110 protein-coding genes and 1 tRNA gene (2 of these 111 cut by a window edge) are annotated in these 115,343 nt (G+C 51.4%); 41 read left to right on the top strand and 70 right to left on the bottom strand.

Annotated elements, in window-relative coordinates:
* The 3 genes from EKO24_RS21805 to EKO24_RS21795 form a co-directional block, all read left to right on the top strand.
* Nucleotides 1-491, top strand: partial view of a methyltransferase family protein gene (locus EKO24_RS21805; RefSeq protein WP_143733368.1) — the 3' portion only. 121 nt of this gene lie to the left of the window's left edge; only the last 491 of its 612 coding nucleotides appear in the window; its start codon lies beyond the left edge, outside the window; the stop codon is at nt 489-491.
* A 69-nt stretch (nt 492-560) separates the two neighbouring features.
* Nucleotides 561-1,514, top strand: coding sequence for a tetratricopeptide repeat protein (locus EKO24_RS21800; protein WP_143733366.1), 954 nt, complete (start codon nt 561-563; stop codon nt 1,512-1,514).
* A 235-nt stretch (nt 1,515-1,749) separates the two neighbouring features.
* Entirely contained in the window at nt 1,750-3,546 is a 1,797-nt protein-coding gene (locus EKO24_RS21795) for a DEAD/DEAH box helicase (protein WP_143733364.1), read from the top strand.
* A 163-nt stretch (nt 3,547-3,709) separates the two neighbouring features.
* Here the strand turns inward: EKO24_RS21795 and dnaQ are convergent, their stop codons facing one another.
* The gene (gene dnaQ, locus EKO24_RS21790; RefSeq protein ID WP_143733362.1) at nt 3,710-4,453 is read right to left on the bottom strand and encodes a DNA polymerase III subunit epsilon; all 744 of its coding nucleotides are present in this window, start codon (nt 4,451-4,453) and stop codon (nt 3,710-3,712) included.
* Between the two features lie 181 nt (nt 4,454-4,634).
* On the opposite strand from dnaQ, the gene EKO24_RS21785 reads away from it, so the two are divergent.
* Nucleotides 4,635-5,015 (top strand): YajD family HNH nuclease, encoded by a 381-nt coding sequence (locus EKO24_RS21785; RefSeq protein WP_143733360.1) that lies wholly within the window; start codon nt 4,635-4,637, stop codon nt 5,013-5,015.
* Between the two features lie 6 nt (nt 5,016-5,021).
* Here the strand turns inward: EKO24_RS21785 and EKO24_RS21780 are convergent, their stop codons facing one another.
* Together EKO24_RS21780 and icd are read right to left on the bottom strand one after the other, a co-directional pair.
* A complete protein-coding gene (locus EKO24_RS21780) occupies nt 5,022-5,465 on the bottom strand; it encodes a PilZ domain-containing protein (RefSeq protein WP_143733358.1) in 444 nt (147 codons plus the stop codon).
* Between the two features lie 274 nt (nt 5,466-5,739).
* The gene (gene icd, locus EKO24_RS21775; RefSeq protein WP_143733356.1) at nt 5,740-7,038 is read right to left on the bottom strand and encodes an NADP-dependent isocitrate dehydrogenase; all 1,299 of its coding nucleotides are present in this window, start codon (nt 7,036-7,038) and stop codon (nt 5,740-5,742) included.
* 182 nt (nt 7,039-7,220) lie between these two features.
* On the opposite strand from icd, the gene EKO24_RS21770 reads away from it, so the two are divergent.
* The 3 genes from EKO24_RS21770 (at nt 7,221) to zapE (ending at nt 12,666) form a co-directional block, all read left to right on the top strand.
* The gene (locus EKO24_RS21770; protein ID WP_143733354.1) at nt 7,221-8,234 is read left to right on the top strand and encodes an isocitrate/isopropylmalate dehydrogenase family protein; all 1,014 of its coding nucleotides are present in this window, start codon (nt 7,221-7,223) and stop codon (nt 8,232-8,234) included.
* 303 nt (nt 8,235-8,537) lie between these two features.
* Nucleotides 8,538-11,123: a bifunctional aconitate hydratase 2/2-methylisocitrate dehydratase gene (acnB, locus tag EKO24_RS21765; RefSeq protein WP_143733352.1), complete on the top strand. Its 2,586-nt coding sequence runs from the start codon at nt 8,538-8,540 to the stop codon at nt 11,121-11,123.
* Nucleotides 11,124-11,508: 385 nt separating this feature from the next.
* Nucleotides 11,509-12,666 carry a cell division protein ZapE gene (gene zapE / locus EKO24_RS21760; protein ID WP_143733350.1) on the top strand — a complete coding sequence of 386 codons (1,158 nt, stop codon included), beginning with the start codon at nt 11,509-11,511 and terminating at the stop codon, nt 12,664-12,666.
* 73 nt (nt 12,667-12,739) lie between these two features.
* Here the strand turns inward: zapE and EKO24_RS21755 are convergent, their stop codons facing one another.
* The 18 genes from EKO24_RS21755 to EKO24_RS21670 form a co-directional block, all read right to left on the bottom strand.
* The gene (locus tag EKO24_RS21755; RefSeq protein WP_143733348.1) at nt 12,740-13,084 is read right to left on the bottom strand and encodes a hypothetical protein; all 345 of its coding nucleotides are present in this window, start codon (nt 13,082-13,084) and stop codon (nt 12,740-12,742) included.
* A 331-nt stretch (nt 13,085-13,415) separates the two neighbouring features.
* Nucleotides 13,416-15,497, bottom strand: a complete 2,082-nt coding sequence (gene pnp, locus EKO24_RS21750) for a polyribonucleotide nucleotidyltransferase (protein ID WP_143733346.1) — start codon at nt 15,495-15,497, stop codon at nt 13,416-13,418.
* Nucleotides 15,498-15,597: 100 nt separating this feature from the next.
* Complete coding sequence (gene rpsO, locus EKO24_RS21745) at nt 15,598-15,867, bottom strand: 30S ribosomal protein S15 (protein WP_143733344.1); 270 nt, start codon at nt 15,865-15,867, stop codon at nt 15,598-15,600.
* A gap of 124 nt (nt 15,868-15,991) precedes the next feature.
* A complete protein-coding gene (gene truB, locus EKO24_RS21740) occupies nt 15,992-16,963 on the bottom strand; it encodes a tRNA pseudouridine(55) synthase TruB (protein ID WP_143733342.1) in 972 nt (323 codons plus the stop codon).
* Entirely contained in the window at nt 16,960-17,367 is a 408-nt protein-coding gene (gene rbfA / locus EKO24_RS21735; protein ID WP_143733340.1) for a 30S ribosome-binding factor RbfA, read from the bottom strand. Before rbfA ends, truB begins: the two co-directional genes overlap by 4 nt.
* 5 nt (nt 17,368-17,372) lie before the next feature.
* Nucleotides 17,373-20,042, bottom strand: coding sequence for a translation initiation factor IF-2 (infB, locus tag EKO24_RS21730; protein WP_143733338.1), 2,670 nt, complete (start codon nt 20,040-20,042; stop codon nt 17,373-17,375).
* Between the two features lie 10 nt (nt 20,043-20,052).
* Nucleotides 20,053-21,570, bottom strand: coding sequence for a transcription termination factor NusA (gene nusA, locus EKO24_RS21725; RefSeq protein ID WP_143733337.1), 1,518 nt, complete (start codon nt 21,568-21,570; stop codon nt 20,053-20,055).
* The gene (rimP, locus tag EKO24_RS21720; RefSeq protein WP_143733413.1) at nt 21,560-22,045 is read right to left on the bottom strand and encodes a ribosome maturation factor RimP; all 486 of its coding nucleotides are present in this window, start codon (nt 22,043-22,045) and stop codon (nt 21,560-21,562) included. The genes nusA and rimP overlap by 11 nt, the downstream gene beginning before the upstream one ends.
* 167 nt (nt 22,046-22,212) lie before the next feature.
* A tRNA-Met gene (locus tag EKO24_RS21715) sits at nt 22,213-22,289 on the bottom strand.
* A 55-nt stretch (nt 22,290-22,344) separates the two neighbouring features.
* On the bottom strand, nt 22,345-23,811 hold the full coding sequence (gene sbcB / locus EKO24_RS21710; RefSeq protein WP_143733335.1) for an exodeoxyribonuclease I: 1,467 nt from the start codon (nt 23,809-23,811) through the stop codon (nt 22,345-22,347).
* Nucleotides 23,812-23,882: 71 nt separating this feature from the next.
* Entirely contained in the window at nt 23,883-24,278 is a 396-nt protein-coding gene (locus tag EKO24_RS21705) for a CBS domain-containing protein (protein WP_143733333.1), read from the bottom strand.
* Nucleotides 24,279-24,314: 36 nt separating this feature from the next.
* Nucleotides 24,315-24,509, bottom strand: coding sequence for a (Na+)-NQR maturation NqrM (gene nqrM / locus EKO24_RS21700; protein WP_143733332.1), 195 nt, complete (start codon nt 24,507-24,509; stop codon nt 24,315-24,317).
* 129 nt (nt 24,510-24,638) lie between these two features.
* On the bottom strand, nt 24,639-25,859 hold the full coding sequence (gene nqrF / locus EKO24_RS21695) for an NADH:ubiquinone reductase (Na(+)-transporting) subunit F (RefSeq protein ID WP_143733330.1): 1,221 nt from the start codon (nt 25,857-25,859) through the stop codon (nt 24,639-24,641).
* Between the two features lie 9 nt (nt 25,860-25,868).
* A complete protein-coding gene (gene nqrE / locus EKO24_RS21690; RefSeq protein ID WP_143733328.1) occupies nt 25,869-26,477 on the bottom strand; it encodes an NADH:ubiquinone reductase (Na(+)-transporting) subunit E in 609 nt (202 codons plus the stop codon).
* Nucleotides 26,477-27,157 (bottom strand): NADH:ubiquinone reductase (Na(+)-transporting) subunit D, encoded by a 681-nt coding sequence (locus tag EKO24_RS21685; protein ID WP_143733327.1) that lies wholly within the window; start codon nt 27,155-27,157, stop codon nt 26,477-26,479. Before EKO24_RS21685 ends, nqrE begins: the two co-directional genes overlap by 1 nt.
* Entirely contained in the window at nt 27,154-28,077 is a 924-nt protein-coding gene (locus EKO24_RS21680) for a Na(+)-translocating NADH-quinone reductase subunit C (RefSeq protein WP_143733325.1), read from the bottom strand. The genes EKO24_RS21685 and EKO24_RS21680 overlap by 4 nt, the downstream gene beginning before the upstream one ends.
* A complete protein-coding gene (locus tag EKO24_RS21675) occupies nt 28,070-29,272 on the bottom strand; it encodes an NADH:ubiquinone reductase (Na(+)-transporting) subunit B (protein ID WP_143733324.1) in 1,203 nt (400 codons plus the stop codon). Before EKO24_RS21675 ends, EKO24_RS21680 begins: the two co-directional genes overlap by 8 nt.
* Nucleotides 29,272-30,621: a Na(+)-translocating NADH-quinone reductase subunit A gene (locus tag EKO24_RS21670; protein ID WP_143733322.1), complete on the bottom strand. Its 1,350-nt coding sequence runs from the start codon at nt 30,619-30,621 to the stop codon at nt 29,272-29,274. The genes EKO24_RS21675 and EKO24_RS21670 overlap by 1 nt, the downstream gene beginning before the upstream one ends.
* A 469-nt stretch (nt 30,622-31,090) precedes the next feature.
* Here EKO24_RS21670 and EKO24_RS21665 point away from each other — a divergent pair, with 469 nt between their 5' ends.
* The 4 genes from EKO24_RS21665 to EKO24_RS22455 all read left to right on the top strand — a co-directional run bounded on the left by EKO24_RS21665 (nt 31,091) and on the right by EKO24_RS22455 (nt 38,750).
* Nucleotides 31,091-34,021 carry a chemotaxis protein CheB gene (locus EKO24_RS21665; protein ID WP_143733320.1) on the top strand — a complete coding sequence of 977 codons (2,931 nt, stop codon included), beginning with the start codon at nt 31,091-31,093 and terminating at the stop codon, nt 34,019-34,021.
* Nucleotides 34,022-34,133: 112 nt separating this feature from the next.
* Complete coding sequence (locus EKO24_RS21660) at nt 34,134-36,356, top strand: putative bifunctional diguanylate cyclase/phosphodiesterase (RefSeq protein WP_143733319.1); 2,223 nt, start codon at nt 34,134-34,136, stop codon at nt 36,354-36,356.
* Between the two features lie 267 nt (nt 36,357-36,623).
* Nucleotides 36,624-38,408: a diguanylate cyclase domain-containing protein gene (locus tag EKO24_RS21655; RefSeq protein ID WP_206667329.1), complete on the top strand. Its 1,785-nt coding sequence runs from the start codon at nt 36,624-36,626 to the stop codon at nt 38,406-38,408.
* 165 nt (nt 38,409-38,573) lie between these two features.
* Nucleotides 38,574-38,750 carry a hypothetical protein gene (locus EKO24_RS22455; RefSeq protein ID WP_154671606.1) on the top strand — a complete coding sequence of 59 codons (177 nt, stop codon included), beginning with the start codon at nt 38,574-38,576 and terminating at the stop codon, nt 38,748-38,750.
* Nucleotides 38,751-38,897: 147 nt separating this feature from the next.
* Here EKO24_RS22455 and EKO24_RS22450 read toward each other — a convergent pair whose 3' ends face one another.
* Nucleotides 38,898-39,041, bottom strand: coding sequence for a hypothetical protein (locus EKO24_RS22450; protein WP_154671605.1), 144 nt, complete (start codon nt 39,039-39,041; stop codon nt 38,898-38,900).
* Between the two features lie 121 nt (nt 39,042-39,162).
* Between EKO24_RS22450 and EKO24_RS21650 the strand changes: the two genes are divergently transcribed.
* From EKO24_RS21650 to selD, 5 genes are all read left to right on the top strand, one after another.
* Complete coding sequence (locus tag EKO24_RS21650; protein ID WP_143733318.1) at nt 39,163-40,599, top strand: GGDEF domain-containing protein; 1,437 nt, start codon at nt 39,163-39,165, stop codon at nt 40,597-40,599.
* Nucleotides 40,600-40,761: 162 nt separating this feature from the next.
* Complete coding sequence (locus EKO24_RS23345) at nt 40,762-41,106, top strand: rhodanese-like domain-containing protein (RefSeq protein ID WP_241674776.1); 345 nt, start codon at nt 40,762-40,764, stop codon at nt 41,104-41,106.
* Between the two features lie 24 nt (nt 41,107-41,130).
* Nucleotides 41,131-41,865 carry a tRNA 2-selenouridine(34) synthase MnmH gene (locus EKO24_RS21645; RefSeq protein WP_241674774.1) on the top strand — a complete coding sequence of 245 codons (735 nt, stop codon included), beginning with the start codon at nt 41,131-41,133 and terminating at the stop codon, nt 41,863-41,865.
* 267 nt (nt 41,866-42,132) lie between these two features.
* Entirely contained in the window at nt 42,133-42,483 is a 351-nt protein-coding gene (locus EKO24_RS23340; RefSeq protein ID WP_241674772.1) for an NAD(P)/FAD-dependent oxidoreductase, read from the top strand.
* Nucleotides 42,431-43,537 carry a selenide, water dikinase SelD gene (gene selD / locus EKO24_RS21640; RefSeq protein WP_241674766.1) on the top strand — a complete coding sequence of 369 codons (1,107 nt, stop codon included), beginning with the start codon at nt 42,431-42,433 and terminating at the stop codon, nt 43,535-43,537. Before EKO24_RS23340 ends, selD begins: the two co-directional genes overlap by 53 nt.
* Before the next feature lie 30 nt (nt 43,538-43,567).
* Here selD and EKO24_RS21635 read toward each other — a convergent pair whose 3' ends face one another.
* The 22 genes from EKO24_RS21635 to EKO24_RS21530 all read right to left on the bottom strand — a co-directional run bounded on the left by EKO24_RS21635 (nt 43,568) and on the right by EKO24_RS21530 (nt 61,178).
* Nucleotides 43,568-44,584 carry a Fic family protein gene (locus EKO24_RS21635; protein ID WP_143733317.1) on the bottom strand — a complete coding sequence of 339 codons (1,017 nt, stop codon included), beginning with the start codon at nt 44,582-44,584 and terminating at the stop codon, nt 43,568-43,570.
* Between the two features lie 150 nt (nt 44,585-44,734).
* Nucleotides 44,735-45,076, bottom strand: coding sequence for a HepT-like ribonuclease domain-containing protein (locus EKO24_RS21630; protein ID WP_143733316.1), 342 nt, complete (start codon nt 45,074-45,076; stop codon nt 44,735-44,737).
* Nucleotides 45,066-45,377: a nucleotidyltransferase family protein gene (locus EKO24_RS21625; protein ID WP_143733315.1), complete on the bottom strand. Its 312-nt coding sequence runs from the start codon at nt 45,375-45,377 to the stop codon at nt 45,066-45,068. Before EKO24_RS21625 ends, EKO24_RS21630 begins: the two co-directional genes overlap by 11 nt.
* Before the next feature lie 220 nt (nt 45,378-45,597).
* The gene (locus tag EKO24_RS21620) at nt 45,598-45,813 is read right to left on the bottom strand and encodes a helix-turn-helix domain-containing protein (protein WP_206667328.1); all 216 of its coding nucleotides are present in this window, start codon (nt 45,811-45,813) and stop codon (nt 45,598-45,600) included.
* On the bottom strand, nt 45,810-46,148 hold the full coding sequence (locus tag EKO24_RS21615) for a type II toxin-antitoxin system RelE/ParE family toxin (protein WP_143733314.1): 339 nt from the start codon (nt 46,146-46,148) through the stop codon (nt 45,810-45,812). The genes EKO24_RS21620 and EKO24_RS21615 overlap by 4 nt, the downstream gene beginning before the upstream one ends.
* Before the next feature lie 130 nt (nt 46,149-46,278).
* On the bottom strand, nt 46,279-48,615 hold the full coding sequence (locus EKO24_RS21610) for a hypothetical protein (RefSeq protein ID WP_206667327.1): 2,337 nt from the start codon (nt 48,613-48,615) through the stop codon (nt 46,279-46,281).
* 150 nt (nt 48,616-48,765) lie between these two features.
* Nucleotides 48,766-49,053, bottom strand: coding sequence for a DUF2442 domain-containing protein (locus EKO24_RS21605; protein ID WP_143733313.1), 288 nt, complete (start codon nt 49,051-49,053; stop codon nt 48,766-48,768).
* Between the two features lie 5 nt (nt 49,054-49,058).
* Nucleotides 49,059-49,316 (bottom strand): DUF4160 domain-containing protein, encoded by a 258-nt coding sequence (locus EKO24_RS21600; RefSeq protein ID WP_143733312.1) that lies wholly within the window; start codon nt 49,314-49,316, stop codon nt 49,059-49,061.
* Nucleotides 49,317-49,342: 26 nt separating this feature from the next.
* Nucleotides 49,343-50,140: a tRNA pseudouridine(65) synthase TruC gene (gene truC / locus EKO24_RS21595; protein WP_241674763.1), complete on the bottom strand. Its 798-nt coding sequence runs from the start codon at nt 50,138-50,140 to the stop codon at nt 49,343-49,345.
* 52 nt (nt 50,141-50,192) lie between these two features.
* The gene (locus tag EKO24_RS21590; protein ID WP_143733311.1) at nt 50,193-51,539 is read right to left on the bottom strand and encodes a glycoside hydrolase family 30 protein; all 1,347 of its coding nucleotides are present in this window, start codon (nt 51,537-51,539) and stop codon (nt 50,193-50,195) included.
* Nucleotides 51,540-51,605: 66 nt separating this feature from the next.
* Complete coding sequence (locus EKO24_RS21585; protein ID WP_143733310.1) at nt 51,606-53,204, bottom strand: HAL/PAL/TAL family ammonia-lyase; 1,599 nt, start codon at nt 53,202-53,204, stop codon at nt 51,606-51,608.
* A complete protein-coding gene (locus EKO24_RS21580) occupies nt 53,194-54,129 on the bottom strand; it encodes an LpxL/LpxP family acyltransferase (protein ID WP_241674762.1) in 936 nt (311 codons plus the stop codon). The genes EKO24_RS21585 and EKO24_RS21580 overlap by 11 nt, the downstream gene beginning before the upstream one ends.
* A 96-nt stretch (nt 54,130-54,225) precedes the next feature.
* The gene (locus tag EKO24_RS21575; RefSeq protein WP_143733309.1) at nt 54,226-54,960 is read right to left on the bottom strand and encodes a glycosyltransferase family 2 protein; all 735 of its coding nucleotides are present in this window, start codon (nt 54,958-54,960) and stop codon (nt 54,226-54,228) included.
* Nucleotides 54,957-56,648 (bottom strand): ApeI family dehydratase, encoded by a 1,692-nt coding sequence (locus EKO24_RS21570; RefSeq protein ID WP_143733308.1) that lies wholly within the window; start codon nt 56,646-56,648, stop codon nt 54,957-54,959. Before EKO24_RS21570 ends, EKO24_RS21575 begins: the two co-directional genes overlap by 4 nt.
* A complete protein-coding gene (locus EKO24_RS21565) occupies nt 56,638-57,189 on the bottom strand; it encodes a COG4648 family protein (protein ID WP_143733307.1) in 552 nt (183 codons plus the stop codon). The genes EKO24_RS21570 and EKO24_RS21565 overlap by 11 nt, the downstream gene beginning before the upstream one ends.
* Nucleotides 57,190-57,286: 97 nt before the next feature.
* The gene (locus EKO24_RS21560; RefSeq protein ID WP_143733306.1) at nt 57,287-57,826 is read right to left on the bottom strand and encodes an REP-associated tyrosine transposase; all 540 of its coding nucleotides are present in this window, start codon (nt 57,824-57,826) and stop codon (nt 57,287-57,289) included.
* A 131-nt stretch (nt 57,827-57,957) separates the two neighbouring features.
* Nucleotides 57,958-58,206, bottom strand: coding sequence for an acyl carrier protein (locus EKO24_RS21555; RefSeq protein WP_196240048.1), 249 nt, complete (start codon nt 58,204-58,206; stop codon nt 57,958-57,960).
* A gap of 10 nt (nt 58,207-58,216) precedes the next feature.
* On the bottom strand, nt 58,217-58,465 hold the full coding sequence (locus tag EKO24_RS21550) for a phosphopantetheine-binding protein (RefSeq protein ID WP_196240045.1): 249 nt from the start codon (nt 58,463-58,465) through the stop codon (nt 58,217-58,219).
* Entirely contained in the window at nt 58,455-59,249 is a 795-nt protein-coding gene (locus EKO24_RS21545; protein WP_143733304.1) for a lysophospholipid acyltransferase family protein, read from the bottom strand. Before EKO24_RS21545 ends, EKO24_RS21550 begins: the two co-directional genes overlap by 11 nt.
* Nucleotides 59,234-59,950, bottom strand: coding sequence for a beta-ketoacyl synthase chain length factor (locus EKO24_RS21540; protein ID WP_143733303.1), 717 nt, complete (start codon nt 59,948-59,950; stop codon nt 59,234-59,236). The genes EKO24_RS21545 and EKO24_RS21540 overlap by 16 nt, the downstream gene beginning before the upstream one ends.
* A 21-nt stretch (nt 59,951-59,971) precedes the next feature.
* Complete coding sequence (locus tag EKO24_RS21535; protein WP_143733302.1) at nt 59,972-60,196, bottom strand: hypothetical protein; 225 nt, start codon at nt 60,194-60,196, stop codon at nt 59,972-59,974.
* Between the two features lie 160 nt (nt 60,197-60,356).
* The gene (locus tag EKO24_RS21530) at nt 60,357-61,178 is read right to left on the bottom strand and encodes a TOBE domain-containing protein (RefSeq protein ID WP_143733301.1); all 822 of its coding nucleotides are present in this window, start codon (nt 61,176-61,178) and stop codon (nt 60,357-60,359) included.
* Nucleotides 61,179-61,430: 252 nt separating this feature from the next.
* Here EKO24_RS21530 and EKO24_RS21525 point away from each other — a divergent pair, with 252 nt between their 5' ends.
* From EKO24_RS21525 to EKO24_RS21480, 10 genes are all read left to right on the top strand, one after another.
* Nucleotides 61,431-63,425 (top strand): TonB-dependent receptor plug domain-containing protein, encoded by a 1,995-nt coding sequence (locus EKO24_RS21525; RefSeq protein ID WP_143733300.1) that lies wholly within the window; start codon nt 61,431-61,433, stop codon nt 63,423-63,425.
* Nucleotides 63,426-63,676: 251 nt separating this feature from the next.
* Nucleotides 63,677-64,975 carry an ABC transporter substrate-binding protein gene (locus tag EKO24_RS21520; RefSeq protein ID WP_143733299.1) on the top strand — a complete coding sequence of 433 codons (1,299 nt, stop codon included), beginning with the start codon at nt 63,677-63,679 and terminating at the stop codon, nt 64,973-64,975.
* Nucleotides 64,975-66,459, top strand: a complete 1,485-nt coding sequence (locus EKO24_RS21515) for a di-heme oxidoreductase family protein (protein ID WP_143733298.1) — start codon at nt 64,975-64,977, stop codon at nt 66,457-66,459. Before EKO24_RS21520 ends, EKO24_RS21515 begins: the two co-directional genes overlap by 1 nt.
* 376 nt (nt 66,460-66,835) lie before the next feature.
* Entirely contained in the window at nt 66,836-68,449 is a 1,614-nt protein-coding gene (locus tag EKO24_RS21510; RefSeq protein ID WP_206667326.1) for an alginate export family protein, read from the top strand.
* A gap of 136 nt (nt 68,450-68,585) precedes the next feature.
* A complete protein-coding gene (gene modA / locus EKO24_RS21505; protein ID WP_143733296.1) occupies nt 68,586-69,350 on the top strand; it encodes a molybdate ABC transporter substrate-binding protein in 765 nt (254 codons plus the stop codon).
* 236 nt (nt 69,351-69,586) lie between these two features.
* Nucleotides 69,587-70,273, top strand: coding sequence for a molybdate ABC transporter permease subunit (modB, locus tag EKO24_RS21500; RefSeq protein ID WP_143733295.1), 687 nt, complete (start codon nt 69,587-69,589; stop codon nt 70,271-70,273).
* Between the two features lie 252 nt (nt 70,274-70,525).
* Nucleotides 70,526-71,605 carry a molybdenum ABC transporter ATP-binding protein gene (modC, locus tag EKO24_RS21495; protein ID WP_143733294.1) on the top strand — a complete coding sequence of 360 codons (1,080 nt, stop codon included), beginning with the start codon at nt 70,526-70,528 and terminating at the stop codon, nt 71,603-71,605.
* A 120-nt stretch (nt 71,606-71,725) separates the two neighbouring features.
* Nucleotides 71,726-72,154, top strand: a complete 429-nt coding sequence (locus EKO24_RS21490) for a TOBE domain-containing protein (protein WP_143733293.1) — start codon at nt 71,726-71,728, stop codon at nt 72,152-72,154.
* Between the two features lie 306 nt (nt 72,155-72,460).
* Complete coding sequence (locus EKO24_RS21485; RefSeq protein WP_143733292.1) at nt 72,461-73,633, top strand: molybdenum ABC transporter ATP-binding protein; 1,173 nt, start codon at nt 72,461-72,463, stop codon at nt 73,631-73,633.
* On the top strand, nt 73,572-74,612 hold the full coding sequence (locus EKO24_RS21480) for a LysR family transcriptional regulator (protein WP_241674760.1): 1,041 nt from the start codon (nt 73,572-73,574) through the stop codon (nt 74,610-74,612). The genes EKO24_RS21485 and EKO24_RS21480 overlap by 62 nt, the downstream gene beginning before the upstream one ends.
* Here EKO24_RS21480 and EKO24_RS21475 read toward each other — a convergent pair.
* The 4 genes from EKO24_RS21475 to EKO24_RS21460 all read right to left on the bottom strand — a co-directional run bounded on the left by EKO24_RS21475 (nt 74,609) and on the right by EKO24_RS21460 (nt 77,721).
* Nucleotides 74,609-75,130 (bottom strand): class I SAM-dependent methyltransferase, encoded by a 522-nt coding sequence (locus EKO24_RS21475; protein WP_143733291.1) that lies wholly within the window; start codon nt 75,128-75,130, stop codon nt 74,609-74,611. The two genes, EKO24_RS21480 and EKO24_RS21475, sit on opposite strands and share 4 nt — an antisense overlap.
* A gap of 269 nt (nt 75,131-75,399) precedes the next feature.
* Nucleotides 75,400-76,095: a serine O-acetyltransferase gene (cysE, locus tag EKO24_RS21470; protein ID WP_143733406.1), complete on the bottom strand. Its 696-nt coding sequence runs from the start codon at nt 76,093-76,095 to the stop codon at nt 75,400-75,402.
* Nucleotides 76,096-76,228: 133 nt separating this feature from the next.
* Nucleotides 76,229-77,380, bottom strand: a complete 1,152-nt coding sequence (nifV, locus tag EKO24_RS21465; protein ID WP_241674758.1) for a homocitrate synthase — start codon at nt 77,378-77,380, stop codon at nt 76,229-76,231.
* Nucleotides 77,381-77,397: 17 nt separating this feature from the next.
* Nucleotides 77,398-77,721, bottom strand: coding sequence for a HesB/IscA family protein (locus EKO24_RS21460; protein WP_143733289.1), 324 nt, complete (start codon nt 77,719-77,721; stop codon nt 77,398-77,400).
* 301 nt (nt 77,722-78,022) lie between these two features.
* Here EKO24_RS21460 and EKO24_RS21455 point away from each other — a divergent pair, with 301 nt between their 5' ends.
* The 10 genes from EKO24_RS21455 (at nt 78,023) to EKO24_RS21410 (ending at nt 89,432) form a co-directional block, all read left to right on the top strand.
* A complete protein-coding gene (locus EKO24_RS21455; RefSeq protein ID WP_143733288.1) occupies nt 78,023-79,591 on the top strand; it encodes a sigma 54-interacting transcriptional regulator in 1,569 nt (522 codons plus the stop codon).
* Between the two features lie 353 nt (nt 79,592-79,944).
* On the top strand, nt 79,945-80,325 hold the full coding sequence (locus EKO24_RS21450) for a hypothetical protein (protein ID WP_143733287.1): 381 nt from the start codon (nt 79,945-79,947) through the stop codon (nt 80,323-80,325).
* Between the two features lie 58 nt (nt 80,326-80,383).
* A complete protein-coding gene (nifE, locus tag EKO24_RS21445) occupies nt 80,384-81,790 on the top strand; it encodes a nitrogenase iron-molybdenum cofactor biosynthesis protein NifE (protein WP_143733286.1) in 1,407 nt (468 codons plus the stop codon).
* Nucleotides 81,791-82,339: 549 nt separating this feature from the next.
* On the top strand, nt 82,340-83,728 hold the full coding sequence (gene nifN / locus EKO24_RS21440; protein ID WP_143733285.1) for a nitrogenase iron-molybdenum cofactor biosynthesis protein NifN: 1,389 nt from the start codon (nt 82,340-82,342) through the stop codon (nt 83,726-83,728).
* Nucleotides 83,729-83,742: 14 nt separating this feature from the next.
* Nucleotides 83,743-84,297, top strand: a complete 555-nt coding sequence (locus EKO24_RS21435; RefSeq protein WP_143733284.1) for a NifB/NifX family molybdenum-iron cluster-binding protein — start codon at nt 83,743-83,745, stop codon at nt 84,295-84,297.
* Between the two features lie 16 nt (nt 84,298-84,313).
* On the top strand, nt 84,314-85,198 hold the full coding sequence (locus EKO24_RS21430) for a sugar phosphate isomerase/epimerase family protein (RefSeq protein WP_143733283.1): 885 nt from the start codon (nt 84,314-84,316) through the stop codon (nt 85,196-85,198).
* Between the two features lie 5 nt (nt 85,199-85,203).
* Nucleotides 85,204-85,479 (top strand): NifU family protein, encoded by a 276-nt coding sequence (locus EKO24_RS21425; RefSeq protein WP_143733282.1) that lies wholly within the window; start codon nt 85,204-85,206, stop codon nt 85,477-85,479.
* A 185-nt stretch (nt 85,480-85,664) separates the two neighbouring features.
* Nucleotides 85,665-85,865, top strand: a complete 201-nt coding sequence (locus EKO24_RS21420; RefSeq protein ID WP_143733281.1) for a 4Fe-4S binding protein — start codon at nt 85,665-85,667, stop codon at nt 85,863-85,865.
* A gap of 119 nt (nt 85,866-85,984) precedes the next feature.
* On the top strand, nt 85,985-88,231 hold the full coding sequence (locus EKO24_RS21415) for a TonB-dependent receptor family protein (protein WP_143733280.1): 2,247 nt from the start codon (nt 85,985-85,987) through the stop codon (nt 88,229-88,231).
* A 325-nt stretch (nt 88,232-88,556) separates the two neighbouring features.
* Nucleotides 88,557-89,432, top strand: coding sequence for a TOBE domain-containing protein (locus EKO24_RS21410; protein ID WP_143733279.1), 876 nt, complete (start codon nt 88,557-88,559; stop codon nt 89,430-89,432).
* 124 nt (nt 89,433-89,556) lie between these two features.
* Here EKO24_RS21410 and nifA read toward each other — a convergent pair whose 3' ends face one another.
* From nifA to EKO24_RS21350, 12 genes are all read right to left on the bottom strand, one after another.
* Nucleotides 89,557-91,107, bottom strand: a complete 1,551-nt coding sequence (nifA, locus tag EKO24_RS21405) for a nif-specific transcriptional activator NifA (RefSeq protein ID WP_143733278.1) — start codon at nt 91,105-91,107, stop codon at nt 89,557-89,559.
* Nucleotides 91,108-91,341: 234 nt separating this feature from the next.
* Nucleotides 91,342-91,539, bottom strand: a complete 198-nt coding sequence (locus EKO24_RS21400; RefSeq protein WP_143733277.1) for a Nif11-like leader peptide family natural product precursor — start codon at nt 91,537-91,539, stop codon at nt 91,342-91,344.
* 43 nt (nt 91,540-91,582) lie between these two features.
* Nucleotides 91,583-92,437 carry a phosphonate ABC transporter, permease protein PhnE gene (gene phnE / locus EKO24_RS21395; RefSeq protein WP_143733276.1) on the bottom strand — a complete coding sequence of 285 codons (855 nt, stop codon included), beginning with the start codon at nt 92,435-92,437 and terminating at the stop codon, nt 91,583-91,585.
* Complete coding sequence (phnD, locus tag EKO24_RS21390) at nt 92,434-93,309, bottom strand: phosphate/phosphite/phosphonate ABC transporter substrate-binding protein (RefSeq protein WP_196240044.1); 876 nt, start codon at nt 93,307-93,309, stop codon at nt 92,434-92,436. The genes phnE and phnD overlap by 4 nt, the downstream gene beginning before the upstream one ends.
* Nucleotides 93,260-94,090 (bottom strand): phosphonate ABC transporter ATP-binding protein, encoded by an 831-nt coding sequence (locus EKO24_RS21385; protein ID WP_143733275.1) that lies wholly within the window; start codon nt 94,088-94,090, stop codon nt 93,260-93,262. The genes phnD and EKO24_RS21385 overlap by 50 nt, the downstream gene beginning before the upstream one ends.
* A complete protein-coding gene (locus EKO24_RS22600; protein WP_127029489.1) occupies nt 94,087-94,596 on the bottom strand; it encodes a hypothetical protein in 510 nt (169 codons plus the stop codon). The genes EKO24_RS21385 and EKO24_RS22600 overlap by 4 nt, the downstream gene beginning before the upstream one ends.
* Nucleotides 94,597-94,754: 158 nt before the next feature.
* Entirely contained in the window at nt 94,755-95,324 is a 570-nt protein-coding gene (locus EKO24_RS21375) for a NifB/NifX family molybdenum-iron cluster-binding protein (protein WP_127029490.1), read from the bottom strand.
* Between the two features lie 52 nt (nt 95,325-95,376).
* Nucleotides 95,377-96,270 carry a hypothetical protein gene (locus EKO24_RS21370; protein ID WP_127029491.1) on the bottom strand — a complete coding sequence of 298 codons (894 nt, stop codon included), beginning with the start codon at nt 96,268-96,270 and terminating at the stop codon, nt 95,377-95,379.
* 332 nt (nt 96,271-96,602) lie between these two features.
* Entirely contained in the window at nt 96,603-98,024 is a 1,422-nt protein-coding gene (gene vnfK, locus EKO24_RS21365) for a V-containing nitrogenase subunit beta (protein WP_127029492.1), read from the bottom strand.
* A 10-nt stretch (nt 98,025-98,034) separates the two neighbouring features.
* Entirely contained in the window at nt 98,035-98,388 is a 354-nt protein-coding gene (gene vnfG / locus EKO24_RS21360) for a V-containing nitrogenase subunit delta (RefSeq protein WP_127029493.1), read from the bottom strand.
* Nucleotides 98,385-99,887, bottom strand: a complete 1,503-nt coding sequence (gene vnfD / locus EKO24_RS21355) for a nitrogenase vanadium-iron protein, alpha chain (RefSeq protein ID WP_206667325.1) — start codon at nt 99,885-99,887, stop codon at nt 98,385-98,387. Before vnfD ends, vnfG begins: the two co-directional genes overlap by 4 nt.
* Before the next feature lie 19 nt (nt 99,888-99,906).
* Entirely contained in the window at nt 99,907-100,176 is a 270-nt protein-coding gene (locus EKO24_RS21350) for a hypothetical protein (protein ID WP_127029494.1), read from the bottom strand.
* A gap of 566 nt (nt 100,177-100,742) precedes the next feature.
* On the opposite strand from EKO24_RS21350, the gene EKO24_RS21345 reads away from it, so the two are divergent.
* Nucleotides 100,743-103,001, top strand: a complete 2,259-nt coding sequence (locus EKO24_RS21345) for an EAL domain-containing protein (protein ID WP_127029495.1) — start codon at nt 100,743-100,745, stop codon at nt 102,999-103,001.
* Nucleotides 103,002-103,161: 160 nt separating this feature from the next.
* Here the strand turns inward: EKO24_RS21345 and EKO24_RS21340 are convergent, their stop codons facing one another.
* On the bottom strand, nt 103,162-105,477 hold the full coding sequence (locus EKO24_RS21340) for a methyl-accepting chemotaxis protein (RefSeq protein WP_277752521.1): 2,316 nt from the start codon (nt 105,475-105,477) through the stop codon (nt 103,162-103,164).
* A gap of 104 nt (nt 105,478-105,581) precedes the next feature.
* Nucleotides 105,582-105,860 carry a hypothetical protein gene (locus EKO24_RS21335; protein WP_127029497.1) on the bottom strand — a complete coding sequence of 93 codons (279 nt, stop codon included), beginning with the start codon at nt 105,858-105,860 and terminating at the stop codon, nt 105,582-105,584.
* Between the two features lie 332 nt (nt 105,861-106,192).
* Between EKO24_RS21335 and EKO24_RS21330 the strand changes: the two genes are divergently transcribed.
* On the top strand, nt 106,193-106,909 hold the full coding sequence (locus EKO24_RS21330) for a dinitrogenase iron-molybdenum cofactor N-terminal domain-containing protein (RefSeq protein WP_127029498.1): 717 nt from the start codon (nt 106,193-106,195) through the stop codon (nt 106,907-106,909).
* A 203-nt stretch (nt 106,910-107,112) separates the two neighbouring features.
* Here EKO24_RS21330 and EKO24_RS21325 read toward each other — a convergent pair whose 3' ends face one another.
* The 7 genes from EKO24_RS21325 to msrA form a co-directional block, all read right to left on the bottom strand.
* A complete protein-coding gene (locus tag EKO24_RS21325; RefSeq protein ID WP_421743949.1) occupies nt 107,113-107,733 on the bottom strand; it encodes a nitrogen fixation protein NifQ in 621 nt (206 codons plus the stop codon).
* 130 nt (nt 107,734-107,863) lie between these two features.
* Entirely contained in the window at nt 107,864-108,001 is a 138-nt protein-coding gene (locus EKO24_RS23675) for a hypothetical protein (RefSeq protein WP_127029500.1), read from the bottom strand.
* The gene (locus tag EKO24_RS21315; RefSeq protein ID WP_127029501.1) at nt 107,982-108,698 is read right to left on the bottom strand and encodes a type 1 glutamine amidotransferase; all 717 of its coding nucleotides are present in this window, start codon (nt 108,696-108,698) and stop codon (nt 107,982-107,984) included. The genes EKO24_RS23675 and EKO24_RS21315 overlap by 20 nt, the downstream gene beginning before the upstream one ends.
* Nucleotides 108,699-108,797: 99 nt before the next feature.
* Nucleotides 108,798-108,995: a hypothetical protein gene (locus EKO24_RS21310; RefSeq protein WP_127029502.1), complete on the bottom strand. Its 198-nt coding sequence runs from the start codon at nt 108,993-108,995 to the stop codon at nt 108,798-108,800.
* A gap of 166 nt (nt 108,996-109,161) precedes the next feature.
* Nucleotides 109,162-109,653: an HPP family protein gene (locus EKO24_RS21305; protein ID WP_127029503.1), complete on the bottom strand. Its 492-nt coding sequence runs from the start codon at nt 109,651-109,653 to the stop codon at nt 109,162-109,164.
* A 64-nt stretch (nt 109,654-109,717) separates the two neighbouring features.
* Nucleotides 109,718-110,920: an NAD-dependent formate dehydrogenase gene (locus tag EKO24_RS21300; RefSeq protein WP_127029504.1), complete on the bottom strand. Its 1,203-nt coding sequence runs from the start codon at nt 110,918-110,920 to the stop codon at nt 109,718-109,720.
* 323 nt (nt 110,921-111,243) lie between these two features.
* Nucleotides 111,244-112,272 carry a peptide-methionine (S)-S-oxide reductase MsrA gene (msrA, locus tag EKO24_RS21295; RefSeq protein ID WP_127029505.1) on the bottom strand — a complete coding sequence of 343 codons (1,029 nt, stop codon included), beginning with the start codon at nt 112,270-112,272 and terminating at the stop codon, nt 111,244-111,246.
* Nucleotides 112,273-112,650: 378 nt separating this feature from the next.
* On the opposite strand from msrA, the gene EKO24_RS21290 reads away from it, so the two are divergent.
* The gene (locus tag EKO24_RS21290) at nt 112,651-113,547 is read left to right on the top strand and encodes a carbohydrate kinase family protein (protein WP_127029539.1); all 897 of its coding nucleotides are present in this window, start codon (nt 112,651-112,653) and stop codon (nt 113,545-113,547) included.
* 179 nt (nt 113,548-113,726) lie between these two features.
* Here EKO24_RS21290 and EKO24_RS21285 read toward each other — a convergent pair whose 3' ends face one another.
* Nucleotides 113,727-114,185 (bottom strand): hypothetical protein, encoded by a 459-nt coding sequence (locus EKO24_RS21285; RefSeq protein ID WP_127029506.1) that lies wholly within the window; start codon nt 114,183-114,185, stop codon nt 113,727-113,729.
* 148 nt (nt 114,186-114,333) lie between these two features.
* Between EKO24_RS21285 and EKO24_RS21280 the strand changes: the two genes are divergently transcribed.
* Both EKO24_RS21280 and EKO24_RS21275 read left to right on the top strand, forming a co-directional pair.
* Nucleotides 114,334-115,131 (top strand): helix-turn-helix domain-containing protein, encoded by a 798-nt coding sequence (locus EKO24_RS21280; RefSeq protein WP_127029507.1) that lies wholly within the window; start codon nt 114,334-114,336, stop codon nt 115,129-115,131.
* A 73-nt stretch (nt 115,132-115,204) separates the two neighbouring features.
* Nucleotides 115,205-115,343: the 5' portion of a phytanoyl-CoA dioxygenase family protein gene (locus EKO24_RS21275; RefSeq protein WP_127029508.1), read on the top strand. The gene runs 902 nt beyond the window's last position; 139 of the gene's 1,041 nt are visible here — the first part of the coding sequence; it begins with the start codon at nt 115,205-115,207; the stop codon falls past the right edge of the window.

Genomic DNA, 115,343 nt, shown 5'->3' with positions numbered 1-115,343 from the left:
TCTTAGTCAATGGACTAATATTGGCCCTTTACTTTATCCGCAATGAACCCAACGCCCTGATCGAACTTCCATTCGCCTGGTTAATCAGCATTGTTACCACACTTCTGCCATTTTTATATCGTCCAACCCAAGAGGCATTTTTAGCCGGACTCCTAGATGCCGGTTTCTTTTTACAGATTATCGGCATATTAGCTATCCTCGGCTCGCTACTGTCGCTCAGGGGCAGCATGGGGATCGTTCCCGCCAATAGGGGCATTAAAAAAGGCGGCTTTTATCGAATCGTACGCCATCCTCTCTATGCTTCGGAACTGATTTTCTTTACCGGCTACGTCCTGTCCAATCAAAGCGCCTTTAACTTTTTGTTACTGTTATTGCTATTTTCAATGCAATACTCCAGAAGCCGGATTGAGGAGAACTTTTTAATCAATGATCCCGGCTATAAGCTTTATATGTCGTGCACTCGTTATCGATTTATTCCCGGCCTGCTGTGATTGCGCCATGCAAAACCGGAATGACCATCCGGATATTTTTAGATAATTACAAGTGAAAGGAACGTTTTCATGACTAGCATTCAATTGATCAATCCAAACAGTATGTTCTCTTATCCTTTGCGTGGCATTTTGTTCTGTTTGGTATTTATAAATACAAGCGCGCTATTAACAGGCTGTACTTCAACGTCAATACCGGTAAAACCTCGAATCAGCGAGCTATACGACGACAAAGCGGCGCTCGTCCATCAGATACAGGAAATCGCGGCCGACTCTCCGTCGGCGATGAATCGCGCGAACCAATTCTTACAGCAAGGCAACAAGGATGAAGCGCTTTATTATTATGTCAGGGCGCTTGAGTTTGACAGTACCAACAAGGACGCGCTCGACAAAATAGGCGAAATCCATGCAGAAAAAGGCAATTACGAACCGGCGGAATCCGCCTACCAATTGGCATTAAAACTGGAACCGAAAAATGCCAATGCACTGGAAGGCTTGGGCCTGATTCAACTGAAGAGCGGCCGGCAGGACGAAGCCAAACAAGCGCTGGCCGCGGCCGTGAACATCGATGCCGGCCTGTGGCGGGCCTATAACGGCCTAGGATTAATTGCCGATAAGGAGGGCGATTATGCGCATGCTGCGCAATATTATGAAAATGCGTTGAAAGCCAAGCCCAATACGCCAATGCTGATAAATAACCTTGGCTATTCCAAATATCTCTCCGGCGATTTGCAGAGGGCAATGCAACTATTTAACGCGGCGTCGGAGCTTGACGACAAATTCGACTCCGCCTGGCTGAACCAAGGCCTGGTGCATGCTCGCCTCGGCAACGATACAAAAGCCATTCAAGCGTTTATGCACGTACTGGACGAAGCCGATGCTTATAACAATCTTGGCTATATCTACATGGTCAATAACAGGACGCCGGCGGCTTACGAGTATTTTCAAAAAGCGATTTCGCTATCGCCGACGTATCACAAGCAAGCCAACGAGAACTTGAAACGGCTGGATGCTATCGATAACTGAGCAATATGCGCGTCAATGGTCTTGGATTTTAGCGTCACAACGGCGTTTACTTGCTATGGCTCTGCGGGTGAACGCCGCGCAAAACGCCACTCTCGTTACGCTTTGTTATATCCCTTCCCTGCCACATATCCCGATAATTTTCTGCAAATATTAACGCAGTGGGATATAATGCTCTGATAAACAAACACATTTCTCCGCGCTTACGCGCATTTCTATATCTACAACAGGTAAATCCATGTCCAACGATGTTTCTACATTACCCTCTTTCCGTGATTTAGCGCTGATTGAACCGGTGCTAAGAGCGCTGAACGATGTCGGTTATGAAACACCCTCACCCATACAAGCACAAACCATCCCGCTCATACTGAAAGGCAAAGACGTTCTGGGACAAGCGCAAACAGGAACCGGCAAAACCGCCGCGTTCGCGTTACCTATTTTGTCGCGGATCGATATCAAGCAAAAAGACCCGCAAGTTTTGGTTCTAGCGCCAACTCGCGAACTGGCTATTCAGGTAGCGGAAGCGTTCCAACGTTATGCCGCGCATTTAAAAGGCTTTCATGTTCTGCCGATCTACGGCGGACAAGACTACAGCACCCAGCTGCGCCAACTGAAACGCGGAGCCCACGTGGTTGTCGGCACGCCGGGCCGGGTTATGGATCATATGCGTAAAGGCACGTTGAACCTGGACGGGCTGACCCATCTTGTTCTTGATGAGGCCGATGAAATGCTGCGTATGGGCTTTATCGATGACGTGGAATGGATTCTTGAGCAAATCCCCGAACAACGGCAAATCGCATTATTTTCCGCAACGATGCCGACTGTGATCCGTAAAATTGCCCAGGAATACCTGCATGAACCCGAGCATGTCACTATCAAGGTAAAGACCACAACGGCCGAAAACATCCGTCAACGCTACTGGCTGGTCAGCGGCGTGCATAAGCTGGACGCATTAACGCGCATCCTTGAAGTCGAAACATTCGACGGCATGATTATCTTCGTCAGAACCAAAACCGCAACCGTTGAGCTGGCCGAAAAGCTGGAAGCGCGCGGTTATTCTGCCGCGGCGATTAACGGCGACATGTCGCAAGCCTTGCGCGAGCGCGCCATTAACAACTTGAAAAACGGCAAACTGGATATTCTGATTGCGACCGACGTTGCCGCGCGCGGACTGGACGTAGACCGTATCACTCACGTCGTCAACTATGACATTCCTTACGACACCGAATCCTATGTGCATCGTATCGGCAGAACCGGCCGCGCGGGACGTAGCGGCGACGCGATTTTGTTCATCGCGCCCAGGGAAAGAAACCTGCTGTCCAATATTGAAAGAGCGACCAAGCAAAAAGTCGAAGAAATGGGCTTGCCTTCAACCGAAGTCATTAACAACAAGCGTATCTCCCGTTTCAAACAAAACATTACCGATACGCTGGCCGCCGAAGAACTAAGCTTTTTCAGCCAACTGGTCGAACAATATCAACAAGAACACAATGTCAGCGCGTTGGAAATAGCGTCCGCACTGGCAAAGCTGGTTCAAGGCGACACGCCGCTGTTAATGCAAAACCTGCCCAAAAGAGCCAAGGACAGCCGTGAAGACAGACCTTCCAGAGACAGGGACGACAGACCGTCAAGATCGGAGCGGTCTTCAAGAGAGCGCAAACCGAAACGCGCATTCGGCGGCGGAGCGGATATTGAAATGGAAATGTACCGCATTGAAGTCGGCCACAATCACGGCGTCAAGCCCGGCAACATTGTCGGCGCTATCGCCAATGAGACCGGCATTGACGGCGATCATATCGCCCGCATCAGGATTCAGGACAACTACAGCACTGTTGAGTTACCGGCAGGCATGCCAAAGGAATTATTCCAGGAATTGAAAAAAGTGCGGGTGGCCGGTCAGCAACTGAACATCTCCAAAATGGACGAAAGCTCAAAAAAAGCGGCAAAACCGGACGATGGCGGCGCCAAAAAAGTCGATAAAAGCAAAAAAAGGATGAGTTCCACGTCCAGACGGGCAAAACCGAAAGCTGAATAATTAAGCGATTGATCCACGAAAAACACAAAAAGCACGAAAAATATCAAATTGATTTATCTCGTGGTTTTCGTGGTTTTCGTGGACGAGCTTTTTTCTTGTTCCTATTTAAGCCGAGAGTTAAGCATATTCGTGCAGTAACAATGTCTGTGCGTAACGCCGATTCTTAATTAACGACATCCAATTTGTTCCAAAGACATCCCCCGCTGGCCTTTTCAATAGCCTCCAAGCGCTCTTGATGCTCGTCTAATTCCTGTTCCGTACAGCGGATGATTTTTAACGCCGGGCGGTCCGTCGACAAATATTTAATTTCCTTGCTCACTGCCAGCTCTTCCGGCTTTTTTTGCACTTCATCATCCAGCAATGAAGATTGCCCGCCGGTCATCAATAAAAATACATCGGCCAGAATCTCGGCATCCAGCAACGCGCCGTGCAAATCCCGATGACTGTTATCGATCCCGTAACGTTTACACAGCGCATCCAGGCTATTACGCTGTCCGGGATGCTTCTTCCTGGCGTAAGTCAGCGTATCGAATACTTTGCAGTAGTCAGTGACGTCGCCGGCTCCATTATCGAGGCGCGAAAATTCATAGTTAATAAAGCCGACGTCAAACGGCGCATTGTGAATAACCAGCTCGGCGTCCCGGATAAATGCAAGAAAGTCTTCAACGACATCGGCAAAGCGCGGTTTATCTTGCAAAAACTCATTGGTAATGCCGTGAACCTCAATAGCTCCGGCATCGATTATCCGCTCGGGATTAATATAAACGTGAAAATGCTTGCCCGTCAGACGGCGGTTAACCACCTCCACGCAGCCTATCTCAATGATTCTATGTCCTTCCTGCGGATTTAACCCGGTCGTTTCGGTATCGAGGACTATCAGCCGGTTTGTAAATGTTCGTCTACCCACGTATCACCTTAAAACGTTTATTGATTATTTTTTAAGTATAAAATTTTTAGGCTGACATTACTTACTAATTTTTCCCCCCCCATCAGCCAACGCAGGTCTCTATCCTTTAATATTTTTCTGTTAGAATTTAATTAAACAGACTTGACACGGCTAAGCCGTAAACTACACAGAAGATATTTTTATGACCATCAAAAAAACTCAACCCGATAAAAGCAAGCTGGATCAAATCGTAACCGATGCGCGGCGCAACCAGGAACTCAGGGAGCAGTCCTATCGCGGCCAGGCTCTAAAGTTATATCCCTGGGTATGCGGCCGTTGCGCTCGCGAATTCGATCATAAAAACCTGTCGGAATTGACCGTTCATCATAAGAACCATAACCATGACGATAACCCGTCCGACGGCAGCAACTGGGAATTATTGTGTCTTTATTGCCATGATAACGAGCATTCAAGGTATGAAGAGATGCGCTTTGGCGATTCGTCAACCGGCAAATCCAGCTCACCGGCGGCCACGCACAACCCGTTCGCGGACCTGAAAAGCCTGATGAACACTAAGAAGTGATCCGTATCAGAATTGTCTAAAACGGTTTTGCCGTTGATAGAATCCTTGGCGTTGAACTTCAAAGCCGTTCTTGCAACCGGATTCAATCAAATAATCCCTGAACTGGGGATAATGCTGTTTAAAATGGATGCCGTATTTAAAAGGCAACGCGATAGGTATGGTAGATCCTTCAAAAAGCAATTCTATAAACTCGTCATTCTCCGAATAACTTGGTTTAGCAAACGAATGTATAACTTGCCCTTCAAGGCAAAAACTATCGCCTTTGATAAAACAAAGCTTTATTTTGAGATGATGATTTTTCTTTAACATCTGGTTACTGCAAATCGCAATCCCTTGTTTACTGATGTTAAGGATTTTTACCGGTTGTTCCTTATTCAAGAAAACAGACGTCTTTTTAAGAACGGCACTGATATCATCCCTTTCGTAACGTACTTGTTGTCGTGCCGTCATAGCGCCTGCTCCGGATGCGTTTGATTTGTCCCGATTCTTTCGATCATTAATCCATTGAGAACAAGTTGGTAAAGTCCAACTGTTCTCAATGATAAAATCAAAAGCCCAGTACCATCTATTCGTAGCACTACCTAAGCTTTAAATTTTCGTAACTTCAGCAATGGATTAAACGGATAAGGTGAAAGACGCAGGACTAAACTGGCGTCGACACGAGCTTTCACCTTTTATCTAACTTTACGCCTGTGTGCCTCTGTGCCAATCCGTGGCTGAACAGTTACAAATTTCCAATCAATACATCGGCAAATTCGCTACATTTAACTTCCGTCGCGCCCTCCATCAACCGGGCAAAATCGTAAGTCACCCGTTTACTGGAGACGGCCGCATCCATTGCTTTAATGATCGCATCGGCGGCTTCGGTCCAGCCCATATAACGCAACATCATTTCACCGGACAGGATCAACGAACCGGGATTAACTTTATCCTGATCGGCGTATTTCGGGGCCGTGCCATGCGTGGCTTCGAAAACAGCCGTGCCGGTTTGATAATTGATATTGCCGCCGGGAGCAATGCCGATGCCGCCGACTTGCGCGGCCAGCGCATCGGATAAATAATCGCCGTTCAAATTCAACGTCGCGATTACGTCAAAGTCTTCAGGCCGGGTCAAAACTTGCTGCAAGGTAATATCGGCGATTGAGTCCTTAACCAAGATGCGCCCTGTCGCCAGCGCTTCGGCCTGGACCTTATTCGCAGCCTCTACGCCGAACTCGGCACGTGTTTTCTCCCAATGCTCCCAGGTATAGATATGTTCCGTATATTCCCGCTCGACTAAATCATAGGCCCATTTACGAAACGCCCCTTCGGTATATTTCATAATATTGCCCTTATGCACTATCGTCAGCGACTTGCGTTTATTCGCAATCGCATAGTCGATAGCCGCACGGATCAGGCGTTCCGTGCCTTGCTGCGACACCGGTTTGACGCCGATGCCGGACGATTCAGGGAAGCGGATTTTTTCGTATTGTTTCGGGAAATGCTCTTTTAACAAGTTTAAAAAAACCTTTGCCTCGTCGCTGCCTTGCTCGAATTCGATACCGGCATAAATATCTTCCGTATTCTCCCGGAAAATCGCCATGTCGACGGCGCCGGGATTCTTTACCGGCGACGGTACGCCCTGAAACCACCTGACCGGCCGCAAACAGACATACATATCCAGCAATTGACGCAAAGCCACATTCAAAGACCTGATCCCTCCCCCTACCGGCGTCGTTAACGGCCCTTTAATCGACACCAGGTAATTCTTGCAAGCCTCGACGGTTTCATCGGGCAACCAAGTATTGAACAAGCGGTGGGCTTTTTCCCCTGCGTACACTTCCATCCAGTGAATTTTCTTTTGCCCGGAATAGGCGCTGTCAACAGCCGCATCCAAGACACGAACGGTAGCACGCCAGATATCCGGGCCGGTACCGTCGCCTTCAATATAAGGAATAATAGGGTTATCCGGCACGGCGAGCTTGCCGTTCCGCATCGTAATAGCGCTGCCGTTTGCAGGTGGGTTGAGTGTGAGACTAGCCATAACAACTCCTTCAAATGATATTGAGCAATGTTGTTTAAGGTAGCGACGTCGTTTAAAACGCCTCTGCGGGACTTAACGCATCATAACAAAAGGCTGGCGATTTGCCACTGTAACTGGATAAATACCGGCCTAAAGCACTATAATTCACCGGTTAATCTGTTTTTTTAAACTTGGAGAAATGAATGCACGCAGTTACGTTGATAAAAGGTGATGGAATTGGCCCATCGATAATGGATGAAGCTGTTAAAATTATTGACGCGTCCGGCGTAAAAATCCAATGGGAAGAAGCTTTTGCCGGCTTGGCTGCTTTTGAACAATTCGGCACGCCGCTGCCGGATGAAACCATGGCATCGATAGACAGAACCCGCCTGGCATTTAAAGGCCCGTTAACGACCGTTGTCGGCGGTAACGGGTTTAGAAGTATTAATGTAGCATTGCGCCAAAAATACGAACTGTACGCGAACGTCCGTCCAGCCAAAAGCTGGCCCGGCGTAACAACCCGCTATGACGATGTCGACATTGTGATTGTCAGGGAAAATACCGAAGGTCTTTACGCAGGGCTTGAACATTATTTAACCCCTAAAAAAGACATCGCCGAAAGTCTGGCCGTGGTGACCAAAACCGGTTCGCAACGCGTGATCGATTATGCTTTTAAATACGCGCAAGAAAATAATCGTAAAAAAGTCACCGTTTGCCATAAAGCCAACATCCTGAAATTCACGCAAGGGCTGTTCCTGGATGTTGCCCGAGAAACCGCGGCACGTTATCCCGACGTTCAATTCGACGAAAAAATCATCGATGCGGCCTGCATGCACATGGTCATGGACCCGTCGCAGTTCGACGTGATTGTTTGTACGAATATGTTCGGCGACATCCTATCCGACTTGACGGCCGGTCTGGTAGGCGGACTGGGCTTGATTCCCGGCGCGAATATCGGCAACGACGCGGCGTTATTCGAAGCCGTACACGGCAGCGCCCCGGACATTGCCGGCAAAAACCTGGCTAACCCAACTGCGGTGATCATGGCCGGCGTGATGATGCTGGAGCATCTTGGCGAACACGAAGCGGCCATTAAAATCAAAACGGCGGTTGAAAAAGTGGTTAACGAAGGTAAGTTTGTTACTCCGGATTTGAATCCGAAGTCAAACTGCGGAACCGTTGAAATGGGTAATGCGATTGTTGAGGCGATGAAATAAACCGCACATCGTTCTCGCGCGCCTCGCTTGTCGTTATACACAAATATTTCGCGAGATGTCCGTCCTTACCTGCGTTAGGTGGGAAACATGCGGATAGCAGACCTTCCAGGCTTTAAAAACCTGGAAGGTCTAACTCGCGCAACGCTCAACAGAGTGACAGGTAACGACAAGCAGCCTCCGTGGGAACACACTCCAGCGTCCAACACTGCTATTAAATACGACGCTGGAGCATCGCCTATTGCATTCCCACGCCGAAGCGCGGGAGCGATTAAACGTTTTAAACCCTCTTCCAGGAATTTCCCCATGCTAGAACAATACCGTAAACACGTAGCAGAACGCGCCGCCGAAGGCATCGTTCCTAAACCGCTCGATGCGGAACAAGTCGCCGCCTTGGTCGAACTGGTCAAACAACCGCCCGCCGGCGAGGAAGAATTCATTCTCGACCTGCTTGCCAACCGCGTTCCTGCCGGCGTCGACGAAGCCGCTTATGTCAAAGCCGGGTTCCTGGCGGCGATCGCCAAAGGCGAAGCCGGCTCGCCGATTCTGACTGCCGCCCGTGCGACCGAACTACTCGGCACGATGCTCGGCGGCTATAACATCGCGCCGTTGATCGATCTGCTCGACAACGAAGCGATGGCGCCGATTGCGGCCAAAGCACTGTCCCACACCTTATTAATTTTCGATGCGTTCCACGACGTGCAGGAAAAAGCCGAAGCCGACAACCCATACGCCAAACAAGTGATCCAGTCCTGGGCCGACGCCGAATGGTTCACCGGCAAACCGAAAGTGCCCGAAAAACTGACCGTCACCGTATTCAAAGTCTCCGGCGAAACCAATACCGACGATTTGTCTCCAGCCCCCGACGCCTGGTCGCGCCCCGATATTCCGCTGCACGCCAAAGCGATGCTAAAAATGCCGCGCGAGGGCATCACCAACGCCGAGCAGCAAATCGCCGAATTGAAACAAAAAGGTTTCCCGGTCGCCTATGTCGGCGACGTCGTCGGCACCGGCTCGTCGCGCAAATCGGCGACCAACTCGGTGCTGTGGTACATGGGCAACGACATTCCGCATATCCCGAACAAACGCGAAGGCGGCGTTTGCATCGGCGGCAAAATCGCGCCGATCTTTTTCAACACGATGGAAGACTCCGGCGCGCTGCCGTTCGAATGCGACGTGACCAACATAGCGATGGGCGACGTGATCGACATCTATCCGTACGCCGGCGAAGTCAAACGCCACGCCTGTCCTGAGCTTGGCGAAGTGGATAGCGGCGAGCTGGTCTGCAAATTCGAACTGAAAACCGACGTGTTGCTGGACGAAGTCCGCGCCGGCGGCCGTATCCCATTAATCATCGGCCGCGGTTTGACCGACCGCGCCCGTAAAACGCTGGGCTTGGAGCCGTCCAACGTCTTCGTCCGCCCGGTCGCGGCCGAAGACAGCGGCAAAGGTTTCACGCTGGCGCAAAAAATGGTCGGCAAAGCCTGCGGCGTAGCCGGCGTCCGCCCGAACACTTATTGCGAACCGCGCATGACCACGGTCGGCTCGCAGGACACCACCGGCCCCATGACCCGCGACGAACTGAAAGACCTGGCTTGTCTCGGTTTTTCGGCCGACCTAGTGATGCAATCGTTCTGCCATACCGCGGCTTACCCGAAACCGGTCGACGTCAAAATGCAACATACATTGCCGGATTTCATCATGAACCGCGGCGGCGTGTCGCTACGTCCCGGCGACGGCATCATACATTCCTGGCTGAACCGGATGCTGCTGCCGGATACCGTCGGCACCGGCGGCGATTCGCATACCCGCTTCCCGATTGGCATTTCGTTCCCGGCCGGCTCCGGCCTGGTCGCGTTCGCCGCGGCCACCGGCGTGATGCCGCTGGACATGCCGGAATCGGTCTTGGTCCGCTTTAAAGGCCAAATGCAGCCGGGCATTACGTTGCGCGACCTGGTCAACGCGATTCCGTATGCGGCGATTCAACGCGGCCTGCTGACAGTCGAAAAACAAGGCAAGAAGAACGTGTTCTCCGGCCGCATCCTGGAAATCGAAGGTTTGCCGGACTTAAAAGTGGAGCAGGCGTTCGAATTGTCCGACGCGTCGGCCGAGCGTTCCGCCGGCGGCTGCACGGTGCGCCTGAACGAAACGCCGATCCGCGAGTATTTGAACTCCAACATCACGCTGCTGAAATGGATGATCGCCGAAGGCTACGGCGATGCGCGCACGCTGGAACGCCGGATCAAAGCGATGGAAGAATGGCTGGCCAACCCGGTCTTGTTGGAGCCGGATGCCGATGCGGAATACCATGAAATCATCGAAATCGACATGAACGAAATCAAGGAACCGTTGCTGGCCTGCCCTAACGATCCGGACGACGTCAAGCCGTTGTCCGAAGTCGCCGGCACCAAAATCGACGAAGTGTTTCTGGGCTCGTGCATGACCAACATCGGCCATTTCCGCGCCGCCGGCAAATTGCTGGAAAAACAAACAGGCGAACTGCCGACCCGCTTGTGGGTCGCGCCGCCGACCAAAATGGACCAAAGCCAATTGACCGAGGAAGGCTATTACAGCACGTTCGGAAAAGTCGGCGCGCGCACCGAAATGCCGGGCTGTTCGCTGTGCATGGGCAACCAGGCCCGCGTCGCCGAGAATTCGACCGTGGTTTCGACGTCAACGCGGAACTTCCCGAACCGTCTTGGCAATGGAGCGAATGTATTTTTGGCATCGGCCGAACTGGCGGCGGTATGTTCTCTGCTGGGTAAGATTCCGACTGTTGACGAATACATGCAATACGCGAATCAAATCAACGAAACGGCCGGAGATACCTATCGTTATTTGAACTTCGACCGGATGGATAACTACAGGAAAAAAGCCGGGGCTGTGGGCTAGGTTAAGGTACGGAGTTATTCGTGATAGGCGCTGAGGTATAGTACGGATTGAGCCGGCGTCAGACAGTTTTTCTTACCTGGCTTTTTGCCTCGTTCTCTCGCATTGCGCTTGTCTTCACACGCAAGTATTTGTGAACTATCGCCATTTTAGCAATCTCCGGCCTGGCATTAGACGGGAAATAATCCGATAAACAGACCTTCCAGGTTTTACAAACCTGGAAGGTCTAATTGGCGGCGCTATCTGTAACTTGTGCAACTGTTTTTCTCATACCAATATGACAACTCTGAAATACGTTTGATGTATAAAGCAAGCGCACTGCGTGGGAACGCCTTATTCCTTAATTGCATTCCTATACAGCGTGTGGGAACGAGGTAACACCTAGTTTATGCTCTTCAAAAAGCTTCTCCAGCGGCCTCTTATTGAACAATACCAGCCTCCGCTAAGCGCGCTCGAACAGCAATACCGCACCCTCGTGGCGCAAGGCCGCATCCAATCCGAACCCGAGCAAATCAAAGCCCTGCATCACCTGCAAGCCCTGCTCGACAATCTTCTGGAAAACGCCGCATACCAACAAAAATCCTCCCTCCGCAAACTGATCCACCCCAAACCGGCCGATTGCCAAAGCCTGTACATCTTCGGCGACGTCGGCCGCGGCAAGTCGATGCTGATGGACTTGTTTTACGAAGCCTGCCCTATCCGCGAAAAGCGCCGGGTGCATTTCCATGCGTTCATGCTCGAAGTCCACGACTTCGTCCACCAATGGCGCAAACGGCACAACAGCGATGCGATTGCCGCGCTGGCACAACATATCAGGGCATCGGAGCAACTGCTTTGCTTCGACGAGTTCCATGTCACGGACATCGCCGACGCAATGATTCTGATGCGCTTATTTAACCGGCTGTTCGACTTAGGCATTGTTGCCGTAATGACCTCCAACTGCCATCCCAACGAGCTGTATCACGACGGTCTGCAAAGAGACCTATTCCTGCCCTTTGTACGGCTCCTGCAACAAAAAGCCGCTGTGATAGAATTGGCTACGGACCGGGATTACCGACTCAGCCATTTACACGCGCTAAAGACAACTTATTATTTTCCGCTTGATGAACAAGCGGCCAGCTTCATACAACAAAGTTATAACGAACTGACAAACATTGCCCCGCTGAAACCGGGCGTTGTAGAGGTTTTGGGCAGGAAGGTGACGCTGACAAGCGTGCATGGCAATATTGCCCTCAGCTCTTTCGAAGAACTCTGCCTGCAAGCTCTGGGACCTGCCGATTACTTGGAAATCGGCAAACAGTTCGACATTCTTATCCTGTCCGGCATTCCCAAACTAACCAACGAAAAATGCAACGAAGCGAAGCGCTTTGTCACTCTGATTGATGCGTTATACGAGCATAAAGTAAAACTGATCTGTACAGCTGAAGTCCCTGCCCAGGAACTTTATACTAACGGCGAAGGCTCGTTTGAATTTGAACGCACAGTATCAAGATTGATCGATATGCAATCGGAGAATTATCTACGTATTGAACATATTGGGGATTGAGTAAGACGGAAAAGAATTCCGTCTATATTGAGTATCGACTTTAACGCCGGTTCATTATTCTGTTAGCCCTGAACTACCAATCGCCATGCCTGCCATGATCTTCAATAAACTTACTAATCCCTGTCAATTCTCTACTGATTTCAAAAAAGAATATTTCAGGCTTTGCTGCTTTCGATTCAAATCCTTCAACAGCTACTTCAAATTCGGTAGCTTCTTGTATCAGGTTATCATCCTCATCATACTCGGCGTTAACCCCATAGCAATCGCCATAAACTCCATGAATAAGATTGTCATAAACAGCCAAATAGCGTTCATCCTCCGACTGATAATCCTGATCGGGCGTCCATGCCGCAAATGGCGTTTGATGTAGATTTGCAAAACGCTTGGCAATTTGTATTTTCTGGGTGTCGCTGATCATTTTTATTTACGGTAGTGATTTAAAGAAAACACCCGGAACGACTACACGGACACAAAAGCTATTGCCGGGAACACGAAGTTCTTATCTTAACTTATCTCCATGTCCTTCGAGTCGTCGCGGTGAACTAATTTAGAATATACGGCTAAACGAAAAAAGGGATTGTGAAGCATCACAATCCCTCTTTGTCCTTTTAGCTGTCCTTAAGAACAGCTGATAAACAGCGGGTATACCCAAAGGGCATAAGTAGGGTTTGATCAGACCAGCTACTCAACTCAGCTTTATACCCAAAGGGCATAAGTTTCGTTGAGCAGGTGAGCTGCTCAACCCAGCTTTATTCTTCCGCTTCAACTTCTTTCATACTCAGTCTGACTCGGCCTTGACGGTCTATTTCAAGTACCTTGACTTTGACCACATCGCCTTCATTCAATCTGTCGCTGACTTTATCAACACGCTCGTCAGAAATTTGCGAGATATGAACTAAGCCGTCTTTACCAGGCAGAATAGTCACAAATGCTCCGAAATCCATTAACCTGACAACTTTGCCTTCGTAAGTCTTACCGACTTCAACTTCAGCGGTAATTTCTTCGATCAGGCGACGCGCTTCTTCACCGGCTGCTTTATCGACAGAGGCGACTTTAACGATACCGTCATCGGTCAAATCAACGCTGGCGCCGGTTTGTTCGGTAATGCTGCGGATAGTCGCACCGCCTTTACCGATAACTTCACGAATTTTAGCCGGGTCGATTTTGAACGTAATGATACGCGGCGCGAAATCGGACATTTCTTCACGCGTGGTAGACAACGCTTTGTTCATTTCGCCCAAAATATGCAAACGTCCCGCTTTTGCTTGTTCTAAAGCGGTTTTCATGATTTCCGCGGTAATGCCGTCTATTTTGATGTCCATTTGCAGCGCGGTAATGCCGTCAACTGAACCGGCAACCTTAAAGTCCATGTCGCCCAGATGATCTTCGTCGCCCATGATGTCGGACAATACGGCGAAATTGTCGCCTTCTTTGATCAGGCCCATCGCAATACCGGCAACCGGCGACGTAATCGGCACACCGGCGTCCATTAACGCCAAGCTGCTGCCGCAGACCGAAGCCATCGAGCTTGAACCATTAGACTCAGTAATCTCGGAAACTACACGAATCGTGTATGGGAACTCGTCCATGTTAGGCAATACGGCAGCAACGCCTCGTTTTGCCAAGCGCCCATGACCAATTTCACGGCGTTTTGGCGAACCGACAAAACCGGTTTCGCCAACGCTGTAGGGAGGGAAGTTGTAATGCAACATGAACGGTTCTTTATATTCACCCGCTAACGCATCGATGATTTGCGCATCGCGTTGTGTACCTAAAGTTGCAACAACCAATGCTTGAGTCTCGCCGCGGGTAAACAATGCCGAACCGTGAGTTCTAGGCAATACGCCGGTTCTGATCGTGATTGGCCTGATCTTATCTAATTCACGTCCGTCAATACGCTTGCTTTCATTAAGAATTGCATTACGAACGATGCGATATTCCAAATGTTCAATAATGCCGCGTATAGCGCTTTCTTCATATTCGCCGTTTGCGACCAGCTTTTCAACCGCTGCATCCCTGATGACTTTCAGTTTTTCTTGTCTAACCAGTTTTTCCGCAACTTGATAAGCAGCTTTTATGTCCGCTTCGACTTCTGCAGTGACCAGTTTTTTAAGTTCGGCGTTAACTTCGGGAGCAACCCACTCCACAACGCCGGTACCGGCAGCCGCCGCGAATTCGTTAATAGCGTTAATGGCGACCTGCATTTGTTCGTGGCCGAATAAAACCGCCCCCAACATCACTTCTTCGGACAGGTTTTTAGCTTCCGACTCCACCATTAATACAGCTTGCGCTGTTCCGGCAACAACCAATTCCAACTGCGATTCTTTTAATGCGTCCGGAGTTGGATTTAGCAGATAGGCACCGTCTTTATATCCAACAGTGGCAGCGCCTACCGGACCGTTAAAAGGTAAGCCGGAAACTGACAAGGCAGCGGAGGCACCTAATAAAGCAGGAATTTCGGGATTAACTTCAGGATTTAACGATACGACTGTTGCAATAATTTGAACTTCATCGGTGTAGCCCTCAGGAAAAAGAGGACGGATAGGACGGTCGATCAAACGAGACGTCAAAGTCTCCAGTTCGCTCGGACGACCTTCTCTTTTAAAAAAACCGCCTGGAATTTTACCGGCTGCATAAGCTTTTTCTTGATAGTTAACAGTCAATGGAAAAAAATCGCCGCCATTGGCCTGTTTTTTACCGACGACGGTGACCAACAGTGTCGTACCATCTACATCGATCATGACAGCGCCGTCTGATTGACGTGCTATTTCACCAGTTTCTAATTTAACGAGTCGATCGCCGTACTGAAATTCTTTCCTGATAGGATTCACTATAAGGTTCCTTTGTGTAGAGGTTGTTTGAAAATTTGTTCAATCCATGAAGTGTTAAAACAGAAACGGCACAAGAGGTCTGTGCCGTTTCTTCACGCTATTACTTACGTAATCCGAGACGTTCAATTAAATTACGGTAACGGTTTATGTCTTTTTTCCTTAGATAATCCAGCAACTTGCGACGTTGGTTAACCATACGCAACAATCCACGGCGTGAATGGTTGTCTTTTTTATGCTCTGCAAAATGCGGTGTTAAATGCGTAATATGTGCTGTCAATAAAGCAATCTGTACTTCAGGAGAACCTGTATCAGTTTCTGATTGACGATAGGCCTCAACGACCGCTTTTTTTTGTTCCGCTGTAAATGGCATTTGTAATCCCTATTTAGATTAAAAATTAAAAATAAAGCCGCCAACACGACGACTCTTTATGTACACTGTTTCCGCGATAGGGTGTAGAAACAGATGTATTCTTTATTGCCTGAACGTATAAAGATCAGGCCGATTCATTACTCAAATTAAACAATTTTTTAGGCGCTAGTTTACCATTCATTAGCATTTCACCCAAGCCTAAAAAGACCGAATCATGATACATGCGCACTGTGCCTTGCCTCTTTTCCAAACCTGTTCTCGTTGTACCCGCACCATGCTCGTCCACCGGAGAAAAATCGAGCGACCGGCCGTATTTTATGCAGATCGTTTGTTCATCGGATAACTGCACAGCCGGCAGCGCCTCTAGTGGCTTGTCGACATTAATCAGGCATTGAAACAAGCTTTGCTGGTCCATTTCCGTCAATTGCTCAATAGTTTTCGCATCCTTAATGCTGAACTGCCCCGCTTCCAGTCGGCGTAATTCTTTTACCGTACCGCCGCATCCCAAGTCATGACCAATATCTTCTACCAGTGAGCGGATGTAAGTGCCTTTTGAGCAGAACACATCCAGTATCAATTGATCAGGTTTCAAAGCTAAAGCTTCTGAATCCGTTAACAGCTTCAATTCAAATATAGTAATACGCCTGGCTTTACGCTCAACCGTCTTGCCTTCCCGCGCTAGTTCGTAAAGCTTCTTACCATTCTGCTTTAAAGCCGAATACATCGGAGGAACTTGGTCAATTTCACCGGTGAATTTTCTCAGACAGGAATGAATATCGTCGACAGATAGCACCGGAATCGGTTTGGTCTCTACGACCGCACCTTCCCGGTCGCCGGTATCGGTCATAACCCCAAGCTGAACAACCACTTGATAACGTTTATTGTCATCCAGCATCAATGCCGATACCTTGGTCGCTTCGCCGAAACAAAGCGGCAACAGGCCGGTAGCCAAGGGGTCAAGGCTACCGGTATGACCGGCTTTATTGGCGTTAAACAAGCGCCTGATTTCCTGCAAGGCTTTATTTGAAGATACTCCCAGGCGTTTATCTAACAGCACTATGCCGTGGATATTGCGCCCAGACTTGCGTTTACTCATCCAGACTTGCCTTCGTCTTCATCTTCGTTACGCCCGCCGTGAAGCGAACCGACGGGCTTATCCAAACCGCTTAACAACTCCGATACTCGCATACCGGTATCGAACGAATCGTCATAGTAAAAACGCAAATCGGAAATATGCCTTAACCGCATTCTTTTAGCTAATTGATGACGAATAACGGGCGCCAACTCGTTAAGCAATTTAACATTGGCTTTTTTACCTTGCTCATCAACATTTAAAACCGTGACATATACTTTTGCCACAGCAAGGTCTTTAGAAACAACAACTTCATTGATAGTAACAAAACCAAGCCTGGAGTCATCAATATCCCGTTGTAAAATTAAAGACAGTTCTTTCTGCATTTGCGATGAAACGCGGTCATTACGGCCAAACTCTTTTGCCATACGATTTATATTTCCCGTTTAACTTCTATACGTTCAAACACTTCTATCTGATCGCCGGGCTGTACGTCGTTGTAATTTTTCACACCGATACCGCACTCCATGCCCATCTTGACTTCAGCCACGTCGTCTTTAAACCGGCGTAAAGATTCCAGCTGTCCTTCATAAATCACTACGTTATTACGCAGGACTCGAATAGGCAGATTTCTCTTCACATAACCGTCAACGACCATACAACCGGCAATCGCGCCGAATTTCGGCGACCTGAATACATCGCGCACTTCGGCAAGACCGACAATCTGTTCTTTAATTTCAGGAGCAAGCATGCCGCTGATGGCTTTTTTAACTTCGTCAATCGCTTCATAAATGATGCTGTAGTAATGCAGGTCGATGCCTTTTTCTTCAATCAACCTACGTGCCGCTGCGTCAGCCCGAACATTAAAGCCCATCAGGATCGCACCGGAAGCCAATGCCAAATTCGCGTCGCCCTCATTAATCCCGCCGACGCCGCCAAAAACAACTTTAACTTCGACTTCGTCATTCGATAAACCGACCAGTGAGCTGCGCAACGCTTCCAAACTACCCTGAACGTCGGTTTTAAGCACCAGATTGACAGTGGCAATTTCACCCGTCGTCATCCTGGAGAATACCTCGTCCAGTTTAGAGGCTTGCTGCACGGCATGGCGAGACAACTTCTTGCGCTCTTCACGATGTTTAGCCAAGTCTTTGGCGATGCGCTCGTTTTGTACCACCAGGAACTCATCACCGGCATTCGGCGTTCCTGAAAGACCCAAAATCTCGACAGGCGCGCAAGGCCCTGCTTCTTTAATGGCTACGCCGTTCTCGTTAAACATGGCTCGGACACGGCCGTATTCATGACCGCACAATACCATTTGACCGCTTTCCAGAGTACCTTTCTGGATCAACACGGTTGCCACAACACCACGGCCTTTATCAAGCCTTGATTCAATAACAATGCCCGATGCTGACCCTTCAACAGGCGCTTTCAATTCAAGAATTTCGGTTTGCACAATCAACGCTTCGATTAAATCATCGATACCCGCACCGGTTTTTGCCGAAATTTTCAGGAACTGCACATCGCCGCCCCATTCTTCTGCAAGCACATCAATGTTTGCCAATTCCTGCATCACCTTTTCAGGATTCGCATCGGGCTTATCGATTTTATTAATTGCTACAATAATCGGTACATCGGCTGCCCTGGCATGCTCAACCGCTTCTTTAGTTTGCGGCATCACGCCGTCGTCGGCTGCCACCACGACAATCACCACGTCAGTAACATCGGCGCCCCTGGCACGCATAGCGGTAAACGCCGCGTGGCCCGGCGTATCCAAAAAGGTTACCGAACCGTGATCTGTTTTTACTTGGTAAGCGCCGATATGTTGAGTAATACCGCCCGCCTCGCCAGCGGCAACACGGGTTTTACGAATATAATCCAGCAACGAGGTTTTACCGTGATCGACATGCCCCATAATCGTAACGATCGGCGCTCGCGGCAGTTCAACGCGATTATCGTCTTCTTGAGCTTCAGCCAGCATTTCTTGCTCAAGATCGTCATCGCTCTGCATAATCGCTTTATGGCCCATCTCTTCGACCAGGATTACCGCTGTTTCTTGATCTATGCTTTGATTAATAGTCGCCATAATGCCAAGCTTCATCAACTGCTTAATCACTATGGCCGCTTTAACGCTCATCTTTTGCGCAAGATCGGACACAATAATCATTTCCGGGATGGTAACCTCTTTAACAATAGGTTCAACCGGCATTTCAAATTGATGCTTACCCTCCGGTTTTACGCTGACCCGTTCAGGCTTCTTACCTTTCTTCTTGCCTTTTTTGGAGTCTTTACCCCCGAGCCCGCCGCGTAAACCTTCTTCCTGTTGTTTTTTTCTATGCAGGATTTCTTGCTTAGCCGATGCCTGTTGCCTTACTTTGTCGGCATTTCGTTTAATCGATTCTTCAAGCCGAAGGTCTTTTTCATGCTGTCTTCTTTTAGCTTCCATCGCTTCTTTGGCTTTAATCGATTCTTCATGATCAAATTCGAATTCATCCTGGTCCAATAAAGACTCGACCGGCTCTTCGGCTTCCAAAGTTGGCGAGACTGTTTCAATCGACAGGACGTCGGCGCTGTCAGCTTCAGGTACGGCAGACGTATCAGCCTCAGCCGCCTCAACCGGAGTTGTAATTTCAGGCTCAACCTCTTCAGTCTTTTGCTCTAAGAGGACTACTTCAGTCTTTATCGGCTCTTCGACCAATGGAAGATTCTCGACTGGTTTCGCAACCTGCTCTTCAACAGCGGCTTTAGCCGGCTCCGGACTTTTTTGCTCGTCGGATTCAGCGACTTCGCTACGCTTGATATAGGTTTTTTGTTTACGAACTTCCACACTAATGGTCTTCGTGGTGCTGCCCGGCACACTTGCCTGCTTAAGCTCGCTTACCGTTCTGCGCTTTAACGTCACACGTTTCAGTGAGCCTTCGGCTATGCCCTCATCCTTACCGTGGCGCTTACGCAAATGCGCAAGCAGCTGCATTTTTTCGTCTTCATTAATGACATCATCAGGGGCACTCGCCGATAATCCCGCTTCTTTCAGCTGCTCTAATAATCGTTCAAGAGGTATTTTTACTACCTCTGCTAATTGCCGTACCGTTTTATTACTCATTTCGTACCCCTTACCTACTTGCCTGTTCCTCAGCAAACCAAGGCTCACGTGCCTTCATAATCAATTTTGCCGCCCGATCTTCGTTCATTCCCGAAAAATTCAATAAATCATCTATCGATTGCTCTGCCAAATCATCCATCGTAATTATACCGTGGCTCGCCATATCATAAGCTAAATCCCTGTCCATACCTTCCATTTCCAGCAAATCCTGCGCAGGCTCAGCTATTTCGATTTTTTCTTCCGCCGCAATTGCGCTGATCAGCAAAGCATCTTTAGCGCGACTTCTAAGCGCAGTAACAAGTTCTTCATCAAAACCTTCGATTTCCAGCATTTCACTAACCGGAACGTAGGCGATTTCTTCAATCGTGTTAAAACCTTCTTCAACCAGAACCAATGCAATCTCTTCATCGACATCCAGTTGCTCAACAAACAGTTGTTTTATTTTGTCTGCTTCGGCTTCACTATTTTGTTCGGCTTTAGAAGCATCGATTACGTTCAGCTCCCAGCCTGTTAACTGCGTTGCAAGACGGACATTTTGCCCGCCACGCCCTATAGCCTGAGATAAATTATCCGAACTGACCGCCAAATCCATACTATGTTTGTCTTCGTCAACAACGATGGATTGAATTTCAGCCGGCGACATCGCATTGATCACAAATTGGGCATCGCTTGGATTCCACAGAATAATATCGACGCGTTCTCCAGCCAGCTCATTTGAGACCGATTGCACTCTCGATCCTCTCATGCCTACGCAGGCACCGACAGGATCCAACCTAGGATCATTGCCCTTAACGGCAATTTTGGCTCTGGAGCCGGGATCGCGCGCCGCGCCCATCACTTCAATCAAACCTTCGCCAACTTCCGGCACTTCAAGGCGGAATAACGCCATCAACAATTCCGGCACAGTTCGGCTGACAAACAGCTGGGGACCGCGAGGTTCCGAGCGCACATCTTTCAAGTAACCTCTGACCCTGTCGCCAATACGAATCGCTTCGCGAGGAATCATATCTTCTTTGGCAATGTAAGCTTCTATGTGTCCACCCAAATCCAAGTAAACACTGCCTTTTTCAATACGCTTTACGATACCGGTGATCAGCTCACCCACCCGGCTCTTATAAGCGTCAACAATTTTTCTACGCTCAGCTTCCCTGACTTTATGAATAATAACTTGCTTGGCGGTTTGCGCGGCAATACGGCCGAAATCGACGGACTCAATTTCTTCCTCCACAAAATCGCCGATCTGGACATCCGGATTATCGAGCCTTGCAACTTCCAACAGTATTTGCGTTTCGGGAAATTCCACATCGCCGTCAATTTGACTGTTAGCATCAACAACTTCCCAGATTCTATAGGTCACATAGTCGCCGGTTTTTCTGTTGATATTAACGCGAGCTTTAATTTGGTTCGCGTGACGCTTAATTGTAGCAGCTTCTAATGCCGATTCTATGGCCTGAAAAACGACCTCTTTTTCAATATCTTTTTCATTAGAAAAAACATCTACTACTAACAAAATTTCTTTATTTGCCACTGCGCCCTCCTTTTTCAATTAAATACTCAGGAACCAAACGCGCTTTACTCATCGCGATAAATGGAACCTCAAAAACCTGCTCGCCTTCCTGAAACGTAATAATATCGTCTTCTACTTTGGTGATCAGGCCTGTAATTTTTCTACGACCATTGATTGCTTTAAACAAGTTGACCAACACTGTACTGCCAATATACCGTTGGAACTGGCTCACTTTGAAAAAAGGCCTATCTTCGCCCGGCGAAGAAATTTCTAAATGATAGTTACCTTGAATAGGATCTTCGACATCCATCACCCCGCTAATCTGATGACTAACTTTGGAGCAATCATCAACCAAAATACCGTTCTCGCTATCGATATAGACTCTCAACAGGCCATGTTTAGGATGAGGATTATATTCAATGCCTACGCATTCATAACCTAAACCTTCAACAATTGGCTCAATCAGATTAACCAAATGCTCAGGAGCCTGCTTCATCTTTTCCTCACTTATTTCCGCACAAAAAAAAAGAGCCCACGGCTCTTCCATTAACAATCAACTGTAGCTTCCAAATTTCCAAAGCCCAGAAAATAAAAAACCCCAAAATGGGGTTCTCTGCAACCAATCCATGAGTCACTTTAAACTCTGCATCCTGCAGTCCTATATGGTAGCGGGGGCAGGATTTGAACCTACGACCTTCGGGTTATGAGCCCGACGAGCTACCAAGCTGCTCCACCCCGCGATTGATTTGACACATTATAAAGAGTTTTCAAAAATATGCAACTTATTTTATCTCTTTAGAGACAAAATAATGACTTATTGAGTCCCAAACGTTGCATTTTCTCAAGCGCATAATCCTCCAGCACATCAATAAGCACTGCATTCACGCTTTCGCTTTTACGCAACGCTGCCAGTCGACCAAAATACTCGTCCAATACAATACCCGCCCCAACCTGCCGGCCTGTCAGCCGATCAATACAAAACTCATTCCACCTTTGCAGCTCTTCATTATCCAATGTTTCAGGATAATTTCTGGCACGATATCTAAATAACATTTCCGGCAATCGGCCATCCATAAACTTAAATGCAGAATCCGCCAATTGTTCAGGCTGCATACCCCTAATTTTGAACATTTGGCTTTTATCGTTTTCAGAAAAAAAACCGCCACTGTATATTTCCAAATCAGGATCGGAGTCTTGCTCGACGCAAGCATGGCCATTAAACACTTCAGCCAGCTTTTCAGCCAAACCGGCACAAGCCCTGATCTTTTCAATGTTCGCATAGCATAAAGTCAAATCGATTTCCAACCGTTGCGCATCTTCGGGTCTAATAACAGATACCGGTGCTAAAACAGGACATTTATTGATATGCACGGTTTTTAGCGGAATTCTTGCCATGCCTTCCGGCAAGTCCACAGTAGCTGTAAAAACTCTTTGCTGTATTTCTTCCGCCGCCAAGCTAAGCATTGGCTCAGGATCAACTGACAAATCGTAAACAATTACGCCGTTAACATTAATAGGATGCTTACAAAGCGGAAGCACAACAGCCAAACAATTTTTTGCGGCAGGGTATTTGCCCGAAACATGTACAACGGGTTTAAAACTGCCCAGCTGAAGCAGATTAAACGCTTCGTTTTTTACTCTATGCTGCAACAAAAACCGGTAGAGCCTGGGCTGAACCCGCTTAACCAACTTGGTAATTGCCAAGGTAGCATAAACATCCGAGAGCGCATCATGGGCCGCCTCATGAGTTATATTATTGACGCGAGTAAGCCGGTCCAGTCTAAAACTGGGAACTCCCTCTTCGTCAACAGGCCAGACAATACCCTCAGGACGCAAGGCTCTGGCCGCCCTAACCACATCGATTAAGTCCCAGCGGGAATTACCATTCTGCCACTCTCTTGCATAAGGATCGTAAAAATTACGATACAGGCAGTTCCGGGTAACCTCGTCATCAAAACGAAGCGTGTTATATCCGAGAGTACAGGTATTAGGTTGCGCTAATTGCTCGTGAATCAAACGAATAAACTCAGCTTCGCAGACGCCCTTTTGCTCGGCAAGTTGTGGAGTAATCCCAGTAATTAAACAAGCTTCGGGATGGGGAAGGCAGTCTGCCGCAGGCTTACAGTATGCAACTAAAGGATCGCCTATGATATTAAGATCAGAATCAGTACGAATCCCGGCAAATTGAACCGGCCTGTCCCTGCGAGGATCCGTACCGAATGTTTCGTAATCATGCCAATAGAAGGTTTGCGCAACACTCATTATTAACGGCTCTCAATACCAGAAAAGCCGAAGAAGCTGCTGCAACATCGAGCAAAACTCATAAATAATCCCTAGTGAATTGAAGCCAGCGCCCTTAAGACATCCGTACGGCTGACAATTCCAACCAAATCATCATCCTGAAAAACAGGAAAACTCCTGACTGTAGATTGTTGAAACTTCTCCGCTAAATCTACAATGCTGGATTCTGCATCCACAGTGATGACCTGCTTGGTCATATAATCGCCAACCTTGCCTCCCATGCTTTGGTTATATGAGGCTTCCAAAACGATATTCATCACATCTTTCTCGGAAAACATACCCAACAATCGTCCCACCTGATCAACAACAGGAGCGCTGGTAATTTTATGATCCAACAGTTTCTTTACGGCATCTATTACATCTGCATCCTTAGCAAGTGTAACCAATCTCTTCGACATGTAATCTGCAACTGTGATTTTCGCCAACATAATGAACTCCTGCGTTGTTTATTATTGTGGATATATCTACGATCCTTGATTTAAGCGAGCTTCCGCCTCCATCTTCTTTCTTTTATCACATTTTTCCACACAAACACAATCGCCATTGTTTGCCGCACCGCCGCATGATCCCTTGATAGCACGCCTACCAAAAATAACGCCTATCGCCATTATGACGATAACAATAACCATGAACACAAAAGTCACTAGAAAGTAAGTCACGGTATCACCTCTTTAAATTTATAAACGCCGACAATAAAAAACGAGGAGCAGGACAAGCCTTACTCCTCGTTTAGTTTGATGCATTTTCCTCTCTATTCAAAACAAAGCTAGAAAGAGAAGGTCGAATTATTATCCGCCAAAATCGTCCAGCAAGATATTTTCCGGCTCTACGCCGTTATCCAACAACATCTTGATGACCGCAGCATTCATCACCGGAGGCCCGCACATGTAGAACTCACAGTCTTCCGGAGCCGGATGGTTCTTAATGTATTCTTCGAAAAGCACATTATGAATAAAGCCGGTATAACCAGTCCAGTTATCTTCCGGTAACGGATCGGACAACGCAACATGCCACTCAAAGTTATCGTTTTCCCGAGCCAGCATATCGAAGTCCTCTACATAGAACATTTCGCGTTTGCTGCGAGCACCATACCAGAAAGTCATTTTGCGTTTAGACTTCAACCGGCGTAACTGATCGAAGATATGCGAACGCATAGGCGCCATACCTGCGCCGCCGCCGATAAAGATCATTTCATTTTGCGTGTCTTTAGCGAAGAATTCACCATAAGGCCCTGAAACAATACACTTATCGCCTGGCTTCAAGTTAAAGATAAAAGAAGACATGATACCTGGAGGTACGCTATCCGGCGCACCAGGAGGCGGCGTCGCAATACGCACGTTCAGCATGATTTCTTTTTCTTCAGGATAACTTGCCATCGAATAGGCCCGCAAAGCAGGCTCTTTTACAGTAGAGACATAACGCCACAAGTTGTACTTATTCCAATCTTCATGGAATCTTTCTTCGATATTGAAATCGCTATATTTAGAAACATGAGGAGGACATTCAATCTGAATGTATCCGCCTGCACGATAGTTAATTTCCTCGCCTGCCGGCAATTCCAAAACCAACTCTTTAATAAACGTAGCAACGTTATTATTCGATTTAACCGTACATTCCCATTTTTTAACGCCGAAAACGCTGTCTTCGACTTCAATGTTCATGTTGTGTTTAACCGAAACCTGGCAAGAAAGACGCTCACCGTGAGCCGCTTCTCTTTTGCTGATATGGCTCAATTCAGTAGCTAAAATTTCGCCGCCGCCTGAATGGACTTTCACCTTGCATTGACCGCAAGTACCGCCGCCGCCACAAGCTGATGAAACAAATAAACCATTATCAGCTAAAGCAGTTAATAATTTAGAACCTACCGGCACATGAATTTTTTTCTCATCATTAATGAGAATTTCCACATCCCCTTCAGCGACCAGCTTGCTCTTAGCGCCGATAATGACGAACACCAGCGCAATAACAAAAGCCGTGAAAATAATAATCCCTAATAAAATCTCAAGCATGCCGCACCTTTAAAGTTGGATTCCAGAGAAAGCCATGAAGCCAAGCGACATCAGACCCGCAGTAATAAAGGTGATACCTAAACCTTGCAAACCAGCAGGTATATCACTGTATTTTAGTTTTTCGCGCACCCCGGCCATAACGGTGATAGCCAGCGCCCAACCGAAACCGCTGCCTACGCCGTATACAACACTTTCAGGCAAGTTGTAGTCACGCTCGATCATGAACAAACTGCCCGCTAAAATCGCGCAGTTCACTGTGATCAAAGGCAAGAAAATCCCTAACGCATGGTACAAGGCAGGAAAAAATTTATCTAAAATCATTTCCAGGATTTGCACTAAAGCCGCGATAACACCGATACAGCTTAACAACGCCAAAAAGCTTAAATCAACGCCGGTGATGCCCATCCACGACAACGCATTTTCTTTCAGTAACGCATGGTAAATGAAGTTATTGGCAGGCACAGTGATAATCTGCACCATCATAACCGCAATACCTAAGCCCATTGCTGTCGAGATTTTCTTGGAAACCGCGATAAACGTACACATACCCAAGAAGAAGGACAGCGCCAGGTTTTCGATAAAGACAGCCTTGATGAAAAGACTAATATAAGCTTCCATTAGTGATGCCCTCCTTCACCGTGAGAAATCGACATGATTTTGAAATCCGCCTTTTCAGCTTGCTTTGGTTTCCATTGACGGACGCCCCAAATAATCAAACCGATAATGAAAAATGCACTCGGCGGCAACAGCATCAGACCATTAGGATCGTACCAACCGCCGTCTTTAGTGAGCTTGAAAACTTCAATACCCAGTAACTTGCCTGAACCTAACGACTCTCTGATAAAGGACACAGTAATCAAAATCAAGCTGTAACCCAAACCGTTACCAATACCGTCCATAAAGCTTTCCAAAGGCGGATTTTTCATCGCATAACCTTCAGCACGCCCCATAACGATACAGTTAGTAATAATCAAGCCCACGAATACCGACAATTGCTTGCTGACTTCATAAGCAAATGCTTTCAATATTTGATCCACCACGATAACCAGCGAGGCAATAATAGTCATCTGCACGATGATTCGGATACTGCTGGGAATATGATTCCTGATCGCACTAATCGCCGCACTGGAACATGCCGTTACCATCGTCAACGCTAATGCCATGATCAGCGAAGTCGACATTTGCGAAGTTACCGCCAGCGCAGAACAGATACCCAAAACTTGTAACGTAATGGGGTTGTTATCAACCAACGGCTCTGTCAGTACCTTTTTGGTTTCATCATTTAAAATTTCACTCATGATTGAACTCCTTTAACCGCTCTTACTTTAGCTAAATACGGAGCAAAACCTTCTTTGCTCATCCAGTATCTAACCAAATTGGTTACACCGGCGCTAGTTAACGACGCACCAGCCAAACCGTCAACTTGGTATTGCGATCCCGGCTTGCTGGTATCGACCACACCTTTAATCAAGCTCAATGCAGGCTCACCGATCTCGGCACCTTCAATGGCACCTTTTTCTAAAGAACCTTGTTCGGTTTCCGCATAGACTTTTTTACCTTTCCAAAGCGCGCGCCAGTTCGGGTTAACGACTTCGCCGCCCAGCCCCGGAGTTTCCGCTTGATCATAGAAGTTGATACTTTGCACGGTTTGTCCATCGGGATCCAATGACAGGAATCCGTACAAGGTTGACCACAATCCGTAACCGTTGATAGGCAAGATAATCGACTTGATTGCGCCCGCCTCTTTTACTAAAAAGACTTTCGCATATTTAGCCTTTACCCGGATATGGGCAATATCTTTTTCTTTAGGAATCGCAACGCTTAAAGCCGGATCTTTCGCTGCTTTGCGCTGATCGTATTCAGCAGCGTTTATATCATCGGCATAATCGCCTGTTTCCAGGTTGACGATTTTCGCTTCGATTTTGTCTTTAAACACGGCATCGATATCAGCGCCTTCTTGAAGCAGGCCAGCTACATCAAGAATATTCTTCTTCATATCGACTTCTTTGTTATTGACCTGGAGAGGCTTTAACGCAACCGCGGAAAACGAAACCAAAACCGCGCAAACCAAACAAAGCGCAACCGCGATAGCAATAGTCTTTTCTAAACTATCGTTACCCAACGCAAGAACTTTATCCCGGTAAACCTTGAATTTTTGGTAATGCTCGCATTTATCCAATGCGGCACAAATTTTATTAAATTGTTCGCATTTATGCATGGCGTTTCATCCTTCTTCTGATATTGGCCTGAATGACAAAATAGTCAATCGTAGGCGCGAACATATTGGAAAATAGAATTGCCAGCATAATTCCTTCCGGGAACGCCGGATTAACAACTCTGATTAATACCGTCATAGTCCCGACCAGTCCCCCGAATATCCAACGACCGGTATCGGTCATCGCGGCACTGACAGGATCGGTTGCCATATAAACCATGCCGAAAGCAAAGCCGCCCATCGTCAAGTGCCAATACCAGGGTATCGCAAACATATGATTGCTATCGCTGCCTATCATATTGAACAGCAACGAAGTCGCTACCATGCCAGCAAATACGCCGCCCATGATGCGATACGATGCAACCTTGGTATACAACAGGAAAGCCGCACCGATCAGGATGGCCAATGTTGAAGTTTCGCCAAGACATCCCGGTTCAAAACCGAAGAAAGATTGCATCCAGCTGTAGTTAGCCGCATGAACCGCATCAAGACCGCCATTTGCCGCCAAACCTAAAGGCGTAGCCGCAGTATAGCCGTCAACCGCAACCCAGACGGAATCGCCGGAAATAGATGCAGGATAAGCGAAATACAAGAACGCTCGCCCTGTTAACGCAGGATTCAAAAAGTTTTTACCGGTACCGCCGAATACTTCTTTACCGATAACGATACCGAAAGAAATACCCAAAGCGACCTGCCACAAAGGCATATCGGGCGGCATAATCAACGTGTATAACATCGACGACACCAAGAAGCCTTCGTTGACTTCATGACCGCGAACGGTTGCGAACAAGACTTCCCAGACGCCGCCAACCGCCAGCGTGACGATATAAATAGGCAGGAAATACAGCGCGCCGTGAACCAAGTTAGAAAACGGGTTCATCGTGCTGTAGCCAAAGATCATCATCGGGATGCGACGCCAATCCTGAGCTTGTTCCAAGCCCATCTTTGCCATAGCCAAGTTAGCTTGGTAACCGGTGTTATACAAAGCCATCAATATGCAGAAAAACGTCGCGATGACCACAAAAGTCATGGTCCGTTTCAGGTCGTTACCATCGCGAACATGCGTGGTTCCGCGCGTTACATCGGCTGGCGTATAAATAAAAGTATCGACCATCTCATAGAGACCGTAATACTTTTCGAACCGCCCACCCTTAGTGAAATGCGGCTCCAAATTGTCTAAAATTTCTCTAGGCGACATTATCCTTCCTTCTCAATTTTAGTTAAGTTCGCTCTTAAAACAGGAGCGAAATCGTGTTTACCAGGATCCACAAACGTAAATAAGGAGACGTCTTCCTCATCCAGCTCCAAACAACCCAATAACTGGGCCTGATCTGAATCGCCTACTATCAATGCCTTTAACAGCGGCGTAGGCAGAATATCCAGCGGCATGACCGCCTCATAAACGCCGACCGGGACAATCGCCCTGTTACTGCCGTTTTTATCGGTTGTTAATGGAAATTTACGGTTCAACTTGCGGTCTACACTCGACGTATAAACATTCATGACCGAATATTTGTTTTTACCCGGAACAATCCAGCCGAATAATTCGCGCGCGCGCCCTTCTTGCAATACTGAAACCTGGTTGCTGTAACATCCCAAAAACGCAGCCCAATCCGCTGCAAGATGTCCATACAATACCGAACCGGAAATAACCCGATTTTCAACTTCTTCCAATTGGCCTGCTACCAAATCATCGGTATTGGCGCCAACGCGGGTGCGAATCAATCTTGGTTTGGTAACGGTAGGACCTGCCAGTGAAACAACGCGTTCAACATTGATTTTACCGCTAGTAAACAATGCGCCGATTGCAATAACCGCTTGATAATCCAAATGCCAAACGAATTTATCGATAGCAACCGGATCAATCAAATGAATATGCGTGCTTGGCAATCCCGCAGGATGCGCACCGGAGAACTCGGCGACAACGACAGGCGCGTCACCAACTGCAATATCGGCGCCCGTTGCCTTACAAACGTAAGTCTTGCCTTCCGTCAACTTGGCAATAACGGCCAAGCCGTTAACAAAATCTTCGCTCCGCTCTTTGATGATAACCGCAGGATTTGCCGCTAACGGCCTGGTATCGATTGCAGTCACAAAAATAGAACGAGGCTTGCTGTCTACGGCAGGAATTTTGCCGTAAGGACGCGTACGCAACGATGTCCACAAACCTGAAGCCAACAGGTTTTCTTTAACCTGTTCTGCCGACAAATCGCTTAACTCGGACGCTTTATATTTTGCAAACGATTCCTGTGCCGTTCCTTTCAGTTCGATCACGACAGATTGCAAAACACGTTTCGCTCCGCGATTAATGGATTGAACAACACCCGCTCCGGGTGAAGTAAAATTAACCCCAGGATTTTTCTTGTCAGTGAAAAGCACTTGGCCAAGTTTGACCGTATCCCCTTCATTGACCATCATCGTAGGCTTCATGCCTACATAATCCATCCCCAGGACGGCAACAGACTTAACTTTATTGCCATCCTCAATAACTTGTTCAGGCTCTCCGGTAATAGGAAGGTCCAAACCTTTTTTAATAATAAATTGCATAGTTGATAGCCTGCTCTCCAATCAAGTTGCGGCGAAACCATCCTTTCATTTCATTTCAAATGCTAATAAAACAAGAGGCGCATTAAGACGTAAAACAGCGGCATTAAACCATAAAAACTACGTATTCTCAACTACGGCAAGGCTTACCGAGAGTCTTTTAACGCATGCCAAACGCAGATTCTGACCGCCTCCACTGATACCGCCTTATCCATGTCCGGAAATCATAATAAAACTGCATGCCGGTGGTCGAAGCCAATAAATAAGGCCTATAATTACCGGCTTTCAATGCAACTCACCTCCCGCTCTTACTCACAGTCAAACCGGCTGAACACTTACTCAACTTCAAGCATTAACGCCTGATTACTGAATCAGTTTACCCGAAAAATGAATTGACTTTATCCTCACAAACACTATTAAATCCGGGCAATCCAATCCCCGCATCAGCATTGCGCGAACAGAGCATCCCACAATGACCCAAAATAACACCCAGCCGATTCCATCAAATCATCCAAAAAATCAGCCAAAGCAAAGCGAAAACTTTCCTATTGCCGGCTTAGGCGCTTCCGCCGGAGGCCTGGAAGCTCTTGAACAATTCTTTCACCATATTCCTGCGGATACCGGCATGGCTTTTGTGTTGATCTCCCATCTTGATCCGACCCATGCCAGCATCCTGACCGAGATATTGCAACGCACGACCTCGATGCAGGTGTTGGAAGCGCAAGATCAAATGCAGGTTATACCTAACTGCGTATACGTCATTCCGCCTAACCGCGACATGACCATTTTTAAGGGCGCCTTGCAGTTAACCTTGCCGGCAGTGCCACACGGCCAGCGCATGCCTATCGATACATTTCTCCGTTCGTTGGCCGAAGATCAGGCAGAAAAAACCATCGGCATTGTTCTTTCCGGTACCGGCACCGACGGCACGTTGGGACTGCGCGCGATCCTCGGGGCCGGCGGCATCACACTGGCCCAGGAACCAAGCACCGCAAAATTCGACGGCATGCCGGTCAGTGCGATACAAGCGGGCTATGTTACTCATATCTTGCCGGTGGAAAAAATGCCGGAAGTGCTGTTATCCGGCATACTCTCACAGATTCCCCAGGCCGCTCCCTCGCCGCCGATTGCATTGAGCGGCATCAATCACATCCTGATGCAGTTGCGTACCGCTATCGGCCATGATTTCTCGCTCTACAAGAAAAGCACCATTACTCGCCGCATCCAACGCCGCATGTCGCAAAACGGCATTGAAGACACGGAAACTTATGCCCGCTACCTTAAGGAGCATCCATCCGAAACAACAGCGCTTTTCAAAGAACTGCTGATCAACGTCACCAATTTCTTTCGAGATCCGGAAGCTTTCGTTACGCTGAAGCAAGACATCCTGCCGGCGCTGCTCGCAGACAAACCGGATAATTACGTTTTCCGCATTTGGGTGGCCGGTTGCGCCACCGGAGAAGAGACCTATTCCATTGCGATGGTATTGCGCGAAGTAATGGATAAATCCCGCCGCGAAATTAAAGTGCAGCTCTACAGCACCGATCTTTCCGAAGATACGATTGCCGTCGCCCGAGCCGGCCTCTACCCGCCCAACATCAGTGTCGACGTCACCCCTGAAAGGCTGCGCCGCTTCTTCGTCAAGGAAGAAAGAGGCTATCGGATAAAAAAGGAAATTCGCGAAATGGTCGTATTCGCTGTTCAAAACATTATTAAAGATCCACCTTTTACCAAACTCGATCTGCTCAGTTGCCGCAACCTGATGATTTACCTGGAACCGGAACTGCAAAACCGCCTGATCCCGGCTTTTCATTACGCGCTTAAACCGGGAGGCGTATTATTTCTGTCCCCGTCGGAGAGTATCGGCAATCATACCGATCTGTTTACGCCACTGAATCGCAAGTGGAAGTTTTACCGCACCATCCCCTCCCCCGCCTCAACCCATGCCGTTTTAGCCAGCAATGTGACCTGGGCGACAGAATCGACGCATAAGACACAGGAAAACATTACCAAAGTAACCGGAGAAAGCAATTTAGCCGAACTGACCCGGCGCATACTGTTGCAATCCTACGCGCCCGCCGCGGCAGTGACCGATACCAAAGGCCATATCCTCTACATTTACGGAGAAACCGGCAAATACCTGCGCCCGGCGCCCGGCCTTGCCACCCTTAACGTCGTCGACATGGCCCGGGAAGGACTGCAACTAGAATTGCGTGCCGCCATTATGACTGCAAGTCAAAACACATCTGTTTTACACCGTGAACTATCGGTCAAAACCAACGGCGATTTTCAACCGATACTACTCAGCGTGCGTCCGCTATCGAATCCAAACGATCAGCAACCCCTGCTGCTGATCAGCTTCCAAGACATAGAGCCCAACCCTAGCAAACCGGCGCCTGGCAAACACAAACGCGCCTCCAAACCCGATGAGCTGCGTCATATCGAGGAACTGGAGTGCGAGTTGGCTTACACCAAAGAGAACTTGCAGGCCACTATTGAGGAACAGTTCGCATCCAATGAAGAGCTTAAATGCGCTAACGAAGAACTGCAATCCACCAATGAAGAATTGCAATCCACCAACGAAGAGCTGGAAACCTCCAAGGAAGAATTGCAATCGATCAACGAAGAACTGATTACCGTGAATTCCGAACTGCAAGCCAAAATCGTGCAATTGGCCGACATGCAAAACGACATGAAAAACCTGCTCGACAATATCCATATCGGCACCATCTTTCTCGATCAAAATATGACCATCCGGCGCTTTACCCGCGAAGCGACCAATATTTACCGGCTGGCTGCATCGGATATAGGGCGTTCATTGAGCGACATCAAACCCGAACTAAAAGGCGAAGACCTATTGGACGCCGCTCACAGCGTACTCGATAACCTAGTACCGATAGAACGTGAAGTAAAAACCTTGAACGACAACTCTTACCTGGCGCGCGTCCAACCCTATCGCACACTGGAAAACATGATCGACGGTGTCGTGCTGACCTTTACCAATGTCACCGAACGCGCCGCGGATATTGCCAAACAAAAAGCCGAGCTATTGGCGGAATGTATTATCAAAACGGTACACGAACCTCTGCTTGTGCTTAATAACGACTTAATTGTCGTGACTGCCAGCCGTTCGTTTTATCAAGACTTTCAAGTGTCCGCTGAAGAGACTGTAGGACGGCCGATCTACGAATTGGGCAACGGTCAGTGGAATATTCCCGATTTGCGCAATCTATTGGAGACCGTCTTACCGCATAATCAGGCTTTTGAAAACTATCTGGTAGAGCATAATTTTCCGGCTATCGGTTATCGTAAAATATTGCTGAATGCCCGCAGTATCATCAGCCAGACCGGCGACCCTCAATTGATCGTACTGGCGATGACTAATATTACCGACAAACCCTGAAGCTAAGTTGAGCAGCTCGCCTGCTCAAACGAAACTTAACCCATATCTGCCACTTAAATATAAGGGATACACCGAGCTATCGAACTACGCTAAATAACAGTATGGAGTTTATATGAAAAACAAACCTACCAAACTGGATAAACAATTCAAGCCACGTACCGGAGCCGTGGACCGGCGCGCCCGCAGCCCGGAGCCTTTGCCCCATTCGATGGAGAAACTGCTCCATGAACTGCGTGAACACCAGGTCGAGCTGGAGATGCAAAACGAGGAATTACAGCAGGCCCGTGCAGCCTTGGAAGAATCTCATCACCGCTACCTCAGCCTTTATGAGTTTGCTCCTGTCGGCTACCTGACCCTCACGCTCGAAGGCAAGATCATCGAGGTCAATCTTACTGCCGCCGGACTGCTTGGCATAGATCGCGGCAAACTGATCAACCACCCGTTCACCGAGCTGGTCTCCCCTCAAGACAGCGACCGCTGTTATCTTCTGCTGAAGAACGTACTAAAGCACGAAGAGGAGCATAAAATCACTGAGCTGATGCTGAAACGTAGCAATGGCTTCTTTCATGCCCGGCTGGACTGCCTGCCGGTAACGGCCGACGACCAAACTCCGCTGCTGCGCGTCACGCTGACCGACATCACCGAAAGCAAGCGGATAGAAGAAGAATTGCGCATCGCCGCCGTTGCCTTCGAGGTTCAGGAAGGCATCATGATCACTAACGCCGACAATGTCATCTTACGCGTCAACCGGGCCTTTACCGACATTACCGGCTATAGCGCCGAAGAACTGATAGGTCAAACACCTCGGATGTTCAAATCCGGCTATCACGACGCGAACTTTTACGACGAAATGTGGGAGTGCATTCATCGTAGCGGGTATTGGCAGGGTGAAATATGGGATCAACGCAAGAACGGCGAAATCTATCCCAAATGGCTGACTATCACCGCCGTGAAAGACAACGCCGGAAACGTCACCCACTACGTCGGCTCACATACCGATATATCCGAACGCAAGGCTTCGGAAGAGGAAATCAAGCTGCTGGCTTATTACGATCCGCTGACTTCCTTGCCGAATCGCAGGCTGCTGCTGGACAGATTGCAACAAGCCCTGGCCGCCAGTGCGCGTAGCAGGAAATACGGCGCCCTGCTCTTCATTGACCTGGATAACTTCAAATCGCTTAACGACCATCTGGGCCACGACATGGGAGACATATTGCTGCAACAAGTCGCGCAACGCCTTATAGATTGCGTCCGTGAAGGCGATACCGTGTCCCGGCAAGGCGGCGACGAATTTGTGATCATGCTTGAAGAACTGAGCGAGAATGTTGAAGAAGCCGCTGTCAAAGCCAAAGCGATTGGCGAGAAAATTATTGCTTCGCTGAACCAGGCCTACCGGCTCGTCAATCATGAGTACCGAAGCACGCCGAGCGTTGGCATCACGCTATTTATAAATCACCGTCATGAAATAAATACCCTGCTTAAACGGGCGGATATAGCCATGTACGGCGCCAAAGCCGCCGGCCGCAACACCTTGCGTTTCTTCGACCAGGACATGCAAAAAGCGGTAACGGCCCGGGCCGCCCTGGAAGCGGACTTGCGTTTTGCATTGGGAAAAAACCAATTCAAGCTCTATTTTCAGCGTCAGGCACGGCATGACGGACAAACCGTCGGCGCCGAAATGTTGTTACGTTGGGAGCACCCTAAACGCGGCCTTATCCTGCCGCATGAATTCGTTCCGCTGGCCGAAGAAATCGGTTTAATACTCACGATCGGGCAGTGGGTACTGGAAGCCGCCGGCGCCCAGCTTAAACGCTGGGAAAACCATGAACGAACCCGCGATTTACAACTTGCCGTTAACGTCAGCGCACGGCAATTCCATCAACCCAACTTTGCAGAACAAGTGCGCGCGATGCTGAAAAAATCGGAGGCTAAAGCGGAGCGGCTCAAACTCGAATTCGCCGAAAGCCTGATATTCGGCGACATCGACGACACCATCGACAAAATAAAAATACTCAAAGAAATCGGCGTCGGCTTCTCTATCGACGATTTCGGCACCGGCTATTCATCGCTGAAGTGCCTGGCGCAACTACCGTTCGATCAATTGAAAATCGATCAATCTTTCGTGCACAACATTGGCGTTAAACCTACCGATACAGTAATTGTGCAGACCATCATCGGCATGGCCGGCAGCCTGGGAATGGACATCATCGCCGAAGGCGTGGAAACGCAACAGCAACGCGAATTCCTGGAACGGCACGGCTGCCGCGTTTACCAGGGCAACTTGATCGGTAAGGCCATGCCGCCGGAAGCGTTTGAACAGTCTTTAGGCGTTTGAGCAAAAACTTATCCCCCACTGATTTAAATAACCGATACAACGCACTCGGGCGGAGGTGCTTTTCCTATACTACTGTTGCGTCCACCCTGTATCCGTTATAGCCACTAAAAATAAGCCGACCTGTAAGCGATTGCCCGGCAAAAACGTCAGAAACACAACGCCGACCCAGCGTCAAAGCCCAAGCAACGGCTTCCCGCATTTTGATGAAGAAGCTAACCGAAAATGTTAAAGTAAGCTTTTATTTACAAATAAAGTTAGCGAAACGCCGTGCAGCACAATAAAGGTATTAGAACAGATTGGGCGAGCGATTTGAGCGTGACCCGCTCCCTGACGTGGCGCTATTTATTCGCGTTATCGTTAGTCGCCGTGCTGTCAACGGCTGCATGGCTGAGCCTGCACTTGGTAATATCGGAGCAAAACAGCACGGCTGTCGTAGTCAACATCAGCGGGCGGCAGCGCATGCTGAGCCAGCGTACCGCATTGTTCTCGAATCTTCTGGTGAACGCCCCCAAAGCCGATCAGCCGGCGATTCGCAGCAAGCTAACCGACGCGATCCAGCTTATGGAGCGCTCGCATCATGGTTTGACTCACGGCGACGAGAGTATGAGCCTGCCTAGATCGATGTCGCCCGCTATCCATGCCATGTATTTTGACGGGCCAAATGCGTTGGATCGGCAAGTAGAAACCTACATCAGAATCGTGCATGAGTTACTCCAGTTGAATGACGGCGCGTTAACGCCAACCAACCCGCAACTACAATACATTACTCAAAACGCACCGAACGCATTAGTGAGCGCTCTCGATCAGATGGTGCGTCAGTATCAACTGGAAGGAGAGGCATCGGTCATACGTTTGCAAAAAGCGGAGACAATATGCTGGGCGGTCACGTTGATTTTACTGGTTCTGGAAGCGACGCTGATTTTTCATCCTTTCGTCAGGCACCTTAAAGCTATCCTGGAAAAATTACAAAACGTCACCGAAGAACTGCAATTACATCAAGACCGGCTTGAAGAAACGGTCAGGCAACGTACCGCAGAGTTAGAAAACAGGAGCAACGCGCTAACAGAGAGTGAGGAAAAGTTCCGCCTTATCAGTACCGTTGCCAAAGACGCCATCGTCATCATCGATCCCCAGGAACAAGTGATTTATTGGAACCCCGCTGCCGAAGAAATATTCGGCTACGAAGCCAATGAGGCCGTCGGCAAAAATCTGCACAATTTACTGATTCCGATGCGCTACCGCGAAGCCGCGCATAACGGTTTTGAGCGTTTTCAACGTTATGGCGTCGGCAATGTCATTGGCAAAACGTTTGAGATCACCGCGCTCCGTAAAAACAATGAAGAGTTCCCGGTCGAACTATCCGTTTCATCTTTCAGTTTCCGTAACAATTGGCACGCTCTGGGCATTATCCGCAACATTACCGAGCGTAAGCAAATGGAAGATCAAGTGCGTCAGCTCGCATTTTATGACACGCTGACCAACTTGCCTAACCGGCGCCTGCTCAATGACCGCTTAAGGCAGGCTATGATCAACAGCAAACGCAAGGGCCATTATGCCGCCTTAATGATGCTCGATCTTGACAATTTCAAACCGCTGAACGATATACACGGGCATCCGGTTGGAGACTTACTGTTAATCGAGGTCGCAGACAGGTTAAAGGCTTGTGTACGCGAGACCGATACCGTCGCGCGTTTCGGCGGCGATGAATTTGTCGTACTGCTGAATGACTTGAGTACCGAACAAACGCAATCAATTTCGCAGGCGCGTATCGTTGCGGAAAAAATTCTTAATTCTTTATCCGCTCCTTACCGGCTGGTCATCAACAAAACGAACAAAAAAACCAATAACACGGTAGAACATCAATGTACCGCCAGTATCGGCGTGGTCGTGTTCATCAAGCACGACAGCGACCCGGACGATCTCCTTAAATGGGCCGACGATGCGATGTATCAGGCAAAAGACGCCGGGCGTAATTCGGTGCGGTTTTATGATTGCCAAACCGACGCTTTGCATGCGGCATATAATCAAGGTAAGGATTTGGTTCAAAAATAACTTCCCCAAATTACCGTTTCCGGTCGCAATCCTACCGCCCTTTCTTCAGTTTCTGTTCATAAACCCGGTTTATTCTAAGCGGCAAGAACAGGAATGATTGCTCTCGATAGCAGCATTATCCAAATTGCAGCAAACTTTTACCCCAGTCGAGCAGGAAGGTACAAAATGGTTAACCAGAATTTCAATACCTATAGCGACATCGTCGCACCGATGAGCCAGGCTTTTAATAACGGCAACTTTTACGGCTTGGAATATATCCTAGACGAGTTGGTTACAGAAAAAACGCCGCCTAAAAGTCCAAATACCGTGGATTGGTTTGGCGCCTGTGATTATTTCGCTTAGCTATTTTTAATTGAACGGCTGGTGTCCGCCCTATCCGCAACACCAGTCGAAACCCGAAAAATACCCAACAAACAACAGCAATCCGCTTCATAGCGGATTGCTACAGATTCATAACTTCCGGCAGGGATTCTTCAAACGTACGCACCGTTAATTGCCCCGCGCCGTTAAATGCACCATGTCATTCATCACGCCCTCCAAGCCGCCGTAAACGTTCAGCGTATTGATACGGCCGGTGATTTTTTCCAATATCTCCAGCTCCTTCAAGCGCAGCAACACGGAGTTACCTTCCATATATTGATCGATCTATTATTGAGTTGTGGAAAGGCTCAATCCAATCTACACTGCCGCTTTCTGTTCTCATTGAGCCTTAAATTGGCGCGTCCAGGCTCAATAAGACCTTTTTCGAGATGTTATGACGGACGATTTCAACACCAATACGCCACCAGCCCTGATAAGCCTGACTAAGAGCTATATTTGCGGACTTCAATTCTTGTTCGCGTTCACTCCAGGCATCGCCATAACTTATCTGTATGCATTTCCGCCTAGCGATGCGCAATACATGAACTTTAGTTTGCATCATCTGGCTATCGGTGTTTCGACCTTGATCAGCAGCTTTGTAACTTGGGTAACATGGCTGTGTTATCGCTCGTCCGGGGAAATATTTTTACGTTGGTTGGCGTTCGGTTTTCTTGGCTTCTCGATAATTTACGCTTGCCATGGCCTGTTTACCCAATTGTCTAATTGCAACTTGGGCCTGTTTTTAATTTACGGTCCGGTTTCCCGTTTAGTATTAGCGCTTTGTCTCCTGCTAGGACTGCTCAATTACAATCGCCCCGCAGACTCGCTCCAAGTAACCGCGCAACTGAAATCGTGGCGGACACTCTTTCTGCTGTTTATCGTGCTGGATCTGCTGATTGTTTTAGCATTTTCCCGTTCCGGCAGCTTTTGCCTGGCCGAGATAGGAATGACGAACAGCAATGAGTTCGCAAGCAAACTTCGCCGCGGGTTGGAATGGGGCGTTGTAGCAACGACGCTGATCAATATTTTCTCCATGTTGGCGCGGCGAATTCGCGGACCTTTGATGACGTTGTTTATGATTTCGTTAGTGGTTTTCGCTCAGGCGTCTATCTCTTTTCTACTCGCCAAGCCGTGGAATCACCAGTGGTGGCTAGCTCACGCCATCTTTGCCAGCGGTTTTTTACTTTTGAGCTACGGCATCATGCAAGCTTTTCTTAGCAGTCGATCGTTTGCCAGGGTTTATAGCGTGGAAGAACTCATGGCTCATCTGCGCGATGCCAATCTTGAACTGGTACGGCTAGCCAACACCGACCCGCTCACCAACATTGCCAACCGGCGTAGCTTGATGGACAGTCTTGCTATTGCGATTGATCAGTATCACCGCTACGCGTGCCGCTTCAGTGTACTGATACTTGATCTTGATCATTTCAAACAAATTAACGATACGTACGGTCATGCGGCCGGCGATTGGGTGCTGCAAGAAACAGTATCACGCAGCTTTGCGCAGTTGCGTTCAATGGATGTGCTTGGCCGCATAGGCGGCGAAGAGTTCGCCGTACTATTACCGCATACCGGAACCGAAGAGGCGATTCATATCGCCGAACGATTGCGCGCCACTTTGGCTGAAACGCCAATAATTTTTGATGGGCAAACAATCCCTGTCACCATGAGCATTGGCGTAGCTGAATACTCTTCCGATCACGGCAATGGAGAGAGCTTGCTACGCCAAGCGGATTTCTGCCTCTACGAAGCGAAACGGCGCGGACGTAATCGGGTCGAGAGCGATATAGATACGTCGGACTCGCCTACATCATCGGTGGCGCTCACCTGATCAGACTATTGTTAATTCTCGAAACTGACCACGGCAACATGGCTATTGCTTTGGGAACTTATCGCCCCTGACAAATCAAACCAACGCCCTCTCCCTGCGCTGCAACAAGATCGCCAGCCGTTTCTATTATTAAGGCCCATTTTTACCGCCCCTAATTCATCCATGAACCACCCGACCATTCCCGCTGCCGAGGCTTTTAGCCTGCTTAGCGCCAATAATCAATTGGCTGTGATCGACGTAAGATCGGAGGGGGAATATGAAAAAGCGCACTTCGAAAACACGCTAAATATCCCGATACTGTCAGACGCCCATCGCCATGACGTGGGGCTGACCTATAAGACCGAAGGCTCGGAAGCCGCCAAAGCGCTCGGGCACAAACTGGTCAGCGGCGATTATAAGGAACGGATGATTCGGCAATGGTGCGAATCGATTAAAAGCCGTCCCCAGCACCCCGCTTTGGTCTTTTGCTGGCGCGAAGGCCTGCGCTCCCGGCTGGCCCAGGATTAGATCTGTCAAAACGGGCTTGAAGTATTGCGAGTCGAATCCGGCTATAAAGGCTTAAGGCACGAGGCGCTTAAGCTGATAGGAAATCCCGCGCCCTTTATCGTCCTGTCCGGCATGACCGGATCGGGAAAAACCCGCTTAATTCATCAACTCCGGCACTTTGTCGATCTTGAAGCGCTTGCCGATCATCGCGGCAGCGCTTTTGGGGCTCATATCGGCAGAAGCCAACCCCAGCAAGCCACGTTTGAAAACAAACTGGCGCAAGCGTTATATCAAGCTGCCGACAACTTTGTGCTGGAGGACGAAAGCCGCAATATCGGCCGCTGCCATGTGCCTGACCTGTTTTACGCCCTCATGGCCTCGGCGCCGATGGTCATGATCGAAACCCCGGCCGGGGTTCGGGCATTGGAGATATTTAAGGAATATATCCAAGCGCCTTTTGCAGCAGGTATGCCGTTACCCGAGCTGGAAACCGGTTTTGCCAAAAATGTCGAACGGATCAGGAACAAGTTGGGCGGCCTGGAGTGCGACAACATTAAAACCATGCTGAGCCAATCGTTCCAATTCGATGCGCTGGATGAAGCTTACGCAGACGCTTATCTCGACTGGATCGAGCGCCTGCTGACGCATTATTACGACAAACTGTATATCTATTCGCTATCGTTAAAATCGCGGAAAACCTTGTTTAAAGGCTGCTGGCAGGATTGCCTGGATTTTCTAACCGATTCCCAAGAAAGAACTCATCAAAAAATCGGTCTGTAAAAAACAGAGTCCACGAAAATCACGAAAGACACGAAAAAATCAATGAAAAAAACCGCGGTACAAAATTTTTCGTACCTATTCAGCCCATAAAAAATGGAACACGGATTAAACGGATCATCACGGATTTAACTTATCTTGGGTTGAAAATCCGTGTCAATCCGTACTATCCGTGTCATCCGTGTTCTATTGAGCGTTACGTTTTTTCGTGCTTTTCGTGTCTTTCGTGGACAATGCTTTTTGCTAGACTCATTATCGGAAATCCTTTGCATGATCAATAACAACCCAACCCCGATAATTTCAGACCTGATTTTGCTCGGCGGCGGGTATGCCAACATCCAAGTCTTGAAAATGCTGGCCATGAATCCGATTGGCGGGCTTAGGATCACGTTAATATCCGACCAAACCCATTCGCCGTACTCCGGCATGATACCCGGCTATTTGGCCGGCTATTATTCCTATGAACAATGCCATTTCGATTTAAGACGCATCTGCGAGGAACTCGGCCAGCGCTTTATCAAGGCCAAAATCATCGGTATCGATCCGCAACGGAATCGACAGGCGCTTTATGAAGCGCTTCCAGTCCAAGACTTTCAGCGTCAAGCCCCGGCATTTCGATAAAACCATGCCGAAACCCAAAACCACGCTGGTTCCCGAAGCTTGGGAAAGCAATACCTGCGGCAGCAAGCTTGGAGCTTCCACGCTAACGCTGAGCCTGAACAAGCTGGACATCCCTACAAACGACGCCGTGCTGCTGGGCGTCAAGGATGGAGAAGACTGCGCATTGACCAAGGTTTCCGAGCATAGCCTGTGCCTGCAAAGCCTCGATCAATTCCGCGCGTTTATTTCGGACCCTTACTTGCTGGGGCAAATCGCCGCCCAACATGCGTTAAGCGACATTTATGCAATGGGCGGCGTTGCCAAAACCGCGCAAGTCGGCCTGACGCTCGGCGCTGCAAACAAAAAGATTCAGCAGGAAGATATTTTTCAACTGATGTCCGGCGTGCTGGATATTCTGACTAAAAGCGCCGTCTCCCTGGTCGGCGGCCATACCGGCGAAGGCGCTGAGCTTGCGATAACGCTTGCCGTCCAGGGCGAAATCGCGCCGGAGCAAGTGTTAAGAAAACAGCTCACAGAGCCCGGAAACAAGCTGATACTGACCAAACCGCTCGGCACCGGCGCGATCTTCGCGGCCAACATGCTGGCCCAAGCCAACGGCAAACTGGTGGACCAAGCGCTTTCCAGCATGCTGCAATCCAACAAAACCGCGATGAAAATCATCAAATCCTTTAGCGTTTCCGGTTGCACCGATATTACCGGCTTCGGCCTGCTGGGCCACGCGTTTGAGATGATCGGTAAAAATACCGGTCAGGTCGGCGTTAAAATCGACTACCAAGCGATACCCTTATTCGACGGTGTTGGGGAATTATTTGCCAAAGGCTATTACGCTTCTATTGCCGGGGAAAATTACCGGTCTTTAAGCGCGATGCTGGGAACCGATGTGAATAATCAAAAATTTCCTGCGCTGTTCGACCCTCAAACCAGCGGCGGACTGTTGTTTTCAGTACCGTTCGATCAGGCGGAAGCGTGTGTAAACGCTTTGCATCAAAATGGTGTAGCCAGTGCCTGCGTTATAGGCGAAGTGATTGGCCGGAGGGAAATAATTGTGGTTTGATTAAGCGGTGAGAAGCGAGCCTTGTAATCTTCATGCTTCATTCCTGGTTTGCAGCCAGGTCCTGGCCTTTGCGGATAAGCGGTAGCGTTGCGTCGGGCTTCGAGGAGAACCGGGTTGGGTGCGGTCAAGCCAGCCGCCTTCCATGGCAGGGTTTAGGTAGTTTGCCCTGAAAGTCGGACGGTGGGACAAGCCCAATGCCTTCATCAGCTCGGAACCGCTCAGTTCGTCGTTGCCAATGGCCTCAAGCAGCATTTTTACTTGGTCGCTTACTTGGTCGCTTACTTGATCGGTATCACCCGCTTCGCGCATAGCATCTCGCATGGCTTGCAACATGAACTCGACAAACGGCGCGGCATCGGCGCGCTCATCCGCTTCGGCCAGCGCTCGGTAATACTCGTTCTGGCGTTCGCGAATGACGGTTTCTACCGGCAAATAACCCAGCAAGGGTTTCCATTGACGAAGAATCAGCGTTTGCCATAATCGCCCCATGCGACCGTTGCCGTCGGCGAAAGGATGAATAAATTCCAGTTCGTAATGAAACAGGCAACTGCCGATTAACGGATGCTCTTCGCTGCGTTTCAGCCAATCCAGTAAATCGGCCATCAAATAAGGCACACGGTCGGCGGGCGGCGCCATATGCACCAGATGCTCGCCTCGAAATATGCCGACACCGCCGGAACGAAATACTCCCGGCCGGTCAACCAACATCGACATCAGCAAACTGTGCGCTGCCAGCAAATCGGCTTCGGAAGCCGGATGCCAATTATCCATCGCCTCATAGGCGGCAAAAGCGTTGCGGACTTCTTGAATTTCGCGCGGCAGACCCAGCACGCGTTTGCCGTCAATCACCGCAGTTACTTGTTCCAAGGTCAGCGTATTGTTTTCAATAGCCAGCGAAGCTTGAATCGTGCGAATCCTGTTTTCCCGGCGCAGGCGCGGCGTCAGGTTTTTTTCGGCCAACATCGTATAGCGGCCGATCAGTTCGCTGATTTCTGCAACCAAGTTCAGGATGGCTGGGGTGATGGTATAGGGCGGTTGGTAGTTCATGTGAGCCGATTTAGTTTTTCAACCATAAAATACAGTCTCGTAGGGTACACTGTGCGTACCTTTCAGCATTCTGCGTTATAGGAGAAGTTATTGATAAGCGGGAAATAGTCGTGATTTGATTAATCGGTGCGAATGCAAGCCTTATAATCCTCACGCATCATCCAGCAAGCCGGTCACGGTTTCGTATAGTGTCGGCAGCGATTCATCAATAGTACGCCAAACCGTCAGATCGTTAACCGAGGCGTAACCATGAATCAGCACGTTACGAAACGCGATGATTTGAGGCACATCGGGAATGCGCTCGGCCCATTGCGGCTCAATTTTGCAGAGTTGATTAAGCGCCTCTCCGATGATTTCAAACTGGCGCTCAACGGCGGAACGCAATAACCGGTCATTGGTGTAGTCCTCGAAAGTTTTGCCCCCCACGAATTCCAGTATTGCTGCGGCAGCCTCCCTTGTATCCCAAAGATAAGCACGCGGATCACGCTGCATAGACGACTTCGCGGCTTTGATTGATACTGGCTTGAACATAGGGATTACGCAGAGCGGAGGCTTCCGCCAGATCAACAGTGCGCCCCAGAATTTGCGACAAATCGGCTTGTAATCCAAAAAAAGCCTTTAACGTAGGGCTATCGGCAGACGGCGAGAACTCCACCAGAAAATCGGCATCGCTGCTTTCCGGAACGAAATCGGTTCCCCGCGCGGCTGAACCGAACACTTCAAGCCGTTGCACGCGATAGCGTCGGCAGAGTTCAGCGATAGCGGGCTGGTGTTGATGAATAAAAGGGTGCATTTTTGACGCCTCCTTAGATTTATGTGAATCCAGATTGATACTCTACTATTTGATTTCCGGTGAAGTAAGGTCTCTCGCACAGTTTAATCGGTGAAACTAATTACAGCAATGGAGCGGTATCTATTTAAATTTGCCCCAAGCGTTCTAGAGTGTCCGGATAGGACGATACCAACCGAATCAGCAACGCCGCTTGGGCATTGGGCTTGGCTCGCCCTTGCTCCTAATTTTCCAAAGTGCGCGGATTAGTTCGCAAATAACGGGCGAACACCGCCCGAGACAAATGCAGGCGCTCCCGCAAAGCCACCAGTTCCGCGGCAGCTAATTCCGGAGCCGGCTTCATTTCAACTTCATGAGTTCTCAACGTGCGCTTGCCTTGACGCTGCTCCGCCAAGGCATCAAAACCTTCACTTAGCTCATCGAACAGATTTCTTTTCATCGTCTTGCCTCCAATTCCCGTTTCAACATGTCTTTTAGCGCCTTACGTTCAGTAGGCGACAGATCGTCGAGTTCGTTTTTATCGTACAGGGTGAATAACCAAAATTGCCTGCCTGTTTCCCACCAGAAATAAATAATCCGCAAACCGCCGCGTTTGCCTTTGCCGCGCCGTAGATCGCCCTGCCGCATCTTACGCAGGCCGCCCGTGCCTTCAATAACATCACCTATTTCCGGGTTGGCCAATAGTACGGACTGCAAAGCGCGGAATGCTTTGTCGTCCAGATGATTCTGACGGTAGCGTGAGAAAGCGGGTAGTTCAACGAACAAGGCTCGCATGGCTTTATTGTACGCGAATTGCGTACAGACTTCTGTTAAACATTAATTTTTCCTTTAGCCTGTCTCAGTTGAGTAAAGACTATAGACATAATGCAACGCAAAAAGTCTAAGGTTTGCAATTGATGAGGGCTCAATCGTCGGACGATTTACACAGTGAAATATAGTGATATGGACGATCATCTTGATCGATATTCTTTGCGATGACTAAACAACTTTTTACATGCGCAGGCTCAAGCCCTGACGCTGCTGCATTTTCTATAAACTCATACCGTCTGTGTGCATTGCCATTCTTAAATAAAACATAAGCAAGCGCATATTCCGATGCATCAGGAGGAACATAAATTATTGCATTTTTATGACCTTCCATTTGCCATGTTCTATTAACACCTTTTTTAAGCACCTCAACAGCAGAAGCTAATTTCAATTGGTCATTAGGTGAAAACATATTCAGCAGAACACCAATCTCAGTCCATTGAGGAGTGGATCGTTCTTCAAGTTTACGAAAAATATCATTAAACAGTTTAGAAATTTTTGGCCTTGGCTTTTCAATAATTATTCCTTCATCCCTCGATCTATAATACTTATCAAGAGGAGCTGACATCTCCGTAATTATAATTTCGGTTCTATTTTCAGACTGCATGCTTCCCAAATTAAAGAGTGTCATTTCATATAGCCCCATAAAATCCAGCTCATCGCCTAGGAAGCTAACATGCCTTTCTAGTTCGGTTCGACGCTGAAGATAATGGATTATTTGCACAGGATGCTCCAAGAAATCGAACAAGGTCTCGAAATCCGCCAAGTTCATCGTTGGGCATGGGTAAAAATCTTCTGGTAACCATTCGGTATCAACAAATCTGCTGAAGTTTGCCTGAAGGGAGGCAAAATCCTCTAAAGATACGGAAACTCGCAGAACTTTATGTATGCCACTTAGATCAACGGGTAATTTATCCCTCAGCTCATCACTGATAGTTGCGTCCAATCTGAGTTCATTTAACCGGTTTTCTAAGCGCTTAGATTGAACGCTTGGCTCTACTAATATCTCCTTGATGTGGCGCTTAATCCTGTCAGGAGCACCTCTCAAAGCTGACTTACTTATCTTGTGGGCCTTTGCCTCAATTATGATTGCATGCGAATCAATAAAGGTTATTAAATCTGTTTCAAACTGTCTTTCGGCTACGCGCCATTTAACACACGATACCGTTAAAGCTTCGGGAAATCGGCGCTTTACTATTTCTTCAATTTTCTCTTCCAGATAGTTTGCTCTTCTATCATGAAGCTTATCTTTATCAATTTTTTCAATAAGTTCATCCAGTGACGAAAGCACAAAACTAAAAAATAATTGTGGCATAGGACAAAAATACGCTTTTTCATCCTTTATGATGGGTTTATTCCACACTGGGTTATCAAGAAATAAAAATTCGGTTTTATGAGTTTCTAAATCTCCAGGGGAATATGAAAAATAATCTAACACTAACTTGGTGATTTCAGAATCAATTCCAGTCTTGGATGAGACTGCCTCTACCGTGAAATAAAAAGAGTCTGACATTCTAAGATCATAATGACCCCAAAGCATTAAAAACAAACTCTTTATTGAGAGTTTTGAAATGCCATTTACTTTATAAAACTGATCGGCTTCCTCTTGTCCCTGCCCAATGAGCTCATGATATTTTAAGATTAATTCTTTTGGTTTTTTGATCGCTTTAAGTTTGCTTAATATGACATGCCTTTCCGTCAAAGAATTTTCCATCGTCCTGAGCATGGAATTGAAAGTTTCTATAATATTGGTAGCGCTAAATCCAAGCTTATCAAGCAATATTTCATCAAAGTAACTATATAACTCCGTTGAAATATTAAATACCTGAGAATAATACCCCCAATTCCTGACGGTTTGCGTATTGCTCCTAACCAAAAATTGAATGCTATCAATAGCTTTATCTTTTGCGCTAGCATCTAGACGGCCGCTATCCATGTGACTGAAGGAAAAGGCTCTACCTAATTCGGCTAATGTATCGAATCCTTTCTGAACCACATTGGGTGTTACTGGATTTGTTCCCCAATCGTGCTTTGGTATTTGTAAAAACAATGCTTGAAGCATTTCGGCATGTGATTGTGTTATTAGCGCATGTCCCTCATTAGATTGAACTCCTGCATCACCAGCTCCTACACTCAAACCATACCCGGAAATTATTGCTAGTAAGTTAATTGGGTCATGTGTTTTTAATAAATCCTGAATAATATTCAGTGATTCATAAAATCCCTTTTTATGGGTCTCACTTATTCCCCTAATCAGATCTTTTCTTTGATCATCAGTTAGATGATCAAAAGGATTATCGAACATAGTAAACACAGGCGATGATTGGCTAGATTGTGTAATAGATCTATGTTTCTGTTGGGCCTTTAACTTCTTGAGCTTTTTTATTTTCCGGTTCTTTTTTTCTGCTCTGCGCGTCTTATTATCTTTTCCCACAAAATAAATTCCTTCTGACAAAAAACAAGAATACTAGTTTTCTAACTCAATCGACAATGAAAAATATCCAGTTAGCACGGTAGATCGGGCATGTTTTTTATGCCCAACATTTAAAAACCTCAATCAAATAGAAACACCAAGGCCGTACTGTCAGCTTAAATACCCCCATTGCTTAAATTGCCGCTGTAATTCCGGTTCGTTTTTAAAAGCTTGGAAATAAATATATTCAGGGGCTAAGTCAGCACCATTCGACCAAACAATCGTTTCCAGCTCTTCATCGACAACTAGATTTGAAAACAACGATTTATTTTTTAAAGGCTCAAACATTGCCCCTTTCAAGGCGTCAGTTAAGTCAGCTATGCCTTTTCGGCCATCGTTAAAAGACACTTCTACTTTATAGTCTTCCAAATACTTTGCATTGGTCACATGAAGAAACATTATTCTTACTCCAGAGGTTTTATTGCTTTTGGCGCTTCGTCCTTTTGGCAAAGCTCCCAGTTTTCTATTAATTCTTCTTGGTGTAATTCATACCATTCAAGGACATGATGTAATGCCCGCTTGGGGAACTTACCTTCCACCACGCCTGTTAGGATATTGACGGTAATTTCATACTCACTATATTTTGCATGAAAATGTGGTGGCGCATGATCATCCCAATACATGACGATGATTATTCCAAGAAACCGGCTTATAACAGGCATCAAGACACTCCTTAATTTATAAAGAATCAGGCAATTTTGCCATAGCCATCCATATTCCAATCAAGCCCCGTCACAATCCGCCCAAACCCTGCATCCAGCGGCGCTTGAATTTCCAGCCGTTGCCCGGTAACAGGATGCGGAAAACCGAGCCGGGTCGAGGCCAGCAACAGTTGTCTACAATTCAACTGCTGCCGGAAAAAATCGTTGTGCTTACCATCGCCGTGCGTGGTGTCGCCGATAATCGGATGAAAAATATGCTTTAAATGCCGGCGCAGTTGGTGTTTGCGGCCGGTTTTCGGCGAAAGCTGCAATAACGAATAACGGCTGGTCGGGTAGCGGCCCACCGCGAACGGCAGTTCCACGGTGGCAAGACGCCGGTAATGGGTAATCGCGGTCTGGGCGGCTTTATCCTGTTGCGCCAAGCGGTCGGTCATTTTATCCAGTTGTTCTTGTAGCGGATAATCGATTATCGCCTGCTCGGCGCTGTAACCGCGCACGACGGCCAGATAGGTTTTTTCGATGCTGTCGGCCATGAAGATCGTCATCATTTTCCGGGCAATCTCCGGATTCAGCGCAAACACCAATACGCCGGCCGTGGGTTTGTCCAGTCGATGCAACGGGAATACTTTTTGTCCCAGTTGGTCGCGCAACAATTGCACCGCAAAGCGCGTTTCATGGCGGTCGATTTCCGACCTGTGCACTAACAATCCTGCCGGTTTATTGATGGCTACCAGGAATTCGTCTTGGAATAAGATCGGCAAGTCCGAATCGGATTCGTTTGGCGGATCGTTTGGCATTAAGCCGGCAAAATTGAAATCGCTCATTATTGTAATTTTTCTAAGTTATCCAACGTGCCAGTAATCCGCCCGGCAATGATCAAAAAACAAAAGTCTTAATCCCGCGAGCCGGCGCTGAAGTTTTAGCCTGTAGTCCCTCGCTCTTTAACACGAAGTCAATCGCCTGCCCGGTGCGGTTCAAAACCACGACTGCCACTGTCCCGTCGCTATTCAAAAATGCGCTTGCCTCAAGGCTGTCCAGGGTTTTCGCGCAAGCCACCCGGCGAGCTCCCGGCCGGATGAAGCGGGAAAAATGGCCGATGTAGTAATAAGAGCTTTGATAATGTATTTCCCCGGCTTCGGTATCGGCAATGATAGGCGCGCTGCAAAAATTGCCGACATGGTTGGGGCCGCCGGTTTGATCCAGAACCAGGTTCCAATCGACCCAGGCTTCTGTCCAGCGGTTAAGATCGTTGATGATCGACCGGGCGTAACGCTCGCCGGTATCCCACAACCCCAGATGCGGCCCGGCTTCCTGGCAACCTTCGGTGAAAATCAGGTGTTTGTCGGGATAGGCGTCGTGGGTCAGTTGCACGTTGTCGAAATGGTCGCCGCAATACCAATGAAAGCCGACGCCCCAGACGTATTGCGCGGCTTTCGGATCGTCCAGCACGGCCTTGGCGCGCTCGAACAAGCGATCGCGATTGTGGTCCCAGACGATCACGTTAACATCGCTCATTCCGGCAGCGTGCAGCGTCGGTCCCAAATAATCCTTGACGAAATCGCGTTCTTCTTCGCCGGTATAAATGCACGAATCCCAGGTTTGCGTGGCTTCCGGCTCGTTTTGCACGGTCAGCCCCCAAATCGCTATGCCCTCTTTTCGGTATTCCTGAATGTAGCGGACATAATAATCGGCCCAGGCTTGGCGGTATTCCGGCTTGAGCTTGCCGCCTTGGTTCATCATGCCGTTGGTTTTCATCCAGGCCGGCGGGCTCCACGGCGAAGCGAACAGTTTTAATTTGCCGCAGGACAAATCAATGGCTTCGCGGATCATCGGAATCAGCGCTTGCCGGTCGTGCTCGATGCTGAAATGCTTAAGCTCGACGTCGCCGTCCACTTCGGTATAGGCATAATTGCCCAGCGAGAAATCGCAGCTATTGATATGGGTTCGGCATAAACTGTAAGCATTGCCGGTGTCCGGCGAGAAATAGGCTTGCAGAATTTCCTGGCGCAAGTCGGGCGGCATTTTGTCCAGCGTGACCGCCGCCGCTTCGGTAAAAGCGCCGCCGAAGCCCTGAATTTCCTGGAACTTAACGCCAGTGTCTATGAACACGGCGGGGATCGAAAAATCCGTGGCTGGCTCGAACGCTAGCGGTTCCAGTTCCGACAGTCGATACGCGGTGTCATGAGCGGTGCAAAATTGCCTTGCCGAACGCTGTTTTGTCATTTTGTTAACTCCATTTGTTGAATGTTGCTAAAGAAGATAATAAGACCGCAGGCATGTTGAACTAAATTATCGCGACGAGGAATCGTACAAATCCCAATGCTGTTTCCGCACCAGCTGTAAACACATTCTTAATTCCTGCTCCAAGGCCCGGTCAGCGCCCAAAAACGGGCTATGTTCCCTCACCTGCTCGACAGTTTTTTGCAAAGCCGGGCTTAATTTATACCCAGAGGGTATAAGTAGGGTTTGAGCAGACAAGCTGCTCAACTCAGCTTTATCCACGTTACCCCGCAGTTCAACACCCTGGACCACCGCAAGCAACACCGCGACCGCAACCTGTTCGGTCAATTCCAAAATGCGGATGCAATCCCTGGCCGCTATCGTGCCCATGCTGACTTTGTCCTGGTTGTGGCATTCGGTCGAGCGTGAAAATACGCTGGCCGGCATCGTCAGCTTAAGCGCTTCGGCCGTCCAGGCCGACACGGCGATTTGCAAGGCTTTAAAGCCGTGACTCAACAACGCCTGCTCTCCGGTCGCGCCGGACAGGTTCGCCGGCAGGCCGTTATTGAATTTAGGGTCCATCAACTGCGCCATTTGCCGGTCCATCAAGTCGGCCAGATTGGCTACCGCCGTCTTCAGCGAATCCATCGCAAACGCAATATGGCCGCCGTAAAAATGGCCGCCATGCAGCACGCGCTCGCTTTCGGCGTCGATGATCGGGTTGTCGTTGGCGCTGTTCAATTCGTTTTCGATAAACTGCCTGAGCCACGGCAACGAATCTTCCAGTACGCCGATGATATGCGGCGCGCAACGCAACGAATATCTATCCTGCAAACGTGTGTCGTGGCGCGGCGCGCTACGGCGCAATTGCAAATCCGCACGTATCCGCTCGGCGACGCGGTTTTGACCCGGATGCGGCTTAACCGAAAACAAGCGTTCGTCAAAATGGTAGGCATTGCCGTTCAATGCGAGCAACGCCAAGCTGGTGATACGCGTCGCCAGCCTGGATAAATATTCGGCGCGTTGGTAAGCCAGACAGGCGATGCCTGTCATCGCGGCCGTGCCGTTCATGATCGCCAAGCCTTCTTTCGGTTTTAGCGTCAAAGGCTCGATTTTCAATTTGGCGAAAACGGCTTCCGTAGCCAAACGCTCGCCTTGATACAGCACGTCGCGCTCGCCGGCCAGCACGGCGGCGACATAAGACAACGGCGTCAAATCGCCGCTGGCGCCGACGGAACCTTCCTGCGGAATCAACGGCAGGATGTCCTTCTTTAATAATTCAGCCAATTGCTGCAATAGCTTGTAACGGACGCCGGAATAACCGCGCGCCAGGCTGGTCAGGCGCGCGGCCAGTATCGCGCGCGTTTGCTCTTCGTCAAAATAATCGCCCATGCCGCAACCGTGGAAGGTGTAAAGCTGCTTCGGCAGTTGCTCGACCAGGTTCAGCGGAATCGATACGGTGCAGGATTCGCCGTAACCGGTCGTTACGCCGTAGACAAAACCTTCTTCTTTCAACAACGCATCGATAAAGCGCGCGCCTTTGTTGATGCGCTCGATAAATTTAGGTTGCTTGCTTAACTGGACCTGGACTTGCCTGTTGGCTATCCGGCAAATCGCTTCAATTGTCAGCGGCTGGCCGTCGAAAACCACGCTATTTTTACTGTTCATTCACTTGCCAAAAATCGAAAAAGTTAAACCATTGTAACGGTTCCATTAAACAATAATGCTCCAGCCGTTCGGCATAACGCTGAACGGTTTGTTGCAGGGCTTGCTCGCGGTTTTTTCTCGGAAACGTCAACAGATCGCTAAAACGCTCAAAATAGATTACCTGCTTGCCGTTTTGCTTCAAGCAGAACAGCGCATAAACCGGGCATTTCAGCAACGAGGCCAAGATAAACGGGCCTTGCGGAAACAGTGCGTCCGCGCCCAGGAATTTGGCCCGGCTCACGCGCGGATTCGGGCTGACCGGCGTCCGGTCCGCGGTAATAACGACCAACTCGCCGTTGTCGATTTTATCGCTGAGCATCATTGACGTGGCCGCGCTGACTTCGGTGACCTGGATCAGGTTTAAACCGCTGTTCCGGTTGGTTTGCTTGAGCAGGTCATTGAATTTTTCGGCATGTTTGGTATGAACCAGCACGTTGATACGGACCGCTTCATCCATATCCGCAAGCACCCGGCAGACTTCAAGATTGCCTAAATGCGAGCCCAACAGGATCGCGCCTTTGCCGGTCCTGATCTGGGCCAGCAAGCTATCGCGCCCATGGTAATCGACGTCGGACAGCGACAACGCGCCGGACCATGCGGCCAGTTTGTCGATAATCGCATTCGCGAAGCTGATGAAGTGCCGGTAGCTGTCGCGGAGGTTGCCGTGCAAACCCGATGCCGGCGAGAGTGCCGCAACGCGCTTTAGATAGGCGCGGCTGGCTGCCCTGCCCGGCTTGTTCGCAAGCCAGTAATAACTGACGACCGGATACAAAAAACACTGCAACACAGTACGGCCGAACAACAGGTAAACGCGCAGCAAAAAGCGCATGCCCCAAATCACGCTCCACTCGCCCATCGCCGACCAATGCGAAGATTTGTTCATCATAGAAAGTTTATAGCGTCCACAAAAAGCACGAAAATTTCAACGGTGCTAGTTTTCGTGTTTTTCGTGCCTTTCGTGGACTACTTGACCTATTCAAACTCATCGCAGCCGCCTGCCCAGCAATTGCGGAATACGCAACAACATGCCGAAAAACAGTTTCGCATGCGCCTTTGAAATCCTGGCGTTATCTTGCCATAGCTTGAAATGCGATACGCCGTCGTAAGGATAATTAACCCGAGTCGGCATGTTGATTACATCGACACCCTGCCAATACAGGCGCACCAGAATGTCGATGTCGAAATCCATGCCGCGGGCTATCCGCACGCTTTTGGCCAGTTCCGCGGCCGCATTCAAAGGATACAGGCGAAAGCCGCACATGCTGTCAGCAACCGCAAACGACAAGGTGTTAATCCATACCCACAGGTTGGCGATGCGGCGGCCGTAAACCCGGCTCTTCGGCGCGCTGCTGTCGAACAACGGTTGGCCTAGAATCAAGGATTCGGGATGCTGCCTCCCCGCCTCAATAAACGCCGGAATATCGTTCAGATCATGCTGCCCGTCGGCATCGATCTGGATTGCATGGCTGAATCCCCCGGCTTGCGCGGCTTTAAATCCGTCCAGCACCGCCGCACCTTTGCCGCCGTTTTCCGGGCGGTTGATCAGCGTCAGCCAATCCGCTTCGCGCTCGGCGCAATCCGCCAGAACTTGCGAACACAACGCCGAACTGCCGTCGTTGACCAGGAAAGTTGGAATGCCGAAGCGTTTCAATTTGGCCAGCACCTGCGGAATCGCGGCCTCATGGTTGTAAACCGGAATGACGACGCAGGCTTTCATGCGTTGCCGCCGTAGACGATACGCCCGGAACTGTGCGACTCGCGTTCCGTGCTGAAATTAAAATACAGTTTTCCCGAATCGGCTTTCCAATCGAGGACCAGCGTTAAGTCATCGCCGGGCCTGATCAGTTGGGTAAATTTAACCACTTCCAAATGCGAGAACGGTTTATCGATAGCGAAGAACAGTTTGCCGAAATGTTCGACCCAAGCCAGTTGCACGACGCCCGGTAGAATCGGGTAATCCATAAAATGATCCGGAAAATACAACAAGTCTTCCGGCACTTTAATATCAAGCCGGATGTTGTCTCCACTCATTTCAAGATTCAACGCCTGGGGAAGCTTTTTGCTGTCGATGTCCAACAAGGTTTTCAACAACAGCTGCTGGACTTTTCCTTGCTGCGTTAACGGTATCGCGTTGACAAACAACCATTTTCTCGGCAGCACGACGGCTTCGAACCACGATGCCAGCGCCTTGCGCAGCTGCTGGATGAACTTATGTCTGCCTTGGCTTTGCAACTGTTCCTTTCCTTGCGGGCTGAGCACAATGGCTACCGCAACGACGTCCCTATTTCTATTGAAGACCAGCGCATGCGCATCGTCTATGCACGCTTCGTTGACCAGGCGCTGTTCCAGCTCGGCCAGCGACAGGCGTTTTTCTTCGATTTTAACGATACGGTCCGAACGTCCGTTCAGCATGAAGCGGCCGTCGTCGAGCAGCGTGATTTGATCGTCCAATTGCAAATCTCCGGATTGTAGATACGGCGAGTGCAGCAAACATTTATCGTCAACAAAACTTAACTTCATACCTTCAAACAACGTCCAAACCCGGTTTTGCCGGCGCCAAGCAATGCCGCCGGTTTCGGAACTGCCGTAAACTTCAATCACGCTCTGCCCGCTGTCGGCGGCTATCTGCTGTGCCGCGCTCTCCGGCAACGCGCCGCCGGAACTGAAAATCGCCTTTAAACCGCGAATGCCGTCCCAAGGCGACTGCCGGTCCAGGCGCTTTAAATGCGCAGGGCTGGCAATCCAGTAAGCCGGGCCGTGTCGGACGGCATTCACCAGAGTTTCCGGATTGATATAAGCCTGGCTATGAAAACACCGCCCTGCCGACAACGGCCACAGCACGCGAAACAGCAAGCCGTAGATATGCTGATGGCTGACCGTTGCCAGCGCCTCCGCATCGCCGAGTTGTTCGCCCCAATATTTTTCCAAGGTGACGATTTCAAGTTGGAACTGGTTCAGGCATTTCACTATCGGTTTGGCTTGCCCGGTAGAACCGGAAGTAAAAATAACCAGTTGCCGGGCCAAAGGGTTTAACGGCGATAAAGGCCGGCCGGCGTCAGCCGATGCGTCCAGACAATAATCGAAGCTCTCGCCGTCTTGCCAATCGCCCAGCAATTGGCAGTCTTGTTCTAATTGCCCGGCCGTGCCGGGACGGTTATTGCCGGGTATCCAAATTTGCTTGCCCGCATGCAGCAACGCAAACAGCAACACCGCAAACGGATAGGCATCTTCAGTGTACAATGCATAATGAGAATACGGTTGCGCTTGCAATTTGCCGGCCCAATATTCAACCGCGTTTATAAATTGCCCGGACGAATAAAGCTGCCCGGCATGATAGGCAAGCGGCGTATCGCTTGGCCTTTGCTCGATTAAACAGTGGGATAGCGGCAACAACTTATCTGACATGTTTCTGGGTTCTGATCCTGACCAGGTATTCGGCGGCGAACAAAACGCCCATCAGTACGTAGGCGATCAAACCGTTGTATAAACTCCAGACTTCCAGGCTGCACCAAAAGGCGGTTACCGAGGCCAGAGCGCCGTTGATAATAAAAAAACCGCACCAGACTTGCGTCACGCGGCGGGTATAAATCACGCCTTCCGGCGGTAAATCGGGATGCTGTAAACGCGCCAGGCGCTCAATCAAACTGGGCGGAGAGAACAGGCTCCAGCCGAAAATCAGCAGCATCAGGGCGTTGACCAGAATCGGGTAAAACAGCAGCGCATCCAGTTGATTGATCCATATCGCGAACAGGCAATAAGCGATGCCGCCGATCAATAACGGCGTGCTCCAGTGTTTAAGCGAATAACTGGCCGCCAACCTGACCAACAGCAATACGATCAATAACGCCGCTATTTTCCAGGGCTCGAAGTGTTGCCTGCCGAAAAAAACCGCCAGCGGGTATAGCAAGGTCGATAGGCCCATTATGCCGTTTACGAGCAAGCGCATCTTTATCTCAGGCGGCACAAGGACGCGAGAAGCGCTAGTTTCACTCGTTCCCACGCGCTGCGTGGGAACGCAGTGCTAAGGCGCGCTACGCCGCGAATCATAACCAATCCTTAAAAACAGGAATCAACCCAACACTCCCCGCATAATCCCTAGCGCTGGAATACCGCCAATGTTCAGCTTTATCGACATATCCGCGTTTAACCGGATTTTGATGAATATAATCCAGTTTCTGCCGAAGCACCTGTTCGTTTTCAATCAACTGCGGATGAGATCCTTCTTCCCAGCATTGATAATCTCTATCCTCGCGCTTGTATTCCTTACGGAAAAACGCCAACTGCCGCAATAAGCGGTCGGCATGACATTCTTTCAGATGGTCTATCAGTTGACGGGCCGTGTAGGATTTGAAGCCCGGCAATTCCGTAGCCAGATTTTCGGTTTGCACAATCATATGCAAGTGGTTTTCAAGGATGACGTAGCCGTATATTTGCCAACCGAGTTGCTCTTGCCGGTAACGTAATGCGTCCAAGACGATGCCCGCGGTTTCCGGCCGGGTGAATAACGGTATCCAGTTCAGCACGGTGCAGGTTAAAAAATGCGGCGCTTTTTCATCGCAGATTCTGTAGCGGCTACGGCCCATTGCGTTTAATCCTTCGCGGCGCAGCGCGCCTTAGACTGCATTCCCACGCGGCGCGTGGGAACGAGAAAAAGCGAGAACTTCCCGCACCGAATTCCCAAGCTGGAGCATGGGAACTAGCAACACAACCGTCATCAATCATTAACCATCTTATAAACCGCCTCGACCACGTCGCCTATGGTTCTGGCCGTTTTAAAATCGTCGGCTTTAATCGCCTTGCCGGTCATTTCTTTCAGCTTGACGATCATGTCCACCGCATCGATGCTGTCGAAATCCAGGTCTTCATACAGCTTCGCTTCCAGCGTAATTGCCTGCTCGTCCATTTCAAACATCTCGACCATAATTTCCCTGATGGCCGTTAAAATTTCTTCGCGCTCCTTTATCATAACCGCCTCAACCACGTGCCGCTTGAATGTAATCGGCCAGCGTTGCAACCGACGCGAAAATCTTCACCACGTCTTCTTTTTCGGCATCGATCTTGACGTTGTATTTTTTACGGATAGCCAAACCCAGTTCCAGCGCGTCGATAGAATCCAGCCCCAAACCGTCGTTAAACAACGGGGCATGGCTGTCTATGTCCGCGACGCCGATGTCTTCCAAGTCCAGCGTATCGATAATAAGTTGTTTTAATTCATTTTCCATCGTGCTGATAAAGCTCTCTTTGTTGAGTGAAATAATCTTGCTGATAATGCGTAAAGCGGCGGACAGCCACCGATTTCGGACTAATCCTAGTAAACTCATGCAATTGAATATCGTCGCCGACATGCATGGTCAGATGAAAGCGGCGCTCGGGGATTTGGTACCAGCGCTCGGCTTTGGTTAACGTGCTCGGCGTGCAGGTCAGCGTCACCGGCGTCACGATTGCATTGGCCTGTAACGCAATCGCCGCCGCGCCGCGCTGGAAATGATAAGGTTGGCCCGGAATCGACCGCGTTCCCTCCGGAAAAATAATCATCGATCCGCCGGAACGCAACCAGGCAACGCAGTCGGCTATCATCTGCTCGGGATCGCCGTTGCTGATGTATCCCGCGTTCAGGATCGGCCCGCGCATGAACGGGTTATGGAACAATCCGGCTTTGACAATGCAACTGGCCTGTTTGATCCGGCTGATCAAGAACACAATATCGACCAGTGTCGGATGGTTCGCGATAATCAACTGGCCGGGCCGGTTAAGCTTCTCAAGACCGTCGATGTCGTAAGTCATCACGCCGAGCCTGTGCATCAAGCCGATGAAGAAATAAAAACTGTAACTGACCGTTTTTTGCCCGCGGCTGATTTTTTGCCGGGAATTGCCGGGCAACAGCGACAACAGCGGAAACACCGCTATCCACAGCAATAAACCGCCGACGCCGAAACTAAAAAAGCTGATGGCCGTTGCGAAAAGACGCCAGCCATAGCTTAATTTTGCCGCTACTTTTTGAACCATTCCCAGCTGTGTCTGTGATTGCCCAGCACCAACGATTGCTCATCGGCAACAAGAAACTCGATAAATGAAAATATCTGTAAAGCATGCTCGCCATCGTCGCGATGGGCTGATGTTCTGTTAAGTTGCAACGGCAAGCCACTCCCGGTTAAAGATATTTTTAAAGCCAACGCGCAAACGGCAGGCGCATTCAACGCAAACGGCAACGACGGGTAAAAATCCGATAACGGTTCATCGTAAAAAACGATCAGCACCTGCTCGGCCCGGCCTTCCTGCAAAATCCCCAACGCTTCAATAAATGCCGGGGCAATGCCGTCCTGGCCCGGCGCGATCACGGTAATTTCCCGATGATAGTCATAAGCCATCGAAAACAAACCCGATATAGCATTATGCACGGACAGGCTAAACGCCGTCGGCGATACTTCCTCGCCTTTTTGCATGCTTTTGAGCATCTCCAACGATTTGTTAACTTCGCCATGGGCGGAGCTGAACACTATCGGCAACGCATTATCGACACAACCGTCCGCGGCATTAAAGACCGCCCGGGCCAACGGGCTTAAGCGGCGTTGCAGTGTTTTCGGAACCGCGGCCGGTATCGCCGCTTTTTGCTGTTCGGCAAAAACCTGGAATTTTAACCAGTCTTCACGGCTGCTTATTCCTGGCGCCCAGGCATTCCAGTTTCGGACTACAAATTCGGCTGTCATTATATCAATCCGGTTACGGCTTTACACTTTAATGAGCGGCAATAAAAAGAGAACATGGATACCACGGATTTTTACGGATTGGCACGGATAAGAAGTTAGCCTCGTAAAAATCCGTGCCGCCTCGGCAACTGCTCCTGCGTTGCTAAGCCACAAGGATGTGGTGGCCGCGATTGCTCCAAGCAATCTTGCGGCATTCCCACCATCCTTGGCAGTCAGCCGCGATTGTTCCAGGCAATCTTGCGGCATTCCCACCATCCTTGGCAGTCAGCCGCGATTGTTCCAGGCAATCTTGCGGCAATCCGTCTCATCCGTGCACCATCTTTGGTTTTAGCCCCTGCCATTATCGATGTCGTTTAACTGAATTAGGCTTCTATAGCAAAAACTTGAAAACATCGGTTAACAACGCTCAAAACGGCGCCATAACCCCGAGAACAACGGCATTGCTTTTGAACATCGCCAATACCGGCATGCCCGGCGCAATCGCCAGGCTTTGCGCGCTTTGCTGCGTAATCATCGCAACCAGCGTTTCGCCGCCTGGCAGTAAAACAATCACCTCGGCATTCACTTCGTCCTGTTGGACGCGAATGACCTTGCCGGACAAGCAGTTGCGGGCCGTAAAGCGATTGGAGCCGGAATCCGCCGTCAATGTAATATCGGCACTATTGATCAACAACACCGCATCGGTGCCGGCCTGCAAACCAAGCTCGTTAAGCGACGACAGCGTAATACTGGTAATAATCCGGTCGCCGCCTTTCAACGTCACGACCACCTCGGCATTCACCGCGCCGTCACGAATAGCAACAACGCTGCCGAAAATCTGGTTCCGGGCGCTGGTTTTAACGACCAGGCGCTGCAACAACAAAACCGTATCGGTGTCGTCGGCAAGACTGCGGTTGAGTTGATCGAGAAACTGCCGATGCTGCCGCTCCAGGTCGGTAAACAGCGTCAGTAAAGAGCGCCCGGCCTCGGTTAAACAAGTCCCTCCGCCTTTGCTGCCGCCTGTAGCGGTGCTGACCAATGTTTTCGGCGAACCGTTGTTGGCCCTTTCGATGATTTGCCAGGCGCCTTTATAACTCAAGCCCACCTGCTTGGCTGCCTGATTGATGGAACCGCTTTGGTCTATCGCCCTGAGCAAAGCGATCATGCGGCCGTCCAAGCCGGCCAACCGCAGCTCGCCGTCAACCCAGGCCGTTGATGAAGTAGTCTTGTGATCGGAACTGTCAGTCATAAGCGATTGTCTACATTGTAAGAATTAAGCTGAACGTTATTTCCCTACCGGAAACAAGCTATTTCCAATTTTCTTTATTTACTTAAGTACATAACGACTTAAAATGAACTTGCCTTCTCATCCCGATGAAAGCGGCTACCGATACAACCCTAACCATCAATGTGAGAGCGATGTTCATGATTATAGGCCATTCATAACTATTGATCATGCAAAACCGATTCCACATGAGCTAACCGACCGGCAGGTAAAACCATGCGAACCCCCGTTTTATTATTAACGATGACGGCTTTGTCCCCAGCGGCACTGGCCGATGAAGATATTTTTGAATTAGGCGTTATTGAAGTCAACGGCAAAGCCGACCAGGAAAAACTTTCCGACAAGGAAACGATCACTTCCGAAGACATAACCCGTAATAACCGGAACGATGTTGCGTCGGCCCTAAACCTGCTGCCCGGCGTATCGGTGCAGAATCTTGGGGCGCGCAACGAACGGCTGATTTATCTGCGCGGCTTCAACTCCCGGCAAGTGCCGTTGTTCATGGACGGCATCCCGGTCTATGTGCCTTACGACGGCAATGTCGATTTAAACCGCTTCACCACCTTCGATATTGGCCAGATCGACGTCAGCAAAGGCAATGCCTCGGTACTGTACGGCCCTAATACCCTGGGCGGCAGCGTCAACCTGGTCAGCAAGCGTCCAACCAAGAAACTGGAAGCCAACCTGACTACCGGCATGGGCATGGATTCGCAATTCGACGCCAATTATTACCAAACTGCGTTGAACTTCGGTTCGAATCAAGGTCTGTGGTACGTCCAAGGCGGCGCGTCCTATTCGGACAGGCAATTCTGGCGCTTATCGGACGACTTTAAAGCAACGGCGAGCGAAGACGGCGGCATCCGCGAAAACTCCGGAAACACCGATTACAAAGGCAACATCAAACTCGGCTTAACCCCGAACGACACCGACGAATACGCAATCACTTACAGCAACCAAAGCGGACAAAAGGATACGCCTCCTTACGCCGGCACCGATAAAACCATCACGCCCCGTTATTGGCGCTGGCCGTATTGGGATAAAGAAAGCGTGTATTTCCTGTCCAAAACCCAGTTCGGCAACGATCACACCGTTAAACTGCGCGCTTATCACGATACTTTCCGGAACAGCCTGAAATCGTTCGACAACGCCAATTACAACACCATTACCCGGCCGTATGCGTTCGACAGCCGTTACGACGATTACACGTTCGGCGGCGGCATTGAATACGGCAATACCTGGTTTAGCAAAAATGAGCTGAAGCTGGCATTCAGCTACAAGCAGGACGTACACCGCGAAGTCGGCAACATCGGCCAACCGCAGCAACGTTTTGCCGACGAACTGTTCTCCTATGCGCTCGAAAACAGCTATACGCCGACCGACGATCTCAAATTTGTCGTCGGCACCAGCTACGAGCAGCAAAAACAGATTCAAGCGCAAAATTTAATTAACAACCGCTTGGTCTCGTTCCCGCTCAGCGGCGCCAAGGATGCTTATAACATTCAGGGCAGCGCGTTTTACCAGCTGATCGACGACGTGCAACTCCATGCCAGTATCGCCCATAAAACCCGCTTTCCAACGATCAAGGACCGATTCTCCTACCGGCTGGGCAGCGCTTTGCCGAATCCCGGCCTGCAACCGGAAAAAGCCCTGAATTACGAGTTGGGACTGAGCGGCAAAGCGTTTAACTTGCTGGATTACGGGACCAACCTGTTTTTCAGTCAAATCGACAACACCATCGATAGCGTCACGCTGCTCAACACCAGTTGCAGCACGCCGCCCTGCTTTCAACTGCAAAATATCGGCCAGCAGGAAAATCTCGGCACGGAAGTTTTTGCGACCGCGCAAATCAACGATCAATGGCGCGCCCATTTCAATTACACCTGGCTGGATCGCAACAATATTACTAACCCGCAATATTTTTCACTGGATACGCCCAGGCATAAAGTATTCAGTTACCTGGAATACCAGCCGATCCGGTATCTGCGCCTGCTCGCCAGCGCCGAGTACAACGACAAGCGCTACAGCAACACCACCGGTACGCGGGTAGCGAAAGATTTTGTCGTCGGCAACCTGAAAGCCACGTTCCTTGTGCATAAAAACCTGAATGCGGAGTTCGGCGTCAATAACGTAGCCGACCAGTTGTATGCCTATGAAGAAGGTTTTTTTGAGCAGGGCCGGAATTATTTTGCCAATATCAACCTGAGCTACTGAAAAAATCAATCATTTCTCGTTCCCGCGCGCTACGCTTATCGTTATACACAAATATTTCGCGAGATGTTGTTCCTTACCTACGTTAGACGGGAAACATGCGGATAGCAGACCTTCCAGGTTTTAAAAACCTGGAAGGTCTAACTCGCGCAACGCTCAACGGAGCAACCAGATTTCAGGCCTACGCCGGGATGTGTATAACGGCGAGCGTAGCGCGCGGGAACGAGACCAGCTACTAAACCAGGAAACAAATCATGACAAAACCATTTCGCACATTAACGTGGCTAATCGCCGTCTTATGCTCCAATCCGGCAATCGCCAAAGAAAAACTGACGGTATTGACGGCCTATCACGAAGACGTCGTATCCCGCTACGAAACCGCATTCGAGCAAGCCTACCCGGACATCGACCTGGCGGTGATATGGAAGATGCCGCACGATGCGCTGCCGTACCTGAGCCGGCCGCAACAAAGCGGCGTCGATGTTTATTGGTCGGCCTCGCTACGTAATTTCCTCGCCTTGAAACAGCAAGGCGCCTGGCAAAAGCTCGGCATCGACCGTGGCGGATTGGCCGATAAGCTCGGCGCCATGCCGCTAATCGATAGCGACGGCTATTTTTGCGTGACTGAAATGGCCGGCTACGGCTTTGCAGTGAATCCCGATTATCTGCAAAAACACAATTTAGAGTTGCCGAAAACCTGGCAGGACTTGGCCGATGCGCGTTACCAAGGCCACTTGGCCTTGCCGATCCCGTCGCGCGTCGGTTTTGCGCCGATGATGATAGACAGCGTCTTGCAGCAATACGGCTGGGATCAAGGCTGGGCCTTGCTTTCCGGCATCGTTGCGAATACCCGCCTGGTCGAATCCGGCGCGACATTCATCACCGATATTGTCGGCTCCGGCGAACGCGGCATTGCCCCGTCCATCGACTTTTTCACCGCCTCTGCCATCGCCAACGGCGCGCCGCTCCGTTTTATTCATTCGCAACCGACCGCTTATTCGCCGGCCCATATCGCCATCGCCAAGGCCAGCCAACATAGCGATGCGGCACGGCGCTTCGTCAATTTCATCTTGTCGGAAACGGGGCAAAAACTGTTGTTCCATCCCGACATCCGCAAACTGCCGGCCCGGGCCGCCGTTTATGCGGACAAACCCGGCAACTATTTCGACCCGTTCGCCGAATCGGCGGAGCATCCGGTGGTTTACGATCCCAACCGTGCGTTGCCGCGCCTGGCCCTGAATAACGCGTTATTCGACCGGCTGTTTACCGACCGTCTTCAACGTCTGCAAAATCTTTGGCAGCAACTACGCAAACATCAACGCTTCGCTAAAACCGATCAAGTGGAACGGTTGCTAAAAATCCGCCAGTTATTAACCGCCGTGCCTATCAATACCGCCCAGGCCGAAACGCCGTCAGTGCAACAAATATTTACAGATCGCTCTACCGATAAAAAAGCCGAGGCCGCCGCACAAGCCTTGGAACAGGCATGGCGGAACGAAATCGACAGCCGTTATAGCGACGCCGAAAACCTGCTAAAACAACTGGAACCATGATGCAGCAATTAATAAGCAATCCGGCTAAAATTTTCCGGCATTTTGGAGTGCAAGCCCTGCTTGCAAAGCAGGCAAAGCTCTCGCCCCTTGCCTATATCCATGCAGGCGGAGCCTGCACTCCGGCTTTGAACAATAGCCGGAAACTGATATTCAGCATCGTTCTGGGCTTGAGCTGCGCTTGGGCAAGTACGGTTCAGGCCGGAAGCGGCTTCGAAACAGCCGACGCTAGCCGGGAGGCCTATTCCCGGATCAATCCGGATGCAAGCCCCGAACAATTGGCCGAAGCTTTCCGAGGACGCGGCGTGTTCCGGCAAAGCTGGGTGATTGCACCGGCCAAGGATATTGAAACGGCAGGCTTGGGCCCGCTTTACAACCAGCTGTCCTGCCTGTCCTGCCATCCCAAAAACGGGCGCGGACAACCGCCGGCAACGCCGCAACAAGCGATGCGCTCGATGCTGATTCGACTGAGTCTGCCCGGGCAAGATCCGCACGGAGGCCCGTTGCCGCATCCGGTTTACGGAGGCCAGTTAAACGAACAGGGAATTCCCGGCGTGCCCGGCGAAGGAATGGTTAGCGTCGATTATCGCGAGCATAAAGTCACGCTGGCGGATGGCGAAACAGTCGCGTTGAGAACGCCTTCGTACCGCTTCGCCGAACTGCAATACGGGCCGTTGCCTGACGGCATTCAATTCTCCCCGCGCGTCGGGCCGCCGGTATTCGGCTTAGGCTTACTGGAAGCCGTCGACGGGCAAACCATCCTGCAACTGGCCGAAAAAGGCAAACAACAAGGCGTTCACGGCCACCCGAATATTGTTTGGGACGACGAACGGCAACGCAACGCGATCGGCCGTTTCGGGCTCAAGGCCAACGTCGCGACGTTAAAACAACAAATTGCCGGCGCGTTTATCGGCGACATGGGCATTACCTCGTCGTTGCATCCCGAGGAAAACTGCACCGGAATCCAAACCGCCTGTAAACAAACGCCCTCCGCCCGGCAACCGGAACTGGACGATGCCCAGCTCAAGTCCGTGTTGCTGTACCTGCGCCTGCTGCAAGTTCCGGCCCGGCGCAATACCGGCGATCCGGCCGTGCGGCAAGGCGAACGGCTATTTGATGCGCTCGGTTGTACGGCCTGTCATACGCCGGCTTTGACGACCGGGGAATTTCCGGAATTGCCGCCGTTAGCCAAGCAAACGATTCATCCTTACACCGATTTACTGGTGCATGACATGGGCGAAGGACTGGAAGATCGGCGTCCCGATTTTCAAGCCGGCGGACGCGAATGGCGCACGCCGCCGTTATGGGGAATCGGCCTAATCGAGCGCATCAACGAACACAGTTATTTCCTGCACGACGGTCGCGCCCGCAATTTAACGGAAGCGGTGCTGTGGCACGGCGGCGAAGCATTGCCAAGCAAACAACGTTTTGCAGGCTTATCCGCAGATGAACGGCTGGCGGTCATCCGGTTTTTGGAATCGCTGTAATCCCCTATTCCAGCTTTTGTTCCCCCATGTAGATAAGGACTGTGAGCTTTGTCTGTTTTCAAGCAAAGCTTGCACTCCAATTCCGTCAAAGCAAGGACATTGTCGCTAAACTGACACAACATTAGAACAATGTACGGTTCACTACGCTATTTACCATTAACCATAACGATACCGATTAATACAATTCAGCAATCCTGAAGCGTTGCCTATAACTGGCATATGGATTGCTTAAAACCAAATGCGTTATGTATTTTTATACATAATGAGATTAAACTAGCGCCGTATCTTATTTTAATTTTTTCCGAATAAGAGCTGCATGCATCGACGAATCGTCCCGGATGCAAATATCACCAACCAAAATTTTAGGTCATTGATGATGCGAAAAAAATCTCGTACCAGCATTACTGTTAATCATGCCCTCGGTTTACTTACTGCCGGCGGCGTCTGCATCGGCGGCAGTACCCAAGCGGCCGAGCCTCCTCCCAGCTATTCACGCGCGCCAATGGCCGCATACAACTTTATGATGCAAGACCCGCTATTAGGCAATAGCTACGAGAAACCGGTCTGGAATTTACATGATGCGCTTCATTTACCTGAATGGTTATCGGTAGGCGTTGAGCAAAGAACCCGGTACGAATCCGTGTCGGATACATTCAAGGCCTCACAACCCAGCCCCGCGCCTAAGGCAGGTGGAGGCGACCAGCAAATTGCGCTGCAATCCGACCTTTGGATACAAGCCAAACTGGGTAAATTCCGTTTTGCAGCGGAATTTCTGGATGCCCGGACGACGCTCTCGGACGACGGCACCAACAACACGCCGAATCCTCCCAATAACTCATCAGTCGATACCTTGGATTTCGCTCAAGGCTACGTGTCTTGGGCGGACCAAAATGTATTTTTCAGCGGTAAAGGCGTTGAGGTCAAGGCCGGCCGTCAAACCATGGATTTGGGTAGCCGGAGACTGATCGCAAGACCTATATTCCGGAATACCGTCAACAATTTTACCGGCGTCCGGGTCAGAGTCATCGATTACGACCATTGGCAATTCAACGCTTTTGCGACCATGCCGGTACTGCGCTTCCCTCAATACAATTCCGTTACGCCTAATGCCGATTTGATCAACCACCATCAGTGGGATGAAGAAGATACCCAAACTTGGTTTTCCGGAGGAATTTTAGAAGGCAGCAATCTTTATAAAAACATTAACGCCGAAGTGTATCTTTATCATCTCGACGAAGGAGACAGCCGGCTTAACCCCACTCGAAACCGCCGTTATTTCACGCCCGGCATCCGTATTTACCAAAAACCCGGCAAAGGTAACTTCGACTTTACTGCGGAAGGCATGGGGCAATTCGGTACGGTCAAGTATGCAGCAACCGGCGCTTTTGCAAACACTGAAAAACAACATGAAGCCTGGTCTTCCCATATCGAAGCCGGTTACAGCTTTGACCTGCCCTGGTCGCCAAGGTTTTATTTGGAACACGACTACGCAAGCGGCAACAAAAACTGGAAGAACAATTCGGCCAGCGCTGAAGACTCAAGGTTCGATCCGCTCTTCGGCGCTTCGGATTTCGATTTTGGACCTGCCGGCATTTACGGCGCGTTTCAACGCACCAACATCAACTCGCCCGGCTATAAACTGGATTTTGCACCCCGTAACGACATGTCATTCAGGTTCCAGCAACGCTTAATATGGCTGGCCGAGGGCCAAGACTGCTGGGGCGGACCGGCTTGTACAGCGGGTACTACTCCGGGTCTTGCCGGAGGCAACGGCAGTTATGTCGGCAACCAAATAGGCTTTACCGGACGCTACAACTTCAACAGCAGCCTAAATTTCGACGCTGGCTGGTACCACTTGTTTAAAGGCGACTTTGCCAAATCGGCAAAACAAACCAATGCGACCGGCGCGGCGCAAACCGGGGCGGCTTACGCAACGACACCCGGAGCGGATACCGACTACTTCTTTGTCACCAGTCAGTTACGCTTTTAGGCTGCAATTCGGTCTATTTAAATCGTGCCTAGGGTATTTATCGTGTTTGCAAGTATGAGTAAACGGAACCGCTTCCATGCCTAAATACCCTAAAAACTTTCATTGTGAGTAACTTTCCCAGACTCTGGAGATACACATGTTAAAAAACACCCTTTTCCGCTCCATTTTGTTATTAGGCTTGCTGCTGGTCAATTCCGCCGCTTCGGCCGCAACAACCCTGGTCGCCGTTGCAGCCAATTTCACCAAGCCGATGACCGAAATCGCCGAGGCTTTTGAAAAATCCACCGGCCACAAGGCCAGTTTGTCGTTCGGCTCTTCCGGCAAATTCGTTTCGCAATTCGAAAACGGCGGACCGTTTGAAGTCTTTTTATCCGCCGACGACAAAGGCCCGATCAAACTCGAACAATCCGGATTGGCCGTGGCCAACACCCGTTTCACCTATGCGCTTGGAAAACTGGTGTTATGGTCGGCAACGCCGGGCTTGGTCGATGACCAAGGCCAAGTCTTGAATAAAGGCGGTTTCAAACATATCGCGCTGGCCGATCCGAAACTGGCACCTTACGGTGAGGCTGCGGTCGAAGTCATGAAAAACCGGGGGCTATTCGACAAACTGCAACCGTTGTTCGTACAAGGCGAAAACATCGCACAAACCCATCAATTCGTCAGCACCGGCAATGCCGAGCTGGGTTTTGTAGCGTTCTCGCAAGTCATCGATAACGGCAAGATCGCCGGCGGCTCGGGCTGGATAATCCCAAGCGATCTTTATAAGCCGATCCGCCAGGATGCGATACTGATGAAAACCGGAGCGGAAAATCCGGCTGCATCGGCATTGATGCAATTTTTAAAATCGCCGGAAGCGCTCGCAATCATCCGTAAATACGGTTACGACCTGGCTCAATAGACCTTTGTTCAGGATTACGAAATACTAGAGGCTCGCCTGTTGATAGCGCCACGAGTTAGACCTTCCAGGTTTTACGACTGCCATGGATGGCGGAAGTGCTGGAGCCGCCGGGAGCGGCTCCAGTAAAAACCTGGAAGGTCTGCTATCGGCACGCACCGTAGACGCTTATATGTCAATGAGCCTCAAGTATGAAGCTGAAAAATGGAAACAAACTCAATAACCAATAGAGCGATTTTATGTTAAACGCCGCCGATATAGCCACGTTGTGGCTGACGTTCAAAGTTGCCGCCATCGCCACGTTGCTGATGCTGATGCTCGGGACGCCGCTGGCCTGGTGGCTTGCGCGCACGACATCGCGCTGGAAAACTGTTTGTAACGCGCTGGTATCCTTACCGCTAGTGTTGCCGCCGACGGTATTGGGTTTTTATTTACTGGTCATGCTGGGGCCGAACGGGCCTATCGGCCGTTTAACCGCCGGACTGGGCCTCGGCACTTTGCCGTTCACCTTTCCCGGTTTGGTAATCGCGTCGGTGCTGTACTCGTTGCCGTTTGTCGTGCAGCCGTTGCAATCCTCATTCACGGCCATCGGCGAACAACCTTTGGAAGCCGCCGCCACCTTGCGCGCGGGGCCTTTGGATACGTTTTTCAGCGTCGTCGTGCCGCTGGCAAAACCCGGTTTCCTGACCGCGTCGATTTTAGGCTTTACCCATACCGTCGGCGAATTCGGCGTGGTGTTGATGGTCGGCGGCAATATCCCGGACAAGACCCGCGTCGTGTCGGTGCAAATCTACAATCATGTCGAAGCGCTGGAATACGGCGAAGCGCACTGGCTCGCAGGCTGCCTGCTGTTGTTCTCGTTCAGCGTGCTACTGGTACTGTATACCGTACTGAAAACCCAACCCGTCGCGCATCCGCTTAAATAATCGGCAACTCATTAGGTTAGAGAAAATGGAACACGGATCGCACGGATTAGACGGATTAACACGGATTTTTATTTACCGCTACAAAAGCAGGACGGGGCATGTTGCCCCGTCTGAAACGTTTAATGTTGTTTAACCGGTTCAAACACCGGGAGTCGTTAAGGAAATGGAACACGGATTAGAGAGATTTAAACGGATTTTTTCATCCGTGTTTATCGGTAATATCCGTGTTCCATTATTTACAGAATTAATATCATGACCATAATCCAAGCCCGCTTCCAGCTCGACTACGGCGATTTTAAACTGGACGTCGATTTAAAACTGCCCGGCACCGGCATTACCGTATTGTTCGGCCATTCCGGCTCAGGCAAAACCACGCTGCTGCGCTGTATCGCCGGACTGCAACGCGCGCCGCAAGGTAAGCTTGAGATCAACGGTCACGTCTGGCAGGACAGCGAACGCAATATCTTTTTACCCACCCATCACCGATCATTAGGCTATGTGTTCCAGGAAGCCAACCTGTTTCCGCATTTGACGGTGCGGGACAACCTGAATTACGGCTTGAAACGGATCAAACACAATTCGGGCACGGTCAAGCTGGAGCAGACCGTTGAATTGCTGGGCATCGGCCACTTGATGGAACGCATGCCCGGCCACTTGTCCGGCGGCGAGCGGCAGCGGGTCGCCATCGCCCGTGCGTTGGCGCTGAATCCTGAAGTTCTGCTGATGGACGAACCGCTGGCGTCGCTGGATTTCAAGCGCAAACAGGAAATCCTGCCGTTTTTAAGCCGCCTGCATCAGCAGTTGGATATTCCGGTGCTGTACGTCACCCATTCCCAACAGGAAGTCGCGCAACTGGCCGATCATCTGGTCATTATGGACGAAGGCCGAGCGCTGGCTTCCGGACCGCTGCCGGAAACGCAAAGCCGCCTCGACGTGCCGCTGGCGCAAGACCGCGAGGCCGCCACGGTTTGGCAGGCGACCGTAGCCGAACATGAAACCGGCTACCATCTGACCCGCGTCGATGTTGCCGGAGGCTCGCTGAGCCTGCCGGCGGTCGATGCCCCGGTCGGCACGCCGTTACGGATACAGATTTACGCCCGCGATGTCAGCATCGCGCTTGAAGCTCCGACGGCTACCAGCATCTTGAATGTGCTACCCGCAACCATTAGCGGCATCGCCGATAGTAGCCGCGACAGTCAATGCGTGGTACAAATAAGAGTCGGCAATCAGGCGCTGCTGGCGCACATCACCCGCAAATCGGCGCTGATGCTGGGTTTGCAGATCGGCATGGCGGTTTACGTGCAGATCAAGGGGACGTCGATACTAAATTAACAGATCCTTCGACAAACTCAGGATGAACGGTTTAAGTTGATTCCGTTCGTGGTGAGCCTGTCGAACCAAGCGGAATCGACTTATTCAGAGATTCCTTAACCAACCCCGAGGAGATTTATCATGAAAGCAAGCGCACGCAATCAATTTACCGGAACCGTTAAAGAAGTGCTTATCGGTGCGGTCAATGCCGAGGTCCACATCGGCTTGAAAGGCGGAGACACTATCGTCGCGTCGATTACCAAGGAATCCGTCGAAACGTTGGGCATCAAGGCCGGCATTGAAGTTATCGCGCTGGTCAAGGCCCCGCAAATCATCATCGTCACCGATTTCGGCGGCTACCGGCTGTCGGCGCGCAACCAGCTGCAAGGCACTGTCACCCAAGTTAAGCCGGGCGCTGTCAATGCCGAAGTCGATATTGAACTGAAAGGCGGCGAACAGGTTGCCGCGACCGTGACTAACGACAGCGTTGACGCCTTGGGCCTGAGCAAAGGCCAGCCTGCCGCGGCGGTGTTCAAGGCCGGCGCGGTGATTTTGGCCGTCGCGGGTTGATTAATAACTCACTTTTTCTCTCGTTCCCACGCGCTACGCTGATGCGCTAGGCGAGAAACATGCCGACAACAGACTTTCCAGGTTTTTACTGGAGCCGCTCCCGCGGCTCCAGCACTTCTGACCTCCAGGGATGGAAGAAATTCCGAGGATTGCCGGGAGCAGTCTCGGCCGCCATCCATGGCGGTCGGTCGCATCGGTTCCCTACCGATTGCGACACTTCCGCCATCCATGGCGGTCGTAAAACCTGGAAGGTCTAACAGGCAACGTTCCAAAAACGGAAATATTCCTTAATTAACGGAGGTAACGATGCTGCTGGAAATGAATGTAAAACTGCATCGTGGACATTTCAACTTGACTACGCAGTTATCGATCGGCGATACCAGCGTCGGCCTGTTCGGCAAATCCGGCGCCGGCAAAAGTACGGTGCTCGGCTTGATTGCCGGCACGATCCAACCGCAAAGCGGACATATCGCGCTGGACGGTAAAATCCTGTTCGACAGCCGTAAAGGCATCGTGATGCCGCGCGAACAACGTCCGGTCGGCGCCGTGTTGCAACTCGATTGCGCCGATGCGGCTGAAACCGTTCGCCGCAACCTGACCGCCGTCTATAACCGCACGCTGAAGCAGCGCCGTATTTTCAAACTGAACTTTTTAATCGGGCTTTTGGAACTGGAGCCTATCCTCGAACATCCGATTGAACTGCTGTCCGCCGGCGAACGCCAACGCGTGGCGCTGGCCCGCTCGCTGCTGAAATCGCCGCGGTTGCTGCTGTTGGACGAAACTTTTGCCGCGATCGGCAACGGCTATCGAATGCAGTTATTGCCGATTCTGAAACGCTTGCAAAATGAAGTGGGTTTGCCGGTGCTGTACGCCAGCCAATCCCTGGGAGAGATTCTGGAACTTACCGACCAGCTGATCGTACTGGAGCAAGGCAAGGTGCTGCATAACGGTTCGTTACTCGAAGCGACCCGGCAGCAAGGTATATTGCGCTATCTGGGCATCCGCCAGATCGACAACATTTTGCCGGTGACGATCGGCAGCCACGACTATCAAGCCGGTTACAGCCTGGCCCACAGCTTCGGCCTGCCGATAACCTTGCCGCTACGGCCGCATGTCGCTGCCGGCACTCAGGCCCAAGTATCGATACGCGCCAAAGACATAGCGCTATCGCGCAGCTATATCGACGGCATATCAATACAGAATCAAATCAAGGGCCGAATCTGCGCGCTGATTGCCAGCGGAGAAAGCATGATCGTGCAAGTCGACTGCGGTACGACACTGCTGGCCGAAATTACGCCGGGAGCATGCCGGAATATGAATTTGCAGGAAGGCGAAGTCGTCTATTGCCTGATAAAAACCCATTCCATTACTTATCTCACCGAGCTTGACGCCCTGCCCTATCAACGCGTCATCAGCCATGGCGACGGCCATTATTATCTCGATACCGCCGGACCGGCTAGCGGCTTATTGCCCGAATAATCCCGCGCCCTCAGAGCCAACGTCTTACAGCCTCCGGCGCTTCTCGATCTATATCATCATGTTTATCCGTCAAATCCATTACCTGCTGGCGCTATCGAAAACCGGACATTTCGGCCGTGCGGCGGAAGCCTGCCACGTTTCTCAACCGGCCTTGTCCACCGCCATCCGGCATCTTGAAGAAGAGCTGGGCATTACCATCGTCTGCCGCGGCCAACGTTTTCAAGGCTTTACCAAAGAAGGAGAGCGGCTGTTGCAGTGGGCGCGGATTTTGGCGCACGATTGGGAATGCATGAAACAGGAAGCGGCGCAGTGCAACCGGCAACTAACCGGTACGCTCCGTATCGGCGCGATTCCCACTACGCTGGCAGTGGTGCCGCTATTAACCGAGCCTTGTCAGCGCGAGTACCCCGGCATCAATATCAAACTGACGTCGCTATGCGCGGAAGAATTGATCCGCCAACTCGATAATTTCGAGCTCGATCTGGGTTTGACCTATCTTGGCGACCCGCAACTGAAAGGCTTCCGAACGCTGCCGTTATACCAGGAACGTCATGTATTGTTAGCCCGCAGCCCGGCGCCCCGGCTTATTAAACGTTCGTTAAGCTGGGCCGATGTCGCGGAACTGCCGCTATGCCTGCTGACGCCGAACATGCAAAACCGGAGGCTGGTCGATGCGGCTTTTCGCGAAGCCGGCATCACCCCTAACGTGGTACTGGAAACCGACTCGATATTCGCTTTATACACCCATGTTCACAGTGCCGGCCTATACAGTGTCGTGCCGCACAGTCTGTTAAGCCTTTTTGAAATGCGCCAAGAGGTCACCGCCCTAACCCTGAAACCGGAGTTGTCCAGGGAAATAGGCCTGATCGCCCGCCGCCAGGACATGCCGCCGCCGCTACAGAATGCCGCCTGGACTATTGCCCAAAACCTGAATTTACAACACCGGTTCGATTCATTGATAAACGAAGCTGTGCTCTAATCCTTAATGGCGCAAATACGCTGCATAAGCGCAGGCCTTGGCGTTTGCTGCTCCCCTTGCTCGAATGCGTGGATATTCAGCAACGGCGAATAAACCTCGAACAATTCATCCGGCAGCAATAAAAAATCAGGATTGCCGGGTTTGCCGTAACGTTCGTTACCGGCCATGAAGGTTTCATAAATCAAAACCCCGCCAGGATTAAGCAGATCGGCGAGTGTTCGAAGCAGCGGCCGGAACAGGTAACGGCTGACGACCAGGCCGTCATACGTTTGCTCTGACCGAGGCCAATCGCCTGTTTCAAGGTCGGCAATAAGCACGTTGACATTGTCCATCCCGGCTAAACCGGATAGCGCCTGGACATCGCGGTCAATCGCGTCGACCCGATAGCCCTGTTTTGCCAACCACATAGCGTGACGCCCATTGCCGCAAGCAAGGTCGAGCACCCGGCCGCCTTTAGGTATCAGCGGCGCGTATTTAACGATCCAGGGCGAGGGTTTTTCCGGCAAATGCTGTGTCATCGTGAGCAGGCTCTGGTTATGCGTCGGCGTGGACTATTGAATAAAGGCTATTTTACCGAGTCTTGATAAAACTAAGGAAGCGCCGATTCCCCCCCCGATATAGAATAATACCCTGATCCATCAACCCCAACACCCGCATGTCTTATCGAACTTTTGGCGAGGCAAAAGGAACTATCGGGTTCGATAAACACGATTCAAATAACTATCGCGATAGCAACTCTTTTTATTTGAATCAATCGGATTATGTTCCTGGCTAACGAAGAAATACTCTAACCGACGCCCCGGCAAACCATACAGGCTTCGCAATGCCGGCATTGCCCAGGTTCACGAACCTGATGAGCCACCTGTATTTCCAGTTTATCCATTCTTTCCATCATACAACCGGCGATTTTTCCTATTGGATCGGGGATCAGATTATGGTCCGGATTTATCCGGGTTTCGTTTTGGTTTTTTTCACCTCTATGTGGAATCACCCGTCCGGGAATGCCTACAACGGTACAATATGCGGCAACGTTTTTAACAACGACGGAATTAGCGCCTACCCGGACTTGGTTACCTAGAGTAATTGGACCCAGAATTTTGGCTCCCGCGCCGACCATTACGCCATTGCCCAATGTAGGGTGGCGCTTTTCCTTATTCCAGGAGGTGCCGCCAAAGGTAACGCCATGATAAAGAGTGACTTCGTCTCCCACTTCCGCCGTTTCACCGATAACAACGCCCGCGCCATGATCGATAAAAAAACGCCGGCCTATCTTGGCACCGGGATGGATATCGACATGGGTCAGCCAACGTGCCAGAAACGCAAGCCAGCGGGCCGCCATTTTCCAGCCTTTTTGCCACAATCGATGGTTGATGCGATAAAAAAGCACCGCATGAACACCGGGATAGGCGAGAAAAACTTCAAGACAGTTGCGAGCAGCCGGATCACGCTCCAAGACACAGCATATATCCTCACGCATCAGCATATACCAAGCGAGCTCGCCGACCGGTATTTCCGTGCGCGTTTCCTGTTTTACGGTATGTTTAGAAGTAGGCGGCATGGATGCGTGGATTTTCAATTTTTTGGGTATTCCATTTGCGCTGCTCATAAAGAACAGGTTAATTGAGGATGGTATTGGGAGTAATAACAGAACCCGGATACAAACACGAATAGAATCCGGCTAGTTCCAGGGCTTCCGGCGCTCGTTTGTGGATGTTTACGAATTGCCGAACCGATGTCAGCAGACAATTGGCTTCCAACTGGCTAAGCGGAATACCGAGTCTCTCGTAAACTTCCTTTACCGCACGGGAACCTGAGTGTTTACCCAGGACAAGCTGATGGCATCGGCCGACTATCGCGGGATCCACTCCCTGATAATTGGCCGGATCTTTGAGTAATCCGTCGACATGGATCCCGGCTTCATGGCTAAACACGCGCTTGCCGACCAAACTTTTGCGCCAGCTCAACGGTTCCCCGGAAGCAGCCTCCACCTTTTCCGACAATGACGGAAAGTTGCGAAGGTCGATACCGGTTTCTAACCCATGGAGCTGGTGCAATCCGATAACAACCTCTTCCAGTGCCGCATTGCCGGCCCGTTCCCCAAGGCCGTTAACGGTGGTATTGGCATGAGTCGCTCCGGCGACAACGGCCGCCAGTGTGTTAGCGGTTGCAAGCCCCAAGTCATCGTGAGCATGCATTTCAATATCCAGGTCGGTAGCGGCCCGTAACTGTTTGATCTGCTCGGCCAGCCTGAAAGGTTCCATAATACCCACCGTATCGGCATAGCGAATACGCATTGCTCCGGCTTGCTGAGCAACTTCCGCGACTGTCCTTAGAAAATCCCGGTTCGCCCGCGAGGCATCCTCCATGCCGACGCAAACGGCAAATCCAATATCCACGGCTTCGCGAACGCAGCCGCGAATCGTCGCCAGCACATGGTTACGATCCCGGCCCAATTTACCTTCAATCTGCTGGTCGGAAACAGGGATCGAAAGATTGACGTAGGCTACGCCCAATCCGGCGCAGTCCGCCAGATCTTCCCTCCGCATTCTGGACCAGACCATTAGCCGGGCAGCCAATCCCAAATCCGCCAGGACTTTAATTTCCTCGCGTTCCTTCTCGCCCATTACAGGAATACCGACTTCCAATTCCGGTACGCCTAGCGCATCCAAACGCCGGGCAATTTCGATCTTTTCTTCCAAGGAAAACGTTACCCCGGCCGACTGCTCGCCATCTCTAAGGGTCGTATCGTTGATAATGATTCCGGACATGGCAAGCATCGCAAACATCAGGCCGAAAAAGACTTGCCGCAAGAACAGGACGATTTCGCGTTGGGATTGGCGAACGTGAAACCGGAGCTTTCCAAACCCTCCTCGAAATCAATGATGATGCCCCGAACCAGGGGCAGGCTCTCGGCGCTTACGAAAACCTTGACGCCACCGGTTTCGATAACGTTGTCTTTCTCGTCGGCCACCGACTCCAGCATCATGCCGTATTGCAGGCCGGCGCAACCGCCGTCCGAAATTTGTATGCGGATGCCGGTTGCGCCGGTCGTGGAATTTTGTAAAAAGCGATTTACCGCTATAACGGCATTTTCGGTAAAGGTAGGCATAGCATGAGCTCCTGTTTCAGATTGCGATAAAGTTCATTTATTTACAGCAATACACATGCCAGCTACTCATCGACCAGGGCGGCTCAATGCCCGCTTCGTCCCGATACGCACACTGCCGTTAATAAAGCGGAACACTGTTGGCCTATTGCCGGACAGCCATGCCTAATCCGGCGTTCAAAAACGTACAGCCGGATACCGTCAAACGGTGATTTTTTTACGGCATTATTATTGCTTGCATTATACCAATAAGACGTTATGTAATATGATTCATAACGTATCCGCCTTTATCCGAGGAACTGTCATGAATTCCCCCGCCCCCCATTTTTGCGAATGCGATTTCGGTGAATGCCGTACCGATTTATTGCCGCTGCTGTTCGAGATGAGCCAGATCGTCACCGAAAGCGGCAACCTGACGAATACCTTGCAGATTCTGATTCGCCTGATGAGACGCCATATGAAAGTGATTCGCGGCATGGTGACGCTGTACGACATGGAGTACGGCAAAATTTTCGTCCACGAGAGTTTCGGCCTGACCGACGAGGAAGCGGCAAAAGGCGTTTATTTTCTAGGCGAAGGCATTACCGGAAAAGTCGTCGAATCGGGCCAGCCGATCATCGTGCCGCGCATCAGCGAAGAACCCGAATTCCTGAACCGGACCGGCAGCCGCAACGACGTGGCCGATTTGAAACTGTCTTTTCTTTGCGTCCCCATCATGCGCGGCCGCAAAGTGATGGGCACCATCAGCGCCGAGCGTATCTACGACAACCAAAGCCTGCTCAAGCTCGACGTGGAAATCCTGTCGATACTGGCCGCGACCACCGCCTACGCGGTCGAGCTCTATTTACTGGAAAACGTGCGCAAAGTCGAGCTGGAAGCGGAAAACCGGCGGCTGCACAGCGCGCTCAGGAAGAAGTTCAAACCGGACAATATCATCGGCAATTCCAAGCCGATGCAGGAAGTGTTCAATTTAATCGAAAAAGTCAGCCGGTCGCGAACCACGGTGCTGATTCTCGGCGAAAGCGGCGTCGGCAAGGAGCGGGTCGCGCACGCGATCCATTACAACAGCCCCAATAGCACCGAGTCGTTCGTCATTTTCAACTGCGCCGCGTTACCGGAAAGCATCATCGAAAGCGAACTATTCGGCCATGAAAAAGGCGCGTTCACCGGCGCGACGGCCATGCGCAAAGGCCGTTTCGAGGAAGCCGACGGCGGCACCATCTTTCTCGACGAAGTGGGCGAACTCTCCCTGCCGATGCAAGCCAAGCTGCTGCGGGTGCTTCAGGAGAAAACCTTCGAACGCGTCGGCGGCAATATGCCGATCAAGGTCAACCTGAGAATTATCGCCGCGACCAATCGCGACCTGCCGGACATGGTGGCTAAAGGCGAGTTCCGGGAAGATCTTTATTATCGTCTGAACGTGTTTCCGATCACGATACCGCCGCTACGGGAACGCGGCAACGACATCATCGAACTGGCCGACTTCATCGTGGCCAAATTCGCCGACGAGATGGGCATCGCGATACACCGGATTTCAACGCCGGCCATCAACATGCTGCTGTGCTATCACTGGCCCGGCAATGTCCGCGAACTGGAGAACGTCATTGCCCGCGCGATGGTGCTGGCGGAGGACGGCGTCATCCACGGCTACCACCTTCCGCCGTCGTTGCAGCCTCCGGTGGTATCGGAAGTGTCGGGCGGCGAAGGCAGCCTGGAAGCGCGGCTCAATGCGATCGAATACGAGATGATCGTCGAAGCGCTGAAACTGCATCACGGCAACACCACCGAAGCGGCGGCCCAATTGGGCCTGACCCGGCGCATACTCGGCCTGCGCATGGCAAAGTACGCGCTGAATCATAAGAACTATCGCTGAACGGGCGATGTTACGCAAAAGTACACTTGCCGGCCGTTTTGTACCTATCGGTACGCCAATGGCCGGTTGAATAGCCGAAATGCCGATAGGCCCGATGTTTCCTCGTTCCCACGCGCTGCGTGGGAATGCAGTATGGGACGCGCTGCGTCCTATGTTGATTAGGCTCTGTATTTTTGGCCGTTAACCACAGTCCCTCGCGGCGCAGCGCGCCTTAACCCTGCATTCCCACGCAGCGCGTGGGAACGAGATAAAAACGTAGCGCGTCCGACACCGCAAAAACGATGCCCCGGCTTAGACAGCTGGCCCGATGTTTGCAGAGTTTGTTTCGTATTCATCACGAACCGAGAACGAACATGAAAACTCATTCCGATAGCCAAGCCGCCCCCGGCATCGCCACCTGCAAGATCTGCACGATACGACTCGAACAGCTTTGTTACCGCCGGGCCTGGTGGTTTCGAATTTTTCGGGAAGTGTTGGCCACAGGCATCCGTCTTTTCGCTGTCGCGTACAGATTGCCGGCCGACAGGCACCCGCCCCGTTCGGCCATGTGCCACAGCTGTTTACGTTTTCGTAAAAACGCGCTAAAGCAGTGTTCCGCTTTGTTCAACCGGCTGGACAGCCATCTCAATCCCCTCTTTAACAAAGTGCGCAATTCCCTGCTGACTGAAGCGGAATTGGAGCAGGCGCGCAAACTCGCGAGCGATGCAAACGAACCGGACTTCTCCAATTATTAAGCCATATGGCATCGATGTTGCTTTATACACGTCGTCACCCTCTACTTTGGAGCACACCATGAATAGCCAAGAGATACAGGCCTTACTCGACGAGCCGGCCTGTGCCCATAATCACGGCGCCAAGAGCGGCTGCGCCAAGGGCCAACCCGGCGCCACTCAAGGCGGCTGCGCGTTCGACGGCGCCCAGATCGCACTCCTGCCCATCGCCGATGCCGCCCACATTGTCCACGGTCCTATCGGTTGCGCCGGAAGCTCCTGGGATATGCGCGGCAGCCGTTCTTCGGGACCTATCTTATACCGGAAAGGCATGACCACCGATCTTTCCGAGGTAGACGTCATCATGGGACGGGGCGAAAAGCGACTGTTTTTTTCAATTAAAGAAGCCATCGACAAATACCGGCCCGCCGCTGTCTTTGTCTACAACACCTGCGTGACCGCGTTGCAGGGCGACGACATCGAAGTCACCGCCAAGGCCGCGGCCGAACGCTGGGGCGTACCGGTGGTGCCGGTCGACTGCGCCGGTTTTTACGGTGGTAAAAGCATGGGCAACCGCATCGCCGGCGAAACGCTGTACAAGCATGTGATCGGCACGCGCGAGCCGGAGCCGATACCGGATGCAGCGCAACGCCCCGGCATCCGGGTTCACGACATCAACCTGATCGGGGAATACAACATCGTCGGCGAGTTCTGGCGGGTAGCGCCGCTATTCGACGAACTGGGCCTGCGCATTCTTTGCACCTTGTCCGGCGACGCCCGTTTTCACGAAGTGCAGAGCATGCACCGCGCCGAAGTCAATATGGTGGTGTGTTCCAAGGCGATGCTGAACGTCGCCCGGAAATTACAGGACGATTACGGCGCGCCTTTTTTCGAAGGCAGTTTTTACGGCATCGACGACACTTCGCAAGCACTTCGGGATTTTGCCGGACATTTGCATGACCGGGACCTGACAGCACGCACCGAAGCCTTGATAGAGCGCGAAGAAGCAGCGGCGGCAGCGGCGTTGGAACCGTGGCGAGCCCGCTTGCGCGGCAAGCGGGCGCTGATTTTCTCAGGAGGCGTCAAATCCTGGTCGGTCATTTCAGCGTTGCAGGATTTGCAAATGACGGTCGTCGCCAGCGGCACCGAAAAATCCACCGAGGAAGATAAAGCGCGTATCCGCAAGCTGATGGGCGAAAACACCCGCATGATCGACGATAACGACCAGACCGCGTTGATGGCGACCTGCCGCGAATACGGCGCCGACATTTTGATCGCCGGCGGCCGTTATCTACAGGCGGCGCTGAAATCCGGCATCCCGTTCCTGGACATCAACCACGAGCGGGATTTCGGCTATGCCGGCTACACGGGCATCATCGAACTGGCCAAGCAACTCAGCTATGCGATAGACAATCCGGTTTGGAGCAAACTGCATAAGCCGGCGCCCTGGCCCGGTAGGAGCGGCTTTAGCCGCGATCATCGCGGCTAAAGCCGCTCCTACACCCGTTGGCGCATGGCAAGAAAATCCGTAGCCGCCTGTCCAATCCGCGTTCCGTTATTTCAGTTGCCAAGCATTGGAGACTGCGAAAGTATTCGTAATAGAACAAAAAAAGTATTCACCATGAAGAACACGAAGGACACGAAGAAAAATTGTAACTATTCAGCGAAAAGAGAAATAGCACACGGATGATTACGGATAAGACGGATTGACACGGATTTTTTAAACGATTCCATGCTTTTAATCCGTGATGATCCGTTTAATCCGTGTCATCCGTCGACTGCATGGACAGATATTTGCTCCTGCAATATCTGCATTCCCCACATCCTTGTGGGTTATGCAGGAGGTAGAGCAATGCAGGGAGCAATTGCCGAGTGCCATTCATCATTTTTAGCATACGCTGAATAGTTACGAAAAATTCAATAAATTAAAAACTCCGTGTTCTTCGTGTCCTTCGTGGTGAATAATCCTTTCAACTTGATTTGGATAATATTTTTACAGTCTCTTTGGCTTAACCATTACTTTTATCAGGAAACTATCGTGGCAAACATTATTTTTCCCAACAAAGCATTAACCGTTAATCCGCTTAAAGTCAGCCAGGCCATGGGCGCCTCGCTGGCCTTCTTCGGCATCAACCGCTGTCTACCGCTTGAACATGGCGCACAGGGTTGCACAGCCTTCAGCCGGGTATTTTTCACCCGTCATTTTCGCGAACCGATTCCGCTGCAAACGACGGCACTAGATCATGCCGTCACGGTGATGGGAACCGACGCCAACGTCGTCGAAGCGCTCAAAACCATCAGCGAACATCACCGGCCGGACCTGATCGGCCTGGTAACGACCGGCCTGTCGGAGACCCAAGGTTCGGATATCCTGGGTTCGATCAAGGCATTCCGGAACGCTTATCCGCATTACACCGACATCGCCGTAGCGCCGGTCAATACCCCGGATACGGTGGGCTGCCTGGAAACCGGCTTTGCCGCCGCGGTGGAAGCCATTGTCGCCGCACTGGTGCCGGAAAGCCGCTGTCCGGGGCGCAAGCCGCAACAAGTCAATGTACTGCTGCCGTCGATGTTCACGCCCGGCGACGTCGAAACCGTCGGCGACTGGCTCGGCGCTTTCGGCTTGCAGCCGGTGTTGTTGCCGGATCTTGGCGATTCGCTGGACGGCCATATCGAGCAACTGGGCTTTTCCACGCTGACGACCGGCGGTACGGACCGGAGCCGGATCGCAACGATCGGCGAGTCGGCCGCCACATTGGTCATCGGCCCATCTCTCAATAAGGCCGCCGATCTTTTGAAGGCCCGTACCGGCGTTCCGGATTACCGTTTCCCGGACTTGATGGGACTGGACGCCTGCGACGACTTTACCGCCGCTCTCGCCGCCATCAGCGGCAAACCGGTCCCGCGTCAAATCGTCAGGCAACGCGCCCAGCTGCTCGACGCGATGGTCGACTGCCACTTGCAGTTCGGCGGCGTCCGGGCCGCGGTGGCCGCCGATCCGGAACTGTTGGGCGCGTTGATCCGGTTTTTTAAAGATCTGGGCATCGACGTGCCGACAGCGGTTTCCTCGGTACGTAGCGAGACGTTGGCCGGCCTGCCGGTCGACAGAGTCATCGTCGGCGATCTGGAAGACTTGGAACAAGGCGCCGGGGAATGCGGCGTGGATCTGCTGGTCGCCAACTCCCACGGCGCCGATCTGGCCAGGCAGCTCGACATTCCGCTGTTACGCGCCGGATTTCCGCTGTACGACCGCTTCGGCGGTTTTGCCAGACGCTGGGTCGGTTACGCCGGTTCGCGGCAAATCGTATTCGACATTGCCAATCTGATTGCATGGCAACGCCGCGAGATCAAGCCTTACCATTCGATTTACCGGCAACCTGCCACGGAAGTTGCCGGCCATCGTTCGCAAGCTGCGACCAGCCATTAAAACGGAGACCCCAAATGATAAAAGTTGCCTTTGCTTCCAGCGACCAGACTCACGTCAACCTGCATTTCGGCGCCGCCGAGCGCTTTGTCATCTATCAAGTCGCGCCCGGCCAGGCCGAATTGGTCGCTGTCGGCGAATTCGTACCGGCAGTCATGACCGGAGACAACCGCTTCAAAGACGCGCCGTTCGACCCGAACGCGTTCATCATGGATGAAGTTTCGACCCACCCGGACGCCGTGCCCATGTCCCATGAAGACAAGGTCGCCAGCAAACTGGAATTTCTAACCGGCTGCGCCGCCGTTTACGCGGCATCCATCGGCGCTTCGTCGATCAAACGGATCATGGCTGCCGGCATTCAGCCGATCATCGTCAACACCGGCAGCGCCATACTCGATCATCTCAACGAAATCAGCATCGCTTTGACCAAAGGCGGGCTGGCTTGGGTGGAAAAGGCAAAAGCCCAAAGCAAACCGGCAAACCGCTTCGACGCCATTGCCGAACAAGGCTGGAACGGCGACGAGCCCGGCTCATCCGCCCCGCAAAACGCGCCATCCGTGACGATTCAGTAAATTTTGGAGCCTGCACGTGAAACTGGCCGTATCGACGCTCGCATTGCCCAGGGAAAGGCCGGCGGAATGGTTGCCTAAGATAGCCGACATGGGTTTCGCCGGCGTGGAGGTGTCGCCATCGTGGACATGGGGGACAAACGGCGCCGAACCGGATAATTCAACGGTAAGCGTTTTTAGGCAAAAAGCCCGGCAAGCGGGTTTGGCCATTGTCGGCCTGCACTCGCTGTTGCATGGACAAACCGGGATGGGCCTGCTGCAAGGCGCCGAAGCCCGGCACAAGGCTGTCGAATTTGTGGTGCGAATGTCGCAGGTCTGCCGCGATTTAGGCGGACGTACGCTGATTTTAGGTGGGGAACGGTTTCGCCGCACTGTCGGTGAACACTCGGCCTGGGCCGAATTGGCAAGCTTTTTCGATGCCGTGCTGCCGCGCATCGAAAATCATGGGACCCTGTTGTGCCTGGATCCGCTAGGGCCTGCAAGCGCCGACTTCTGCCGGCGGGCCGCCGAGTGCCGGATGTTGATCAATTATCTCGACCACCCGTCGTTGGGTTACCAGCTCAATTCAGCGGTTATCGTCGCCAATGGCGATACCGGCCACAGCACATTTGCAGCGCTCCGGGGACAACTGGATATTTTCCACGTAGCCGAACCGGGCTTGCAAGCCATCGCATCCTCGAAACAAATCGACCATGCCGATTTTCGCCGGCACCTGGCAGCCATCAGTTTTGCCGAGTGGTTATGCCTGCATCAGCAAGCAGGCGCCGCTCCCGGCGATGAGCTTGAAAACGGCCTGCGCCTGTTACGGCACTATTATCTTCGCCGGGACAATCTGAATCTCGACCGGCTTCGACAACAAACGGCTGCCGCAACGCAGCTCGCCCCACAATCTATCACAGGATAATACTCATGGCCTCCGATTCCGAAACGATCTTGGACAACATCAGCAGCGACAATACCGTGGTTCCGTACGACTTGGTTGCCGCGACCGTCGAAACCCTTAGACCGGCCGTACAACAAGACGGCGGCGATCTTGAACTGATCAAGATCGAGGGCCTTAGGGTTTTTATAAAACTCAGCGGCGCGTGCACCACCTGCACGCTGGCAGGGCAAACCCTTGGCGGGGTCCGGCGGAAACTGGTGGAAGTGCTGGGCATACCGGTTCGCGTCGTACCGGCGAACTAAACCCGATACAGCGTAAATGCTTCGGCCGCTCAAACAATCGGCCTATTATCCTAAAAAAAGTAGTCGGCACGAATGAAAAAGCCGTTCGTGCCGTGCCCTTCGACAAGCGCTGAGCGAACGGAATTTTGAATAGCTCAACGGCTCTATTTAGGATGATTCCAAATCTCAATTAAGGAGTAAACAACATGTCTATGTTCATTAACAACGACGACTGCACAGGCTGCGGCGACTGCGAACCGGTTTGTCCTACCGGCTCCATCAGCAACCGGAACGGTGTTTTCGTGATCGACGTTAGCAGCTGCACTGAATGCGCGGATGATTCCGGCGAACCGCACTGTATCTCCGTATGTCCCTCGGACTATTGCATCCAGCCTTTGTATGACTAAATTGCCGCCGCGCCAGAGGCATTAGCCAGACCCGACTGGCGCCAGATATTTTGGCCAATACCAGCGACGATTTAAATCGGATAGGCAAACTGCTGAACAGTTAAGTTAGGAGTACTAAAATGAAGACCTCGCACCAACTGCTATCGTGTTTACTCGTGGATTTAGCGACAGGCGATATTCAGGCATCGGAACCGCTAGAGCTGCCCGAAATCGTAGTCGAGGAAAATGTCGAGAAAGCCGCAGTCTTCTCCGGCTCCACGTCGGTGATCGACAAGCAAACCCTGGAACGCGACCAAGTGTTTACCGTCAACGAAGCCTTGCGCAAGGTGCCGGGCGTTTACGTGCGCGACGAGGAAGGCTTCGGTCTGCGGCCGAATATCGCTTTTCGCGGCCAGAACCCGTTCCGTTCCACCAAGGTGTTGTTTCTGGAAGACGGCATTCCGTTCAACTTCGCGCCCTACGGAGATAACGACATTTATTACCATCCGCCGATCGAACGCTATGACGGCATCGAAATCTACAAAGGCGCCGATTTAACTCAATTCGGCCCGCAGACCATCAACGGCGCGATCAATTATTTAACGCCAAAAGTGCCGGCCACGCCCGGCAGCTTCGTCAGCTTTACCGGCGGCAACCGCGATTATCTGAACGGCCATGCCCGCTACGGCGGTATGGTAAAAAACGTCCAGGGCCTGTATGCGGTCGGCGGAGTGGCCGATTTCATCCACAAGGAAGGCACGGAAGCCCGCGACAATACCTTCGCCGCCGTTGACGACGCCAATCTGAAAAGCATTATCGACATCGACGCCCGCAACCGCTTGACGCTACGCGGAGATTTCTTTCATCAAGATGAAAAAGGCGCGACCTTCGGCATGACCGACGCCGAATACCGCAAACTGGGCGCGAGGTACAACCCCGACAAGAACGCCAGTTTCATCAACGACCGTTGGTCCACCTCGGCGACCTATGAACACAGTTTCAACAGCGACGTGACGCTGGAAACCAGTTTCTACTGGTCGGCTTTCGAACGCAATTGGTGGCGGCAGCAGAATCAGTTTCCGAGCGAAAACCAATGCGGCACAGCTTACGTGCAAAATCGGGAAAACGGCATACCGGTCGATATGGATACCTGCAACTATGACATCGGCCGCAACCGTAATTACGAGACCTGGGGCATCGCGCCAACGCTGCATGCCAAACATGACTTGTTCGGTATTGAAAGTCGTCTCGACACCGGTTTTCGCGCTCATTTCGAGAAGCAATACCGGCAGCAAATACAGGGCAACTCGCCAACCGCGCGTAGCGGCACGATGTTGGAAAACAACGAGCGCTTTGCCGATGCCTACTCCGGCTTTTTTCAAAACCAATTCATCTGGAGCGACTGGACCTTTACACCGGGCGTCCGAATTGAATCGGTCAGCTACCAACGTCTGGACTTGCGAACGGGTGTGGCGGGCAACAACGGCATGACCGAAATCCTGCCGTCATTAGCGATGACTTACAGCCCTATCGACAAAGCCACGCTGTTTTTCGGCATCCATCGCGGCTTCGCGCCGCCGCGGGTCGAGGACAGCGTCAACAATACCACCGGCGGTTCGGTCGACATCGGCCCGGAAATCAGTTGGAACGCCGAGTTCGGCGTCCGGGCCAGACCCGTGCGCGGCATCAAAACCGATCTGACCTATTTCCACAACAATTTCGATACGCTGACGGCATTGGGTACGGTCGGCGGCGTCGACACGCCGGTGGCGCAGGGTCAGGCCTTGTATGAAGGTATCGAGTTAATGGCGCGGGCCGACCTCGGGGATGTGTTCAACTGGACGCATAACCCTTATGCGCAAGTCGCCTACACTTGGCTGCCGACCGCCGAAACCACATCGCCGTTTCATTGCTTGCCGGACAGCGGTCAAGCCACCGGCTCCAATGTCAACGCCACGTTCACTAAATTCTGCCCCAGTGGCAACGTATTCGGCTCGGCTGCCGGCAAACGGGCGCCGTACGCACCGGAAAACCTGTTAACCGCGACCTTGGGTTATTCGCATGCTAACGGCTTCGACGCACATCTGGAAGCGGTGTTCGTCGGCGAGCAGTTCGCCGATTTCATGAACCTGAATAGCGCCAGCGACCTGCCGTTCGATGTCGGCACGACCGCTCAGCGCGATGCGTTGATCAAATCCGGCCAGTTCGGCAAAATCAATGACTACGTGGTGGTCAACTTCGCCGGTTCTTACAAGGTACGCAAGAATTTGACGTTACTCGTATCGATGAAAAACATGCTGGATAACACCTACATCGTCGACCGGGTGCGCGGTATTCAACCCGGTATGCCGCGTCTGGTGCAGGCCGGGTTTAAATATGAGTTTTGATGTGCCGCGAACATAACGCCCGGAAGCCGGAATCTCAACCTCTATGGATATAGCCCGTAATAACTTCCCTATATAGATTGGACGAAATTTTTCCGTTCGTGCTGATCCTTCGACTACGCTCAGGACTAAAGGCCTTGTCGAAGGGTGGGCGGTAAAATTTCGTTCCACTGCGTCAAGCCGGTCATGCTTCAACAAGCTCAGTACGAACGGCTTGACGACCGAAAATAGTGATTTCGAGAAGTTATTTTTAACCAAATCCTATGTCCCGGTAAAATTTCACGTGAACACAAAAATCAGCGCCTCCCTACCTAAGGCTATTTTAAAGATGACATGCAGCCCAAAAAAGAACCGCCTCATAAACCAGAATTGGGTCGAAGGCGAATTGCGCCTGGTCAACACCTTGGACAACCAGATAATTAGCTTATTAAGGGCGATAGATCAAACCGGTTCCATCACTCTGGCTGCCAAGCAGCTAGGTTTGAGCTATAAAGGCGCTTGGCAGATGATAGCGCGCGCCAATAATATTGCCCCCAAGGTTTTAATTATCACCGCAATCGGCGGCAGCAAGGGAGGCGGTACTCGCCTGAGCGTCACCGGCCGATCGCTGTTGCTGTTATTTACCCGTCTGGAGTTACAGCACAAGCAATTTTTGCAGCAACTTAACCGAAGCTTGGTGAACGATCCCGATATCATGCGTCTTCTGGAACCGCTAACAATCAAAACAAGCTCCACCAATCAGCTATTAGGCACAATTGCCGCCATTCAAGCATGGAGTTCTAATATCGAGGTGTCTGTCGAATTGAAAGGCGGCGAACAGATTATTGCATCGCTCAGCCGGCCGGAGTTTAAGCAACTTGAACTCGGCATCGGCAGCGATGTGCTGTTGCTGATCAATGCCACGGAAATTCTTATCGTCGCCGAGACGGACAATAATTTTCCATCAACGCATAACAACCTGCTCGGCACAGTGGTTCTTGTCCGTCGCAACAACGAAGATTCGGTGGTTGCTGTTCAACTGGCCAGCGGCGATAGCCTTACCGCCACAATCTCCGGACGTAATACGGAATTATTGGGACTCACCCACGGAATACCGGTTTACGCCGTTTTCGAAAATAACGCTGTGATATTGGGCGCGTTATCTCAACCGGCACAGACGGCCAAAAAATCAGTAAACAAGCTTCGTTGTTGCTGTGGGCAATAAAAACAAACTAAGCCATGGTGGCTATTGCAGGCGATAGATAGGACGGGCAGGTGTTCCGGATATATTGATCTTATACCCAAAGGGCATAAGTTTCGTATGAGCAGACCAGCTGCTCAACTCAGCTTTAAATATGTTTCATCTGGATATTCAACGTCCTGACCCGATAAGCAATTTTTCTCGGCGTCATGTTGAGCAATCGGGCGGCTTTGGCCTGCACCCATCCGGCTTGTTCCAAAGCTGCTATGACGCGTTCCCGCTCATCCATTTCTTCCGCGTCAAGCTCCGTTTTGGCGGCGGAGAACGGAACAAGACGAAAATTTTCTTTTAAGCCGGTTCTTGCGATGGTCTCGCGATTGATGACACCGTCATGGCTCATAATGCTGGCCCGTTCCAGCGTATTTTCCAATTCCCGCACATTGCCGGGCCAATCATGGCGCATCAGCAAACGGATCGCGCTGTCCTTAATTTCCAGACTGCGTCCTCCTTGCCGCTCTGAAATACGGAGCAGAAAGACCTTCGCCAGTTCCGGTATATCCTCCAAGCGCTCGCGTAGCGAAGGCATGTCGATAGGCATAACGTTAAGGCGATAATACAAATCCTCCCGGAATTCGCCCCGTTGCACAGCCTGTTCCAAATTGCGGTTGGTCGCGGCAATAATGCGTACTTGTACTTTCACGGTCTGGCTGCTGCCGACCCGGTCGAACTCGCCTTCTTGCAACACGCGCAATAGCTTGGTTTGGAAATCGAGAGAAATCTCGCCGATTTCGTCGAGAAAAATCGTGCCGTGGTTACCCAATTCGAATCGGCCCTTATGTTGGCTTAATGCTCCCGAGAATGCACCTTTTTCATGACCGAATAGTTCGGACTCCAGCAAATTGTCGGCCAAAGCCGGGCAATTCAGTTTGATGAACGGCCCATCGGCACAAGCGGAGTTGTGGTGAATGGCATTGGCGATAAGCTCTTTACCGGTGCCCGATTCGCCGCGGATCAGCACCGTAGTATTCCATTTGGCAACCTGTCTGACCTGTTCAAAAACTTTTAGCATCACCGGGCTATGGCCGGTGATGTGCTCAAAACCGTAACCTTGATGCAGGCATTGTTCCAGCCTATCCCGTTCTTCACTTAGTTTCCTGGTTTTTTGTTCCACGGCCCGCAACATTGCCGCACTTTCGGCGATGAGGTTGGCGACCATCTCCATAAAACGCGCTCGCTCGCTCAGCTCATGACAGTTCGCCGGTTGCGCGGTCAACACGCCGACAATTGCATCGTCGCCGACCCGGATCGGTACGCCAATAAACGGTAGGGCTACGTCGTAAAAGTCCAGTTTGCCCGAGAATCGCGGCTCGTCGGTGATACGTTCGAGCACGATGGTAGTGCCGATATCCATAACGGTTTCTACCAATCCGTCACCCGGCCGATAACTCACTGCGTTCATTGCTACTCGTCCCTTATGCCGGCGCAGTGCGCGAATTTCTAATATGTCGGTTTCCCGGTCCCGCAAAGCCATTAAACCGGAACTCATTCCGGCCAAATTGTGAAGTATGTCCAACACGCTTTGGAGTTTGTCACGCAAGCTTAGAGGACTGTTCAGCACCATGCTGATTTGATACAGCGTTTCCAGTTCTTGTTCAATAAGCCGGCTTCGGTCAAACCGGCGCGAATATTCAGACAACATCCCGGCTTGCTGGCGTTGACAAGACGGATCTCGTTTAGACTTTAATACAACCTTGCTCTGAACCATAAACAACGACGTCCTTCTTTAGTAAGTTGAAATATATACTCCAGCGATATTTTCGATTTTCAGGCAATCCACATGTAGTGTCAGACATAACCGAAAATCCGGTCGCCCGGTATATATAACGCAATACTCGTTCAACCGGCTTGCTAATCAGTCGTCAAGATAAGAATATCAAAACTCCGGCGTAATCCCATATTCAGCGTAGATGGCGTCCCTTGCCTGAAGAAATTCCTGCCTGGAAAACTCGAAACCCTGTTCCTTGAGATATGACCAATTGGCTTGCTCATCTTCGCAAGCATTGACGGTGCTGCGAAACACCTCGTCACTGCGCATTCTCTTGATATAAGCGATGGCGGATTCTACAGACATGACGTACAACTCCTTAAGAAAATATGAATAAAAAACACTTGCGCTAGGCCGACAGAGCGCCAAGCAAATGAGCGCGAATACGAGCCCCGACCAGGTTGATCAAGGTCACCAAAACCAATAAAACGATGATCAAGGCCAGCGCTTCCCGATACTCGAACAGATGAAACGCGGTAACGATTTCAAGGCCCAAACCGCCGGCGCCGACTACGCCTAGCGTCGTCGCGGCGCGGACATTGTGCTCCCAGCGATACAAAGTAACATCGACCAGCCGCGGCAAAAGCTGCGGCCAGACGCTGAAACGCAACACGCCGATTTCGGAGACGCCCTGACTGCGCAACGCCGCGCCCGGAGCCGGGTCCACATGTTCGAGCAGCTCGGCGCAGAATTTGCCTATCATGCCGGTGGAATGGCAAGCCAGCGCAAAAATGCCGGGCAAAGGGCCGAATCCGACCGCGGCGACGAAAATAATGCCCCAAACCAAACCGGGTATGGAGCGCAAAATATTCAGAAACAGTAGTACCAGCCCGCGCAGGACAACGGGACCGGTACCGCGAGCGGCCAACGCGCCCAGCGGTATCGCCGCCAGCGCGCCGAGCACCGTGCCGACCACGCTCATCGCGAGGGTGTCCAGCAACGGCTTGCCCCATTTTTGCCAACGGCTGAAATCGGGCGGGAAAGCATCGCCGGCCAGCGTCATCAGGGTCGGCAGCGCATCGGCATAACGTTGCGGATCGAGCGCGCCGGCATAAACAAACGCCGTTGCGACGATGGCGAAACAGACCACGAAGACCGCCGCCGGCCGCCAGGCCCGACGCCGAGCCAACGCAACCACCGCCGTCAGGTCCGGGCGGGTTTGCCGTGCCCGGCTTGCGTCCACGAAAGCGCCGCCGATGCTCATCGCACGATGTCGAGCGCATCGGGGCGTTCGCGGCTAATCACGTCTATCCAGTGCCGGACCAAGTCAACGTCGGAGTCTTCGGCAGCAATAAACGACCGGGCCCGAAACACCTTAAGCGCATCTGGATCATCGATATTGATGAAAGCCCGGCGGATTTTTTCCTTGACGGCCGGCTCCAGGCCCTGACGAAAAGTCCACATGTATTCCGGAATCGGCGGCGACTCGGCCAGGACGCGGACGCTGCCGGCCTTTATCTTGCCTTCATCGAGCAAACGCCGGAATATCGGCATCGACAAACCGCCGGCGGCGACCTTATGGCCAGCAACGGCCAAGGCCACGGCATCGTGCGCGCCGAGCACGCGCAGCTCATAATCGCGGCCGGAGACCAGCCCGGCTTCGGCGAGCATATAGCGCGGCACCCAGGTGCCCGAAGTCGAAGCCGGGTCGCCGAAAGCAATGTCCCGGTTTTTCAAATCCGCCAGACTGTTGGCCCGACTGTCGGCCGGAACGATGATCACGGCCTGGAAGGTAGGCCCCACCGCGTCGTGGGAAGGCCTTGCAAAAGGCTCCAGTTTGGCGCGTTTGGCTTGCAGGATATAGGTGACCGGGCCTAAATACGCAATGTCGATGCGGCCGAAACGCAAGGCTTCGCCGGTCGCGGCGTAATTGGCGCCCACCACCAGCTCGACCGGCATGCCCAACTGTTTTTCCAGATAAGCGCGCAAAGGCTCGTTGAGACGCATGACCGTCGGCGCCGACTCGCCCGGAAGCAATCCCACCACCAGTTTGGAGGGAGGGCCGCCGGCCTGGGCAAACGGTAAACTACTGACTGCGATTAGCAAGCACAAGCGCTTTAGCATAGAACTCAACATGGTTTGACTCCTGATATTCATAAATAGAATCCGCCGTATCGACAAAGGATTTGGCCGCGTTGACGCGAAAAATCCGTCGTTGTACGTCGGCATTGAAACTTGCCGGCGCGCCGTCGAAAACGATACGGCCGGCCGCCAGGGCAATGACTTTGTCGGCCAACGACAACGCAATGTCGATCTGGTGCATCACCAAGATCACCGTCATGCCGTCGCGCATCGCCATCCGCCGCAGGATATCGCCCATTTGCCGCACCAGGGCCGGATCGACGGCGGCGAAAGGCTCGTCGCCGAGCAACAGGCTCGGCTTTCTGATCAACGCTCTGGCCACCCCGACCCGCTGCCGTTCGCCGCCGCTAAGATTCGACGCGCGAACTGCCGAGCGCTGCAACAGGCCGACCTCATCGAGCGCTTCGGCGGCGCGGTAGCGCATGGCTTGCGGCCAAGGCAGCGGCGACAGCGGATGGCGCTGGTCCGCCAGGCCCAGCAATACGTTATCGATCGCGCTCAGGCGGTCGATCAGGGCATGTTCCTGAAACACCGTTGCGGTGCGGCGGCGATATTCCCGAAGGCTGTCCCGCTGTTCCAGGACTCTGGCGCCATCGACGGTGATCCGTCCCAGGCTTGGCCGCAGCAAGCCGTTCAATGTCGCCAGCAGCGTGGACTTGCCGGCGCCCGAAGGCCCGACCACGGCCGTTATCCTGGCGCGCGGAATTTCGGCGGAAATATCGTGCAGCACCTGGGTCGCGCCGCGCCGTACCGATAAATGTTCGAGTTTGATCATAAATAGTTACCCCGAATCGTTAGCGCCCTGCCGCCGATCAGTCCGGAGACTCCCGCCAATCCGGACGCCGCTTTGAACGAAGCCCTACCGTAGCGTCCGAGACTGTGAAAGTATTCGTGTCGGAACAAAATCAAAGCATTCACCACGAAGGACACGAAGAACACGAAGTTTTTAATATTTTGAATTAACAGAATTTCCTCGTTCCCACGCAGCGCGCTCGTCGTTATACACAATTGTCTGCGGTACACCGCCGCCTCGTTCCGATGGGCCGTGCTCAAAAACAGGCCGATAGGCAGACCTTCCAGGTTTTTACTGGAGCCGCTCCCGGCGGTACCAGCACTTCTGACCTCCATGAATGGAGGAAATGCCGAGGACTGCCGGGAGCAGTCTCGGCCGCCATCCATGGCAGTCGGCCGCATCGGTTCCTTACCGATTGCGGCACTTCTGACCTCCAGGGATGGAGGAAATGCCGAGGATTGCCGGGAGCAATCTCGGCCGCCATCCATGGCAGTCGTAAAACCTGGAAGGTCTCACTGGCAACGTTCCGATAAGCAAGACGTTGCAGGACGTAGGCCGGAATTTCAGCCTTCATGTCTAAAGACGGTCTTAAACAGACTTATGTATAACGATGACCACAACGCGTGGGAACGAGATAACTGCCATTTCAGGCCGGCGAAGAAGGCACCTGATGGGCCTCGTTCGACTGAACATTTTCAATGGCGATCGGCTCGCGGACAGCGCCATCCTCACTAACGTCTTCGCTGTCCTTATCCAGTAAATAATCGCTATTGCGCGGCCCGCCCATGGCTTTGCGCAACCAAAGCGGCGGACGGCCGTTCATCATGCGTTGCAGATAGGCGATCACTTCGTCGATGTCGCGGCCGGCCTCCATCTTGACCGGAAACACGTCGGCATCGCGCAGTTTGACCGCCGCCACGTCGCTCAGCCCCTTGGTGAACACCACGTGACAATCCTTGACCGCCTCGACCCGCGGCGTAATCCGGTCGCCGCCGGCATTTAAAGCCTCGTCTTCCATCCAGCAGGTCCCGCCGTTTTTGGCGCTGCCTTTATGTTCCCCGGCATCGCCGCCGGAAAAACGCACGACATCGATAAACTCGCTGCTGCTGTAGCTGACATCGTAGAAGACGATTTGCTTGGCGAGCGCGAACGCACAGTCAACTTTGGTAAGACTGTTACTGGTTAAAGCGATTTTTACATGACCGGGTTTGGACATTGGCGTTTCCTCTATGAATAATGTGGCAATCAGGGTCCGGTTTAAACCGGACTCATGTCATCGGCAAACCGACAACCATCGTTTCCCGCCCGAAACGCTGACGGAACTCAGGCGGCAGTTCGGAACGGTACGGCTCCCGCGCCTGCCAGCGATGCAGGTCGGCCTCCGGCATGGCGCCGTCCTTCAGGGCTTCCACCGGCACGATATGCAGGATGTCCTTGATGACGACGAAAAAATCGATCGGATAACGCACCGGATCGGCATACAGCGCGCCGATATCGAAACGGTAGCGGCCGTCGTCAAAGACGTAACGCGGGTTATCGCAGTCGAGGCGAAAATGGCGGTTGAAAAAGCCGCGCGGCCTGAACTGATACAGCACCCTATCTTCATCGGCGAACTTGCGGATTTCGGCGACGATGTCGAGAAAATATTGCAGCAACTGCAACTCGACATAGGCTTCGCCGTAAGGCTGGCGGAAAGAGTCCAGATAGATGTGGACGAAAGACGCCAGCAGCGCGAGGCCGGCCGGGGTAATATTCAGGGACAAGGCGCAACGCTTGAAGGTACAGGACATTCTGACCAATCCCTCGCTGACCTCGATATGCCCGTCACGGTGTATCGCGGCGATTCTATATAGCCTCAGGATCCGGTAAACCTCGGCAACCATTTTTTCGCTTGCCGTCGTTCGCGGCAAGGCCAGGTACTTTTGCCAGGACGACAGCCCTTCCATCAGTTCGGCGTCCTTGCTTGCCAGAAAAGATTCCAGCAACAAGGTCGCGACATGGAGACCCAAGCTGTCCGCAACGTCCTCGTTCGTCGGCGTAGCGGCAGAAAACGGCAGTTTCTTGCGCTTGGTATACAGCTCGACCTGACGGTATTCCGGCAGCGACCAGGCAGCGCCGAAATGCGTCCGGTTTTCCGCCAGAAGGTTATTAAGTGCTTTCATATCCGGTCACAGTTTTGCTAATTTCCGAGAAAAATATGTTCCGCGAACCAATCACGACACGATTCAATGGTTTGTTTTTTCGTGTTTTTCGTGCTTTTCGTGGACAATGGTTTGGTTTTACCACGCTCGTTCCCACGGGCTCCGTGGGAATACAGTGCAGGACGCGCTGCGTCCCCTATACGCCAGACGCTGGTCGTGATTCGCGGCGCAGCGCGCCTAACCCTGCATTCCCACGCAGCGCGTGGGAACGAGACTGACGATAAGCGCTCCGCGTGGGAACGAGACTATAAGCGCTTCGCGCCCCGCATGAGAACGAAACAGCTAACCGCCGCTTACCAAGTGTTAAGAATCCATTCTTTATCCTTGTTGTATTCCATATGGGCGAACAGCGCATTGGCGATAGCCTCGCCCAACTCCATCGCGCCTTTGTAACCCACCGTCGGTTTACGGTACAGACCGGCCCTATCGAAGGTCGGGAAACCGACCCGCACCATCGGGATATTGTTATAAATCGCGATGTAGCGGCCTTTCGAATGGCCCATGATCAGGTCCAGCTTGAGTCCCTCCTTGGTAATCTTCTTTTCCAGATCCCACAAGTCGGCGTTGTGTATCACTTCCATGTCGAAATGCACTTTGTCCTTCAAGGCTTTCAAACGCGGGTCTCTTTTGTATTTCTTGCCCTGGTCGTCGCCGATCAGCAGCAAGACCGGCTCCAGTTCCACTTCCAGGCAGAATTCGGCAAGGCCGATAACCAGGTCGGGATGACCGTAAATCGCCACTTTTTTATTGGCGAAGAACATATGCGCCAAATCGGCCAACGCATCCAGCGCAATGCCGCGTTCATGCACTAATGATTCCGGAATCTCCTTACCGGTGATCTCGCTGATCTTGCGCAGCATATCGTCGGTATTCTGGATGCCGTAAGGCGTACTGACCAAATGCTGCGGCACCTGAAACTCATCTTGCAGATAATCCCCGGCGACGGCACCCTCGTAACGGGCCAAGGACAGCGTGGCGACAGCGTTGGCGCTGTCCTGTATTTGCTCCACCGTGGTGCGGCCCATCGGCATGATGGATTTATCCGGCATCATCGGCGAATCGAAATGCTCGGTATCCATGAAGAAAGTCGCATCGACGCCCATTTCTTTCATATAGTACTTGAGCAGCGTCAGGTCGCCCGGATTGATCCAGCCGGGGAACACGTTCAGCTTGCCGGTCGGCTCGCCTTTCTTGGCGATGGTCTTTACGATCGATTTGACGCACTCGCTGTAGCCGGTAACCTGGCTGCCCTTGAAACTCGGCGTATGCACCGGCGCCAGATAGATCTTGCGGTCGGGAAATTCCGCCTTGAGCTGTTTGTCCAATACCCTGATGCATTTTTCAATATCGTCGCCGATGACCTCCGTCGAGCAGGTGGTGATGATCGGCACCACGCGCAGATTCGGATAGCGCCGGGCCAGCACCATCACGCCTTCTTCGACCCGCCCGGCGCCGCCGAACACTGCCGACTCTTCGTGCAGGGAGGTCGAGGCGATATCGAAATTCTCCTTGAAATGCTGGGCGAACAACAGCCGCACGAACATGCTGCAACCCTGCCCGCCATGCACCAGCGGAATACAATCGGTGACGCCGATGCCGGCGTATTGCGCGCCGGCCGGTTGACAGTCGTACATCGGGTTGATGACGCCGTCCCTGTCTTTTGGAGCCAATTTAAACTCGGCCTCTGGCTTTTCGGCCACTTCACATGCAGTCATAAATAATTCCTCAATACAGGCGATGGTTGAGTTCGCGGTTATGCGAATTGGTAATGGCGATATCCGTCAAACGCGCTTTCAGGCCTTCCATCAGGGCATTGACGTCCGATTCCAGCACGTCTTTGACCCACGGATAACGTTCCAGGCAATCCGCCACCAGGATTTTGGCCTCGGCGCAATGCAGTTTTTCGGTAGGCGTTTCACGCGAAGGTTCGCGGCCGAGCATCAAGTCCGCGGCTTTCGCCAGAACGCCGTCGATGTTTTCCTGGCGATCCCAAGTGCGCGAGGAAAATTGCCACAGACAACGTTCCTGCACGTAATTGAACAAGTCGCTGATTTTGCTTTCAGATACGGTTATGGTCATGACACGGCCCTCTTCAGTGGTTCCTCGGCCGAAGTTGATGCCAGGTTATCGAAGAAGCGCGGATAAACCGGATTGGCTTCCACTCTGGAGTCTTGATCGGCCGTGTTGGACCCGGTAACGCGGATGTCGATACCGGCCAAATGCTTCAGCGGGTTATGGACGGCGTTGTACATGTCGCGGGCCAAATTCACGAAGCCTTCGAAGCCCATATAAGGCCCGTTGTGGTAGGCATGGCCGTTGACGTAAGGGATATGCAGTTTTTTCACCAATTCGCCGACGCGCGGACCGGTAAAGATCACGTCCGGTTTGACCAGGTCGATAATTTCGAAAAACTCCAGTTCGTTACCGTCGTCGACGTAATAAGTGCCTTCGCGGCCTCTGGCGATGACCTTTTCAAAATCTTCTTCGTGGCCGAATTTTGACGACATCGCGACGACGTGAACGCCCAGATCGTCTTCCACCGATTTGGTCCAGTGCCACAAGCGAGGGCCGCCGGTCCAGATGGCCATTTTTTTGCCGGCCAGACGTTCCTTGTACCAATCCAGCTTGGGCTTCCAGATTGCGAATTCCTCGGCAATCAATTTCTCGCCGCGTTCCTCGATACCGAAGAAAGCGCAGATTTTCCGGATACCTTCGGCCATGTAATTGAAACCCCAGGAATCGATGTCGAGACGCGGAATGCCGTACTGCTTTTTCAATTCGTTGGCGATATAGCCGGAAGAGCGCGCGCAGTTCACCACATTGAGTTGCGCTCTATGCATCTTGCGCAAATCGTCGTAATTGGCGTTGCCGGTGAAATGGCCGATGACCTGGATGCCGAGCCGGTCCCAATAGGTTTGCAGCAACTGGGTATCGCCCTGGATGTTGAAGTCGCCGATGAAGTTCATCGTGTAATCGCTGGTGATTTCAGGCTCCAGCGTACCGACTTTTTCGTTGATCCAGCCGATGTTCAGCACATGGTGGCCTTTGGATTGGGATACGCCGGAAAAGCCTGGGCATTCGACCGTGAATATGTCGACATCGGGCCTTTCGCGCATGACTTTTTTAGCGACGGCCTTGACGTCGTCGCCGATCAGCGCGGTCGGACAGGTGGTATAGACGATCATCCGCTTGACGTCCGGCATTTCGTCGAAAGCCTCGTTCATGCTCTTTTCCAGGCGTTTCTCACCGCCGAACACGATTTGACTTTCCTTCATGTCGGTAGACCAGACGTATTTCATGTTGAAATGGCCGTCATCGGTCGGATAGCGTTTGGTGTGCCATGTGTCGTAAGCGCAGCCGATGGGTCCGTGGATCATCTGGATGGTGTCCTTCAACACGCCGCCGATAACCAGCTTGGCGCCGCAGAATGCGCAGCCGCGCTCGGACAGCGTGCCCGGAATGGTCGCCGCATTGGAGATCGGCAAATATTCCCGAGTATCTTCATCGGGGGCTTTCAGATAAATGTGTTTTTCCCGTTCGGGGATAGCCGCATCGCAGCTGAGTAATACCATAGGCATGGTCGGTCTCCTGGTTGAGTTAAGGGCTTGCTCGCTTCTTCGGCAGATTTGTCGAAGCAGTTGCAAACCTGATTGCATTGGCCGTGCCAATTTGCTCCCAGCGCTTGATTGCCGCCGGTTGCCAGGGCGGAAAGACGGCCTGGCGCCTTGTTAAACCATGAATAGGATAAGGACAGGCGTTCATGAATGTACGGACAGGACCGATCTGTTCATTTGCGTACGCCAGGCATGAACGCCGCCGATGCCCCGGCAGGATTTCCCGAAATGCGCCGGTTGTTGCGACCGGCATGAGAATTGCCGGCTACTGTTGGAACTTTCTTCCTGGAAAAATTAGTTAGCCGCAAATTTACACAGATAAACGCAGATAATACGTTTCCTCGTTCCCACGCGCTGCGTGGGAATGCAGTATGGGACGCGCTGCGTCCTATTTGATAGGCTCTGCATTTTTGGGCCGTTAACCACAGTCCCTCGCGGCGCAGCGCGCCTTGACTGCATTCCCACGCAGCGCGTGGGAACGAGATAAAACTTCGTGTCCTTCGTGGTGAATGCTTTGTTTTTGTTCTATCACGATTTCCCGCAATGCGCCGGTCATTGCGGCCGGCATGAGAATTGCTGGCTACTGTTGTCGCTTCCTGTTGGAACTTTCTTCCTGGAAAAATCGGTTAGCCACAGATTTACGCAGATAAACGCAGATAATACATTGAGTCATGCGCAACAGCAGTTCACCCCTAATAATAGGTGTCGCGAAAAACTCATTGAAGCCATTGTTCATCCGTGTAAATCCGCGTCAACCGTGGCTCAACTAACTCTTTTCAGAAACAATGCAACTCCCAGCCAAGGTAAACCCAATTGATTATGCACGCACACTCTTCCCTGCTGACCGAGATGGGTATCGATGACGCCGAGATCGGACATCGGCAATCGTTTCTGGCGTTCGACAACCGCGATGCCGACTTGCTCAAAGCCCTGCACGACATACTGGCGGATTATCAGGAACAGCTGACCGATGTTTTCTATGAGCATCTGTCGCGCTTCCCGGAGTTACGTCCGCTGTTGGGCGACGAAGCCAAGCTGGCGCATTTGAAACGCGCCCAGGCGGCTTATTTCAGCCAGCTCACCGAAGGCTGCTACGATCGGGCTTATGTAGAAAACCGCCTGCATGTCGGCGTCGTGCATCAGCGCGTCGGACTGACGCCGAAGTGGTACATGAGCGCCTATTGCAAATATTTGAGCGAGGTCATGCCTTTAGTGTTCAAGCATTACGCCGACGATCCGGAACGCGGGCTCGATAGCTGCCGCGCCTTGCTCAAAGTCATCTTTTTCGATATCGGGCTGGCGCTGGACACCTACTTTCACGCCGAGCACAAAGCGCTGATGCTGGCGCACAGTTATACCGAGCAAATCGTCAGCAACATGCCGATCGGCTTTATCGTATTGAATGGGCATGGCAAGATCCGGCTGGTCAACAACGCCGTGCTGCGCATGTTCAACCTGGTCAAGAACGAAGTCAGGCTGGACAAAACCCTGGGGCAATACCTGGCTCTTGCCGCGCTCGACGAAAAGATCTACCAGGTGCTGAAAAGCAAGAAACATTGCAACGATTTCGAATTCGAGCGTGCCGACGGCGATACCAACCGTACCTACCTGGCCGATATTTCGCTGGCCCAGATGGCCGGGGACACTGTCGTGCTGTTCATGGTGCAGGACATCACCCTGCGCAAGCAATCGGAAGAAGAAGTCTACCGCCTTGCCTTTTACGACTCGCTGACCCATTTGCCCAATCGCCGCCTGTTGCACGAACGCCTGCTGCAAAGCATGTCGATCAATGCGCGCAGCGGCAAGCACGACGCGCTGATGTTTCTCGATATGGATAACTTCAAGACCATCAACGATACCCACGGCCACGATGTCGGCGATTTGTTGCTGCAAGAGGTCGCCCGGCGCCTGACCCGCAATATCCGCGAAGGCGATACGGTCGTGCGTTTGGGCGGCGACGAATTCGTGGTCGTGCTCGAATCGTTGAGCGGCGACCTGCATGAGGCGGCGGCCCAGTCCGAAACCGTCGCCGAGAAGATCCGCGCCGAATTAAGCCAGCCCTACCTGCTGAACGCCATCGAACACCATAGTTCGCCGAGCATCGGCGTCACCCTGTTTCGAGGCCACCAAAACAGCCTGGACGACGTGCTGAAACAGGCCGACCTGGCCATGTATCAGGCCAAGGCCGACGGCCGCAACCGGGTTTGCTTCTTCGACCCGGCCATGCAGGCGGAGATGGAAAACCGCGCCAGGCTGGAAAAAGACCTGCGCGCTTCGATAAAGCTCAAGCAGCTGCAATTGTACTATCAGATGCAGGTAGACGATTGCGGCCGCATCGTCGGCGCCGAAGCCCTGATCCGTTGGCAACATCCGCAACGCGGCAGGGTTCCGCCGGCTCAATTCATTCCGCTGGCCGAAGAAATCGGCATGATCCTTCCGATCGGCGAGTGGGTGCTGGAACAGGCCTGCCGGCAACTAAGAACTTGGGAATCGGACCCGGTCATGCGCAAAATACAGATTTCCGTCAATGTCAGCCCCCGGCAATTGAGCCAGCCCTATTTCGTCGAACAGGTGAAAAATATCATCGAGGATACCGGCATTCGAGCGTCTTATCTCAAACTGGAGCTGACCGAAAGCTTCATTCTGAACGATGTCGAAGACGCCATCGAAAAAATGCAGGCGCTTCGCGCCATAGGCATCAACTTCGCGATGGACGATTTCGGCATCGGTTATTCGTCACTGTCCTATCTGAAACGCCTGCCGCTGGAACAACTGAAGATCGACCAGTCCTTTGTGCGCGATATTGCGCACGATAAGAACAGCAGCGTCATGGTGCGCACCATCATCAACATTGCCGGCAACTTCGGTTTGAAAGTGGTTGCCGAAGGTGTTGAAACCGACGCGCAACTCGCTTTTCTCCGGCAATACGGCTGCTGCATCTTTCAAGGCTACCTGTTCGGCCAGCCGATGCCGCCGGACGAATTCGAAACAGCCTGCTACTTGTCTTGCTACTCAGGGCAGGAATTGCGGCTGTCTACCCAAGACTTGGCATACAGACAGGGCTTAAAAACCAACTGACGGACAGCTTCATCCGACGCGAAACAACATATACAGGCAGACCTTCCAGGTTTTGAAAACCTGGAAGGTCTCACTCGTGCGCCATTGTTAAACGCCCGTGTTTGAGTTTTCCTGAGTTCAAAGCCTGCGGTTGGCGTTTAAACTCCCCCGATAACATTTTCTAATCGTCGACAGCAAAAGCTTGTAACCGCGATTTTCTGCTGAACGGTAAATATTTGACGGAACTTTCGGCTAATGTTGTTTTCTTCGATGCCGGCATCGGGTGAAGAGGAGCGCCTGAATGATGCGCATTACCGGCTATTTTAAAGCTGCCCATGGTAACCGTCAGGTTTTGCGCCTGTTCTTCCAAGAACTCCGCTGCCGCTGCCGCCTGTTCAACCAAGGCCGCATTTTGTTGGGTTACCCGGTCCATCTGCGCAATGGCCAGGTTAACCTGTTCGATACCGGAACTTTGTTCGGAGGAGGCGGCGGTGATTTCAGCCATCATGTTGGTAACGCCGCGAATGGAGTTGACGATTTCTTCCATCGTCTGCCCCGCTTGAGCTACCAGCTTACTGCCTCCCGAAACTTTACTTACCGAATCGTTAATCAACTCTTTAATTTCGCCGGCGGCCGTCCCGGCGCGTTGTGCAAGATTACGCACCTCCACGGCCACAACGGCAAACCCCCGGCCTTGTTCGCCGGCGCGGGCGGCTTCAACGGCGGCGTTAAGCGCGAGAATGTTGGTCTGGAAGGCGATGTCGTCGATCACCGATATGATATCCCCGATTTTATGTGAGGATTCGTTAATGTCATTCATGGTTGCAACGACTTGGCCGACCACGGTAACGCCTTTGGCCGCTATGTCCGACGCATCGGCAGCGAGTTCATTGGCATACCGCGCATTTTCGGCATTATGCTGCACGGTAGAAGTCAGTTCCTGCATGCTGGCTACGGTTTGTTGCAAGCTGGCGGCCTGCTGTTCGGTGCGGTGCGACAGGTCATTGTTGCCGGCGGCAATTTCTTTGGATGCGCCATCAATGCTGTTGGCAGTCCCCTTGATCCGGTTAATAATCGCTTTTAATTTTTCTACTGTCGTATTGGAATCGTCCTTGAGCCGCCCGAAAGTGCCGGAATAGTCATTATCGATAGTTTCGGTCAAATCGCCGCGGGATAGCGCTTCAAGAACCCGCACGACTTCATTGAGACCGGCTTCGCTGGTTTCCATCAGCCGATTTATATCCATCCCCAAATGGCGTAAAAAGCCTTCCTTGCCGTCTAAGCCGAAGCGCCTACTGAAGTCGCCCTTGCCGGCTGCTTCAACAATCGCCGCGACTTCATTCTCAGCCATAACCTCGTCGGTGCGGTCACTCCATTCAACCACCGTACCCAGTCGTTGGCCGTGTTCATTAATAACAGGGTTGGCGATGACGACCATCGAACGGCCGCCTACCTGCATGGAGGCTTCATAGGTACCGGTCAACCCAGCCAACATAACGGCCTGATGCGAAGGATTTTGGTGAAAATCGTCCATGCTGGCGCCAACCAGTTTATCGACGGAGAATTTCGGCAATTGTCGGCTAATCTCTGCTTCGGCCTTGCCAAGTATGGCGATTGCCGATTTATTCGCATACACGATATTGCGGTCATTGCCGGCAATCATGACGCCGGTAATGACATTGTCCAGAGCAATCTTGACGCGCAGGGTTTCCTCGGCCGCTTGGTGTTCCGCGGTTACCCGTGCAAGCAGTTGTTGTTGCATGGTATTCATCGAACGCAACAGATCCCCGATTTCATTTCGTTGCCGAGTGTCGATGCTGGAATTCAAGTTACCGTCGGCAATGGCGTCCGCTACCCGTTGGACAGTTTTCAGCGAACGCAAAATGCCGCGGCTGATCATTAGGGTCAATACGGCGGCAATCGCGACACTGAATGCAAAAATACCGGTCAAAACGATTTTGTAGCCGTGCGTTATGCGTCGAGCCTGTGCCTCATCGCCGCTATTGCGGGCCTTTGTGAATTTTACCGCGTCATCGATAGCGCCACGGTGCTCTTCATAAGCGCGGCGCATTTTTTGAAGGCTGATTTGCGCTCCGCTACGCTCCGGGCTCCGCATGACGGGCAAGAAATGCTGTTCGGCTTCATCGTAAAAACTTCGCGCTGCCCGGTAAGAGCGCTCGGCTAAAGACTCATGGAGCTCCGATTCCAACGGCTGCTTTAACCAATAGCGGTGACGGGATTCATAGTCCGCTTTCAGCACTTGAAAACGCGCCGTCAATTCACTGATTTCGGCAGCGTCCGAGGTTTGGGTTAATTGCAGCGCCGCCAGATAAGATTCGATAATATATTCAGGCGGGGGCAGCACGTCGGCAATAATATCTTTACCTTGAATGATGCGTTGATAACTCGGGCCATCAATGCTAATTGAATTGATAGCATTAAACGTTGCAAAACCGAATAACGAAAAACCGGTGACTAACGTGCCTAAAATTATCATAAACCGCATCTTGACGGTTAACTGATTCGAGTTTTTCACAGCATTTGGCATGATATATTTTTCCTTTTTTATAGGGCGACTGTTTAGCCTTGCCCCTTATCGCTTTATTTATACCCCAAGGGCATAAGTAGGGTTTGAGCAGACAAGCCGCTCAACTCAGCTTTAAATAGCATGTCATACCGGCATGGGCTCAGCCCGGCTTGTCCTGCCCGGAGACTTCCGATAAAGCGATTTGCCGGTGAATCCGTTTTCATCAGCGCTTCGATACCAAGATTCCGTACTGTGAATAAAGCAATGAATGCGCCAAAATCCGTAGACGCAAAACCGCGATATTCCGTTAACAGCATGCCGTACGCCGCCTGGTTGCCCATTCCAAAAACCATGAGCTGTTGCTTTGTACATTCTGTACATATCGGTACTTTTCGTTATCGGGCGTACAACCCGGAACGATGGAACAGCTGTGTTTGTCGGAATCGGCCGCGTATCCCTGTTATTCTTGGCCATCTTTATCTTATTAAACACCATGGCATGGACCTTGCTGTTTTAGTATTAACGACTTTCCACTGTAACTTAATCAAGGCGGTTCACTATGATAGTTCGACACTATGCGGCATGCAGAAAGACAGGAATAGACAACTCAAGCACTCTGCCCAATCGGCTTGCACCGCTGTCCGCATGCCGGGTTGACGGCTGCCGGGCCGCGGGGGGTTAAACCATGACCATAAAACTGACCGATGAACTGGCGCTCCGTATAGGCGTTGCCGTACGCTGCCTGCCGGGCGTGGATATTTCCCAAGGACTTGCGATTCTTGTCGATGCGTTGGGTTTGCCGATTACCCGCGCAAAACTTGACAGCCTAACGCTGCAACGCCTGCGTCAGGCCGGTCAAGGCGTTTTAAGCGGCATATCCGGTATTTACCTGGAACGAGCGTTGTCCTATCTTAACGGTAGCACGGCCATTCGCGTACTCGACACGCCCCTGCCTATTATTGAATCTTATCGCGATGGAGATATGGACAATTCGTTGCGGGTGGCAGTCGCCTCGAACGACGGCGAACGTCTCGACGGAGACTTCATGACGGCCCGGCGCTTTTTAATCTATCAGGTTTCGGCCGACGCGCTTCGTCTTGTCGCTATACGGGAAAATCCGGACGGCGGCGGCCGTAACGGTGGAAAACAACTGCGCTTAAGCCATGTCGCCGACTGCCGCCTGGTTTACGCAAAATCGATCGGCACCCCGATAAGATCGGTGTTGGTTGGCATCGGTGTCCATCCGCTCTGCGTTCCGCTGTCTATAGCAGCCCGCGAAACCTTGGCCGAATTGCAGCAAATCCTGGAAAAACAGCCCCCACCCTGGTTGGCGAAGGCGGTCGGTATAAACGGCCGGATAGAACCCCATGAACCTGCCCGAGTTGCCTCTGTCTGTTCATAAAGCGATAGCAAACGCCCGTTAATTCGGCGTAACCGACTCCCACAGCGCAGACTGCGACAATCAATCGCTCAATGTTGGTGATTTAGCTAATTCCGGTCTCGTCCGCCACGGCCCGCAACTCAGGATGCTACTTGTTGTCCATGATTTTGATGAGACCCGCATTACGATGCCGCGGCCAGCACCGCAGCAGTGAGCAGGCATTCTTAATATAACGCAATGACATCTCCGCGTTGCGATGGAAAACAGAGATTCGTTTCGTCGCATGCGTCGCAAGCCGGAGGTTTCAGATCGGGATATCCCAAACGCCGACCGAGTTCCTGGAACAGAAAGCGCTTCCACTTCAGGTTCTCTATATTGAGCGCAAAGAGCTCGGAAAATCGCTGTGAGAAGAGACGCGACACATCGTCCCGTCCGCGCAACCCAAGATCCTGCCAAAGATGCCCACGCCCGAAACACGCGGAAGCGATCGCATGAGCGGTCCACCAGCTAAGCCGCTCGTCGCAACTTCGGGACTCCCACAACATTTCCACCAGCGGCGGAAAAAGATCGGGTAATCCGGCCAATAGCCCGGCATGACAAGGGGAGAAGTGGACGGCGCGCCGCGACAACTCATCAAGAAGCGCGGCGAAGTCCTGCGAAGCCATGCCGAGCGTCGCCGCGAACAACGGCAATTCGCCCTTGTTTGCGGCGCGGATCACCTTAATAATTGCCAGCACTGCCGTGTCTGATTCATCGCACGCAATTGCAGGATCGGATCGGCAGGTATCGGTTACGGCTGATAGCAACGTATCGCTTTGATTGTCAGGAGCAACAACGGGTGGCATGGCTTTGTCCTCTTCGTTTAAAGTAGGGTTCTTTTTGTGCTCGGTCGAGTAACGCACGTAAGCGCCAATGACGTTAGCCGAATTGTCATGTTCAAACCGTCCCGATTCGACAATGGCTTGCGGGCAGGCATTACCTTTGGCGCATAGGGGCACCCGAAATGACTGGCTTGCCCATAAGCTTGAGGACGCGCTTGCCGGCGACCTCCATGACGATACCGCAGCCCGCTCCGCAGTGGGAACAGACACGTTTAATCGTGCCGATTGTCATTAGCGTACGCTGTCATCGGAAACAGGGCTTCAAGCACTAGGACCATGAAAGTATTAATAACTCCATAGTTAACGACCGAAACGGACCGAAGTTGCTGTTCTGTCTGGACAAAACATCGCGGTAACAGCTCATGCCGACCATGGGCAATCATCATTTCCATGCTTTCCGGTGTGATTTCGAGATGGAACTGAAACCCAAGAACACGTTGCCCAATTTGAAATGCCTGATTCCGGCAGGCAGCGCTGCTTGCAAGCAGAACTGCACCTGCCGGTAAATCAAAGGTTTCGCCATGCCAGTGAAAAGCCTCGAAAAATTCAGGTAAGATTGGTGCTTCAAGGCTTTTTTGTTCAGAATAAACGGGAAACCATCCGATTTCCTTTTCTGTGTTTGGATAGACTCTCGAGCCAACAGCGCCGGCAATCAGCTGACAACCGAGGCAGATTCCAAGAATGGTTTTGTTTTTGCCTATGGCCTCGGCAATGAACAGTTTTTCATCGATCAGCCAGGGAAATTCATCTTCGTCGTTAACACTCATAGGGCCGCCGAGCGCAATAATGAAGTCAACCTCATCAAGGAGCGGCAACGAAGCGGATTCAAAAAAACGGGTGTAGGTCACCATTGCCTGTCTGCCGGCAAGCCAAGCGTCAATACTGCCTAGTCCTTCGAAAGCGACATGTTGAAGTACGTGAACGCGCATTACATTAGCCGATGTTGTGCGTTATATTTTGAAAAAGACGCGTAAAACAAAACAATTATATTCATCGAAACCGGGGCGGTAATGGTTAACTACAACAAGTTATTTCCTGAACAAAGCATATGAGAACAAATCCCATGAATCCAGAGCTGTATGAACTTGAACATTCGCGCTTTTACGCTTTTGGCCATTATTTTTTGCCGAAGTTTGTTCTTGTTTAACAAGATTATCGCAGCGAATACAATTATTTGATTTATGAGATATTTTTTTATTACATTCTGGGCAACTAATTAAACTCATTTATTTATCCATTCGTTAAAAAGACGTTATCGATTTCAAACCTTTGTGATCCGGTCTGAATCTGAGCGTCCTCTTTTAAAAATACTTTATTAGATTTCACTTTCAGCCAAGCTCTATTGGCTAAAGCTTCAAGCTTCAGATTGGGCGTCAATGCTTATCCCTAAAATTAACCGGTTGCACGTGTCATCCTTTGAAAAAGGCGTGCAAGGAAAAACAATCCGCTTGCTCCGGCTAAAGTAGGAAACAATAGAAACTGCCAATCCGGCTGAGTTAAAAAAATAATGACCGGATTGGAACCCGCTGGGGGATGAACGGTCCGGGTACCCAGCATTGCAGCCAAGGCCGTACCGACAGCTATAGCCATGCTCCACCATTCAGGGCCAACGAATTTAAGGAAACATAGACCGATTAAAGAGCAAAGGGCGTGACCGATAATGACATTGCGCGATTGCGAAAATACTGCATCGGGAAAGCCGAACAATAAAACACAGCTTGCGCCGAAAGAACCCAGTATCAAAGGCTGGCCGGAATATTGACCGAGCACAGCAACAGCGGCAATAGCGAGGCTGGAGCCCAGCCAAGCCAGTGCAATGTGAGATACTAAGGGTCTTGTAGCAAACGAGTTGCCGCTATTTTTGATTCTGTTTATCAGTGACATAGATTCAGTGGGTTAAAAGGATGCGGCGTTGCCGCATCCCCAGTTTCGACTAAGTAAAGTATGATCAATCCTTCTTAAATTTAGCCGCTTCTTCCGAACCGCCTGTTGCATTGCCTTTACTGTAGGAATGCGCGCCGACACCGGCCAGCCGGCCGCCTTGAACGATCAGGTATTCGTCGCGAATGGGGCGGCCTTCGAAGTAGCATTCCAGAATTTCGCGGGTACCCGCTGCATAACGCGTTTGCGCCGACAAGCTGGTGCCCGAGATATGCGGGGTCATGCCGTGATTCGGCATCGTGCGCCAAGGATGATCGTTCGGCGCCGGTTGAGGGAACCAGACGTCGCCCGCGTAACCCGCCAATTGACCGCTTTCCAGCGCATCGACGATAGCGTCGCGATCGCACAGCTTGCCGCGCGCGGTGTTGATCAGGTAAGCGCCGCGCTTGAAGTTTTTCAGCGATTGCTCGTTGATCATGTGCTCGGTTTCAGGATGCAGAGGGCAGTTCAACGTGACCACGTCGCACACTTTGGTCAGGCTGTCCAATGTGGAATGATAGGTCAGGTTGAGTTCTTGCTCGACTGCTTCCGGCAAACGATGGCGATCCATATAGTGCAATTTCACGTCGAACGGTTTCAGCAGGCGCAGAACGCGCAGGCCGATCCGGCCGGCGGCTACCGTGCCTACGTTCATCGCTTCCAGGTCGTAGGAGCGCGCCACGCAATCGGCGATGTTCCAGCCGCCTTTAAGCACCCAGTTGTAGGATGGCAGGTAATTACGCACCAGCGCCAATGTCATCATAACGACGTGTTCGGCGACGCTGTTGCTGTTGCAGTAAGTCACTTCGGCAACGGTAATGTTGTTATCGATTGCTGCTTGCAGGTCGGTATGGTCGGAACCGATACCGGCGGTCACGATCATTTTCAGGTTCTTTGCCTTGGCGATACGTTCGGCGGTCATATAAGCCGGCCAGAACGGTTGTGAAATGACGATTTCAGCGTCGTGCAGCTCTTGATCCAGAACGCTGTCGGCACCGTCTTTACTGGAGGTTACGACCAGTTGATGGCCGTTTGACTCCAGGTACTTACGTAATCCGAGTTCTCCTGAGACGCTGCCCAGCAATGCGCCGGGCTTGAAATCGATGCCCTTCGGGGTGGGCAGTGTTTGTCCGTCGGGATAAATCTCCGGTTGCGGTAAGTCGTCGCGCGCGTAAGAAGTTGGATAACCGTCGATAGGATCGTCATAAAGTACGCAAACAATTTTAGCCATGTTATTTTTACCTGGGTGTTAATTGGATAACTGGGCATAGCCGCAACTACGGTATGCCGTGATTGTTCCCGGCCGGGTGGCGGCATTGTCTGCTTTAACGGTAGCGCGCGTCTAATCGTTTACAGGAATGATTTGATAGCCCGTAGTTATCAATGAGTCGACATTAGCCGCTGTCAAGGCGGCGGGCTTCGCGAACAGATGGCAGTTAATCACGACGGGAGTGGTTTACAGTTTTTACTAAAACCGGAGTGCAGGCTTCGCCTGTTTTGCAAGCAAAGCTTGCCCCCCGAATCCCGGAAAACTTTAGCGAGAATACTCGGTATTTAGTTGCTCAGTGCGGCGTCGCCCAGCCATTTCCGGAAATGTTGGGCGCCTTGATAGCCGGTATAGCGAGCCACTTCCTGGCGGTCCCTGAACAACACAATGGTCGGGGTAGCAAATAATGCCTGAGAAAGCTTCCAGCCGTCAGGCGGTATTGTTAAATTGGTGGAAACAATTGAGATAGGATTTTTCCAGGCCGACAGCACTTCTTTGTCGAATTGCTTGCAATAGCCGCATTCGACGGACTCAAAAGCAATGAGTTGTTCTTTGGCATTGAGTTTGATTTGTTGCCAATTTTGCTCGGCGGCTGCGACTTGCGTACTATGCGGATTTTCGGTGCGCACCGGCATATCGGGATCGAAATAGGCAACGCCGGTCCCGCCTAAACCGCAATAGCCCAGCGGGTTTTTCTCTAAATAATCCTGATGATACGCTTCAGCGGAGGTATAGTTTCTTAACGAGGCAATTTCGCTGGTAATGGGCGCCGCAATACCGGCCGTTTTTAAATTAGCTTGATAAATCGCTCGTGTTTTCTCCGCCCATTGACGTTCTTCATCGGTACGGTAAAAAACTGCACTGCGGTAATTACTGCCTATGTCATTGCCTTGGCGATTACCTTGGGTGGGATTGTGACTTTCCCAAAACCGGATCAGGACTTGTTCAAGTGTGGTTTGCCGCGAGTCGTAATAGACTTTAACCACTTCCGCATGATTTTTGACGGCTTTGCCTGCCTGTATCGATGCCTCGGTGTCATGAAGAGTTTCGTAACTGGGGTTAAGAATATCGCCTCCGGCATAGCCGGCCTCAACGTCCAATACGCCGGTTAAAGCCTGCATGCGTTTTTCCGCGCCCCAAAAACAGCCCATTCCCAACACGATATAAGGCGTATCGGGACCGACAGCGGCTTTGTTCAACGAAGGGTTGGCGCTTTTTTCCATCAACTGCGGTAACTTCAGCAATACCCCGACAGCGATCACTAGTATGCTTATTGTCAGTAAAGACCAGAATGCGCGATACCACATTGTATTCATTAGAAATGCCCTCTTTTCGATGCCGGCTAACCGCGTTCCGACGGCTATTCAATACATTACTAGATTTTTATAAACGGGAACATAGCACTAGATACTACATCCCTATTTCACCGGATTTCAAATCAGTTTGCGAAGATTTCCGGACCGCTTTGACTAACAGTGCGACGGCCGTCATCAGCGTAAAGCCCAATTCCAGCTGAAGCAAAAAATTGATCACCGTTATCGGCCCATCCGGATTCTATTCATCACAAAATGGAACCAGCTTTTAATTTTGATTTGTCGGATCAGATGACTTTTAATAGTCGCGAACAAACCAAGCCTCCAGACAGGTCGCTAAACTTCACCGATAAACAAACCCTTAATACGCTGTTTTTAACCATGACTACTAATATCGATGTGCTGTGCGTAGGACATGCCTCCTACGATTTAATTTTCTCGGTAAGCCGCCATCCGGGCGCCGATGAAAAAACCGTTGCCGACGATCTGCTCGGCTGCGGCGGCGGACCGGCTGCCAATGCGGCTGTTTGCGCGGCACGCCTGGGTTTGACATCGGCCTTTGCGAGTTACTTGGGACGCGATTTATACGGCGATAAGCACCTGCAAGAACTCAACGATGCCGGAGTCAACACGGAACTGGTCGTTCGCGGCTCCTCCCCTACCCCCTTATCGACCATCCTGGTCAGCCCCGACGGCAAGCGCTGCCTGATCAATTACAAGGGCGATACCCAAGCCTTATCGGCCGACGACGCTCCGGACTTTACCGATGTCCGGGCAAAGGTCGTTTTATTCGATGGGCACGAGCCTTTTATCTCGTTAGCCCTTGTTGAAAAAGCCCGGCAAGCCAATATCCCGACGGTATTGGATGCGGGTTCGGTGCATGAAGGCACTTTGGCATTGATGGATAAAGTCGATTACCTGGTTTGTTCGGAAAAATTCGCCAACCAGTACGCGGGTAACGAGCACAAAGCCTTAAGCCAACTGGCCGAACTCGCACCTGTCGTGGTCGTCACGCTCGGGGAAAGAGGGCTGATCTGGCAGCGCGGCAATGAACAAGGCGCAGTCCCGGCCTATCCGGTTACCGCTGTCGATACGACCGGGGCCGGCGACGCGTTTCACGGCGCGTTTGCGGCTGCGTTGGCGCTCGGCATGGATTGGCAATCGATATTAAGATACGCCAGCGCCGCAGGCACTTTGTGCTGCATGAAAATGGGCGCGCGCCTGGGTTTGCCGAGCCGGGAAGAACATGCGTTGTTGTTTAACCAAGGCTTATATTGACTTTAATCGTAACTATTCAGCGTATTCCCAATAGAACACGGATGACACGGATGACACGGATGGGTCAGATTTGCACGGATATTTAGTCCAAGCCAAGTTCGATGACGCTTTTAAAATCCGTGATTATCCGTTTAATCCGTGTCATCCGTGTTCCTTTTTCTACGTACTGAAAGTGACCTTTAATTGCTCAATGGCCTCTGTTTCCAGGCCGCCCGGACCACCAGCGCAACGGCAGTCAAAAACCCAACCGTTGTCAGCGTAAAGCTCAAGCCTGCCTGAAACGGAAAATGCGCTTCGACAGGAATTACAACGGCCGGTTTTGGCGTCAGGCCCCTGATCAAAAATGCCAATGGATTGAAAAAAGCGCCGAAACAACAGGCGGCAACAACCCAAACCGGTGGATTGACCTCATACTGCCGGAACAGCAGGAAAAAGATGAACAGGAACTGGGCCATCATCAAATAATCGACATGAGCCCTGATGATGTCGGCCCTGTCGATCAAGGCGCCCGCCAAATCACCGTCCGGAAAAAACAGCGTAACGCCGAGCACCCAGGCAATCGCCAAAGCTATCGTCAGGCAAAGCCCGGCAAACGCCAATAGGAATAGGTTTGTGAATGAAGTTTTTTGCTTGGTCATGGTTATCCTCATCGTTATAAAAAACTTTACCGGCCCGGAAGAACCGGCGAATGACTCAGTCCGTTGTCATTACCCGGCGATTTGACTAGACTGTATCGCCGACGCCTGCATAAACACAGGCCGGCTCAAGACGATGAGGAGTATAAATATGGCCGACAGTCCCCGCTTGTATAAACGTGCTGTTTCGGAGTTTGATGCGCTTTGGGACATTAGCGAAAGCAGCACATTTTTTACCAGGCCGCTGTACTACAACGCTAGTCATCAGCACGGCGCGCCGGTTTTTCTTGCCGGAATTTACGGCAGCTTCCGGCTGCGGCTGCATGGTTGTGCTTGGCAGTCCTGCCGCACGGCTGTCATTCCCGCCGGCGTACTGCACGAGCTGGATGTCGGCGGCGATCCGCTGACGGTGTTTTATATCGAACCGAACGTCGCCGGAGCCGATGCGTTGAAACCGCTGATCCGCAATACCCGCGAAATCAACGGCGCGCTGGTCGGCACTGGCGGCGAGATTGCATTCATGCGCGGCCTTTATGAAGACCGCTACAATCCTCACTGGTCTGCGGCACCGTTGGACGACCTGATGGGATTTGCCAAACAACGAGCAAAAGCCGAATTGATCGATCCTCGCATAGCTCAAATAGTGGATTATTTATTCGAACACGAAGACGACCTCACCGCAGTGGCTACGCTGGCAGAGACGACGGGACTATCGGCCTCGCGATTCCAGCACTTGTTTACACAACAGATTGGTGTTCCGTTCCGCCGTTATCGAGGTTGGAACCGGATACGAAAAGCGATACGCGAAATTATAAAAGGCAACAATTTCACAACCGCGGCGCACGCGACAGGTTTTTCGGATTCGGCCCATTTCAGCCACGAATTCCGCAAAACGTTCGGCGCAGCACCGACAGTCGGTCTGCAAAAATTGGCGCGGCTGCAACGTTAAGCCGCCAAATTATACTATTGAACTCAACCAAAGGTGCGCACGGCACGCATTGAATAACAAACGGAAAAAATAAATGACCGCAAACTCCACGCTCGACATTTCTTCACTGGAAACCGGCGGCTTGGGCCTGCTGCATTTGAAACGCTATTGGCGCAAACGGCTGCTGGAAGTCGAAGGCAAGCTTGACCGGGACAGTGTACAAAACGAACACG

It is taken from the genome of Candidatus Methylobacter oryzae (assembly GCF_003994235.2).
Lineage (GTDB): Bacteria > Pseudomonadota > Gammaproteobacteria > Methylococcales > Methylomonadaceae > Methylobacter_A > Methylobacter_A oryzae.
Note: the sequence above shows the minus strand (reverse complement) of the source record. Positions and strands in the feature narration are given on the sequence as shown.

Coding starts and splice junctions, on each gene's coding strand:
- EKO24_RS21800 (WP_143733366.1), top strand. CDS start 561: ATGACTAGCATTCAATTGATCAATCCAAACAGTATGTTCTCTTATCCT.
- EKO24_RS21795 (WP_143733364.1), top strand. CDS start 1,750: ATGTCCAACGATGTTTCTACATTACCCTCTTTCCGTGATTTAGCGCTG.
- EKO24_RS21785 (WP_143733360.1), top strand. CDS start 4,635: ATGACCATCAAAAAAACTCAACCCGATAAAAGCAAGCTGGATCAAATC.
- EKO24_RS21780 (WP_143733358.1), bottom strand. CDS start 5,465: ATGACGGCACGACAACAAGTACGTTACGAAAGGGATGATATCAGTGCC.
- icd (WP_143733356.1), bottom strand. CDS start 7,038: ATGGCTAGTCTCACACTCAACCCACCTGCAAACGGCAGCGCTATTACG.
- EKO24_RS21770 (WP_143733354.1), top strand. CDS start 7,221: ATGCACGCAGTTACGTTGATAAAAGGTGATGGAATTGGCCCATCGATA.
- acnB (WP_143733352.1), top strand. CDS start 8,538: ATGCTAGAACAATACCGTAAACACGTAGCAGAACGCGCCGCCGAAGGC.
- zapE (WP_143733350.1), top strand. CDS start 11,509: ATGCTCTTCAAAAAGCTTCTCCAGCGGCCTCTTATTGAACAATACCAG.
- EKO24_RS21755 (WP_143733348.1), bottom strand. CDS start 13,084: ATGATCAGCGACACCCAGAAAATACAAATTGCCAAGCGTTTTGCAAAT.
- rpsO (WP_143733344.1), bottom strand. CDS start 15,867: ATGCCATTTACAGCGGAACAAAAAAAAGCGGTCGTTGAGGCCTATCGT.
- truB (WP_143733342.1), bottom strand. CDS start 16,963: ATGAGTAAACGCAAGTCTGGGCGCAATATCCACGGCATAGTGCTGTTA.
- rbfA (WP_143733340.1), bottom strand. CDS start 17,367: ATGGCAAAAGAGTTTGGCCGTAATGACCGCGTTTCATCGCAAATGCAG.
- infB (WP_143733338.1), bottom strand. CDS start 20,042: ATGAGTAATAAAACGGTACGGCAATTAGCAGAGGTAGTAAAAATACCT.
- rimP (WP_143733413.1), bottom strand. CDS start 22,045: ATGAAGCAGGCTCCTGAGCATTTGGTTAATCTGATTGAGCCAATTGTT.
- sbcB (WP_143733335.1), bottom strand. CDS start 23,811: ATGAGTGTTGCGCAAACCTTCTATTGGCATGATTACGAAACATTCGGT.
- EKO24_RS21705 (WP_143733333.1), bottom strand. CDS start 24,278: ATGTTGGCGAAAATCACAGTTGCAGATTACATGTCGAAGAGATTGGTT.
- nqrF (WP_143733330.1), bottom strand. CDS start 25,859: ATGCTTGAGATTTTATTAGGGATTATTATTTTCACGGCTTTTGTTATT.
- nqrE (WP_143733328.1), bottom strand. CDS start 26,477: ATGGAAGCTTATATTAGTCTTTTCATCAAGGCTGTCTTTATCGAAAAC.
- EKO24_RS21685 (WP_143733327.1), bottom strand. CDS start 27,157: ATGAGTGAAATTTTAAATGATGAAACCAAAAAGGTACTGACAGAGCCG.
- EKO24_RS21680 (WP_143733325.1), bottom strand. CDS start 28,077: ATGCATAAATGCGAACAATTTAATAAAATTTGTGCCGCATTGGATAAA.
- EKO24_RS21675 (WP_143733324.1), bottom strand. CDS start 29,272: ATGTCGCCTAGAGAAATTTTAGACAATTTGGAGCCGCATTTCACTAAG.
- EKO24_RS21670 (WP_143733322.1), bottom strand. CDS start 30,621: ATGCAATTTATTATTAAAAAAGGTTTGGACCTTCCTATTACCGGAGAG.
- EKO24_RS21665 (WP_143733320.1), top strand. CDS start 31,091: ATGACCCAAAATAACACCCAGCCGATTCCATCAAATCATCCAAAAAAT.
- EKO24_RS21660 (WP_143733319.1), top strand. CDS start 34,134: ATGAAAAACAAACCTACCAAACTGGATAAACAATTCAAGCCACGTACC.
- EKO24_RS22455 (WP_154671606.1), top strand. CDS start 38,574: ATGGTTAACCAGAATTTCAATACCTATAGCGACATCGTCGCACCGATG.
- EKO24_RS22450 (WP_154671605.1), bottom strand. CDS start 39,041: ATGGAAGGTAACTCCGTGTTGCTGCGCTTGAAGGAGCTGGAGATATTG.
- EKO24_RS21650 (WP_143733318.1), top strand. CDS start 39,163: ATGACGGACGATTTCAACACCAATACGCCACCAGCCCTGATAAGCCTG.
- EKO24_RS23345 (WP_241674776.1), top strand. CDS start 40,762: ATGAACCACCCGACCATTCCCGCTGCCGAGGCTTTTAGCCTGCTTAGC.
- EKO24_RS23340 (WP_241674772.1), top strand. CDS start 42,133: ATGATCAATAACAACCCAACCCCGATAATTTCAGACCTGATTTTGCTC.
- selD (WP_241674766.1), top strand. CDS start 42,431: ATGAAGCGCTTCCAGTCCAAGACTTTCAGCGTCAAGCCCCGGCATTTC.
- EKO24_RS21635 (WP_143733317.1), bottom strand. CDS start 44,584: ATGAACTACCAACCGCCCTATACCATCACCCCAGCCATCCTGAACTTG.
- EKO24_RS21630 (WP_143733316.1), bottom strand. CDS start 45,076: ATGCAGCGTGATCCGCGTGCTTATCTTTGGGATACAAGGGAGGCTGCC.
- EKO24_RS21625 (WP_143733315.1), bottom strand. CDS start 45,377: ATGCACCCTTTTATTCATCAACACCAGCCCGCTATCGCTGAACTCTGC.
- EKO24_RS21620 (WP_206667328.1), bottom strand. CDS start 45,813: ATGAAAAGAAATCTGTTCGATGAGCTAAGTGAAGGTTTTGATGCCTTG.
- EKO24_RS21615 (WP_143733314.1), bottom strand. CDS start 46,148: ATGCGAGCCTTGTTCGTTGAACTACCCGCTTTCTCACGCTACCGTCAG.
- EKO24_RS21605 (WP_143733313.1), bottom strand. CDS start 49,053: ATGTTTCTTCATGTGACCAATGCAAAGTATTTGGAAGACTATAAAGTA.
- EKO24_RS21600 (WP_143733312.1), bottom strand. CDS start 49,316: ATGCCTGTTATAAGCCGGTTTCTTGGAATAATCATCGTCATGTATTGG.
- truC (WP_241674763.1), bottom strand. CDS start 50,140: ATGAGCGATTTCAATTTTGCCGGCTTAATGCCAAACGATCCGCCAAAC.
- EKO24_RS21590 (WP_143733311.1), bottom strand. CDS start 51,539: ATGACAAAACAGCGTTCGGCAAGGCAATTTTGCACCGCTCATGACACC.
- EKO24_RS21585 (WP_143733310.1), bottom strand. CDS start 53,204: ATGAACAGTAAAAATAGCGTGGTTTTCGACGGCCAGCCGCTGACAATT.
- EKO24_RS21580 (WP_241674762.1), bottom strand. CDS start 54,129: ATGATGAACAAATCTTCGCATTGGTCGGCGATGGGCGAGTGGAGCGTG.
- EKO24_RS21575 (WP_143733309.1), bottom strand. CDS start 54,960: ATGAAAGCCTGCGTCGTCATTCCGGTTTACAACCATGAGGCCGCGATT.
- EKO24_RS21570 (WP_143733308.1), bottom strand. CDS start 56,648: ATGTCAGATAAGTTGTTGCCGCTATCCCACTGTTTAATCGAGCAAAGG.
- EKO24_RS21565 (WP_143733307.1), bottom strand. CDS start 57,189: ATGCGCTTGCTCGTAAACGGCATAATGGGCCTATCGACCTTGCTATAC.
- EKO24_RS21560 (WP_143733306.1), bottom strand. CDS start 57,826: ATGGGCCGTAGCCGCTACAGAATCTGCGATGAAAAAGCGCCGCATTTT.
- EKO24_RS21550 (WP_196240045.1), bottom strand. CDS start 58,465: ATGGAAAATGAATTAAAACAACTTATTATCGATACGCTGGACTTGGAA.
- EKO24_RS21545 (WP_143733304.1), bottom strand. CDS start 59,249: ATGGTTCAAAAAGTAGCGGCAAAATTAAGCTATGGCTGGCGTCTTTTC.
- EKO24_RS21540 (WP_143733303.1), bottom strand. CDS start 59,950: ATGACAGCCGAATTTGTAGTCCGAAACTGGAATGCCTGGGCGCCAGGA.
- EKO24_RS21535 (WP_143733302.1), bottom strand. CDS start 60,196: ATGCCGCAAGATTGCCTGGAACAATCGCGGCTGACTGCCAAGGATGGT.
- EKO24_RS21530 (WP_143733301.1), bottom strand. CDS start 61,178: ATGACTGACAGTTCCGATCACAAGACTACTTCATCAACGGCCTGGGTT.
- EKO24_RS21525 (WP_143733300.1), top strand. CDS start 61,431: ATGCGAACCCCCGTTTTATTATTAACGATGACGGCTTTGTCCCCAGCG.
- EKO24_RS21520 (WP_143733299.1), top strand. CDS start 63,677: ATGACAAAACCATTTCGCACATTAACGTGGCTAATCGCCGTCTTATGC.
- EKO24_RS21515 (WP_143733298.1), top strand. CDS start 64,975: ATGCAGCAATTAATAAGCAATCCGGCTAAAATTTTCCGGCATTTTGGA.
- EKO24_RS21510 (WP_206667326.1), top strand. CDS start 66,836: ATGCGAAAAAAATCTCGTACCAGCATTACTGTTAATCATGCCCTCGGT.
- modA (WP_143733296.1), top strand. CDS start 68,586: ATGTTAAAAAACACCCTTTTCCGCTCCATTTTGTTATTAGGCTTGCTG.
- modB (WP_143733295.1), top strand. CDS start 69,587: ATGTTAAACGCCGCCGATATAGCCACGTTGTGGCTGACGTTCAAAGTT.
- modC (WP_143733294.1), top strand. CDS start 70,526: ATGACCATAATCCAAGCCCGCTTCCAGCTCGACTACGGCGATTTTAAA.
- EKO24_RS21490 (WP_143733293.1), top strand. CDS start 71,726: ATGAAAGCAAGCGCACGCAATCAATTTACCGGAACCGTTAAAGAAGTG.
- EKO24_RS21485 (WP_143733292.1), top strand. CDS start 72,461: ATGCTGCTGGAAATGAATGTAAAACTGCATCGTGGACATTTCAACTTG.
- EKO24_RS21480 (WP_241674760.1), top strand. CDS start 73,572: ATGGCGACGGCCATTATTATCTCGATACCGCCGGACCGGCTAGCGGCT.
- EKO24_RS21475 (WP_143733291.1), bottom strand. CDS start 75,130: ATGACACAGCATTTGCCGGAAAAACCCTCGCCCTGGATCGTTAAATAC.
- cysE (WP_143733406.1), bottom strand. CDS start 76,095: ATGCTGATGCGTGAGGATATATGCTGTGTCTTGGAGCGTGATCCGGCT.
- nifV (WP_241674758.1), bottom strand. CDS start 77,380: ATGTCCGGAATCATTATCAACGATACGACCCTTAGAGATGGCGAGCAG.
- EKO24_RS21460 (WP_143733289.1), bottom strand. CDS start 77,721: ATGCCTACCTTTACCGAAAATGCCGTTATAGCGGTAAATCGCTTTTTA.
- EKO24_RS21455 (WP_143733288.1), top strand. CDS start 78,023: ATGAATTCCCCCGCCCCCCATTTTTGCGAATGCGATTTCGGTGAATGC.
- EKO24_RS21450 (WP_143733287.1), top strand. CDS start 79,945: ATGAAAACTCATTCCGATAGCCAAGCCGCCCCCGGCATCGCCACCTGC.
- nifE (WP_143733286.1), top strand. CDS start 80,384: ATGAATAGCCAAGAGATACAGGCCTTACTCGACGAGCCGGCCTGTGCC.
- EKO24_RS21435 (WP_143733284.1), top strand. CDS start 83,743: ATGATAAAAGTTGCCTTTGCTTCCAGCGACCAGACTCACGTCAACCTG.
- EKO24_RS21425 (WP_143733282.1), top strand. CDS start 85,204: ATGGCCTCCGATTCCGAAACGATCTTGGACAACATCAGCAGCGACAAT.
- EKO24_RS21420 (WP_143733281.1), top strand. CDS start 85,665: ATGTCTATGTTCATTAACAACGACGACTGCACAGGCTGCGGCGACTGC.
- EKO24_RS21415 (WP_143733280.1), top strand. CDS start 85,985: ATGAAGACCTCGCACCAACTGCTATCGTGTTTACTCGTGGATTTAGCG.
- EKO24_RS21410 (WP_143733279.1), top strand. CDS start 88,557: ATGACATGCAGCCCAAAAAAGAACCGCCTCATAAACCAGAATTGGGTC.
- nifA (WP_143733278.1), bottom strand. CDS start 91,107: ATGTTGTCTGAATATTCGCGCCGGTTTGACCGAAGCCGGCTTATTGAA.
- EKO24_RS21400 (WP_143733277.1), bottom strand. CDS start 91,539: ATGTCTGTAGAATCCGCCATCGCTTATATCAAGAGAATGCGCAGTGAC.
- phnE (WP_143733276.1), bottom strand. CDS start 92,437: ATGAGCATCGGCGGCGCTTTCGTGGACGCAAGCCGGGCACGGCAAACC.
- phnD (WP_196240044.1), bottom strand. CDS start 93,309: ATGTTGAGTTCTATGCTAAAGCGCTTGTGCTTGCTAATCGCAGTCAGT.
- EKO24_RS21385 (WP_143733275.1), bottom strand. CDS start 94,090: ATGATCAAACTCGAACATTTATCGGTACGGCGCGGCGCGACCCAGGTG.
- EKO24_RS22600 (WP_127029489.1), bottom strand. CDS start 94,596: ATGGATGGCGGCCGAGATTGCTCCCGGCAATCCTCGGCATTTCCTCCA.
- EKO24_RS21375 (WP_127029490.1), bottom strand. CDS start 95,324: ATGTCCAAACCCGGTCATGTAAAAATCGCTTTAACCAGTAACAGTCTT.
- EKO24_RS21370 (WP_127029491.1), bottom strand. CDS start 96,270: ATGAAAGCACTTAATAACCTTCTGGCGGAAAACCGGACGCATTTCGGC.
- vnfK (WP_127029492.1), bottom strand. CDS start 98,024: ATGACTGCATGTGAAGTGGCCGAAAAGCCAGAGGCCGAGTTTAAATTG.
- vnfG (WP_127029493.1), bottom strand. CDS start 98,388: ATGACCATAACCGTATCTGAAAGCAAAATCAGCGACTTGTTCAATTAC.
- vnfD (WP_206667325.1), bottom strand. CDS start 99,887: ATGCCTATGGTATTACTCAGCTGCGATGCGGCTATCCCCGAACGGGAA.
- EKO24_RS21350 (WP_127029494.1), bottom strand. CDS start 100,176: ATGCCGGTCGCAACAACCGGCGCATTTCGGGAAATCCTGCCGGGGCAT.
- EKO24_RS21345 (WP_127029495.1), top strand. CDS start 100,743: ATGCACGCACACTCTTCCCTGCTGACCGAGATGGGTATCGATGACGCC.
- EKO24_RS21340 (WP_277752521.1), bottom strand. CDS start 105,477: ATGATAATTTTAGGCACGTTAGTCACCGGTTTTTCGTTATTCGGTTTT.
- EKO24_RS21335 (WP_127029497.1), bottom strand. CDS start 105,860: ATGGTTTTTGGAATGGGCAACCAGGCGGCGTACGGCATGCTGTTAACG.
- EKO24_RS21330 (WP_127029498.1), top strand. CDS start 106,193: ATGACCATAAAACTGACCGATGAACTGGCGCTCCGTATAGGCGTTGCC.
- EKO24_RS21325 (WP_421743949.1), bottom strand. CDS start 107,733: ATGCCACCCGTTGTTGCTCCTGACAATCAAAGCGATACGTTGCTATCA.
- EKO24_RS23675 (WP_127029500.1), bottom strand. CDS start 108,001: ATGACAATCGGCACGATTAAACGTGTCTGTTCCCACTGCGGAGCGGGC.
- EKO24_RS21315 (WP_127029501.1), bottom strand. CDS start 108,698: ATGCGCGTTCACGTACTTCAACATGTCGCTTTCGAAGGACTAGGCAGT.
- EKO24_RS21310 (WP_127029502.1), bottom strand. CDS start 108,995: ATGAGTTTAATTAGTTGCCCAGAATGTAATAAAAAAATATCTCATAAA.
- EKO24_RS21305 (WP_127029503.1), bottom strand. CDS start 109,653: ATGTCACTGATAAACAGAATCAAAAATAGCGGCAACTCGTTTGCTACA.
- EKO24_RS21300 (WP_127029504.1), bottom strand. CDS start 110,920: ATGGCTAAAATTGTTTGCGTACTTTATGACGATCCTATCGACGGTTAT.
- msrA (WP_127029505.1), bottom strand. CDS start 112,272: ATGAATACAATGTGGTATCGCGCATTCTGGTCTTTACTGACAATAAGC.
- EKO24_RS21290 (WP_127029539.1), top strand. CDS start 112,651: ATGACTACTAATATCGATGTGCTGTGCGTAGGACATGCCTCCTACGAT.
- EKO24_RS21285 (WP_127029506.1), bottom strand. CDS start 114,185: ATGACCAAGCAAAAAACTTCATTCACAAACCTATTCCTATTGGCGTTT.
- EKO24_RS21280 (WP_127029507.1), top strand. CDS start 114,334: ATGGCCGACAGTCCCCGCTTGTATAAACGTGCTGTTTCGGAGTTTGAT.